Source organism: Microbacterium sp. B35-04 (assembly GCF_010634885.1).
Lineage (GTDB): Bacteria > Actinomycetota > Actinomycetes > Actinomycetales > Microbacteriaceae > Microbacterium.
Genome location: NZ_MWLP01000034.1, coordinates 56,856 through 160,598, shown reverse-complemented (window position 1 = coordinate 160,598; position 103,743 = coordinate 56,856). Strand labels below are relative to the sequence as shown.

At 70.6% G+C, this 103,743-nt stretch carries 97 protein-coding genes and 1 tRNA gene; 46 read left to right on the top strand and 52 right to left on the bottom strand.

Features of this window, described 5'->3' with window-relative positions:
* A partial coding sequence (locus B1729_RS09820) for an AAA family ATPase (protein WP_163632445.1) occupies positions 1-612 on the top strand: 612 nt, incomplete at its 5' end.
* Positions 609-1,382 (top strand): hypothetical protein, encoded by a 774-nt coding sequence (locus B1729_RS09815; RefSeq protein WP_163632443.1) that lies wholly within the window; start codon positions 609-611, stop codon positions 1,380-1,382. The genes B1729_RS09820 and B1729_RS09815, both read left to right, overlap by 4 nt.
* Positions 1,383-1,440: 58 nt before the next feature.
* On the opposite strand, the gene B1729_RS09810 is transcribed toward B1729_RS09815, so the two are convergent.
* Both B1729_RS09810 and B1729_RS09805 read right to left on the bottom strand, forming a co-directional pair.
* A complete protein-coding gene (locus tag B1729_RS09810) occupies positions 1,441-2,049 on the bottom strand; it encodes a response regulator transcription factor (protein ID WP_163632441.1) in 609 nt (202 codons plus the stop codon).
* Positions 2,046-3,236 (bottom strand): histidine kinase, encoded by a 1,191-nt coding sequence (locus tag B1729_RS09805; protein WP_163632440.1) that lies wholly within the window; start codon positions 3,234-3,236, stop codon positions 2,046-2,048. The genes B1729_RS09810 and B1729_RS09805 overlap by 4 nt, the downstream gene beginning before the upstream one ends.
* 108 nt (positions 3,237-3,344) lie before the next feature.
* Between B1729_RS09805 and B1729_RS09800 the strand changes: the two genes are divergently transcribed.
* Both B1729_RS09800 and B1729_RS09795 read left to right on the top strand, forming a co-directional pair.
* A complete protein-coding gene (locus B1729_RS09800; protein WP_163632437.1) occupies positions 3,345-4,229 on the top strand; it encodes a hypothetical protein in 885 nt (294 codons plus the stop codon).
* 2 nt (positions 4,230-4,231) lie between these two features.
* Positions 4,232-5,014 (top strand): alpha/beta hydrolase, encoded by a 783-nt coding sequence (locus tag B1729_RS09795; RefSeq protein WP_163632435.1) that lies wholly within the window; start codon positions 4,232-4,234, stop codon positions 5,012-5,014.
* Positions 5,015-5,061: 47 nt separating this feature from the next.
* Here the strand turns inward: B1729_RS09795 and B1729_RS09790 are convergent, their stop codons facing one another.
* The 8 genes from B1729_RS09790 to B1729_RS09755 form a co-directional block, all read right to left on the bottom strand.
* On the bottom strand, positions 5,062-5,691 hold the full coding sequence (locus B1729_RS09790; protein WP_163618942.1) for a response regulator transcription factor: 630 nt from the start codon (positions 5,689-5,691) through the stop codon (positions 5,062-5,064).
* Positions 5,684-6,922, bottom strand: coding sequence for a sensor histidine kinase (locus B1729_RS09785; protein ID WP_204318898.1), 1,239 nt, complete (start codon positions 6,920-6,922; stop codon positions 5,684-5,686). The genes B1729_RS09790 and B1729_RS09785 overlap by 8 nt, the downstream gene beginning before the upstream one ends.
* Positions 6,919-7,653 carry an ABC transporter permease gene (locus tag B1729_RS09780; RefSeq protein WP_204318897.1) on the bottom strand — a complete coding sequence of 245 codons (735 nt, stop codon included), beginning with the start codon at positions 7,651-7,653 and terminating at the stop codon, positions 6,919-6,921. Before B1729_RS09780 ends, B1729_RS09785 begins: the two co-directional genes overlap by 4 nt.
* Complete coding sequence (locus tag B1729_RS09775; RefSeq protein ID WP_163618940.1) at positions 7,653-8,582, bottom strand: ABC transporter ATP-binding protein; 930 nt, start codon at positions 8,580-8,582, stop codon at positions 7,653-7,655. The genes B1729_RS09780 and B1729_RS09775 overlap by 1 nt, the downstream gene beginning before the upstream one ends.
* 125 nt (positions 8,583-8,707) lie before the next feature.
* Positions 8,708-8,956, bottom strand: coding sequence for a hypothetical protein (locus tag B1729_RS09770; RefSeq protein ID WP_163632433.1), 249 nt, complete (start codon positions 8,954-8,956; stop codon positions 8,708-8,710).
* Between the two features lie 137 nt (positions 8,957-9,093).
* Positions 9,094-9,807 carry an alpha/beta hydrolase gene (locus tag B1729_RS09765; protein WP_163632431.1) on the bottom strand — a complete coding sequence of 238 codons (714 nt, stop codon included), beginning with the start codon at positions 9,805-9,807 and terminating at the stop codon, positions 9,094-9,096.
* A gap of 102 nt (positions 9,808-9,909) precedes the next feature.
* Positions 9,910-10,491, bottom strand: coding sequence for a GNAT family N-acetyltransferase (locus tag B1729_RS09760; RefSeq protein WP_163632429.1), 582 nt, complete (start codon positions 10,489-10,491; stop codon positions 9,910-9,912).
* Positions 10,488-11,006: a hypothetical protein gene (locus B1729_RS09755; RefSeq protein ID WP_163632427.1), complete on the bottom strand. Its 519-nt coding sequence runs from the start codon at positions 11,004-11,006 to the stop codon at positions 10,488-10,490. Before B1729_RS09755 ends, B1729_RS09760 begins: the two co-directional genes overlap by 4 nt.
* Before the next feature lie 231 nt (positions 11,007-11,237).
* Between B1729_RS09755 and B1729_RS09750 the strand changes: the two genes are divergently transcribed.
* Positions 11,238-11,849 carry a TetR/AcrR family transcriptional regulator gene (locus B1729_RS09750; RefSeq protein WP_163618142.1) on the top strand — a complete coding sequence of 204 codons (612 nt, stop codon included), beginning with the start codon at positions 11,238-11,240 and terminating at the stop codon, positions 11,847-11,849.
* Between the two features lie 180 nt (positions 11,850-12,029).
* A complete protein-coding gene (locus tag B1729_RS09745; protein WP_163632425.1) occupies positions 12,030-13,409 on the top strand; it encodes an MFS transporter in 1,380 nt (459 codons plus the stop codon).
* A gap of 31 nt (positions 13,410-13,440) precedes the next feature.
* Here the strand turns inward: B1729_RS09745 and B1729_RS09740 are convergent, their stop codons facing one another.
* Complete coding sequence (locus B1729_RS09740; RefSeq protein WP_163632423.1) at positions 13,441-14,436, bottom strand: NADP-dependent oxidoreductase; 996 nt, start codon at positions 14,434-14,436, stop codon at positions 13,441-13,443.
* A 142-nt stretch (positions 14,437-14,578) separates the two neighbouring features.
* Here B1729_RS09740 and B1729_RS09735 point away from each other — a divergent pair, with 142 nt between their 5' ends.
* The 7 genes from B1729_RS09735 to B1729_RS09705 all read left to right on the top strand — a co-directional run bounded on the left by B1729_RS09735 (position 14,579) and on the right by B1729_RS09705 (position 23,277).
* Positions 14,579-15,721: a 3-oxoacyl-[acyl-carrier-protein] synthase III C-terminal domain-containing protein gene (locus B1729_RS09735; protein ID WP_163632421.1), complete on the top strand. Its 1,143-nt coding sequence runs from the start codon at positions 14,579-14,581 to the stop codon at positions 15,719-15,721.
* Positions 15,718-16,416 (top strand): iron-containing redox enzyme family protein, encoded by a 699-nt coding sequence (locus B1729_RS09730; protein WP_163632419.1) that lies wholly within the window; start codon positions 15,718-15,720, stop codon positions 16,414-16,416. The genes B1729_RS09735 and B1729_RS09730 overlap by 4 nt, the downstream gene beginning before the upstream one ends.
* Position 16,417: 1 nt before the next feature.
* The gene (locus tag B1729_RS09725) at positions 16,418-17,269 is read left to right on the top strand and encodes a hypothetical protein (protein WP_163632417.1); all 852 of its coding nucleotides are present in this window, start codon (positions 16,418-16,420) and stop codon (positions 17,267-17,269) included.
* A gap of 103 nt (positions 17,270-17,372) precedes the next feature.
* Positions 17,373-17,720, top strand: a complete 348-nt coding sequence (locus B1729_RS09720; protein ID WP_163618148.1) for a UBP-type zinc finger domain-containing protein — start codon at positions 17,373-17,375, stop codon at positions 17,718-17,720.
* On the top strand, positions 17,717-19,378 hold the full coding sequence (locus B1729_RS09715; protein WP_163632415.1) for a cyclic nucleotide-binding domain-containing thioredoxin-disulfide reductase: 1,662 nt from the start codon (positions 17,717-17,719) through the stop codon (positions 19,376-19,378). Before B1729_RS09720 ends, B1729_RS09715 begins: the two co-directional genes overlap by 4 nt.
* 155 nt (positions 19,379-19,533) lie before the next feature.
* Positions 19,534-22,158, top strand: coding sequence for a S8 family serine peptidase (locus tag B1729_RS09710; protein ID WP_163632413.1), 2,625 nt, complete (start codon positions 19,534-19,536; stop codon positions 22,156-22,158).
* A gap of 255 nt (positions 22,159-22,413) precedes the next feature.
* Entirely contained in the window at positions 22,414-23,277 is an 864-nt protein-coding gene (locus tag B1729_RS09705; protein ID WP_163632411.1) for an EamA family transporter, read from the top strand.
* Between the two features lie 6 nt (positions 23,278-23,283).
* Here the strand turns inward: B1729_RS09705 and B1729_RS09700 are convergent, their stop codons facing one another.
* Entirely contained in the window at positions 23,284-24,036 is a 753-nt protein-coding gene (locus tag B1729_RS09700) for a GntR family transcriptional regulator (RefSeq protein WP_163618152.1), read from the bottom strand.
* A gap of 173 nt (positions 24,037-24,209) precedes the next feature.
* Between B1729_RS09700 and B1729_RS09695 the strand changes: the two genes are divergently transcribed.
* Genes B1729_RS09695 through B1729_RS09670 form a run of 6 tightly spaced genes read left to right on the top strand, consistent with a single transcriptional unit; the run spans position 24,210 to position 30,745 of the window.
* Positions 24,210-25,139, top strand: a complete 930-nt coding sequence (locus tag B1729_RS09695) for a phosphate/phosphite/phosphonate ABC transporter substrate-binding protein (RefSeq protein WP_163618153.1) — start codon at positions 24,210-24,212, stop codon at positions 25,137-25,139.
* A gap of 40 nt (positions 25,140-25,179) precedes the next feature.
* Positions 25,180-26,007, top strand: coding sequence for a phosphonate ABC transporter ATP-binding protein (gene phnC / locus B1729_RS09690; RefSeq protein ID WP_163632409.1), 828 nt, complete (start codon positions 25,180-25,182; stop codon positions 26,005-26,007).
* Complete coding sequence (locus tag B1729_RS09685; protein ID WP_163632406.1) at positions 26,007-27,752, top strand: ABC transporter permease subunit; 1,746 nt, start codon at positions 26,007-26,009, stop codon at positions 27,750-27,752. Before phnC ends, B1729_RS09685 begins: the two co-directional genes overlap by 1 nt.
* The gene (locus B1729_RS09680) at positions 27,749-28,885 is read left to right on the top strand and encodes a TIGR03364 family FAD-dependent oxidoreductase (RefSeq protein WP_163632404.1); all 1,137 of its coding nucleotides are present in this window, start codon (positions 27,749-27,751) and stop codon (positions 28,883-28,885) included. Before B1729_RS09685 ends, B1729_RS09680 begins: the two co-directional genes overlap by 4 nt.
* The gene (locus B1729_RS09675; RefSeq protein ID WP_163618157.1) at positions 28,882-29,604 is read left to right on the top strand and encodes a phosphonatase-like hydrolase; all 723 of its coding nucleotides are present in this window, start codon (positions 28,882-28,884) and stop codon (positions 29,602-29,604) included. Before B1729_RS09680 ends, B1729_RS09675 begins: the two co-directional genes overlap by 4 nt.
* Position 29,605: 1 nt before the next feature.
* Positions 29,606-30,745, top strand: a complete 1,140-nt coding sequence (locus tag B1729_RS09670; protein WP_239525936.1) for an alcohol dehydrogenase catalytic domain-containing protein — start codon at positions 29,606-29,608, stop codon at positions 30,743-30,745.
* A 19-nt stretch (positions 30,746-30,764) separates the two neighbouring features.
* Here B1729_RS09670 and B1729_RS09665 read toward each other — a convergent pair whose 3' ends face one another.
* Together B1729_RS09665 and B1729_RS09660 are read right to left on the bottom strand one after the other, a co-directional pair.
* On the bottom strand, positions 30,765-31,820 hold the full coding sequence (locus B1729_RS09665; RefSeq protein ID WP_163632455.1) for a DNA polymerase IV: 1,056 nt from the start codon (positions 31,818-31,820) through the stop codon (positions 30,765-30,767).
* A 435-nt stretch (positions 31,821-32,255) separates the two neighbouring features.
* Positions 32,256-32,828: a TetR/AcrR family transcriptional regulator gene (locus tag B1729_RS09660; protein ID WP_163632402.1), complete on the bottom strand. Its 573-nt coding sequence runs from the start codon at positions 32,826-32,828 to the stop codon at positions 32,256-32,258.
* Positions 32,829-32,947: 119 nt separating this feature from the next.
* On the opposite strand from B1729_RS09660, the gene B1729_RS09655 reads away from it, so the two are divergent.
* Positions 32,948-34,630, top strand: coding sequence for a CocE/NonD family hydrolase (locus B1729_RS09655; RefSeq protein ID WP_239539582.1), 1,683 nt, complete (start codon positions 32,948-32,950; stop codon positions 34,628-34,630).
* The gene (locus B1729_RS09650; protein ID WP_163632400.1) at positions 34,627-35,082 is read left to right on the top strand and encodes a DUF3237 domain-containing protein; all 456 of its coding nucleotides are present in this window, start codon (positions 34,627-34,629) and stop codon (positions 35,080-35,082) included. Before B1729_RS09655 ends, B1729_RS09650 begins: the two co-directional genes overlap by 4 nt.
* Here the strand turns inward: B1729_RS09650 and B1729_RS09645 are convergent.
* On the bottom strand, positions 35,067-35,711 hold the full coding sequence (locus tag B1729_RS09645; RefSeq protein ID WP_163632398.1) for a TetR family transcriptional regulator C-terminal domain-containing protein: 645 nt from the start codon (positions 35,709-35,711) through the stop codon (positions 35,067-35,069). The genes B1729_RS09650 and B1729_RS09645 overlap by 16 nt on opposite strands.
* A gap of 132 nt (positions 35,712-35,843) precedes the next feature.
* On the opposite strand from B1729_RS09645, the gene B1729_RS09640 reads away from it, so the two are divergent.
* The 9 genes from B1729_RS09640 (at position 35,844) to B1729_RS09600 (ending at position 44,971) form a co-directional block, all read left to right on the top strand.
* The gene (locus B1729_RS09640) at positions 35,844-37,499 is read left to right on the top strand and encodes an ABC transporter substrate-binding protein (protein ID WP_163632396.1); all 1,656 of its coding nucleotides are present in this window, start codon (positions 35,844-35,846) and stop codon (positions 37,497-37,499) included.
* 34 nt (positions 37,500-37,533) lie between these two features.
* A complete protein-coding gene (locus B1729_RS09635) occupies positions 37,534-38,493 on the top strand; it encodes an ABC transporter permease (protein WP_163632395.1) in 960 nt (319 codons plus the stop codon).
* The gene (locus B1729_RS09630; RefSeq protein WP_163632393.1) at positions 38,490-39,353 is read left to right on the top strand and encodes an ABC transporter permease; all 864 of its coding nucleotides are present in this window, start codon (positions 38,490-38,492) and stop codon (positions 39,351-39,353) included. The genes B1729_RS09635 and B1729_RS09630 overlap by 4 nt, the downstream gene beginning before the upstream one ends.
* A complete protein-coding gene (locus B1729_RS09625) occupies positions 39,350-41,062 on the top strand; it encodes an ABC transporter ATP-binding protein (protein WP_163632391.1) in 1,713 nt (570 codons plus the stop codon). The genes B1729_RS09630 and B1729_RS09625 overlap by 4 nt, the downstream gene beginning before the upstream one ends.
* Positions 41,059-42,492, top strand: coding sequence for an amidase (locus tag B1729_RS09620; RefSeq protein ID WP_163632389.1), 1,434 nt, complete (start codon positions 41,059-41,061; stop codon positions 42,490-42,492). Before B1729_RS09625 ends, B1729_RS09620 begins: the two co-directional genes overlap by 4 nt.
* The gene (locus B1729_RS09615) at positions 42,489-42,950 is read left to right on the top strand and encodes a DUF3237 domain-containing protein (RefSeq protein WP_163632387.1); all 462 of its coding nucleotides are present in this window, start codon (positions 42,489-42,491) and stop codon (positions 42,948-42,950) included. Before B1729_RS09620 ends, B1729_RS09615 begins: the two co-directional genes overlap by 4 nt.
* A 110-nt stretch (positions 42,951-43,060) precedes the next feature.
* The gene (locus B1729_RS09610) at positions 43,061-43,534 is read left to right on the top strand and encodes an SRPBCC family protein (RefSeq protein ID WP_163618167.1); all 474 of its coding nucleotides are present in this window, start codon (positions 43,061-43,063) and stop codon (positions 43,532-43,534) included.
* A 42-nt stretch (positions 43,535-43,576) separates the two neighbouring features.
* Entirely contained in the window at positions 43,577-43,924 is a 348-nt protein-coding gene (locus B1729_RS09605; RefSeq protein ID WP_163618168.1) for a sugar ABC transporter ATPase, read from the top strand.
* 9 nt (positions 43,925-43,933) lie between these two features.
* Positions 43,934-44,971, top strand: coding sequence for a glycosyltransferase (locus B1729_RS09600; RefSeq protein ID WP_163618169.1), 1,038 nt, complete (start codon positions 43,934-43,936; stop codon positions 44,969-44,971).
* On the opposite strand, the gene B1729_RS09595 is transcribed toward B1729_RS09600, so the two are convergent.
* Together B1729_RS09595 and B1729_RS09590 are read right to left on the bottom strand one after the other, a co-directional pair.
* Complete coding sequence (locus B1729_RS09595; protein ID WP_163618170.1) at positions 44,911-46,287, bottom strand: permease prefix domain 1-containing protein; 1,377 nt, start codon at positions 46,285-46,287, stop codon at positions 44,911-44,913. The two genes, B1729_RS09600 and B1729_RS09595, sit on opposite strands and share 61 nt — an antisense overlap.
* A gap of 1 nt (position 46,288) precedes the next feature.
* Positions 46,289-46,663 (bottom strand): helix-turn-helix transcriptional regulator, encoded by a 375-nt coding sequence (locus tag B1729_RS09590; RefSeq protein WP_163618380.1) that lies wholly within the window; start codon positions 46,661-46,663, stop codon positions 46,289-46,291.
* A 172-nt stretch (positions 46,664-46,835) separates the two neighbouring features.
* Here B1729_RS09590 and B1729_RS09585 point away from each other — a divergent pair, with 172 nt between their 5' ends.
* On the top strand, positions 46,836-47,588 hold the full coding sequence (locus B1729_RS09585) for a DUF1684 domain-containing protein (protein WP_163618171.1): 753 nt from the start codon (positions 46,836-46,838) through the stop codon (positions 47,586-47,588).
* A 129-nt stretch (positions 47,589-47,717) separates the two neighbouring features.
* Entirely contained in the window at positions 47,718-48,821 is a 1,104-nt protein-coding gene (locus B1729_RS20600) for a potassium channel family protein (RefSeq protein WP_204260078.1), read from the top strand.
* Here the strand turns inward: B1729_RS20600 and B1729_RS09575 are convergent.
* The 8 genes from B1729_RS09575 to B1729_RS09540 form a co-directional block, all read right to left on the bottom strand.
* On the bottom strand, positions 48,818-49,900 hold the full coding sequence (locus tag B1729_RS09575; RefSeq protein WP_163618172.1) for a LacI family DNA-binding transcriptional regulator: 1,083 nt from the start codon (positions 49,898-49,900) through the stop codon (positions 48,818-48,820). The two genes, B1729_RS20600 and B1729_RS09575, sit on opposite strands and share 4 nt — an antisense overlap.
* On the bottom strand, positions 49,897-51,426 hold the full coding sequence (locus B1729_RS09570; RefSeq protein ID WP_163632385.1) for a sugar ABC transporter ATP-binding protein: 1,530 nt from the start codon (positions 51,424-51,426) through the stop codon (positions 49,897-49,899). Before B1729_RS09570 ends, B1729_RS09575 begins: the two co-directional genes overlap by 4 nt.
* Before the next feature lie 49 nt (positions 51,427-51,475).
* Entirely contained in the window at positions 51,476-52,495 is a 1,020-nt protein-coding gene (locus B1729_RS09565) for a sugar ABC transporter permease YjfF (protein ID WP_163632383.1), read from the bottom strand.
* A complete protein-coding gene (locus B1729_RS09560; protein ID WP_163618175.1) occupies positions 52,492-53,574 on the bottom strand; it encodes an ABC transporter permease in 1,083 nt (360 codons plus the stop codon). The genes B1729_RS09565 and B1729_RS09560 overlap by 4 nt, the downstream gene beginning before the upstream one ends.
* Entirely contained in the window at positions 53,571-55,103 is a 1,533-nt protein-coding gene (locus tag B1729_RS09555; RefSeq protein WP_163618176.1) for a sugar ABC transporter ATP-binding protein, read from the bottom strand. The genes B1729_RS09560 and B1729_RS09555 overlap by 4 nt, the downstream gene beginning before the upstream one ends.
* An 80-nt stretch (positions 55,104-55,183) precedes the next feature.
* Complete coding sequence (locus tag B1729_RS09550) at positions 55,184-56,164, bottom strand: ABC transporter substrate-binding protein (protein WP_163618177.1); 981 nt, start codon at positions 56,162-56,164, stop codon at positions 55,184-55,186.
* Between the two features lie 314 nt (positions 56,165-56,478).
* A complete protein-coding gene (locus B1729_RS09545) occupies positions 56,479-57,726 on the bottom strand; it encodes an MFS transporter (protein ID WP_163632381.1) in 1,248 nt (415 codons plus the stop codon).
* A gap of 144 nt (positions 57,727-57,870) precedes the next feature.
* On the bottom strand, positions 57,871-58,860 hold the full coding sequence (locus tag B1729_RS09540; RefSeq protein WP_163618179.1) for a DUF5937 family protein: 990 nt from the start codon (positions 58,858-58,860) through the stop codon (positions 57,871-57,873).
* Positions 58,861-58,933: 73 nt separating this feature from the next.
* Here B1729_RS09540 and B1729_RS09535 point away from each other — a divergent pair, with 73 nt between their 5' ends.
* Together B1729_RS09535 and B1729_RS09530 are read left to right on the top strand one after the other, a co-directional pair.
* Complete coding sequence (locus B1729_RS09535; RefSeq protein WP_163632380.1) at positions 58,934-59,338, top strand: cupin domain-containing protein; 405 nt, start codon at positions 58,934-58,936, stop codon at positions 59,336-59,338.
* An 11-nt stretch (positions 59,339-59,349) separates the two neighbouring features.
* Positions 59,350-59,640, top strand: a complete 291-nt coding sequence (locus B1729_RS09530) for a DUF4287 domain-containing protein (RefSeq protein WP_163618181.1) — start codon at positions 59,350-59,352, stop codon at positions 59,638-59,640.
* 120 nt (positions 59,641-59,760) lie between these two features.
* Here the strand turns inward: B1729_RS09530 and B1729_RS09525 are convergent, their stop codons facing one another.
* The 17 genes from B1729_RS09525 to B1729_RS09445 all read right to left on the bottom strand — a co-directional run bounded on the left by B1729_RS09525 (position 59,761) and on the right by B1729_RS09445 (position 81,425).
* Complete coding sequence (locus B1729_RS09525) at positions 59,761-62,319, bottom strand: hypothetical protein (RefSeq protein WP_163632378.1); 2,559 nt, start codon at positions 62,317-62,319, stop codon at positions 59,761-59,763.
* Between the two features lie 215 nt (positions 62,320-62,534).
* A complete protein-coding gene (locus tag B1729_RS09520) occupies positions 62,535-63,995 on the bottom strand; it encodes an aldehyde dehydrogenase (NADP(+)) (protein WP_163618183.1) in 1,461 nt (486 codons plus the stop codon).
* Between the two features lie 3 nt (positions 63,996-63,998).
* Positions 63,999-65,462 carry an FAD-dependent oxidoreductase gene (locus B1729_RS09515; protein ID WP_163632376.1) on the bottom strand — a complete coding sequence of 488 codons (1,464 nt, stop codon included), beginning with the start codon at positions 65,460-65,462 and terminating at the stop codon, positions 63,999-64,001.
* A complete protein-coding gene (locus tag B1729_RS09510) occupies positions 65,455-65,760 on the bottom strand; it encodes a (2Fe-2S)-binding protein (protein WP_163618185.1) in 306 nt (101 codons plus the stop codon). The genes B1729_RS09515 and B1729_RS09510 overlap by 8 nt, the downstream gene beginning before the upstream one ends.
* Positions 65,757-66,926, bottom strand: coding sequence for an FAD-dependent oxidoreductase (locus B1729_RS09505; RefSeq protein WP_163632374.1), 1,170 nt, complete (start codon positions 66,924-66,926; stop codon positions 65,757-65,759). Before B1729_RS09505 ends, B1729_RS09510 begins: the two co-directional genes overlap by 4 nt.
* Positions 66,923-67,633 carry a GntR family transcriptional regulator gene (locus B1729_RS09500; protein ID WP_163618187.1) on the bottom strand — a complete coding sequence of 237 codons (711 nt, stop codon included), beginning with the start codon at positions 67,631-67,633 and terminating at the stop codon, positions 66,923-66,925. Before B1729_RS09500 ends, B1729_RS09505 begins: the two co-directional genes overlap by 4 nt.
* Positions 67,630-68,631: an ornithine cyclodeaminase family protein gene (locus B1729_RS09495; RefSeq protein WP_163618188.1), complete on the bottom strand. Its 1,002-nt coding sequence runs from the start codon at positions 68,629-68,631 to the stop codon at positions 67,630-67,632. The genes B1729_RS09500 and B1729_RS09495 overlap by 4 nt, the downstream gene beginning before the upstream one ends.
* A complete protein-coding gene (locus B1729_RS09490) occupies positions 68,628-69,629 on the bottom strand; it encodes a proline racemase family protein (RefSeq protein WP_163618189.1) in 1,002 nt (333 codons plus the stop codon). The genes B1729_RS09495 and B1729_RS09490 overlap by 4 nt, the downstream gene beginning before the upstream one ends.
* Positions 69,630-69,642: 13 nt before the next feature.
* Positions 69,643-70,551 carry a dihydrodipicolinate synthase family protein gene (locus B1729_RS09485; protein WP_163618190.1) on the bottom strand — a complete coding sequence of 303 codons (909 nt, stop codon included), beginning with the start codon at positions 70,549-70,551 and terminating at the stop codon, positions 69,643-69,645.
* Positions 70,552-70,608: 57 nt separating this feature from the next.
* Positions 70,609-73,308 carry a beta-L-arabinofuranosidase domain-containing protein gene (locus tag B1729_RS09480; protein WP_163618191.1) on the bottom strand — a complete coding sequence of 900 codons (2,700 nt, stop codon included), beginning with the start codon at positions 73,306-73,308 and terminating at the stop codon, positions 70,609-70,611.
* Entirely contained in the window at positions 73,305-74,750 is a 1,446-nt protein-coding gene (locus B1729_RS09475) for an aminopeptidase P family protein (protein WP_163632372.1), read from the bottom strand. The genes B1729_RS09480 and B1729_RS09475 overlap by 4 nt, the downstream gene beginning before the upstream one ends.
* On the bottom strand, positions 74,747-76,030 hold the full coding sequence (locus B1729_RS09470; RefSeq protein WP_204318896.1) for an alpha/beta fold hydrolase: 1,284 nt from the start codon (positions 76,028-76,030) through the stop codon (positions 74,747-74,749). The genes B1729_RS09475 and B1729_RS09470 overlap by 4 nt, the downstream gene beginning before the upstream one ends.
* Entirely contained in the window at positions 76,027-76,887 is an 861-nt protein-coding gene (locus B1729_RS09465; protein WP_163618194.1) for an ATP-binding cassette domain-containing protein, read from the bottom strand. The genes B1729_RS09470 and B1729_RS09465 overlap by 4 nt, the downstream gene beginning before the upstream one ends.
* Entirely contained in the window at positions 76,884-77,744 is an 861-nt protein-coding gene (locus B1729_RS09460; protein WP_239539581.1) for an ABC transporter ATP-binding protein, read from the bottom strand. The genes B1729_RS09465 and B1729_RS09460 overlap by 4 nt, the downstream gene beginning before the upstream one ends.
* A gap of 11 nt (positions 77,745-77,755) precedes the next feature.
* Positions 77,756-78,754, bottom strand: coding sequence for an ABC transporter permease (locus B1729_RS09455; RefSeq protein ID WP_163618196.1), 999 nt, complete (start codon positions 78,752-78,754; stop codon positions 77,756-77,758).
* Positions 78,751-79,725 carry an ABC transporter permease gene (locus B1729_RS09450; protein ID WP_163618197.1) on the bottom strand — a complete coding sequence of 325 codons (975 nt, stop codon included), beginning with the start codon at positions 79,723-79,725 and terminating at the stop codon, positions 78,751-78,753. The genes B1729_RS09455 and B1729_RS09450 overlap by 4 nt, the downstream gene beginning before the upstream one ends.
* 2 nt (positions 79,726-79,727) lie before the next feature.
* Complete coding sequence (locus B1729_RS09445; protein WP_163632367.1) at positions 79,728-81,425, bottom strand: ABC transporter substrate-binding protein; 1,698 nt, start codon at positions 81,423-81,425, stop codon at positions 79,728-79,730.
* A 199-nt stretch (positions 81,426-81,624) separates the two neighbouring features.
* Here B1729_RS09445 and B1729_RS09440 point away from each other — a divergent pair, with 199 nt between their 5' ends.
* Complete coding sequence (locus B1729_RS09440; protein ID WP_163632364.1) at positions 81,625-82,722, top strand: aminotransferase class V-fold PLP-dependent enzyme; 1,098 nt, start codon at positions 81,625-81,627, stop codon at positions 82,720-82,722.
* Positions 82,723-82,733: 11 nt separating this feature from the next.
* On the opposite strand, the gene B1729_RS09435 is transcribed toward B1729_RS09440, so the two are convergent.
* The 4 genes from B1729_RS09435 to B1729_RS09420 are packed head-to-tail and all read right to left on the bottom strand — an operon-like array spanning position 82,734 to position 87,874.
* Positions 82,734-84,677 (bottom strand): beta-L-arabinofuranosidase domain-containing protein, encoded by a 1,944-nt coding sequence (locus B1729_RS09435; RefSeq protein WP_204318895.1) that lies wholly within the window; start codon positions 84,675-84,677, stop codon positions 82,734-82,736.
* Positions 84,674-85,570: a carbohydrate ABC transporter permease gene (locus B1729_RS09430; RefSeq protein WP_163618200.1), complete on the bottom strand. Its 897-nt coding sequence runs from the start codon at positions 85,568-85,570 to the stop codon at positions 84,674-84,676. Before B1729_RS09430 ends, B1729_RS09435 begins: the two co-directional genes overlap by 4 nt.
* A 10-nt stretch (positions 85,571-85,580) precedes the next feature.
* A complete protein-coding gene (locus B1729_RS09425) occupies positions 85,581-86,516 on the bottom strand; it encodes a sugar ABC transporter permease (RefSeq protein WP_163632358.1) in 936 nt (311 codons plus the stop codon).
* Positions 86,517-86,575: 59 nt separating this feature from the next.
* Positions 86,576-87,874: a sugar ABC transporter substrate-binding protein gene (locus tag B1729_RS09420; RefSeq protein ID WP_163632356.1), complete on the bottom strand. Its 1,299-nt coding sequence runs from the start codon at positions 87,872-87,874 to the stop codon at positions 86,576-86,578.
* 162 nt (positions 87,875-88,036) lie between these two features.
* On the opposite strand from B1729_RS09420, the gene B1729_RS09415 reads away from it, so the two are divergent.
* Positions 88,037-89,062 (top strand): LacI family DNA-binding transcriptional regulator, encoded by a 1,026-nt coding sequence (locus B1729_RS09415; protein WP_163618203.1) that lies wholly within the window; start codon positions 88,037-88,039, stop codon positions 89,060-89,062.
* A 12-nt stretch (positions 89,063-89,074) separates the two neighbouring features.
* Here the strand turns inward: B1729_RS09415 and B1729_RS09410 are convergent, their stop codons facing one another.
* The 3 genes from B1729_RS09410 to B1729_RS09400 all read right to left on the bottom strand — a co-directional run bounded on the left by B1729_RS09410 (position 89,075) and on the right by B1729_RS09400 (position 91,610).
* The gene (locus tag B1729_RS09410) at positions 89,075-89,671 is read right to left on the bottom strand and encodes a DUF1992 domain-containing protein (protein ID WP_163632353.1); all 597 of its coding nucleotides are present in this window, start codon (positions 89,669-89,671) and stop codon (positions 89,075-89,077) included.
* The gene (locus tag B1729_RS09405; protein WP_163632351.1) at positions 89,668-90,519 is read right to left on the bottom strand and encodes an NAD(P)-dependent oxidoreductase; all 852 of its coding nucleotides are present in this window, start codon (positions 90,517-90,519) and stop codon (positions 89,668-89,670) included. The genes B1729_RS09410 and B1729_RS09405 overlap by 4 nt, the downstream gene beginning before the upstream one ends.
* Before the next feature lie 152 nt (positions 90,520-90,671).
* Positions 90,672-91,610 (bottom strand): oxygenase MpaB family protein, encoded by a 939-nt coding sequence (locus tag B1729_RS09400; RefSeq protein ID WP_163632347.1) that lies wholly within the window; start codon positions 91,608-91,610, stop codon positions 90,672-90,674.
* Positions 91,611-91,669: 59 nt separating this feature from the next.
* Here B1729_RS09400 and B1729_RS09395 point away from each other — a divergent pair, with 59 nt between their 5' ends.
* The 5 genes from B1729_RS09395 to B1729_RS09375 all read left to right on the top strand — a co-directional run bounded on the left by B1729_RS09395 (position 91,670) and on the right by B1729_RS09375 (position 98,018).
* A complete protein-coding gene (locus tag B1729_RS09395; protein WP_239539580.1) occupies positions 91,670-92,668 on the top strand; it encodes a LacI family DNA-binding transcriptional regulator in 999 nt (332 codons plus the stop codon).
* Between the two features lie 215 nt (positions 92,669-92,883).
* Positions 92,884-93,687 (top strand): L-ribulose-5-phosphate 4-epimerase, encoded by an 804-nt coding sequence (locus B1729_RS09390; protein WP_163632344.1) that lies wholly within the window; start codon positions 92,884-92,886, stop codon positions 93,685-93,687.
* Positions 93,684-95,288 (top strand): FGGY-family carbohydrate kinase, encoded by a 1,605-nt coding sequence (locus tag B1729_RS09385; RefSeq protein ID WP_163632341.1) that lies wholly within the window; start codon positions 93,684-93,686, stop codon positions 95,286-95,288. The genes B1729_RS09390 and B1729_RS09385 overlap by 4 nt, the downstream gene beginning before the upstream one ends.
* A gap of 120 nt (positions 95,289-95,408) precedes the next feature.
* The gene (gene araA, locus B1729_RS09380) at positions 95,409-96,920 is read left to right on the top strand and encodes an L-arabinose isomerase (RefSeq protein ID WP_163618210.1); all 1,512 of its coding nucleotides are present in this window, start codon (positions 95,409-95,411) and stop codon (positions 96,918-96,920) included.
* 153 nt (positions 96,921-97,073) lie between these two features.
* Positions 97,074-98,018 (top strand): aldose 1-epimerase family protein, encoded by a 945-nt coding sequence (locus tag B1729_RS09375; protein WP_163632338.1) that lies wholly within the window; start codon positions 97,074-97,076, stop codon positions 98,016-98,018.
* A gap of 126 nt (positions 98,019-98,144) precedes the next feature.
* On the opposite strand, the gene B1729_RS09370 is transcribed toward B1729_RS09375, so the two are convergent.
* Positions 98,145-98,345, bottom strand: coding sequence for a hypothetical protein (locus B1729_RS09370; protein ID WP_163632335.1), 201 nt, complete (start codon positions 98,343-98,345; stop codon positions 98,145-98,147).
* A gap of 316 nt (positions 98,346-98,661) precedes the next feature.
* The gene (locus B1729_RS09365) at positions 98,662-99,486 is read right to left on the bottom strand and encodes an SDR family NAD(P)-dependent oxidoreductase (protein WP_163618382.1); all 825 of its coding nucleotides are present in this window, start codon (positions 99,484-99,486) and stop codon (positions 98,662-98,664) included.
* 144 nt (positions 99,487-99,630) lie between these two features.
* Here B1729_RS09365 and B1729_RS09360 point away from each other — a divergent pair, with 144 nt between their 5' ends.
* From B1729_RS09360 to B1729_RS09350, 3 genes are all read left to right on the top strand, one after another.
* Positions 99,631-100,260, top strand: coding sequence for an asparagine synthase (locus tag B1729_RS09360; RefSeq protein WP_163618213.1), 630 nt, complete (start codon positions 99,631-99,633; stop codon positions 100,258-100,260).
* A 31-nt stretch (positions 100,261-100,291) separates the two neighbouring features.
* Positions 100,292-100,687: an MmcQ/YjbR family DNA-binding protein gene (locus B1729_RS09355; protein WP_204318894.1), complete on the top strand. Its 396-nt coding sequence runs from the start codon at positions 100,292-100,294 to the stop codon at positions 100,685-100,687.
* Between the two features lie 116 nt (positions 100,688-100,803).
* Positions 100,804-100,876 (top strand) — tRNA-Arg (locus B1729_RS09350).
* Between the two features lie 426 nt (positions 100,877-101,302).
* Here B1729_RS09350 and B1729_RS09345 read toward each other — a convergent pair.
* A complete protein-coding gene (locus B1729_RS09345) occupies positions 101,303-101,635 on the bottom strand; it encodes a hypothetical protein (RefSeq protein WP_163632332.1) in 333 nt (110 codons plus the stop codon).
* A 340-nt stretch (positions 101,636-101,975) separates the two neighbouring features.
* Between B1729_RS09345 and B1729_RS09340 the strand changes: the two genes are divergently transcribed.
* Together B1729_RS09340 and B1729_RS09335 are read left to right on the top strand one after the other, a co-directional pair.
* Positions 101,976-102,392 (top strand): hypothetical protein, encoded by a 417-nt coding sequence (locus B1729_RS09340; protein WP_163632330.1) that lies wholly within the window; start codon positions 101,976-101,978, stop codon positions 102,390-102,392.
* A gap of 256 nt (positions 102,393-102,648) precedes the next feature.
* Positions 102,649-103,626 (top strand): DUF2510 domain-containing protein, encoded by a 978-nt coding sequence (locus tag B1729_RS09335; protein WP_163632327.1) that lies wholly within the window; start codon positions 102,649-102,651, stop codon positions 103,624-103,626.
* Positions 103,627-103,743 lie beyond the last annotated feature (117 nt).

Below are 103,743 nucleotides of genomic sequence, written 5' to 3'. Positions count from 1 at the left end.
CGGGTCGACGCGGTGCTGGCGATGACCGGATTGACGGATGCCGCGGCGCGGCGCATCGGCACCTACTCGCTGGGGATGCGTCAACGGCTCGGCCTCGCGGCCGCGCTGCTCGGCGTTCCGGCGACGCTCGTGCTCGACGAGCCGGTGAACGGGCTGGATCCCGACGGAGTGCACTGGGTGCGAGAACTCGCGCGATCACTCGCGGCGGAGGGCAGGACGATCCTGATCTCCAGCCATCTGATGAGCGAGATGGCCTTGACCGCCGACCGGGTCATCGTGATGGGCAGAGGGCGTGTCATCACGGACGGGCCCATCGCGGACGTCATCGCGCACGCCACCCGCTCCTCGGTCCTCGTCCGCTCGCCGCGCAGCCCTGACCTGGCCGCCATCGTCACCGCGAACGGTGGGCGGGTGGAGAGCACGGCACCCGACGGCGCACTGGTGCTCACGGACATCACCGCTGAGGCGATCGGAGACCTCGCCGCAGCTCACGCGATCCCCCTGCACCAGCTCGTCTCACAGCAGGGCTCCCTGGAAGACGCGTTCCTCTCGCTGACCGAGGGCGAACAGCAGTTCGCCGCGGGCCAGCCGGCCGACAAGGAGTCGCGATGAGTGTCGCCCAGACCGCTCGCGACAATCCCGTGACGCTCGCGCGCGCCATCCGATCGGAGGGGATCAAGCTCGCCGGGCTGCGCGCCACGAAGTGGCTGATCGGCGCCGCCCTCGTCGCACCGTTCCTGATCACCCTCATCTGGGCGTCCGCGGCGTCGGGACCCGTCGATGCGGCCGCAGTCCTGGACACCGCGACGCCGTCCTCGTTCGCGACGTTCATCATCCTCATCCTCGTCGGGATCATGACGGCGACCTCCGACTATGAGAGCAACGCCGCGGTCCAGACATACAGCGTCGTTCCCGCGCGAACACCCGTGGTGCTCGCGAAGTACACGCTCGTCGCGGCGATCGCCCTTGCCGTGTCCCTGGTCACCTCCGTCGGCACGTTCGCCCTTGCCGACGTCCTGAGAGGCGGAGGACTGGACGCGTGGTCGCCGGAGGTGATCCGGGTCCTGCTCGATCTCGCCCTCGCGGAAACGTGCGGCGCGCTGATCGGCGTCGCCGCCGGCCTGATCGTCCGCTCCTCGATCGGTGCCCTGGGAGTCGTCCTCGGCTTCTTCTACCTGGTGCCCCTGATCCTCGGCCTCATCCCCGTCGGTGCCGTGAACCTGATCGGGAAGACCATCCCCGGATCATCCCTCACCACGCTCGCCTCCCTCACGAGCGAGGATGGCCAACTCGATCCGCTCACGCTCACCCTCACCACCGTGCTGTGGACGGCCGTCTGGCTGGTGGTCGCGGCCATCGCTGTCAAGCGGCGCAACGTCTGACGCCCACGGCTCGGGGCTCCGGGGGACGCGGGTGACCGACGTCGGTCGACCCGGTGGATCAGCGGATCCACCCGGCATCACGGCCGATGCGAGCGGCGTCGTGGGAGCTCGCCGCATCCAGCTTCAGGCGGACCGAGATGAGCAGGTTGCGGACGGTGCCCCGGGCAAGGTGCAGGCGTGCCGCGACACCGCCGACGTCAAGGCCCTCTCCGGTGAGCTGAAGGACCTCCGTCTCGCGCTCCGTCAGCGGAGACGCCGGGATCGTCAGCGCCTCCGCCGCCAGCACAGGATCGACGTAGCGCCCGCCCTCGTGGACGCGCCGGATCACATCCGCGAGCGTCGAGGCCTGAGCACCCTTCACGACGAAGGCGCGCGCCCCGGCGCGAAGCGCGGCCGCCATGTGCACGGGGCGGCCACGGCCCGTGAGGATCACGGTCGCGCATTCGGGTCGCACCCGCTCGAGTTCGGCAGCGGCCTGCATGCCATCGAGTACCGGCATCTCGAGGTCCATCACGGCGACATCCGGGCGGTGCCGCAGCGCCGACTCGATGGCGGACCGACCGTCACTGGCCTGCGCGACGACCTCGATATCGGGCTCCAGGTCGAGCAGCAGCGCCAGCGCGGTGCGGATCAGATCCTCGTCGTCCGCGAGCAGCACGCGGATCACGCCGCCCCTCCCAGCTCTGCACGCAGCTCGAACGTGTCGTCGTCCTGGACGATCGTCAGCACGCCGCCCGCCTCCCGAAGCCGCTCGCGGACTCCGGCGAGGCCTCCGCTGGCGGAATCGCGGTGCGTCGCGCCGTGCGCGGCGCCGTCGTTGCGCACCACCAGCACGGTTCGGTGGTCGACGGTCATCAGCGCGATCTCGCACCAGGAGGCGCGGCTGTGCCGCAGCACATTCGTCACGGCCTCCCGAGCGATCGGTGCGAGAGTCGCGAGGCGTCGTCCTGCCGGATCGCCCTCGACACGAACCGTGCACCGCACTCCCGAGCCCTCGAGCACGCGGCGCAGGGCGTCGATCTCGTCAGCCAGCTCCACGTATCGCGAGCCGGCGACCGCGGCCCGCATCTCTTCGAGGGCGGAGGCGGCCAGACGCCGGATCTCGGCCGCTTCACTCGAGTCCCGAACGCCGTCGGTGCCCCCTGCGGCGTCCGGCGGCGCCGGGCGCGCCGCCGACGTGCGGCGCTCGAGCAGCTCGGCCTTCAGGGCGATGACGGTGAGGGTGTGACCGAGGATGTCGTGCACCTCACGGGCGAACCGGAGCCGCTCCTCGCTGACGGCGAGCGCGGCGATCGCCTCGCGGCCCGCCTGCGCATCCGCGATCACGCGCCAGAGCCAGAGCACGCTGACGTTGACGACGGCCAAGCCGGCGCCGATCACTGCGACGATGACCAGCGCCTGTCGGGCCTGCCCGCCGGTGAGTGAGGCGACGGCCGCGCCGATGACGCACACGGCCGCGGCGGCGACCACGACCCATCGCGGTCGCAGCAGGACGGGAAGCGTCCCCACGACCGCCGCACCGATCCATGCCCACGACTGCCAGCTCCCCGCCGCCACCGGTCCCACCAGTGCGATCGACAGCCCGGTGGCGATGACGAACGCCGCGGTCCATCCCGGTCTGCCCCGCACTCCGCCGGGCGCCACAGCCCCGTAGAGCACTCCCGCCTGCGTGACGGCGAAGCACAGCGTGCCGATCGATCCCAGCACGATCCACGTCGGCCGCGGCTCTCGGATCACTCCCACGCCCGGCATGAGCACGCTGGTCACGACGGCGCCCGCCAGCCACGCGAGAGTGAGTGCACGAGCCCTGACCAACCGACGGTCGTCGAGTCCGCCGTGCGACGCGATGCCCATATCGACCGATTCTCCGTCGGCGGATGCACGTTCCGACCGTGCGATGCCCACGGAATCGCGTGCATCGCTCCCGTAGGACCGATCGCCGGTCCGACGGACCCTGGGGTCATGTCCACACCGCTCTTCTCCGCATCCGCACTCCCGAGGCGCCGCGACGGCGCCCGTACCACTCCGTTCCGCGGGGCGCTCCTCGGCGCCCTCGAGCTCCTCACCGCCGCGACGGTGTCGATGGTCCTCGTCGACCAGATCACCGCGCTCGTGCTGAGTCTCCTCGGGCGGTCGTCCGTGCTCGCCCAACCCGCCGGTGTCGCCGTCGTCATGACTTTCGATGTCTGCGCGGGCACCGCCGTCTGGATGCTCGCGCGCGGCCGCTCGAACCGCTCCATCCTCGGCATGGTGATCGTCACGGGCGCCGCCTTCGCCCTGCCGCTCCTGCCGTTCTGGCTTGGCGGGATCTCCGGTCCGACGGCCGTGCTCCTCGGCCATGTGCTCGTCGTCCCTGCGATCGCGCTGCTCGTCGCCATCCTGCCCGGCGATCTGGCGTCCGGACGCAGCCGGCCGATCGCGGAAGCGCCCGACTCCGGCATCCGTCTCCGTCGTCTCTCGCGTCGGTGGCCGACGCTCCTCGCGCTGCTGCTCACGTTCGGTGAGATCCTGCACCCCGACGTCGCGCCGCCCTGGGCGCTCGTCGTCCTCGGCGCCGAGTATCTCGTCATCGGTCTCGTTCGTCGCCAGTTCCGCGATCGACGACTGCTCACGCTCCACGCCGCCGGCGCGTTGGCCTATGCGGCTCTCGCGACACTCGCCGTGTTCGTCACCCCTGAGGCCGCCGGCATCCTCATCGGGATCGGCTGGCTGCTGCACGCGGGTTGGGATGTCGTGCTTCATCGCAGGAACGTGGTGGTGTGGCCATGGTTCGCCGAGGCGTGCATCGTCATCGACGTCGTGGTCGGCGTCACCGCCATCGTCGCAACGGTCGCGATGTGGAGCTGACGATGAGCAGGAGCAGCCGTCTTCCGCTCGGCGACGTCGACCTCTGGTTCGAGGAGCGCGGCGCCGGTCCCACCGTCCTGATGATGCACGGAGGATTCAGCGACTCCCGCGATTTCGAAGACAATCTGGCGGCGCTCCGATCGGAGTATCGGCTGCTCCTGCTCGATCGACGCGGGCACGGTCGCACGGCGGATGTCGACGGGCCGCTGACTCTGGAGGTGATGGCGGCGGACTCGATCCGCTTCATCGAGGCGGTCGCGGGAGGTCCGGTGGCCGTCGTCGGATACAGCGCCGGCGCTGCGGTGGCGCTGCGGGTCGCCGCGCGCCGACCGGAGCTGGTGGCCGCGCTCGTGCTCTTCAGCGGGTGGTTCGATGCGGACGGACTCCTCGTCCGGCCCGCTGCGACGGCTGACTGGCCGGCCGAGATCGTGCACGCCTACGGCGAGGTCTCGCCGGACGGACTCGACCACTTCCCCGTCGTCGCCGCCAAGATCGCGGCCGCCGCCCGCGACGAAGCGCCATTGACGGCGAGCGACCTCGGCCGCATCACCTGTCCGGCACTGGTGGCCGCAGCCGACGACGACCTCGTCGCCCTCGAGCACACGATCGAGCTGTACCGCGGGCTCCCGGACGGCCACCTCGCGGTGCTGCCGGGCGCCACGCACCTCCTCCTGCACGAGCACCCGGAGGAATGTGCCCACCTCGCCGCCGACTTCCTCGCCGGCCGCAGGGGTCCTCGGCGGATGCCGTTCTCCCGTTCCGCTGAGGCAGGGCGCGACAACTGAAGCGACGAACCTCGAGCTCCCGGTGAGACCGAGGCCGAGCCGCGCGGTCACGTCAGCAGCCCCCGCTGGAATCCCACCGCGACCGCGGCGGCGCGATCGTTGACGCCGAGCTTGTCGTACACGTGGAGGAGATGCGTCTTGACGGTCGCCTCGCTGATGAAGAGCTCTGCCGCCACCTCTCTGTTCGATCGGCCCTGGGCGATGAGCGAGAGCACCTCCAGTTCGCGATCGCTGATCGGCGATCCGGGCTCCCTCACCTGGTGCATGAGCCGGGTGGCGATGGTGGGCGAGAGCACCGACTCGCCTCGCGCCGACGCTTCGACGGCCCGCTTCAAGTCGTCGATCGGGGCGTCTTTGAGGAGGTAGCCCGTCGCGCCCGCCTCGACCGCGGGCAGCACTTCACTGTCGGTGTCGAAGGTCGTCAGCACCAGCACGCGAGCCGTGATCCCGAGCTCGCGCAGGCGCCGGATCGCACTGACACCGTCCAGACGCGGCATCCGCAGATCCATCAGCACGACGTCGGGGTCGAGCGCGCGCGCGAGCTCGACGGCATGAGCGCCGTCGCTCGCCTCACCCACCACGTCGAATCGCGGGTCGCCCGCGAACATGCCCCGGAGTCCGTCCCGGACGACCGGGTGGTCGTCGGCGATCAGCAGGCGGATGGCGACGTCAGGCATGCGAGCCCTCCTCCGAGGTGCGCGCGCCGATGGCGGGCAGGGTGGCCGAGATCGCCGTGCCGGAGCCGATCGAGGATTCGACCTCGAGGTCCCCGCCCAGCCGAGCCACGCGCTGCCGCATGGACGTGAGACCGAAACGCCCGTCGCCGGAGTTCTGCGCCGCATCGAATCCCACGCCATCGTCGCGGATGTCGAGGGCCACTTGATCGTCCATATACGAAAGGGTGACACCCACGCGGCTGGCGTCCGCGTGCTTGGCCGAGTTCGAGAGCGCCTCCTGCGCGATTCGCACCACGGTGGCCTCGACCTCCGGATGCAGGGGGCGCGTGTCGCCCGTCACCGACACCGTCGCGCGGACGCCGTTCCGATCGCTCCACTCCGCCGCGATCGCGGCCACGGCGTCGGGCAGCAGCGTCGCATCGAGCTGTGCGGGGCCGATCGCGCGGACCGAGCGCCGGGCCTCCTCCAGTCCGTCGCGCGTGAGCCGGATCGCGTGGTCGAGGTGGTGACGCCAGGCGAGGTCGTCGCCCGCGATTCCGGCGCGCTGCGCGGCCTGCAGCTGCGTCGCGATGCCGGCGAATCCCTGGGCGAGCGTGTCGTGGATCTCGCGCGCCATGCGCTGCCTCTCCTCGCGGATGCCGGCCTCGCGGGCCTGAGCGACCAGCCGCTCATGCAGCTCCGCGTTTTCGGCGATCACGTCCTGCAGCTGGGTCACCGTCTGCTGATACGCGGCGCTGCGCTCCGCCGTCACGTCGCCCAGCATGCTGAAGAGGACCACGAGCGGCACGGTCAGCACCACGAACGACACATACGCGGCGAACTGGAGCGGAGTGCCGAGAACATCGCCCATGAGAGCGGCGACGTTGATCATCGCCGTGAGGGTGACCCCCACATAGCGCCACGCGCCCCGGAGCACCGTCCAGGCGTAGAGGTAGCCCGTGAAGCCGAACAGGCCGGCGAACCAGGGGTTGCGCCACCCCAGGATCGCGATCAGCACGAGGAGCCCGACGAAGAAGATCACTCCGGGTTCGCGTCGTGTCGCCATGAGCCACAACCAGAGCGCCGCGACCGCCGCGACGCCCAGGGTGATGAGGCCGTCAGGCCACTCGGCGCCGAGCACCGTCGTCACGACGGTCGGCACGAGCAGCAGCACGTAGGGCGCCACGGCCAGCATCCGTTCGATGCGGTTGTGGCGCTCTTCGAGCTTGCTCGACTGCGGGATCGCGATCACTCCCAGCGGAACAGTATGACGGCGGCGAGGCTGACGCAGACAGCGTACGCGGCCATCACCCCGAGCGACAGCGCGCTGCCGCCGCCGTCCCAGGCTGCGGCCAGTGCGTCGCGAAGGGCCCCCAGGGGAGTGAACGCCCCGATCGCGAGAACGGCGGGAGGCATGAGTGGCGGAGGAAGGATGAGACCCCCGAGGTACGCCAGCGGGAAGTAGAGCAGCACGCCGATGCCGTTGGCCGCACGGCCGTTCGGGGCGACGGCGCCGATCAGGAGACCGCAGGAGAGAAGACACGCGAGCCCCAGGACGACGGCGGCTGCGAATGCCACCACGTCGACCGGGAGCGCCGCCCCCATCGCCGCTCCCACCGCGACGAGGAGGGTGCAGCTCGCCACTGCGAGCACCGTCTGCAACAAGAGCTGCACGCCGAGCAGACGCGCGGGCGACAGGGGAGTCACCGAGAGCCGACGCAGGATGCCCCGCTCCCGGTACGTCGCGAGGGTGGTCGGCACGAGGTACAGCCCGAACAGGCCGATCGCCGTCGCGAGGGTGGTCGGCAGCACCGCCGTCGCGCCCGCCCTGCTGGACGCGCCGAACACGACGAGGAGGAAGACCGGGATCGCGACGGTGAAGAGGGATGCCGGATCTCGGAGGAGCAGCCTCCCCTCGATCGCTGCGAGAGTGGCGGTCGCGGACACGGGGGAGGGGGCATCGCGCCGCGCCATCGTTGACATCAGGAAGCACCTCCGTCGCTCGACCGGTCGGCCAGTGACATGAAGGCATCCTCGAGCGTCGTGTCGGAGACGCGTACATCGGTGATCGGCACCTCGTGCTCGGCGAGCGCGGCCTCCACGCGCGCAGCGAGGTCCCGGCTTCCGGTGACGGTCACCGAGCGGCCGAGGCGCCGCACGTTCATCACACCGGGCAGCCCGTGGAGGAAGTCCATGTCGGGGGTGGTGGACGCGCCCCCGGCGAGCACGAAGCGCATCGTCCTCTCGCCGCCCAGCCGAGCGGTGAGCATGGCGGGTGAGCCGACCGCGACGATCACTCCGCCGTCGAGGATGGCGACCCGATCGCACAGATACTCGACCTCGTCCATGAGGTGCGACACGATCACGACAGTCACGCCGGTGTCGCGCAGCCGGCGCACGAGTTCCCAGGTCGCGTGACGCGCGTTCGGATCGAGCCCCGTGGTGAGCTCGTCGAGGAACACGACCTCGGGCTGCCCGACGAGAGCCAGCGCGATCATCAATCGCTGGCGCTCGCCCCCGGAGAGCTTCGCGTACCGCACCGAGCGGAGACGGACGAGATCCCACTCCTCGAGAAGCACGCGCCAGTCCGTCGGGCGCGCGTAGAACGAGGCGTACAACCGCAGCGCCTCAGCCACCGTGATGTTGTCGGGCAGCTGGGCGCTCTGAAGCTGCACCCCGATGGACTCGCTCAGCCGGCGCCGCTCCTTCCACGGGTTCATCCCGAGCACGCGCACCGACCCCGCATCAGGACGGCGAAGTCCCTCCAGGATCTCGACGATCGTCGTCTTTCCGGCACCGTTGGGCCCAAGGATGCCGAAGATCTCCCCGCGTTCCACGGTGAACGTCACATCGTCGAGCACGGTGCGGCCGGCGTACCCCTTGCGGAGTCCGGCGATCTGGGCGACGGGCATGATCTCAGGCTGGCGCGCCCTGCCCGCCCTCGCGTCACCAGGTCGGCTGAGAAGGCGGGCGGCGCCGGATGATTCCACGCTCCACCGTTCGGTTGATGCGCGCTCAGCCGGCGAGAGCCGGCGCATCATCGCAGGGCTCCGAACGTCGTCGCCAGAAGCCGCATCAGCGCTGCGTACTCGCGTTCGCGCCGGTCCTTCTCGGCGAGCCGCAGCCGATGGTGCTCTTCGTTGGTCAGCACCGGTGTGCGCCGTCGGCGGGAGAGCACCTTCGTGAATCTGTCGAGCGGTGCCGCGAGCCGACGGGTGAGAAGGGCCGCGCCGTCGAGCGGTGCACCCCGGCCTTCGCCGGTGGAGAAGTAGTCGTTCTGTGCCATGCTTCGACGCTCCCGCGAGGCGGGCGCGGGCACATCCAGCGATCGGCTCCGTCTCGAGGACGCAGCGGCTGCGCCGGTGATCGATCGATCGGCTGACGGCGGGATCCGCCGGGGCGGATCCCGCCGTCACGTGCGGCTCAGGACAGGTGGGCGAGCGCGTCCTGGATCAGGTCGGCGACGGCGTCGGGGTTCGAGACCATCACCGAGTGGGACGCTCCCTCGATCTCCACGGTCTTGAGCGAACCGGCGCGGTCGGCCATGAAGCGAAGTCCTTCGGCGGGGATGTTCTTGTCGCCGGTGCCGAAGACGAACCACGACGGGAGGGTCTTCCACGCCGGCGTCTCGGCGGGCTGCGGCTCGCCGAGGGCGAAGTCGCGGATGGCGCGCTGGGTCGCCGCGGCGATCTTGGCGTCCTCGAGCGGAACATCGCCCGCGAACTGGTTCGGGAACAGCTCGCGGTCGACGATCAGGTCGTTCGTGCCGTCGCCCAGCGGGTACGCGCGGACGGTCTCGCCCAGCGTGCTGCCCGGGAACTGGCCGGTCAGACCGAGGGCGGTCTCGCCGTGGTCCGGGGCGAACGCGGCGACGTAGACGAGACCCGCGACCGCGTCGCTGCCGACGGCGGCTTCCGTGATGACGGCGCCACCGTACGAGTGGCCGACGAGCAGCACAGGGCCGCCGATCGACTCGACGGCGCTGCGCACGTTCGAGGCGTCGGTCGTAACGCTGCGCAGCGGGTTCGCGGTCGCGATCGCGTTGACGCCGCGGCTCTGCAGGGCGGCGATGACGCCGCTCCAGCTGGCCGATTCGGCGAACGCTCCGTGGACGAGGACGACGGTGGGTGCACTCATGATTGCTCCTTCTTGTCAGCGACTACCGATCCTCCCACCGCTGATCGCACCCGCGGACCCGCTTCGCGATCCCGCTCGGCGTCCGTCCCGGTGACGCGGCCGTCAGAAGCGGTGGCGCAGCAGCTGCATGTCGGTGGTGCCGGGCTCCAGACCCTCGTCGATGAAGCCGGCGCGTTCGGCGACATGGCGTGCGACGGCGTTCGCCGGGCGGGTGCGCACCACGACGTCGGTGCCCGGCGCGAGGAGGGGCGCCAGCGCCAACGACTGCTCCACGACGATGCGCGCCAGTCCTCGCCCCTGTGCCGCCGGCGCGAAGCGATAGTAGACATTGAGCACCGGCAGGCCATCCAGGATGTGATGCCGGATGCCGCCGAGACCGGCGAATACCCGGGCGCCGTCGGCGACGTCGGCGCCGCGCACGCCATCCGGCCAGTCCGCAGCTGGGAGGAGTGCCGCCCAGTAGCCGAACCCGTGCTCCGCCCAGTGGTCGAGTATCGGCACCAGGAACCGCGCGGACTGCTCGACGTCGGCGTGGGTCTCCTGCGGGTCGTAGCGGTAGACGGCAGGGTCGCCGTGGGCGGCGAAAACGCCCGCGGCGTCGGCTTCGCGCGGCCGGCGCAGCAGCACTCCGGCGTGGGTGGTGATCCGCAGCACCCTCCGGCGCGCTGCCTCGGCGGTCGTCATGCGGTGAGGGTGACGATGCCGACGAGGACCGCGACCACGACGTCGAGCACCGCGCAGAAGCGCGCGAGCCCATGGTCGACGACGCGTCCGGTGCGATGGTGGTGAACGTCCCACGCTGCGTGGCCGAGCAGTGCGGCCGCGACCAGCAGGCCGCCGACGGTCGGCTCGAGCCGCAGGGCCAGCACGGCGGTCGCGCCGAGCACGAGCATCGCCGCCGTCTGCAACGGCAGTGCCCACCAGGGATGGGCGCGGCGGGAGGCGGGTCCTCCGACGACCAGCACTCCGGCCAGCACCAGCAGCCACGGCATGGCATCCAGATCTGCGAACTTATCCAGCGAGATGAGAGCGAACGCGATGCCGAAGGCCACCCACGCCGCCCACCGCCGCTGCGTGGCGGCTGCAGCGAGATAGACGAGACCGGATGCCGCGACCACCGGGGCGACATCGCGGCCATCAGTCAGCCCGTATGCGGTGGCGGCGGCCACCAGCACCGCGAGTGCGATGGGCCATGCCACCTGCCACCACCCACCTGCACGTCGGGGTGGCTGTGCACGGTCGGGCGATTCATGCGTGAGGACGGCATCCATCTCGAATCCTCTTTTTTTGAACACCAATATACGAGTTATTAAACTGTACGCCAGTGTTCGAGTTATTGGAAGCCTTTCCCAGCCCCCCCCGGTGAACGACCCTATGGCGACGCGCCAGCAGGCTAAAGTGCACGTGACTGTCTGATTTAGGAGGGCATCGTGGCCGCAGCGGGAGCGAAGGTCGCTGAACCTGCGGGTGCGTCCTCCCCGGATCGGACGAAGCGGGCGGACGCCGTGCGCAACATCGAGGCGATCATCGCCGCCGCCACGAGGCTCCTCGCCGTCGACCCCGACGCGAGCATCAACGACATCGCCAAGGCTGCGAACGTCGGACGGGTGACGCTCTACGGTCACTTCGACTCTCGGTCCACCCTCATCCGCGAGGTCGTGGACCGCGCGATCGCGCAGACCGAGGAGGCGCTGGCGGGTCTCGACCTCGACGGCGACCCTCGCGAAGCTCTCGGTCGCCTGCTCGAGGCCACCTGGCATCTGACCCATCGGTTCGGTGCCGTCGTCGTCGCGGCGTCTCAAGCACTGCCCCCCGAGCAGATCCGCCGCGCCCACGACGAGCCCGCGGTCCGCGTGCGGGCACTGCTCGAGCGCGGACGCGACGCCGGCGAGTTCCGCCCCGACATGCCCATCGACTGGCAGATCAGTGTCATTCAGGCGATCCTGCACGGGGCGTCGGCAGCCGTTCATCGCGGCGAGATCACCGCCGAGGAGGCGCCCGCTCTGGTGCGCGACACGAGCCTGGCCGCGCTCGCCGTCTGATCCGATCCATCGGCTCGCGCCCGGCGGCCCCGAATGGGGTCGCCGCGGTCTGCCATGCTCGGCGCGCCGAGCGCGAGGTGCCTGCCCTGCTTGAGGCAGCGCACAGCGCCTCTTGTCGAACACGTGTGTACGGTTTACCGTACTCATACAATGCTGTTCGATTTATGAAGGGTTGTCGTCGTGCACACCTCAGATTCCGCGGCCGCGAAGGCCCTCCCCGCCGCCGATCCGTCCCGCTGGCGCATCCTCGCCCTGCTGGGCGTGGCGCAGCTGATGCTGATCGTCGACGTCACGGTCGTCGCGATCGCGCTGCCCGACATGCGGGCCGATCTCGGGCTGGACCGGACTACCGTCGCATGGGTCGCGAGCATCTACGCCCTCGTCTTCGGTGGCTTGATGCTGCTCGGCGGCAAGGCCGCCGACATCCTCGGGCCGCGCCGCGTGGTGCTGGCGGGCCTGGCGGTGTTCGTCGCCGCCTCGCTGCTCGCCGGACTGGCGGGCAGTGGTGAGATGCTGCTGCTCGCCCGCGCGCTCCAGGGCGTGGGAGCGGCGGCGATGTCGCCCGCGGCACTGTCGGTGATCGTGCGGACGTTCGCAGGTGCGGAGCTGACCCGCGCCCTGGGCGTGTGGTCTGCCCTCGGCGGCGCGGGCGCCGCGATCGGCGTGCTGCTCGGTGGCCTGCTGACCGCCGGGCCGGGCTGGCCGTGGGTGTTCTTCGTCAATGTGCCCGTCGGCATCCTGCTGTTCATCGGTCTGGTGAGGTCGGTCCGACCGCTGCCGGGATCGGGCGGCCGCCTCGACGTGGTCGGCGCGGCGCTGGTGACGGCCGCGACGGGCGCCGCGGTGTACGGCCTCGCCACGGCCGGCGACGAGGGCTGGTTGAGCGCCTCCACCCTGATCGCGACCGGCGCCGCGCTGGTGGGATACGCGACCTTCGCATGGCGGATCCGCACCGTCGCAGCCCCGCTCATCGAACCGGCGATGCTCAGGCGAGCACCGGTGCTGCGCGGGCTGGGGCTGATCTTCGTCGCGGCCGCCCTGATGATCTCGGTCTTCTTCCTCGGCTCGTTCTCGCTCCAGCACCTCCATGGATTCAGCGCGCTGGAGACCGGGCTGTCGTTCCTGCCTGTCGCCGCAGGCACCATCCTCGGTGCCACGCTCGGCGGCCGCATCATCCCACGGTGGGGCGTGCGGACGGTCTCGGTGGCGGGGCTGCTCATCACCGCCGCAGGACTCGCGGCAGCGGCGGGGATCTTCTCCATGACGGTGCTGATCGTCGGCACCAGCGTGGCGGGCTTCGGTGTGGGCGCGGTGTTCGTCGCGGCGTCGGGCAGCATGTTCTCCGCTGTCGAGCCGGCCGAAGCCGGTGTCGCGTCGGGCGCGCTGAGCACCTTCCACGAGTTCGGTGCTGCCGCGGGGGTTTCCGCCGTGTCGAGCGTGGCGGCGGCGGCCCTCGTGGCTCCCGGGTTCGCCGCCTTCGCTTCGGGCTATTGGTTCATGGCGGCCGTGGCGCTCCTGGCCGGCCTGGTGTCGCTGCTGTGGCCACGACGGGCGGGCTGACGGATGCCGCAGCAAGCGCCGACCAGGGCAGCTACGGCATGCTCACCACCGTCTTCCCGCGTGAGCCGCCCGCCGCGACGAGGCGGAGCGCCTCGGCCGTCTGGTCGAAGGGAAGAACTCGCCCCACCACCGGCCGCAGCACGCCCTCGTCGACCAGTCGGGTGATGTCGCGCAGCTGCTCGCCGCTGGCGTGCATGAACAGGAACTCGTAGCCGACGCCGAGCTTTCGCGCTTGCCTGCGCACCTTCCGGCTGAGCCCGCGGATCGCCAGCCGCACGAGAGGGTTGAGTCCGGCATCCCGCGCGAACTGCGGGTCGGGAGGCCCCGCGATGCCGATGGCTCGTCCGCCGGGCTTCAGGATGCGCAGCGACCTCTCCAGGTTCTCGCCCCCGACCCCGTCTAGCACGAGGTCGAAGCCGCTGAGCTGCGGCACGAAGTCCTCGGACCGGTAGTCGATGACGATGTCGGCGCCGAGATCGCGCACGAATTGTGCATTCGCGGCGCCGACGGTGGTGGCGACGGTCGCGCCCAGGTGCTTGGCGAGCTGGATCGCGATGGACCCGACCCCGCCGGCGCCGCCGTGCACGAGCACCTTCTGCCCGGGTTGCAGCCGACCGCGCTCCACCAGAGCCTGCCACGCCGTCAGCGCCACGAGCGGCAGTGAGGCCGCCGCCTCGATGTCCACGGAGACCGGGGCGATCGCGAGGTCGGCTTCGTTCACCGCGATGCGCTCGGCGAACGTGCCGATGTGATCGTCGTCCGCGCGGCCGTAGACCGCGTCGCCGGGCTTGAGGCCCCGCACGTCGGCGCCGACCCTGATCACCGTTCCCGCGACATCGTGGCCAAGGATGAGCGGAAACGCGTGCGGCAGGATCTGCCGGAACTCCCCGAGCCGGATCTTCTCATCGAGGACGTTGACCCCGGCGGCGCGCACGCGGACGAGCACGTCGGAGCGCCCGACGTGCGGTTCCGGCGCCTCGATCTGCTCGAGCGGACCCTTGTATGCAGAAACGGCGAACGCCTTCATATCTCTGTCGTGCTCCTCTTCGTCAGCGAGGCGACGCGGTCCACCTCGATATCACCAACTATACTCAATAATGAGTGTACTCGGTAATTGCGGATGCGAAGGCGAACGAGGCAGAAGGGTCGCTGGCCCTAATGTCGTCACCATGGGCGCAACGGCGACTGCCTACCTCACCGGCTTCGGCCGGTATCTTCCGGGTCCGCCCGTCGACAACGACGGCATCGCGGCCCGGCTCGGCGGCGACGATCCCGTCACGGCGCGTATCCGCCGCCGCATCCTGGAATCGAACGGCATCCGTCAGCGGCACTACGCGCTCGACGAGCACGGTGAGCCGACCGAGCTCAACGAGGAGCTCGCCGTGAGGGCGCTCCGCGCCGCGCTCGACGATCGCGGGATCGATGCGAGCGACCTCCGCATGCTGGCGTGCGCGACGACTATGGGCGACGTCCTCGTGCCCGGGTTCGCCTCAATGGTGCACGGACGCCTCGGCGGTGGGCCGATGCAGCTGCTGTCGGCGTCGGGCGTGTGCGCGTCGAGCCTCGCCGCGCTCGATGCGGCCGTCAGCAAGATCCGGCTCGGTGACCATCCGCGGGCCGCCGTCGTCGGCTCGGAGCTGCCGAGCCGGAGCCTCCGGCAGCGGCGCTACGACGGCATCCGCGCCGGCATGGACTCCCACTTCCTCCGATGGATGCTGTCGGACGGCGCCGGCGCCGTCATCGTGGAGTTCCAGCCGCACCCCGACAAGCCCTCGCTGCGGGTCGACTGGGTGCGGCACGTCTCCCTGGCCCACGAGTACGACGTGTGCATGCGCGCCGGGATGGTCGGCCCCGAGCCGGTCGTGGGCGGCACCTGGCAGGACGTCGGCATCGCCGACGCCGAGGCCGCCGGGATGTTCCTGCTTCGTCAGGACGTGGGGATGCTCGATGACCTGGCGGATGCCGGCATCCGGCAGTTCGAGGGGCTCGTCGACATCGGGCTCGTCGACGTGCGGCACCTCGACCACGTCATCTGCCACTACAGCACCAACATGTTCCGCGACGTCGCGTTCGAGGCGCTGCGCCGCCGCATCCCCACGCTCGACACCGACCGCTGGTTCTCGAACCTCGAGACCCGCGGCAACACCGGATCGGCGAGCATCTTCATCGCCCTCGAAGAGGCGTGGCACTCCGGTCGGTTCGCGCCCGGCGAGACGGTGCTGCTCGCGGTGCCCGAGTCGGGACGATTCTCGTTCGCCTTCGCCCACCTCACGGTGGTCGCCCCACCGGAACAGCAAGGAGCAACGACATGAGCACCAGCACGACCGCGGCCAAGCCGGCAACGCCGGGGGGCGCAGAGACACTGTTCGAGCGGCTCGCCGACGTCTGGGTAGAGCTCGAGGAGCGTCTCGATGCCGTGCCGCTCCTCGCGCGGCTCGCCGAAGGGGCGGTGACGGTCGACGACTACCGGCGGCTGCTCTTCAATCTGCGCCAGCAGGTGGTCGACGGGTCGCCGTGGATCTCTCGCGCCGCCGCCAGCTTCGACATCGACCACTTCGAGCTGCGCTCCGCCGCGATCCGCCATGCCGAGGAGGAGCACCGCGACTACCTCATGATCGAGCGCGACTACGTCGCCATCGGCGGCTCACTCGACGAGTTGCGCGCCGGACGGAAGAACGTCGGCTCGGAGGCGCTCTCGGGGTACATGTTCCACTACGCCGCCCGGCCGAATCCCGTCGGGCTGCTGGGGGCGATGTTCATCATCGAAGGGCTCGGTGCGAAGCGCGCCGCCGGGTGGGCGGCCCGCTTCCAGGAGGTGCTCGGGCTCGCCGACAATCAGGTGCATTTCATGCGCTACCACCAGGATGCCGACGCCGAGCACACCGGGAATCTCGAGGCCATCCTGACCTCGGGTGCGATCGACGACCGGGCGGCCGACGAGATCGTCCGCTGCGCGCAGGTGGTCGCCCGGCTCTACGCGCTGCAGCTCGAGGAACTGGATCGCTGACGTGCCGGAGTTCGTGCGATCCGACCCCAGCATGTGGGAGGCGATCTACGCCGATCCGTCGGTGCCGCTCGACCGCGCGCTGGTGCGGCAGATCATCGACGACCAGCGGCGGCTGTCACGACGCTGGCTCTATCCGGTCGCGCGCGTGCTCTCCCGCGTGCTCGTCGCACTCGTCTCGATCGTCAAACGCGTGCTGCCCTTCCGCTGGATGCCGCTGCGGACCATGGACACCCTGTGCGTCTGGTTCCTCCGCAGGTTCGTGTCGCCGGATGCCGTGGAGCTGCTCATCCGGCACTTCGTGATCGAGACGAATCTGGTCAACTTCATCATCCGGAACACCTCGGCCGAGATGGAGCCGGTGACGCTGCGGCCCGAGACGCTCGCGGGACTGGGCGACTCGGCGGTGGTGGAGCACGACGTCAACGTCTACGACGTGCTCATCGCCTTGGACGGCATCCCGCTGACCCGGCCCGAGCACCTCGACTTCGCGCAGCTCGACGTCCCGCCCTTGGACGCCGAACGGCGGCGCCGCCGCCTGCTCAACCTCGACATCCAGACCGCGCTGTGCTTCATGAACATCCCGTTCTCGATGGCGCTGACCGTCGAGGAGTACCGCCGCGCGGTGCACTCCATCCGGTTCGACGACTCGTTCTTGGAGATCCTCGCGCTGGTGTGCGACGACGAGACGTTCCGGCATTGGAAGCTCGCCGGTATGAGCCTCTGGATGGACTCGAACGTCGACGTGCCGCGCATGGTCTACCGCCACGCGCTGGTCTGCGAGTACGCCCACGCGCGGCTCGTGAAGCTCGCCGGTGGCGCCTACCCGCGCGACACGGCGGCCGCGTTCGACTGACTCCGGAGCTTCGGGGCACCGGCGGCATCGCGGATCTCCGCCGCGCACCTCGCGGGGGCGTTAGCATCGCACCGTTGGAACGCGCCGGACGAGAGGCAGGCGGATGAGCCTGGATGAGATCGACCCCATCGTGCCGCCTTCGGGCGAGGGCTGCGCCGACTGCGACGCGGTCGGCGGCTGGTGGGTGCACCTGCGGCGGTGCGCCGTGTGCGGACAGGTCGGATGCTGCGACACATCGCCGGCGCAGCATGCGACGGCGCACTTCCACACCAGCGGCCACCGCTACGTGCGCAGCTTCGAGCCGGGCGAGAGCTGGTTCTGGGACTATGTCGACGCGGACTACGTGGACGGTCCGGAGCTCGCGCCGCCCGTGGCCCGACCGGACTCGCAGCCGTCGCCGGGTCCGGCGGGCAGGCTGCCGGCCGACTGGCGGGAGCTGATCCACCGATGAGCGCGCACGAGATCTCGCCGGCGAAGCAGCGAGAGATCGAACGGATGACGAAGCCGGTGCTGTCGGAGGCGCAGTGGCAGCGGCTGCTGACGTTCGGCGAGCCGCATGACGTCGCGGAGGGCGAGTACCTCTTCCGGGCCGGTGATCTCGACTACGACCTGATCCTGGTCGACACCGGCGAGGTCGAGATCGTGCGTGTCGCTTTCGGCTGGGTCGACGAGACGCCGGTCGGCACGATGGGTCCGCGCAGCTTCGTCGGCGAGCTGGGGCTCCTCAACGGGCAGGGGGCGTTCCTTTCGGCCCGCGCCTCTCGCGCCGGCCGGATGCTGCGCGTCAGCCGGGCGCGGCTGCGGCTGCTGATGGCCGAGGACGACGAGCTCTGCGACATCATCCTGCACGCGCTGTGGGCTCGGCGCGAGATGCTCCGTCGCGGACCGGCCGCGCTGACGCTCAAGCTCGTCGGCCCGCGGTCGTCGCGCGACTTCCTCGCCCTGCGCAGATTCGCGGAGCGGCTCGACCTCGTCCACACGGCGGTCGAGCTCGCCCCGGGCGACCTCGGCGTTCTCGGCGAGCACGGGATCACCCTCGACGACCTTCCCGTCGCGTTCATCCAGGGTGAGCCCATGCCCCGCGCGACGCCGGGCACGGTCGCCGAGCGCCTGGGGCTGAGCTATCAGGCGCGCGCCGACGAGGTCGTGGATCTCGTCGTGGTGGGTGGCGGGCCGGCCGGGCTGGCCGCGGCTATCTACGGCGCGTCCGAGGGTCTCGACACGGTGCTGCTGGATGCCGTCGCCCCGGGCGGGCAGGCCGCGGCGACGTCGAGGATCGAGAACTTCCTGGGGTTCCCGTTCGGGGTCAGCGGCGGCGACCTGATCGGCCAGGCCTCGCTGCAGGCGCTGAAGTTCGGGGTGCGCGTCTATGCGCCCTGCGAGGCGGTCGACCTGCGCCCCGTCGGGGACGACATCGACATCGCCCTCACCGATGGGCGCCTCATCCGCACGCGCACCGTGATCGTCACCTCCGGCGCCGCGTATCGCACCCTCGATCTGGAGCGGTGGAACGAGTTCGAGGGCGCCGGCATCTTCTACGCCGCGACGCCGCTGGAGCTCCGCCAGGTGCTGGAGTCGCCGGTCGTCGTCGTGGGCGGCGCCAATTCCGCCGGCCAGGCGTCGCTGTATCTGGCGGCGAACGGATGCCCCGTGCACCTGGTGGTGCGCGGCTCCGACCTCGGCAGTCGGATGTCGTCGTACCTCGTGGACCGCCTGCTCGAAGACCCGCGGATCGACGTCCACACCGGCTCGCGCGTTGTGGGTCTCGGCGGGGAATCCGCGCTCGAGCGCGTGAGCATCGACTCCGTCGGGGATGTCGCGGCGCGCGGGCTCTTCTGCTTCATCGGCGCCGAACCCGCCACGTCATGGCTCGCCGAGCTCGACCGCGACCCCGACGGGTTCCTGCGCACCGGCACAGACGTGTCGGTCCAGGCGCTCCAGCGCTGGCAGGGCCTCGGGAGGGAGCCGCTGCCGTTCGAGACGTCCGTGCCTCGGATCTTCGCGGCGGGCGACGTGCGCCGCGGCTCGATGAAGCGCGTCGCCGCGGCGGTCGGCGAGGGCTCCAGCGCCGTCGCGTCGGTGCACCGCGCGCTCGCCGACTTCCGCTGAGCCGAGCCAGGTCGGTCGCGCCGGCGTCGCCGACGCGTGCCCTCCTCCGGTCCGGCCGGGTATCACCGGGGTCGCCCTGCCCTCCTCTGCGGTGGTGGAGGTACCACCGGGCGTGCGCCCGGAACCGCGTGCGCCGACTGATGGGGGGAACCATCATGAGGTCCAGGATCGTCTCGATACTCGCTGCCTGTGCGGTGACGCTCGGTGTGCTGGCGCTCGCGCCACCCGCGAACGCCGCCCCGCCGGATCGGGTGCGCGTCATCGTCCAGCTCGACCACAAGGCGTCGGCGGACCAGGTCGTGCGAGGAGTCGCCGGGGGAGCGACCGATGTGAAGAAGACGGCGACGATGCCGTACGTGATCATGGAGGTGCCGGAGCCGGCGCTGAAAGGACTGCGGCACAACCCGCACGTCGTCGGCGTGGTGGAGGACTTCGCGGATCCGCCGGCACTGGCCAACACGCTGGCAGTCGTGAACGGCGATGACGTGCAGGCGCTCGGCTTCACGGGCGCCGGTGCCACCGTCGCGATCCTCGACACCGGCATCGACGCCGATCACCCGTTCTTCGGGTCGCGCATCGTCGCCCAACACTGCTTCTCGGACCCCGACGACGACGACGGAGACGGCGACGAGGCGAGCCTCTGCCCCGACGGCACGACCGAGGACACTTCCGCCGACATCGACAGCGACAACAACGCGACCTGTGTGAACGGCGGCGGCAACATCTGCGACCACGGCACGCACGTCGCGGGCATCGCGGCGGGCAGCTCGGCCGACGACGCCGGGGGCTCGCCTCCGGGCAACGGCGTCGCACCGGACGCGCAGATCATCGCCGTGCAGGTGTTCACGCGGGTCAACGTCGCGAGCGACTGCGCACCCAACCCGGCACCCTGCGTGCTGTCCTTCGTCTCGGACCAGATCCAGGGACTCGACTGGGTGCGCGGCCAGGCGGCCGCCAACCCGGCGTGGAACGTCGTGGCGAGCAACATGAGCCTCGGCGGCGGCAACAACTCGTCCGCCTGCGACGGCGACGCCCGCAAGGCAGCGATCGACAGCAACCTGGCTGCCGGCATCGCGACCGTCATCGCCTCCGGGAACAACTCGTTCCTCAACGCGGTGGGCGCGCCCGGCTGCATCTCGACGGCGTTCACCGTCGGCCGCACGAACGACGATGACACGACGACGAACTCGGGCAACCGCGGTCCGCTCCTCGATGTCATGGCTCCGGGCTCGTCGATCGACTCCTCGATCGACGACGACGTGTACGGCAGCAAGAGCGGCACATCCATGTCGACGCCGTTCGTCGCCGGTGCGCTGGCGGTGCTGCGGTCGGCTTACCCGTCGCGACCGATCGGGAACCTGCTGGCCGACATCACGTCGACCGGTGTGCCGATCACGTACACCACGAACGCTGCCGGGACGACGACGAACACGACGCCGCGCCTCGACCTGTTCGGTGCGCTGCAGTCGGCGAACGCGGCCCCCGTGGTCACCGCGGATGCCGCGGCGGTCATGGTCGACGAGGGGTCGCAGGCGACGAACTCCGGAACGGCGACGGATGCCGACGGCATCATCACCGAACTCACCGCGAGCATCGGCACCGTGACGCCCTCCGGTTCGACGTGGTCGTGGTCGTACACGCCCCCGGACGGACCCGTCGACGCGACGGTGACCATCACCGCGACGGACGACAAGGGTGAAACGGGAGAGACCTCGTTCTCGCTGCACGTCGACAACGTCGCTCCGGCGGTCGTGGTCGACACGGTCACCGCAGCGGACGAGAACGACGTCGTGACGCTCGCCGCGCACTTCGCCGACCCGGGTGTGAACGACACGCACACGGCCAGCGTCGATTGGGGCGACGGCACCGTGACGGCCGCCACCGTGACCGGCACATCGGTCGAGGCGACGCATGTCTACGGCGACGACGGCTCGTTCCCGGCCACGCTCACCGTGACCGACAACGACGGCGGCGCGGGCTCCGACGCGGGCACCGCGACGGTGTCCAACGTCGCCCCGACGGCCGAGATCACCGGACCGCCGACGACGTCGTGGAACGGGCAGGACATCGTGTTCGGCACCGCCGGCGACCCGGTGGCCTTCGAGGCGCGGGGCACCGACCCGGGCAGCGACGACCTCGTGTTCGCGTGGGACTACGGTGACGGCGCGACGGCCAGTCACACGAGCCTGGTGAACCCGCCGGCCGTCGACGCAGACCCGAGCCCGAGCATCCAGCCTCGGGACGTGTCGAATGCCGCACCGCACACGTACGCGATCGCGTGCGCTGCGACGACCGGCGTCGAGGTGTCGGACGACGACGGGGGCTCGGCATCCGACGATGTCCAGGTCGTGATCCTCGGCACCAGCACCGATGCCGGAACGCTGGGCGTGTGGCAGACCGACTATCGCGACAAGCGCAACGCGCTGCACACGGTGGACGAGAAGCTGTGCCTGCTCTCGGTCGTGCGGGTGCTGAGCGCCGTGTTCGACGAGAAGGTGCCGCTGACGACCATCCCGGAGGCGGTGTCGGCGCTGTGGCCGAAGCAGACGAAGAACGCGGAGAACCAATTCGACGCGCATCTGCTGTCGCTGTGGCTCAACGTCGCCGACGGGTCGATCGCGCTGAGCGATCCGGTCGACACCGACGGGAACGGCACGGCCGACTCCACGGTCGGCGCCGTGATCCAGGCCGGTGAGGCCGAGCGCACGGCGGCGAACCCGTCGCAGAGCGCGCTCACCTCGTTCAAGAACCTGTACGAGGCGATCAACGCGGCCGCCTGAGCCGCGACGCGGGGGCCCGGCCGGAAGGCCGGGCCCTCACGTGCCTCGAGGTGTCTCGCAGCCCGCCGCCGCCGCTGCGGACACCCGCCGGGAGCCTGCTACGGTGATCGTGATAGCGCCTAGGGTTCCGGAGTCTCGGCTCGCCTGGTCCGAGCGGCGCCACGATCCGCCGCCCGTGCGGCGGGTCGTCATCTGACAGGACAAAAGCCCGGAGGACCCTGTTCGTCGCGCCCGCGGCGATCGGAAGGGTCCCGCGTGTCCACTCTCGCCATCCTGCTCGTCCTCGCCGCCGCCGTCGCCCACGCGTCGTGGAACGTGATCGCGCACGGAGCCAGCCGCTCCGGCCTGCCGTTCCTGTGGGCCGGGTCGGTCGCGAGCACCCTGCTGTGGCTGCCGGTGGTGCCGCTGACCGGAGGGATCGGCGCCGGCGACCTGCAGGGGTTCGCGATCGGCGTGGCCGTGTCGGCCGCACTGCACGTGGCGTACATGCTGGTGCTGCAGCGGGGCTACGCCGTCGGCAACCTCTCCACCGTCTACGCGACCGCACGGGGGACCGGTCCGCTGATCACCGTGGTGATCGCGGTCGCGGTGCTGGGCGAACGCCCGTCGCCGATCGCGCTCGTCGGCGTCGCCGCGATCATCGTGGGCGTGATCGGCATCGGCTTCATCGATCGCGGCAGCTCGACGCACGCCGGACGGTTCGATCCCGCCCTCATGTTCGGGCTCCTCACCGGCGCGGCGATCGCCGCCTACACGCTGTGGGATGCCCAGGCGCTGCGCACCTGGAGCATCTCGCCGGTCGCCTTCATGGTCGGCTGCACCGCCCTCGAGGTCCCGCTGTTCACCGCGCTGCTCGGCCGACGTCTTCCCGAAGGCCTGCGGACGCTGCGACGGGACTGGCGGCGACTGCTGGTGTTCGGCATCCTGTCTCCGCTGTCGTACATTCTGGTGCTCGCGGCCGTCACGATCGCGCCGGTGTCCATCGTCGCCCCGATGCGCGAGGTGAGCGTGGTGCTGGTCAGCCTGTTCGGCGCGTTCGTGCTGCGCGAGGCGCGCCCGGGTGCGCGCTTGGTCGCGTCGGCCGTGGTCGTGGCCGGGATCGCGCTGGTCGCTGTGTGAGACCGATCAGGCGCTGCCGAGCGGGCGCACGTATGCGTCGCCCTGGCGCGAGCGCCCGGAGGCCGACACCGTGAACCGCACCACATCGCTCAAGTAGCGGTCGTCGGATGCCTCGAACGTGCGTCCGGCGGCATCCCGCGTGACGCGCCGAAGGCGCAGGACGGGGGAACCGAGCGGCACCTCGAGCAGGCGGCTGTCGGTCTCGTCCGCCGCGATCGCATCGATCTCGTGGTCCACATCGGCCGAGCCCGTGCCGTGCTCCTCGAGGTACTCGGTGATCGACACGGTGTCGAGGTCGACGCCGAACAGCACCCGCCCGACGGGCTCGATGTAGGTGAGGCGCTCGAGCATGGTCAGGCGGCCGTCGAGCAATCGCAGGCGCAGGACGTCGACGACGAGGTCACCCTCGGTGATCCCGAGGAGCGCCGCCTTCTCGGCATCCGCTCGCCGAAGGCTCACCTCCTGCGTGCGCGCACCGGGAACCGCCCCGATGTCGCGCGCCCACCGTGTGAAGGGGATGGAGACGTCGACGGCCTGGTGCGCCTTGCGTGCGGTGACGCGAGCCGGTCGCCCGCGGGTGGTCTCGATGAGCCCCTCATGGCGCAGGGTGGCGAGAGCGTTGCGGATCGGCCCGCGCGAGGTGTTCCAGCGCTGTGCCAGCTCAGCCTCGGTCGGCACATCGTCGCCGGGAGCGAGCCGCCCGCTGACGATGAGTCCGCGCAGGTCGTCTGCGATCAGCTTGTATACCGTGTCTGCCACATGGGAATACTACTCAGGGTCGCAGCTCCGAAGAGGGCGCGGCACCGAGTGTTCTTCTGGCGTCGAGTTAGGTGAACAACCTTTGAACATTGCCTACGTAGGTACATTTCTCGAATGCCGGGGTGCGAGAGTTCTGGAGGTTCTTCATCCCTCCCCTCACCCGAAAGGCTGTCATGAACCTCCGTGCAAAGAACGCGTCGATCGCACTCGCCGGCGCCGCACTCCTCGCTCTCGGTCTGTCCGCGTGCTCCGGCACCGCCGGTGCCACCACTGAAGAAGACAGCGCCACGACCGCCGGCTACGCGGTCGACGCCGAGACCCTCGTCTTCGGGGTCGTGCCCGACTCGGCCGACACCGAGACCAACTACCAGCCGCTCATGGACTACATCGCGCAGGAGACCGGCAAGACCGTGGAATACCACGAGTCCACCGATTACGCCGCGCTCATCGAAGCGGCCATCGCCGGCAAGATCGACGTCGCCTCGTTCTCGGGCTTCACCTACGTGACGGCGACCAACAACGGCGCCGAGCTCACCCCGATCTCGTCCATCGTCACCGAAGAGGGCCAGGAGCCCGGGTACTTCTCGCAGGCGATCGTGCCGACGGCCAGCGACATCCAGTCCCTCGCCGACTTCGCCGGCAAGAAGGTCTGCTTCGTCGACCCGTCGTCGACCTCGGGCTACCTGTTCCCGTCGTACAACCTCCTCGAGGAGGGCATCGACCCCGAGACCGACGTCACGCCGGTGTTCGCGGGCAAGCACGACGTGAGCGTGCAGAAGACCGGTGAGGGTGTCGAGTGCGAGGCCGGCTTCGCGGAGGACAGCGAGGTCGAGAAGTCCGACAAGGTGCGCGTCATCGAGGAGACCATGGTGCCCGGTGCGCCGCTGGTGTACTCCAACACGCTGCCGGACGACGTGAAGGACCAGCTGGTCGGCATCCTCGCCGAGGTCACGATCGACGACATCATCGCCAGCGGCGTCGACAGCGCCGACTCGGACGGGTTCCGGAGCGTCTTCTTCGAGACCAAGCCGGTCGACGACGCGTACTACGACCTGATCCGCGACATCTGCGAGAAGACCGACGCCACCCAGTGCCAGGGCTGACCTCCACCCGCTGATTCACGCTGACGAGGACCGAGCAGACATGAACACCACCGCATCCGAGACGGTCGTCCGACTGGACGGTGTCGTCAAGCGCTTCGGCGCCACCACCGCCCTCGACGGCGTCTCGCTCACCGTGGACCGCGGCGAGATCGTCGTGCTGCTCGGTCTCTCGGGCTCCGGCAAGTCCACCCTGCTGCGGCACCTCGACGGGCTCGAGGTTCCGACCTCCGGTTCCGTCGAGGTGCTCGGCGAGGACGTGCCGCGCCTCTCCGGCCGGCGCCTGCGCGCCCTGCGCTCGAGCGTCGGCTTCATCTTCCAGCAGTTCGAGCTCGTGCCGTCGCTGACGGTGCTCGAGAACGTGCTGACCGGGTCGCTGGCCGGCGTCCGCGGCCCGCGACTGGGGCTGTGGTCGTACTCGAAGGCCCGCCGGCTGGCCGCCCTCGGGCACCTCGACCGCGTCGGGCTGCTCGATCGGGCCTACCAGCGCGCCGACACCCTGTCGGGTGGCCAGCAGCAGCGCGTGGCGATCGCCCGCGCCCTCATGCAGAACCCGAGCGTCCTGCTGGCCGACGAGCCCGTCGCCTCGCTCGACCCCGAGTCGAGCGACCAGGTGATGGCGCTGATCCGCGAGATCGCCGCCGACGAGGGGCTCACGGTGGTGTGCAGCCTGCATCAGGTCGACCTCGCGATCTCGTGGGCCGACCGGATCGTCGGCCTCCGCCACGGCCAGGTCGTCCTCGACCTGCCGACCCGCGACCTGTCCAAGACACAGGTCATGGAGATCTACGGGCGGGTCGCGACCAGCACGGCGGAACTGCGCGCGGTGCAGGATGAGCTGCTCCTCGAAGCTGCCGCGGAGCCGGCGTGATGACCACCACCGTCGACCGGCCGCGCCTCGCGCAGCCTTCGCCCTCTCTCCTCGACCGGGCGCCGAAGCGCCGCGTCTCGCCGGAGCGCATCGCCGCCGGGCTGACGCTGCTCGCCCTCCTCGCGCTCTCCGTCGCGGCCCTGGGCGAGGTGCAGATCTCGCTCGCCGACATGATCGCCAGCTGGGGCAACGCCGAGCGCTTCTTCGCCCGCGTCGGCTCGCTGTCGTTCCCCGAGCCCGCCGAACTGGCCTGGCTCATCGCCCTCACCCTGGGGCTCGTGCTCACCGGTACCCTGCTGGCCGCAGCGCTGTCGGTGCCGATCGCCTACCTCGCCGCATCCAACACCACGCCCGGCAACGGCTGGCGCGCCGCGGCCCGCTTCGCCGGCGTGCTCGCGCGGGCGGTCCCCGACGTCGTGCTCGCCATGGTGTTCGTGCTGATGTTCTCGCTCGGCGCGCTTCCCGGCATCCTCGCGATCGGCATCCACTCGATCGGCATGATCTCCAAGATGTTCGCCGACGCGATCGAGCAGATCGACGAGGGCCCGCGCCTCGCCATCCGCGCCGCGGGCGGCACCCGCATGCAGGAGTTCTTCGGCGGCATCCTGCCGCAGGTGCTCCCGTCGTGGGTCGCCACGGTGCTGCACCGCAACGACATCAACCTGCGCGGGTCGGTGGTGCTCGGCTACGTGGGCGTGGCCGGCCTCGGCCTCGAGATGTCGTACGCGTTCAAGTCGCTGAACTACGGCCTCGGCCTCGGCATCGCGCTCGTCATCTTCGTGCTGTGCGTCGTGATGGAGATCGTCTCGAGCGCCGTACGCGCGGCCATGCTCGGGCGGGTCGGCGACCGCGGCTCGTGGGCGGACAGACTCGTAGGCAGGCGCCTCGTGCGGGATCAGGATGCCGCGGCCCGGCGTCCCGCCCCGCGACCGGCCGCTGGGTGGGCACGCTCGCCTCAGACGGCATTGCGCCGGCCGTGGACGTCGGAGCGTGTGCGCAACGTCGCCGCCGGCTGGCTCGCGGCGGCCGTCGTGGTCGCCGGCGTGTGGGTGTGCCAGATCAACTGGGGCGACTTCCTGACGTTCTGGGCGAAGATCCCCGCGGTGGCGGTCCAGTTCTGGCCGCCGACCTTCGGCGTGTACGGCGCCGAGGTGATGTTCGAGGCCCTGCGCGAGACGATCGCCATCGCGCTCGCCGCCACGCTGCTCGCCCTCGGTGCCTCGCTGCTGCTCGGCTCGTTCGCCGCACGCAACGTCGCGCCGAACGGCGGCATCCGCGGCGCCGCGCGCTTCGCCCTCGTCGGCATCCGCGGCATCCCCGAGATCATCCTCGCGATCGTGCTCATCGTGATCACCGGCCTGGGCATGCAGGCCGGCACGATCGCGCTCGCGGTCGGCGGCGTGGGCCTGCTGGGCAAGCTCATCGCCGACTCGTTCGAGGAGGTCGACCGCGGGCCCGAGCGCGCCCTCTTCGCCACCGGTGCGACGCGGCTCCAGGTGTACGGCGGCGCCACGGTGCCGCAGGGCGCCCAGGCGCTCGTCGGCCACACCTTCTACCTGCTCGACACCAACATCCGTGCGGCGACCATCCTCGGCATCGTCGGCGGCGGCGGGGTGGGCTACTACCTGCTCAACGCGAGCCAGGGCGCGAACTACGGCATGGTCACCGCGATCGTGCTGATGATCCTGGTGACAGTACTGGTGATCGAGGGGATCGCGATGTGGATGAGGAAGGTCTTCCGATGAATCGTGGATTCGACGTCGCCGTCGTCGGCGCGGGAATCGTCGGGCTGGGCGCCGCGTACGCCGCGGTGCGCCGCGGGCAAAGCGTGGTCGTCATCGAGCGCGCCCCCGAGGCGCTCGGTGCGACGGTGCGCAACTTCGGGCACCTCTGCATCGGCGCGCAGACCGGCCTCGCCCGCGAATACGCCGACGCGTCGCGCCCCCTGTGGCTGCGCCTCGCCCGCGACGCGGGGTTCTGGCTGCGCGAGTCGGGCACCCTCGTCGTCGCCCGCCACGCGGACGAGCTCGCGCTGCTCGAAGCGGCGTCCGGCGCCGGAGGGATCGAGCTCCTCGACGCCGGCGAACTCGAGACGCGGGCGTCGGTGCGCCCGGGCGTGGCGGTGGGTGGCGCATGGGTCATGCCCGATCTGCAGACCGACCCGCGCACGGCGGCGGCCGCCATCCGCGCGCATCTCGAGACGCTGGGCGTCGAGTTCCGCTCGCGCACCTCCGTCGGTGCCGTCGAGACGGGGCGCGTCCACACGACCCGCGGTCCCATCGACGCCGGACTCGTCGTCGTCGCCGTGAACCACGACATCGACCAGCTCCTTCCGGACCTCGCCGAGGCCGTGGGCGTCGTGCGGTGCGGCCTCGACATGCTGCGCGTGCGCGGGGGAGCGGCATCCGTCTCGGCTCCGCTGCTGACCGGCTGGTCGCTGGTGCGGTACGGCAGATTCGGGGCGCTGCCCGAAGCGACCGTCGTGCGGGAGCGCCTGCACGCGGAGCGTCCCGACCTCGCGGCGCTCGACCTCAACCAGATGTACACGCAGCTTCCCGACGGGTCGATGATCGTCGGTGACACCCACTACAAGGGCGTGGGCATCGCGCCCTTCCAGCCCGAAGCTGCCGCCGAACTGCTGCTCGAGGAGTTCGAGGCCCTGTTCGGGGCCCAGCCGTCGGTGCTCGAGCGGTGGCAGGGCGTGTACGCCAGCGGCCCCGACGACTTCCTCGTCGCCGAACCGGAGCCCGGCGTGCTCGCGCTCGCCGCGACCACCGGCATCGGCATGACCACCGGACTCGGCCTCGCCGAGACCGCACTCGCCCCCCGCCTCGGCGTCGACGCCGGCAGCCTCACCCCGGAAGGAATCCGCCCATGACCACCCCCGCCACCGAGACCATCACGCTCTCCCTGCCCACCGTTCCCGTCGAGCTCGTCGTGCTCGACATGGCGGGAACGACGGTGCGCGACGACGGTGTGGTCGAGCGCGCGTTCGAGCGCGCCGCGAACGAGACGGGCGTCGCCGAACGGATGCCGTGGGCCGAGGCCCTCGACTACGTGCGACGCACGATGGGCCAGTCCAAGATCGACGTCTTCACGCACCTCGCCGGCGGCGATACGGCTCGCGCCGTCGACGCGACGACGGCCTTCGAGCGCGCCTACGCCGACCTCATCGCCGAAGAGGGCGTCGAGCCGATCGCCGGAGCGCAGCGGACGCTCGAGCAGCTGCGGGCGACAGGCCTTTCGGTGGTGCTCACCACCGGCTTCGCCCCGACCACCCGTGACGCGATCCTGGACAGCCTGGGCTGGCGGGCGCTGGTGGACGCGGCCCTGTCGCCCGTCGACGCGGGCCGTGGCCGCCCCGCGCCCGACCTCGTGCTGACGGCGGTCATCCGGTCGCAGGCGTCGTCGGTGGCATCCGTCGTCGTCGTCGGCGACACGACCAGCGACGTCGCCTCCGGCCGTGCCGCCGGCGCGGGTCTCGTCGTCGGCGTGCTCACCGGCGCGCATGACCGGGCCGCTCTGACCGCCGCGGGCGCGGATGCCGTGATCGACGACGTGTCGGCGCTGCCGGCCCTGCTCGGAATCGACGCCTGACGTGGCGTCGGCGGCCGTGGCGCCGGTGGTCGCCTCGCGCGACGTGCGCCTCACGCCGCCCGCCACCGCCATGGTGTGGCTGGGGCCCGGTCGTCCTCACGAGGCGATCGCGGTCCCCGGTGTGCGGCTGGGTGACGGCGACGTGCTCGTCGAGCTCGAACTGGCGACCGTCTGCGGCTCGGACGTGCACACCGTGTCGGGGCATCGTAAGGCGCCGACACCCTTGGTGCTCGGCCACGAGTACGTCGGCCGCGTGGTCGCGGTGCTCGACGAGGTTCGCGGCGCCGACGGCGTGGCGATCGGCGTCGGTGACCGGGTGGTGTGGTCGATCATGGCGTCGTGCGGGCGCTGCGACCGCTGCCGACGGGACCTGCCGCAGAAGTGCCGCGAGCTGCGCAAGTACGGTCACGAGCGGCTCGTCGCGCGCTGGGAGCTCTCGGGCGGCTTCGCCACGCACGTGCACCTGCGCGCCGGCACGACGATCGTGCGCGTCGGCGAGTCGATCCCCGCGGCTGTGCTCGCCCCCGCCGCATGCGCGACCGCGACCGCGTGGGCCGCGGTCGACCGCGCCGGCGACATCGTGGACGTGGACGGCGCGACCATGCTGGTGACCGGGGCGGGGCTCATCGGGCTCACCGCGACGGCGATCGCGACGCGCGCCGGCGCCCGCGTGATCGTCGCCGACCCCGACCCGGCCCGGCGCACGCTCGCGCGGTCGTTCGGCGCCGCGGCGATGATCGACCCCGCAGAGCCAGGAGCCCTGGGCCGGGCGCTGCGACGCCTGCGTGCGCGCGAGCTCGACATCGCGATCGAGGCGTCGGGCGCGGCGGCGGCGGTCTCGTCGGCGCTCGACGAGATCGGCGTCGGAGGCGTCGTCGTCCTCGTCGGGAGCGTCTCGCCGGGCCCCGCGTACGCGCTGGACCCGGAGCGCACGGTCCGGAACCTGACGACCGTCCGCGGGGTCCACAACTACGATCCGGCGGATCTGGCGGGCGCCGTCGCGTTCCTCGAGGAGCACGCGCACCGCTACCCGTTCGCGCAGCTCGTCGGCCGGCCGCACCCGCTGGCGGAGCTCGACCATGCGCTCGACCGCGCGGCCGCGGGCGCGGATGTGCGCGTCGCGATCGACCCGCGCCTCTGAGACTCCGAGCCGCCCGGCCTCACCACCCGCCGCGCGTCGGCGTATGCCCTTCGCGCGCGTCGTCGGGCATCGCCATCTCGGCGCGCACGCCGAGCAGGCGGATGGGGCGGCCGGGCTCGATCTTGGCGACGAGCTCCATCGTCCGGGCGCGAACGACGGCACGGTCGGCGGTCGAGGGGATCTTCTTGGTGAAGGTCTTGGTGAGAAACGGCGCGTAGCGCACCTTGAGCCCGAGGCCGACGACGGGCCGGTCGTCGGCGGCCACCTCGTCCAGCACCTGGTCGAGCAGGTTGCCGGCGGCCGCCTCGATCTCGGCGGGGTCGACGATGTCGCTCTGGAACGTCGTCTCCTTGCTGTGCCCGCGGGCGACCCAGGGAGTGTCGTCGACGACAGCAGAGCCGTCGCCGCGCCCGAGCTGCCGGTACCAGAGGCCCATCCGCGGCCCGAACTCGCCGGTCAGCGCCGTCTCGTCCGCGACGGCGAGCTCGGCGACGGTGCGGATGCCGAGGAGCGCGAGCCGCTTCGACACCTTGGACCCGACGCCCCACAGCTCGATCGTCGGACGCTCACCCATCACCTCGAGCCAGTTCTCGGCGGTCAGCCGGAAGGTGCCGCGCGGCTTGCCGAAGCCCGTCGCGACCTTTGCCCGCACGAGCGTGTCGCCGATGCCCACGGAGCAGTGCAAGCGAGTCCGGTCGAGCACGTCCTGCTGCAGGCGCCGGGCGTAGGTCTCGGGGTCGTCGGACTCGACGCCCACGAACGCCTCGTCCCACCCGAGCACCTGCACGACGGCGCCGGGCTGGTCGCGCAGGGTCGCCATGACCTCTTCGGATGCCGCCAGGTACAGCGGCGCGTCGACCGGCAGGATGACGGCATCCGGCACCTTCCTCGCCGCGATCCGCAGCGGCATGCCCGAGCCCACCCCGAACTCGCGCGCCTCGTACGACGCGGTCGAGACGACCGCGCGCTCGGTCGGGTCGCCGCGGCCGCCGACGATGACGGGCTTGCCGGCGAGCTCCGGCCGACGCAGCACCTCGACCGCCGCGATGAACTGGTCGAGATCCACGTGCAGCACCCAGGGCCCGGCCGCAGCAGGCGACGGCACGGCGCCGTTCACGACCCCGCGCCGTTCACGACCCCGCGCCGTTCACGACCCCGCGCCGTTCACGACCCCGCTCCGCTCATGCCCCCGGCTCCGCTCATGCCCCCGGCTCCGGGGCATCCGCATTCATGACTCCGCCTCCCGCGACCGGCGCATAAGACGAGACTATGCCGCGCAGCCGACACGCCGCACGGGCGGGCGCGGGATCCGGAGGGTCCACAACCCCGTGGCCGCGACGGCTCCGACCCTGGGCTGCACGGCTGCCTGTTGCCTGTCGAACCGGTCGCTCAACAGGTCAACCGCGCTTCCACAGGAGGTTGAGTCGTTTCAACCACCTGTGGAAGCCTGGTTGACCTGTTGGCGGAGGGGTGGTGTGCCAGGAACGGCGCGAGGACTCTCGCGGGCGGGTCAGCCGAGCGTTGCGATGAGCCGCTCGGCCGCGGCGCGGGCGGTCGCCGTGCCGGTCGCCGCCGACGCGATGTCGCTCAGGAAGACGTTGTGCAGCGCGATGCCGACGACGCCGTACGCGACGGATGCGCACGCGCCGGCATCGGCGGCAGGATGCTCGGCGGCCAGCAGTTCGCCCAGCGCCTGGTGCGTGCCCTGATACGCCGACACGAGCAGACCGGCGAGCACCGGATCGGTGCGGGCGGCCTCGACGAACCCGAGCACGACGGCGTTCTCGTTGCCGGGCGCGGCGAACTCGTCGCCGAAGAGGAAGTCCAGGGCGCTGCTGACATCGCCGGTGCCGCGGGGGAGCATCGAGTCAACCTCGGCGTCTTCGTAGTAGAACCGGCGCGCGCTCTCGCGCAGCAGCTCCTCGCGATTGCCGACGAAGTGCCGCACATGCCCCCGCGACATTCCGGCTTCTTCGGCGATGCGCTCGAGGCTGGCTCCGGTGATGCCGTGCGCGGCGATTGTGCGGATCGTCGCGTCGACGATCTGCTGGATGCGTTCCTCGGCCACAGACGGGCGAGCCATCGATACCTCCCTCTCGCACCATAGTGCGCTCTGATTGACAGTTTATTGTCTAGTCAGACTTGACTAACAACAACAGAATCCCTACCGTTGCTCTCACCCCGCTCGAAGAGGAGTCATCCGTGCCGCAGATCGTTCACGTCGGACCCGCGCCCGTCAGCCCTGCCGCCCGCGAAGAGCGGGTGCGCATGCGCGACGGCGCGCGCCTCGCGACGGACGTGTACCTCCCGGGTGCCCCGGCCGATCCCGACGCGACGCCCGGCGACACGGTCCTGATCCGGCTGCCGTACGACAAGAGCGGCGAGTACACGTTCATCCCGCTGATCGCGGAGTACTTCACCGACCACGGCTACCGCGTGGTCGCGCAGGATGTCCGCGGCAAGTTCCGCTCCGAGGGTGACGCGCTCCTGTTCGTGAACGAGGTGGACGACGGGTTCGACACGATCGAATGGATCGTGTCGCAGAGCTGGTCGAATGGCCGCGTCGCGATGTGGGGCGACAGCTATTACGGCTACACGCAGTGGGCCGCGGTGGCATCGCAGCACCCGGCGCTGAAGGCGATCGCGCCGCGGGTGACGGGGACGATGCTCGGAGAACCCGTGCGCGCGGTGCCGGGGGAGCGCAGCCGGCCGGTCGAGTGGGCGATCACCTACCTCTACCCGCTGACCTATTTCCACTCGCAGGACGCCTACTTCTGGGAGCTCGACCCCGCACGGCGCCCCTTCAGCGCCCAGGCGGAGGAGGTGGTCGCCGAGCTCGGCTCGCGCTCGCTCTCGTACGACCAGTGGTACCCGCGCGCCGTCCACCTGCCCCGGTTCCCGTTCGCGAGTCCGTTCGACGCGCGTCCGGTTCCGACACTCCACACCATCGGCTGGTGGGACAACTGCGCGCCGCTGTCATGGGCCGACGTCGCCGAGATCGAAAAGCGGCCGGCCTGGGCGCTCAACCACTTCCTCCGCATCGAGTCCATGGACCACGAGTCGTACTACCTCGACGACCCGCTGACGGCGCGCGTCGAGGAGCGCAGCGAGGAGCAGATCCGTGCAGAGCTGCCACGGATGCTGCAGCCCGCCGTGGACTTCTTCGAGGTGTTCCTGCGGGGCCGGGGCCGCGCCGCCGACATCCCGCGGGTCAGCTGGAACCTGGCGGGCACCCCCGGCATGTGCGCGGCCGACGTGTGGCCTCCGCGGGAGGCCGCCGCCCGCACCCTGTACGCCCACTCGGGCGGCGGGCTGTCTCCCGATGCTCCGGATGCCTCGACCGAGCTCGAGTGGCTGCACGATCCTGACGACCTCGTGCCTTCCAGCGTGCCGAACGCGTTCGCCTTCCTGCTCTTCCAGCCCGACGAGGCTGCGCTGGGCGCTCGGGCCGATGTGCTGTCGTTCACCACCGACGCGTTCGCCCGCGACGTCGACCTGGCGGGGCCGGTGCGGGTGGCGGCATCCGTGTCGTCCGACGGTCCGGCGATGGACGTGTTCGCGCGCCTGCTCGACCTGGCACCCGACGGCACGGCGCTGCGCATCGCGCGCGGCCAGGTGCACGTGACCGATGCCGGGCGCCCGACGCCCGTCGACATCGACCTCGGGCAGCTGGGCTACCGCGTGCGTGCGGGGCATCGCCTCCGCCTGCACGTGCACTCGAGCGACTTCCCCGAGTTCCTGCCGCAACCGGGCACCGGCGAAGAGCCATGGGGCGCCGTGGTGACCGCCGTCAACCGGCAGCGCGTCACGCTCGGGGGCGACGACCCGCTGCGGGTCCACCTGACAGTTCTGCCCGACACCCGAGCCGAGGAGGCCCGTCCATGAACGAACCCGTGCTGGAATTCGCGTTCGAGATCCGCGTCGACATCGACCCCTACCTCCGCATCGGCCGCAGCGCCGACGAGGAGCTGAGCTTCACGCCGATCGCCGGCGGCACCGTCGCCGGCCCGCTGCTCAACGGCGAAGTGCTGCCGGGCGGCGGGGACTGGGCGGTCGAGCGCTCGGGCACGGCCCAGCTCGAGGCGCGGTATCTGCTCCGCGCCGACGACGGCGCGGTCATCGACATCCTCAACCGCGGCTACTACCGGGCGTCCGCGGAAGTGATGGCGCGCGTCGAGGCGGGGGAGAACGTCTCCGAGACGGAGTACTACTTCCGGACCGCGCCGGTGTTCCAGACGGATGCCGCGCCCCACCGCTGGCTCGCCGAGCACCAGTTCATCGGACTCGCGCGCGACGAGGACGGCCAGGTGTGCGTCCGGGTCTACGTGGTGCGTTGATGCGACCCCGACGCGTGCTCGGAAGCTGCCGACCGCGGCTGCGCCGCAGCGCTGTCGGCCGACCGCGGCTGCGCCGAGAGGGTCGCGTGGATGACCTGGCGCAGCTGCGGCTCGTCCCACCGCGCCGGGTCCTCCGAGCTCGCGACGTACGACCCGCGCACCAGAAGGTACGCGAGCCCGGCGACGTGCTCGGGGTCGGCGAAGCCGGCGGTGCGCGCCTCTTCGAGCAGCAGCCGCTGGAACTCGCCGGTCTCGCGGTGAAGCGCCGTGCGGAGATCGGGCTCGCGGTCGGCGTTGGCGACGATCTCGAGGATGAGGGCGCGGAGCACGGGCTCGTCCGGGCCGGTCGTCAGCGACCACTCGATGACGGCCGTGAAGCGGTCCTCGGGCGCGGCGGCGGCCAGCGTCTCGTCCAGCGCCGCCTGCCAGCGGTCGCGCCCGTGATCGAGCGCGTTGATGATCAGGCCGGCGCGCGAGGGCAGGTAGTTCGTGACGAGCGTTGTCGAGCCGCCGAGCTCCCGGGCGACCGACCGGATCGTGACGGCGTGCGAGCCGGCGGATCGCGCGACGCGGATCGTCGCGGCGGCGATGTCTGCGAGCCGCTGATCGGCGTCTACCTCCCGGGGCATGACACTCACCCTATTCAGGCCTGTAACACAAATGCAACATTGATGTACAACAGTGTTGTACTACCCTGAGGGCTATCGCGGCGATGGCGCCGCGATCAGTGATCTCCCTCGACCGACCCGAAAGGAAACGAGATGAGAATCCGAGGCAAGGCCGCCACGGTCGTCGCAGCCGCTGCAGCCCTGGTGCTGCTCGCAGGATGCACTCCCCGCGACGTCGAGACGTCGCCGACCGGCGATGAGACGTCCGCACCCATCGAACTCGTCGACGCGCTGCCCGCGGGCGAGACCGAGGTCGACGAGGTCACCTGGGCGCTCGTCGAAGGCGAGCCCCGCTCGCTGGTGCCGGGCGCCGACTACAACTTCGTCCAGCCCAACCTCTGCGACAGCCTGCTGCGCGTGCAGCCCGGCTTCACCGTCGAGGCGGGCATCGCCGAGTCGGCGGACTGGGTCGACCCTGTGACGTTCGTCATCGACATCCGCCCGGGCGTGACGTTCTGGGACGGCACGCCGGTCACGCCGGAGGACGTCGTGTACAGCCTCGAGCGTCATCACTCGGACGTCACCTCGGCCTTCTACGGCGCCTTCGTGCTCGTCGCGCCGGAAGCCGGCATCGAGATCACCGGCGACAACCAGGTGACCGTGCACTTCGTCGCGCCGGACTCGACGTTCCGCGAGGCCATCGCGGGCGGCGCGGGAGCGGTGCTGGGCAAGGCCGTGAGCGAGGCCCAGGGGCCGGCGCTCGGCACCTCCGGTGGCGAGCTGATGTGCGCGGGACCCTACGAGCTCGAGAGCTGGACCCCCGGAACCGAGATCGTCACGGTCGCCAACGAGGACTACTGGGACGGCGCACCGCTGGTGAAGAAGCTCACCTACCGGTTCATCCCCGACGGCACGACCCTCACCAACGCCCTCTTGGAGGGCGAGGTCGATGGAGCCTTCAACGTGGCGCCGGCCAGCCGCAGCGCCTTCGAGTCGTCCGACGCGGGCCGGCTCGTCATCGGCCCGTCGACGGCGTCGTTCTCGTTCGGCCCCACGCGTGACACCGGCGCCGGTGCGAATCCCATGATCCGTCAGGCGCTGAGCCTCGCCATCGACCGCGAGCAGTACATCTCGACGGTGCTGAAGGGCTTGGGTCAGCCCCAGAGCACGTTCGTCGCACCGTTCTCGTGGTCGGGCTCGGCAGCGGCCGACGTGTACCAGGCGGGCTACGACGCCCTCGCGGCACCGGAGGTCGACCTCGAGGCTGCGGAGAAGCTCGTCGAGGAATCGGGCGAGGACACCTCGGTGCCCCTGCGCATCGCGATCCCCGCCGGCAACAAGGAGCTGTCGCAGACGGCGGCGATCATCCAGAGCGCCGCCGGGCAGATCGGCCTGACGATCGAGATCGACGAGCGTCAGGCGGCGGACTTCGCCGCGATCTTCCTGCCCGATCCCGGACCCCGCGAGAACATCGACTTCGTCGCGACCACCGGGTACACCGAGACCCCGGGAGTGCTCGCCTACCCGCAGCTGTTCCTCCTGCCGGCCGAGCAGGGCGGCATCTTCAACTGGACCGGCTACGCGAACCCCGAGGTCACCGCGGGGCTCGAGGCCGCGCGCACCACGCCGGATGCCACCGGCGCGGCCCAGGCCTACGTCGGCGCGCAGGAGATCTTCGCGCCCGACCTGCTCCAGGTGACGCTCGCGGGCTCGTACCACACGACCTTCCTGACCGATGAGCTGAGCGGCGTCGTCACGTCGGTGGCGGCGTACTCCAGCCCGTGGGCGCTGCACCTCGGCGGCCAGTGATCGACGCGGCACCGCGCACCGGAAAGGGACGACGATGAACGCCAGCGTGGCCCGGCAGCTGCTGGGCAAGCTCGGAGGGCTGCTGCTCACCCTGTTCCTGTCGAGCATCGTCATCTTCTCCGCCGTCCTGCTCACCCCCGGCGACCCGGTCGTCGCGCTCGCCGGGGGTGTGCGGCCGACGCCGGAGATGATCGCGGCCATCAAGGCGGAGTACCACCTGGACCAGCCGGTGTGGGTGCAGTACTTCTACTGGATCACCGGCGTGCTCGGCGGCGACCTCGGCACATCCTTCGTGTACAAGACACCGGTGGCCGAGCTCATCGCGCCGCGCTTCGGGATCACCCTGCTGCTCGTGCTGTACACGCTCGTACTGATCGTCGTCTTCGGCATCGGCTCCGGCATCCTGGCGGCCACGCGCGGCCGGAGAACCGACCGCGCCGTGCTGGTCGCCACCTCGTTCGGCGTCGCACTGCCCACGTTCGTCGTCTCGATCCTGCTGATCTGGGTGTTCGGCCGCGTGCTGGGCTGGTTCCCGGTGTACGGCGCCGGCGAAGGATTCCTCGACAACCTCTACCACCTGACCCTGCCCGCGATCTCGCTCTCGGTGCTGTACATCGCGTACCTGAGCAGGATCACGCGCGGTGCCGTGGTGGGGCAGCTGCACTCCGAGCACGTCGACACGGCCCGCGTGCGCGGCATCCCACGCGCCAGGATCTTCCGCCATCACGTGTTCCTCAACGCCTCGCCGCAGATCCTCGCGATCTCCGGCGCCACCGTCGCAGGGCTCTTCGCCGCCTCCGCGATCGCCGAGCAGGCGTTCGGTCTCGGCGGGCTCGGCTCGCTGCTGACCGAGGCGGCCGCCCGCAAGGACCTGCCGGTCGTGCAGGTGATCTCGCTGCTGCTCGTGATCCTGTTCGTCGTCTTCAACGCGGCGGCCGATATCGCGATCGCCGTGATCGACCCCGATTCCGTCAAGCCGAGGAGGAACGCATGAGCGTCGCTCAGCTCGCCGGCGGCCGCGTCCCGACCTTCGCCCGTCGCCTGGCCGTGCGCGATCCGCTGCTGATCGCTGCCGGCGTCGTGATGATCGTCATCCTGGCGATGGCGCTGTTCGGTCCGCTGCTCGCCCCGTACGACCCGAACCAGCTCTACGCCGGACCGGTGGCGGGTCCGCCGTCCCCCGCGCACTGGATGGGCACGGACGACCTCGGCCGCGACATCCTGTCCCGCGTCCTCGTCGGCGCCCGCCCGAGCGTCTTCGGACCGATCCTCGTCGTGCTGGCCTCCTCGCTGCTGGGCACGCTGCTCGCCATCGTGTCGGCGTGGTTCGGCGGATGGGTGGACGGCGTGAGCTCTCGGCTCATCGAGGTCATCTTCGCCATCCCGGGCCTCGTGCTGGCCGTGCTCGCGGTGTCGATGTTCGGCAAGGGGCTCATCGCCCCCGTCGTGGCGCTGTCGATCGCGTACCTGCCGATCGTTTCGCGGCTGGTCCGCGCCTCGGCACGGCAGGAGCTCTCGAAGCCGTATATCGCGGCGCTGCGCATCCAGGGCGTCGGATCGTTCGCGATCTGCTTCCGCCACCTCGTCCCCGCGCTCCTGCCGGCCGTGCTCGCGCAGTCGACGGTGGGCTTCGGGTACGCGATGCTCGACCTGGCCGCGATCTCGTTCCTCGGGCTCGGCGCCCAGCCGCCGGCATCCGATTGGGGTGTGATGATCGCCGCGGGGCAGCCGTCGCTGCTCGTCGGCGCCCCCGAGCAGTCGATGTTCCCCGCCGCGCTCGTGGTCGTCACGGTGCTCGCGGTGAACATCCTCGGGGCGCGCGTCACCACCTGGGCCGAAGGAGCCGACCGATGACCGCTCTCGTCCTCGAACTGGATCAGGTGTCGATCGCCGCGCCGGCGCCCGACGTGCGTCGCCAGGCTCAGCAACCGCGCACGCTCGTGCACGACTGCACGCTGCAGGTGCGCGCCGGCGAGGCGCTGGGTCTCGTCGGCGAGTCGGGGTCGGGCAAGACGCTGTCGGTGCGTGCCGTGGCCGGGCTCCTTCCCGAGGGCTTCACCGTGGGCGGCACGATCCGCATCGACGGCGAGGACATCTCGACGCTCCCCGCCCGGCGCCTGCGCGACATCCGGGCGCGACGGCTGGGCATGGTGTTCCAGACCCCGCGGGCGCACCTCAACCCGCTGCGGACGATCGGCGACTTCATGACAGAGGCGCTCGTATCCGTCGCGGGGGAGAAGCCGGATGCCGCCGACCGGCGCGCGCAGGACCTGCTCGCCGAGGTCGGCATCCCGGACCCCGCCCGCCGGATGCGGCAGCGGCCCGGCGACCTGTCGGGCGGCCTGCTGCAGCGCGTGATGATCGCGGCGACCCTGGCCATGGACCCGCCGCTCCTCCTCGCCGACGAGATCACGACGGCACTCGACGTCACCACGCAGGAGGAGGTGATGGCGGTGATCGCCGACCTCCGCCGCCACCGCGACCTCGCCCTGCTGTTCATCACGCACGACCTGGCGCTGGCCGGTGCGGTCTGCGACCGCGTCGCGGTGATGCAGCACGGGCGCACCGTCGAGACCCTTCGTGCGGCGACGATGCGGAAGGATGCCGCGGATCCGTACACGCAGCGCCTGCTGTCGGCGACCCTGCCCGGCGACCTGATCGCGGACCGCGTCGAGGCCGACGAACCGGTGCTCTCGGTCGACGGGCTGCGCAAGACCTTCCAGGTGCGCTCGCCGCGCGGCGGCCGCGAGGAGTTCGTGGCGGTCGACGACATCGGCTTCACGCTCGCTCGCGGCGGTTCGCTCGGCATCGTCGGCGAGTCGGGGTCGGGCAAGTCGACGACCGCTCGGATCATCTGCGGTCTCGAGACGGCGGATGCCGGGTCGGTCACCGTCAAGGGCGCCGACTGGACCCGGCCGGCCCGGCATGCGGCCGATCGGCGGGCCCGGGCGCGGATCGCGCAGATGGTGTTCCAGGATCCCTACCAATCGCTCGACCCCCGCCAGACCGTAGGGCAGTGCCTGTCGGAGGCGGTCGCCGTGCATCGGCGCGGCATCGGACGCGCCGAGCTCGATGCCCGCGTCGACGAGCTCATGGCCGCCGTGATGCTCGCACCCGCGCTCGCGGCGCAGCGACCGCGTTCGCTGTCCGGCGGCCAGCGGCAGCGCGTCGCGATCGCACGGGCGCTCGCGGCCGAGCCCGAGATCCTGGTGCTCGACGAGGCGGTCTCGGCCCTGGACGTCACGACCCAGGTCGAGATCCTGACGCTGCTCGACGGCATCCGTCGCACCACCGGCGTGGCGCTGCTGATGATCTCGCACGATCTGACGACCGTCCGGCGCCTCTGCGACCACGTCGTGGTCATGAAGTCCGGCGCGGTCGTCGAGCAGGGGCCGATCGCCGACGTCCTCGACCGCCCGCACGCCGAGTACACGCGCACCCTGCTCGATTCGATACCGCGGGCGGGGTGGGTGCCTCGGCGCCGGCTTCCGGCACGCACGTCCGCCCTGCCGACGGTCGCGACCGCGACCACCCACATCCCTACGTCCCGAGGAGAGAGATGACCGACCGAGACCTGTGGCAGCTCAGCATGCGCGAGATCGCGGATGCCGTGCGCTCGCGTTCGACGACCGCGCGCGACGTGATCGACGCCCACCTGGACCGCATCGACGCGATGAACCCCGTCGTGAACGCGCTGACCGTCGTGTTCCACGAGCGGGCGCGCGCCCTCGCCGACGCGATCGACACGGCGCTCGACGCCGGCGAGACCGTCGGACCTCTCGCTGGCGTGCCGTTCACCGTGAAAGAGAACATCGACCTGACGTGGTCGGCGAGCACCAGTGGCTGGCCGTTCATGGCGGAGGCGGTCCCCGCCAAGGACGCCACGATGGTCCGCCGCCTGCTCGAGGCGGGCGCGATCCCCATCGGCCGCGGCAACATGCCCGACTGGGGCCTGCGCTGGGACACCGACAACGACCTGTTCGGCCGCACGCTCAACCCATGGGACCCCTTCCGGGTGCCCGGCGGCTCGAGCGGCGGCGACGCGGTCGCGGTGGCGACCGGCATGACGCCACTCGGCCTCGGCAATGACTACGGCGGCTCGCTCCGGCTGCCCGCGTACGCCGCGGGCGTCTGCGCGCTGCGCCCGTCGGCCGGCCGCATCCCCGCTCCGATGGCCGACATCACCGAGCCGGTGTCGCTGTCACTGCAGCTCTTCGCCGTGAACGGGCCGATCGCCCGGCGCGTCGACGACCTCGACGCGGCCTTCACGATCATGCACGGCGCCGACGGCAGCGATCCGGCGGCCCTCACGCTGCCGCATCCGGCTTCGTACGACGGCCGCCGGCGGGTCGCCGTCGTGCGGGACCCGCTCGGCTGGGGCGTGGACCCGCAGGTCGCCGCCGCGGTCGACCGCGCCGCCGCCGCGCTCGCCGAGGCCGGATGGACCGTCGACGACGTCGAACCGCCCCTGATCGAGGAGGCGGCGACGCTGTGGCGTCGGATCTCGACCACCGAGATGGTCGGCGCCTTCCTCCCCGGCGCGCTCCCTGTGCCGCTGTCGCACGGCTCCACGCGGTACTTCCTCGACAACGCCGAGGAGACGGAGGTGCTCGTGTCGGGCGAGGCCTATGGCGGCGCCTGGGCGCAGCGCGCGGTCATCGCGGCCGCGTGGGAGAGGTTCCAGGCCGACTACCCGATCGTGCTCGGCCCGGTCTCGGCGCGGCGCATGCCAGAGATCGGCTACGACCTGTCGGGCCCGGCGGCGACCACGGAGCTCTGGCGCGACCACCGGCTGCTGGTGACGGTCAACTTCCTCGGGCTGCCCTCGGTCGCCGTCCCTACCGGGCTGGATGAGGACGGCCTGCCGACGGGCGTGCAGCTCATCGGGCCACGGAACGCCGACCACATCTCCCTCGCGGCGGCACGGGATGTCGAGGCGGCACTGGGCGGGCTGACCCCCGTCGAGGCACGTGTCGCCGGAGCCGTCGCATGAGCGCCCTCGAGCCCGGGCTCGAGTTCGTGTTCGAGCTGAGGGTCGCGGTGTCCGAGCCGATCCGCGTCGGGCGCACGGCATCCGAGGATCTCAACGTGACGCCCATCGTCGGCGGCACCGTCGTAGGGCCGCGGCTGAACGGACGCGTGCTGGGGGTCGGCGCCGACTGGTGGGTGACGCGGGGCGCGACCACGCAGCTCGACGCGCGCTACCTGATCGAGGCAGACGACGGCGCGGCCGTCGACGTCGTCAACCGCGGCTACTGGCACGCCGGCGAAGACGTCGAGCGGCGCCTCTACGCCGGCGAGGACGTCGGTGAGGACGAGCTGTACTACCGCACCGCCTTCGTGTTCCAGACCGGTGCCGAGGCGCACCGCTGGCTCACCGAGGCGCAGTTCGTCGGCTACGCGCGGCCCGAGCCCGGGCACGTCTGCATCCGGGTGTTCCGCGTGAGCTGACGCTCACCGATGCTCGAGGCGGGCATTACCCGCGGCCTTTCGCGGAGTCAACCCCGTGCCCCGGCACCGCTCGGTTTCGTACGGTGGCTGTTCCAGTGAAAGGAGCCGTCATGGCGACCAGCATTGTGACAGCAGAGATCGACGTGGATGCCCCGATCCGGGCCGTCTACGACCAGTGGACCCAGTTCGAGGAGTTCCCGCGCTTCATGTCCGCGGTGGAGCGCATCGACCAGCTCGACGACCAGCGCACCCACTGGATCGTGAACATCGGGGGAGTGGAGCGCGAGTTCGACGCCACCATCACCGATCAGGTGCCCGACGACCACATCTCGTGGGCGAGCCACGGTGAGAAGCTCCACACCGGCCGTGTCAGCTTCGTGCCGGCGGGCGACGGCACTCGGGTCTCCCTCGAGATGACCTGGGTGCCCGAGTCCTTCACGGAGAAGGCCGGCGCCGCGCTCGGCATCGACGAGCGGGCCGCGAAGAAGGACCTCGAGCGCTTCAAGGAGTTCATCGAGGAGCGCGGCCGTGAGACAGGCGGCTGGCGCGGCGAGATCCACGGCGGGTCCACCCGCGAGGTCTGACCCGCCGCGCGTCTGAATCCCGCTCGAGGAGAGGAGAACCCGATGTCCGACAGCCTTCCCGCCGACATTCCGCCGGCACCCGACGGCCAGGTCGGGGAGCAGGTCGGCGTGCAGCCGCTCCGCGACCGCGACACGTCGATCGAACCCGACCCCACCCGCGACCCCGCGCAGGCCGAGTGGGATCGCACGACCGCGCTCGACGCCGGCGAGGACCCGGACGTCGAGACGGCGACCGGTGACGACCCGGCGCATCTGCCCTCCGACGGCGACGATGTGCCGCGTGAGGATCTGCCGTCGGCGGCGCTGCAGCCCGATACCCAGGGCTTCAGCCCGGAAATCGCGGAGCTCGGGGACGCAGGGCAGGGCGACCTCGCGCCCGAGGACTACTAGGCAGCCGACGTGCGCATCCTCCTGTGGCCGATCCACGGCGGCTACACCGACGCCTTCGTCCGCGGTGAGCACGAGTACCTCCTGCCGGTGCGCGACGTCCGTCCCGGCGAGGACGACGGCGTCAGCGGCTGGGGATGGCAACGAGCCCGCGCCGTCGCCTTCGACGCCCTGCGCGCCGAACACATCGACGCCGTGGTCCTGCAGCGCCCGGAAGAGATCGAGCTGGTCGAGACGCTGACGGGCCGGGTACCCGGCCGTGATCTGCCGGCGGTCTATCTCGAGCACAACACGCCCGGTCCGGCGGCGTTCACCACGCGGCATCCGCTCGCCGACCAGCGCGACATCCCGATCGTCCATGTCACGCACTTCAACCGGCTGTTCTGGGACAACGGCGTGGCGCCGACGACGGTGGTCGAGCACGGCGTGCCCGATCCGGGTCCGCTCTACTCCGGAGAGCTGGCCCGGATCGGCGTCGTCGTGAACGAGCCGGTGCGGCGGTGGCGTGCCACCGGAACCGACCTGCTGCCCGCGTTCACCCGCGAGGCGCCGCTCGACGTGTTCGGCATCGACGCCGGCCGGCTCGCGGACGCGTTCGACGACGATCCTGCGATCGTCGGGGTGGAGAGCCTGGCGCCGCAGCGACTGCACGCCGAGCTCGCCCGGCGCCGCGTGTATCTGCATCCGTTCCGGTGGACCTCGCTCGGGCTGTCGCTGATAGAGGCGATGCATCTCGGGATGCCGGTGGTCGCGCTCGCGACGACCGAGGCCGTGCGGGCCGTGGCAGCGGGCACAGGGGTCGTCTCGACGGACATCGACGACCTGCGCCGAGCTGCTCGCGCCTTCCTGGAGGAGCCGGAGTGGGCTGCGGAGGTGGGCGCGCGGGCGCGTGAGCACGCCCTGGCACACTACGGCCTGCCGGCGTTCCTCGCCCGCTGGGACGAGGTGCTGCTCGAGGCCATCGCGGCCCGGCCAGGCCCCGGCGTGGTCTACGCGAACGCGAACAGCGGCGGGAACGCCACGACGACGATCGACGCCCACGCCAGGTAGACGGGGAGGAAGCCGGTCTGCCACCGCTCCAGCCGCTCGAACGGAGCGCGGCGCATCGTGAAGCGCAGCTGCAGCCAGGCCGCGCCGGCGAGGTTCGCGAACAGGATCACATTGAGTCCGAGCGAGGCGAGCTTGTTGGGACTCGCCCCCCATTCCGCGATGCGGCCGATCATCGCCACGAGCACCATGATGTCGACGACGAGCGCCGCCACGACCATGACCAGCTGCAGCCGGTCGAACAACGACGGCGGGGCGAGCGGCTCGCGGGCCGACAACGCGTACAGCAGCAGTCCCACGACGACCACGAGCACGATGTCGAAGAGGATCAGCAGGTCGCGCTGACCGAACGCCTCGGTCTCGCCGCCGTCGACGAGGCTTCCCTGCAGGAACCCGGCGACGATGAAGGCGAGCAGCAGCAGGGTGAACAGCGGTGTGAACAGTTTCGTCAGCACCGGCGCGATGTTCTCGATCACGCTCTGCTTCGCCTCGACCAGCCATGCGGAGATCACGACCGCGCCCGCGACGCCGCACGGCACCATGAACTCCTCGACGAACCACTCCGCGTCGAGGCTGATCGCCGAGAACACGCCCATCGTGAGAGCGACGAGCACGCCGCCGCCGAGGGCGATGAGGGCGAGGTACACCAGCCATTCGCCAGTGAACCTGATGAAGTCCATGCGCGAACGACTCGATCGCACCCGGCCGTCGACGTAGGCGATGCCGGTCACGATCCAGAGCGCAACGGCGACGTGGGTGGCCGCCAGCACGAGCGTCGCGCCGTCCGGAGCGAAGGGATAGACCGCCATCACGACGGCCGCGATCGCGAACGGCACGCCGACCATCGCGATCGTGGGCACCGACGCCCTGCGACGCACCAGGAAGTACGTCGCGAGGAACGGCAGCACGAGCAGCGCGGCGAAGCGCGCGTAGAAGTCGCCGTCTTCACCGAAACGGATGCCGAACAGGGCCGGGATCTTGATCGCCAGGGCCGCGGCGACCGCCAGCCCGACGGCGAGTACGAGCCCGCCGGTGCGCGGCGCGCGGGACTCGCCGGGGATCATGAGCTGCTTCCACAGCCGGTCGGAGTGCTCGCGGGCGAACTCGCGCGACAGGTCGTCGAGGCCGCCGAGCCGCTTCACGGCGACGAGGAAGGACTCATCGGCGTCGAGACCGGATGCCGCGAGCCGGTCGATCTGCCCGCGCAGATGGTCTTCGAGCTCGTCGACGTCGCGCCCGTCGATCGCCTCGGGGCGCGAGACGTACGCCCGCCACGCCGAGATCTGGTCTTCGATGCGGGGTTCGAGGTGATCCGCCATCTCACGCACCTCCGAACGCCGGGGTGCCGGCGAAGTCCGTGCCGCCGTCGCGCTCCGACCACACGCGCTGCAGCGCACGGCTGACCACGGCCCATTGCTGCCGCTGCTCGGCGAACGCCGCGCGGCCGCTGCTGCTGAGGCGATAGTGCTTGCGCGGGCGACCGCTGGGGGATGCGCCCCACGAGGACTCCACGTGCCCGAGGCGCTCGAGCCGGTGCAGCAGCGGATAGAGCATGCCGTCGCTCCATTCCAGCTCGCCGCCCGAGAGCTCGCCGACGCGCTGCAGGATCGCGTAGCCGTACGACTCGCCGTCGGCGAGGATGCCGAGCACCATCGGCGTCGCCGCGGCGGCGACGAGGTCTTTGCCGATCTTCACATCGTCCTCCATGCGTAGAAGTCCTATGTACATAGAAGTACAAGTTACCTAGAACTGCAAGGTACGCAGATGACATCGGATGACGGCGCCCGATCGCCACGGGGAATGCGTGTGCCCGCGCCGTGTTCTGATGGAAGGGCGAACCCACCGCCTCCCCGGACGAAGGACCTGCATGACCCTCCCCGCGAGCACCCCCGAGACCGTCACCGACGCGCGCTGGCGCGCCGTATCGTCCGACCACGGCGTCGCCGCGCTCCGGCACACGCATTGGCTCGACGGCGAGGCGCGCGCGTACGACGTCGCCCCGGGACTCTGGCGCGCGGTGGACGGACGGGTGGTCGGCAGTGGGCTGCGCGCGGACGCACCGGATGCGGCAGCCGACGAGATCGTGCTCGCGCCGGGGGAGCACTTCGACGTCGGACGCCTGCGCCTGAAGGCCATCAGCCGCGAGGGTGCGCCCGCGCTGCGGGTCTTCGACCCTGAGACACCCGGACGCACGCGGCTGCGCGGCATCCTGTCGTTCCCTCACGACGACGCGTGGGCGATCACGGGTGTGTTCCGCCCGGCGGCCGAGGGCCAGATCAACGTCATCCGGAGTGTCGACGGGTACGAGCGGGAAGAGCCCGCGGTCGGCACGATCGCGCTCGAGGTGGACGGTGCGCCGGTCGAGCTCACGGTCACCGGCGATCCTGCCGAGGGGCTGAGCGCCGTGATCGCGGACGCGACGAGCAACGTCGACGCGTACCGCTTCCGCTTCCTCGAGATCGACGCGCCGGCCGCCGACGGGTCGGTCACGGTCGACTTCAACAACGCCTACCTGCCGCCGTGCGCCTTCAGCGACCACTACGTGTGCCCGCTGCCTCCGGCGAACAACCGTCTCCCCGTGCGCGTCGAGGCGGGGGAGCGCGCGACCGTCGTCGACTGAGCCCGCCCGCGTTCGGGCTGCCCGACAGCGTTCCGGGCGAAAGCGCCGGTCGCGCCGCGGGCATCGGGGCGAGGACAATGGGGGCCGCAGCCGGAGTGTGTCCGGCGTGGCCTGATCCGAGGAGCCGACATGGCCCGTTCCCTCTCCGAGATCCGCGAGCGATCCCGCGAGCGCGCACGTGCGCGAGCTGCGGCGCGCGCCGAGCTGAAGAACACCGCGTACGAGATCTTCATCGGCGCGCTGTCGATCCTGTCGATCGTGAACCTGGTGTTCGTCTACGTCATCGCGGGCGACTCGGCGCTCGAACTCGTGCTGTCGGTCATGAACGCGCTGTTCAGCGCCATCTTCCTCGGCGACTTCATCTATCGGATCTCGACCGCGCCCTCGCCGGGGCGCTACTTCTTCCGCGGGTTCGGCTGGGCCGACCTCCTCGCCAGCCTGCCGTTCCCGCAGTTCAAGATCCTGCGCCTGTTCCGGCTGCTGCGGGTGTTCCGGCTCCTGCGCGAGCTGGGCCCGCGGACGGTCTGGGCGACGCTCACCCATGACCGCGCCAACAGCGCGCTGATGACCTTGCTCCTGATGGGCGTCCTCGTGCTGCAGTTCGGCAGCATCACGATCCTCGCTGTCGAAGAGAACGCCGACGGCGCCAACATCACCTCCGCCTCCGACGCGCTCTGGTACACCCTCGTCACGATCTCGACGGTCGGCTACGGCGACCGATTCCCGGTGACCAATGCCGGTCGGCTCATCGGCACGCTCATCATCGTCGTCGGCGTCGGCATCTTCGGGACGTTCACCGGGTACCTGGCGAACCTGTTCCTCGGTCCGGGCAGGGGCGGAGCGGAGGCGGCGGAGACGGATGCCGATGCCGCCGCAGCGACCGACGAACCGGCCGCTCCGACCGATGCCGACGCCGACCAGCCCTCGCTCGCGCGGCACGCGGCGCACGGCGTCGCCGCCGGGGCCGCGGCGGGTGCCGTCGGCGCCGGTGTGGCGGCCGGGGCGGGGAGCGCGGCCGACGGCGACGCCGGCGGGTCGACGCTGCCTGTCTCTGAGACTCCGGCGATTCCCGAGCCGGCGGCGGTGCCAGAGCCGGCGGCGATCGTTGAGCCCGCGGCATCCGGGGCTGCCATCGACGGGGAGGTGACGGCCGAGCGGCTGCGGGCGCTGCTCGTGCAGTCCGAGCAGGCGATGGCCGAGATCAGGCGGCTGCTCGCGGACGCCAGGCCCTAGGGCGCTGCCGCGGTTCCCACCGAGGGCGGGGCGCTGTCGGCCGCTGCCGGTGCTCGCGGAGATGCCGCCGCCTGCGGGCGGGTCGAGCTGCGGACGATCAGATGCGTGGGCAGGGGCGTGTCCTCGGTCACGCTGTCAGGCTCTTCGACCGCGATGAGCACCTTCTGCATCATCAGCTCGCCGAGGCTCGCGAAGTCCTGGCGCACGGTGGTGAGTGCGGGGTAGAGGTAGCCGGCCTCGGGCACGTCGTCGAAGCCGACCACGCTGATGTCCTCCGGCACCCGCAGCCCGCGCTCGCGCAGCGCCGACAGCAGGCCGATCGACATGTGGTCGTTCGAGGCGAACACGGCGGTGCCGGACGAGATGTCGAGGTCGGCGCCGAGCCGGTAGCCGCTCGCGGCCGACCAGTCGCCGTGTCGCGGCTCGACGACTTCGAGGCGGTGGGAGGCCAGTTCATCGCGCCACCCGCGGATGCGTTCGAGGGCGTCGGGGGCGCGCTGCGGCCCGGCAAGGTGGAGGATCCGCGTGTGGCCGAGCTCGGCCAGGTGCCGCACCGCCGAGCGCGCACCGCGGTACTGGTCGATCGAGACGATCAGCGGACTGCGCCGGGCGGTGGCGGCAGCGGCCACCACCGGGATGCTGAGGTCCAGGCCTCGCACGACCTCGAGCACACCGACATCCACCACGATCAGCACGATCGCGTCGACCCGCTGCCGGAGCAGCGACTCGATCACCGATCGCACGGCGGCCGGGTCGGGGTCGAGAGCGCTCACCGTCTCGACGCTGTAGCGCTCGGCCCGTGCGGCGAAGTTGAAGGCGGTCGCGACCGAGGTCGGCCCGTAGTCCGACACACCTGGTGCGACCAGCCCGATGGTGCGGGTGCGGCGCGTGACGAGAGCCCGTGCGGCGGGGGAGGGGCTGTACCGCAGCTGCGCGATCGCCTGCTCCACGCGTGCGCGGGTGGCGGGGCGGACGTTGGGCAGGTCGTTGAGCACCCGCGAGACCGTCTGGTGGGAGACGCCCGCGAGCCGGGCCACGTCGAAGATGTTCGCGGACCGCGCCGGCTTGTCGTCGGTCATCGCGCCGCCTCGTCGTCGGCGTCGTCGGCCTGTGCCACGAGCGCCATGAGCGACTCGACGGTGAGCGTCTCGGAGGGGAGGGTGTCGACGACGCGGCCCCCGCGGAGGATCGCGACGCGGCTCGCCACGCGCAGCACCTCCTCGAGCTCCGCCGAGATGAAGACCACCGACAGCCCGTTGTCGGCGAGCTCTCCCACGAGGTTCTGGATCTCGACCTTGGCGCCGACGTCGATGCCCCGCGTCGGCTCGTCGAGGACGAGCACGCGCGGGGACAGTGCGAGCAGGCGTGCCAGCAGCACCTTCTGCTGATTGCCGCCCGACAGTGTGCCCGCGGGACGGTCAGGATCGGCCGGCCGGATGTCGAGCGCCTCGATCCAGCTCATCGCCAGCTCCCGGCGCCGCTGATCCCGGATACGCCGGAACACGCCTCGCTCGGCCTGCAGCGCGAGCGTGATGTTGTCCTGCACGCTCAGCTCGCTGATGATGCCCTCGGTGCGCCGGTTCTCCGATGAATAGACCACGCCGATCGCGATGGCCTCGCGAGGGCTGCGCGGGTCCACGCGTCGGCCGCTGATCGTGATGATCCCGGCGTCCAGCCGGTCGGCGCCGGTGATGGCGCGGGCCAGTTCCGTGCGTCCCGAGCCGAGGAGCCCCGCGAGCCCGAGCACCTCGCCCTCGTGCAGGTCGAGGTCTGCCTCGGCGATGCCGGGAGCGACCGTCACCCCTTCCGCGGTGAGGAGAGCGGATGCCTCCTCCGGCGCGGCGTCGACGCGGTCGCGTGTGCCGAGGTCGGAGAGGCTGCGCCCGAGCATCTTCTCGACGAGATCGATCCGCAGCAGCTCCGTGGGCACGTACTCGCCGACGAGCCTGCCGCCGCGGAGGACGGTGATGCGGTCGGCGATCTCGTAGACCTGGTCGAGGAAGTGGGAGATGAAGATGATGGCGACGCCGCGCTCCTTGAGGTCGCGGATCACACGGAAGAGCTCGGCCACCTCGTCGATGTCGAGGCTCGACGTGGGCTCGTCGAGCACCAGCACCCGCACGTCGATCGAGATCGCGCGGGCGATGGCGACGAGCTGCTGGACGGCGAGCGAGTGGCTTCCCAGCATCGACGCCGGATCGATCGTCAGCCCGAGCCCCGACAGCACCCCCGCGGCGCGCTCGCGCATCGCCGACCAGTGGATGGTGCCGAACCGGCGCGGTTCGCGACCGAGGCAGATGTTCTCGGCCACCGTGAGATTCGGCAGCAGGTCGATCTCCTGGTAGACCGTGCTGACCCCCGCCCGCAGCGCATCGGCCGGCGTGGCGAAGCGGACGGCATCCCCATCGAGTTCGATGCGCCCGGCATCCAGGTGCAGCGCCCCGGTGAGGGCTTTGATGAGCGTCGACTTGCCGGCGCCGTTCTCTCCCATGAGGGAGTGCACCTCGCCCGGGAACACGCGGAAGCGCACGTCGTCGAGCGCGGTCTCCGCGCCGAACCTTACCGTCGCCCCGGTGAGTTCCATGAGCGGACGCCGCTCGTCCATCCCGCCATTATGTCGCGAGACGCGAACGGGTCCGCTCATGGCACTCGGGTCATCTGCGACGGTCCGACCGGGTGACGATGAAGCGCTGCACGACGATGAAGACCAGCAGCAGCCCGCCGATGATGATGCGGGTCCACGACTGCTCCGCACCCATGAACGCGATGATGGTCTTGATCACGCCGTACACGAGCACGCCGATCATCGAGCCGATCACGTAGCCGGACCCGCCCGTCAGGAGCGTGCCGCCGATCACGACCGCCGCGATCGCGTCCAGCTCGGTGCCGACGCCGTTGAGGGGATACCCTGCGCCGGAATAGGCCGTGAGGACGAGGCCGGCGAGACCGCCGCAGACGCCGCTGATGACGTAGACGAGGATCTTCGTCCGAGCGACCGGCAGGCCCATCAGCCGCGCCGACTGCTCGTTGCCGCCGATGGCGTAGATCGTGCGTCCGAATCGCGTCCACTGCGTCACGAAGACGCCGATCGCCACGATGAGGAGGGCCAGGATGCCGGTGGGCGTCAGGTACCAGTCGCCCACCGTGAGCCGGGTGCGCTGCAGCCAGAGCACCGCGGGGTCTTCGACGCGGATGGACGAGAGGCTGACGACGAAGGCGAGGCCGCGTGCCAGGAACAGGCCCGCCAGCGATGCGATGAACGGCTGCACATCGAAGTAATGCACGAGCACGCCGATCAGCAGGCCGATGGCTGCGCCGCCGAGCAGCATGAGCGGTATGGCCACGATCGCCGGAAGGCCGTCCGCCAGCAGCTTCGCGCAGAGGATGCCGGTGAACGCCATGACCGAGCCGACCGAAAGATCGATGCCGCCCGTCAGGATGACGAACGTGAGACCGACGGCGAGGATGAGCAGGTAGGCGTTGTTCAGCAGCAGCGCCGACATGTTGCGCGGCGTGATGAAGTTGCCGAAGGCGAACTGCGCGCCCACCAGGAGCACGATCAGGATCACGATGGCCGCGAACGTCGGCATGAGCGACGAATGGCGGCTCATGAAGGTCGCGTAGCGCTCGGCGAGCGTCGGACGCCCCGCCTCGGTCTGAGTCGTCGTGGTCATCGGACCGCCTCCGCCTTCGTCGGCTCCGTCGTTGTCGGGGGTGTGGGTGCGGGCGTGCTCGGACCGCCGCCGTCCGGGCGGCGTGAGGCGAACAGCCCGCGGGCGAGTCGGTGCAGCCGCGGCGACTGGACGAGGACGACCACGACCACGACCGCCGCGAAGAACACGGGTGCCTGCGCAGAAGGCACGCCGAGGAACAGGATGGTGGATTCGAGCGTCTGGATCGTCAGGACGCCGACGACCGTTCCGGCGATCGTGAACTTGCCGCCCATCAGCGACGTGCCGCCGAGCACGACGGCGAGGATCGCATAGAGCTCGATGTACAGCCCCGCGGCATTGGCGTCGGCCGCCATGATGTTCGAGCTGTAGAGGACGCCCGCCATGCCGGCCAGCACGCCGCTCGCGGCGTAGGCGCCGAAGACGATGCCGCGAGCGCGGACGCCCGCCAGACGGCTCGCCTCGGGGTTGATGCCGACGGACTCCGTCAGCACGCCGAGCGCGGTGCGCCGCTCCAGCAGTGAGATCACGACGATCGCCGCCACCGAGATGAACAGCGCGAACGGGAGCCCGATGACGTACCCGGTCGCGATGAACTTGTAGGGCGCGCTGGTGACCGTGGTGATGAAACCGTCGGTGATGAGCAGCGCCACGCCGCGGCCGGCGAGCATGAGCACGAGGGTCGCGATGATCGGCTGGATGCCCAGCACGGCGATGAGGAAGCCGTTCCAGACGCCCAGGACGAGGGCCACGAGGATGCCGACCAGGAGCGCGACCGCCACGGTGGCGCCGCTGCCGGGATCGCCGGAGGTATCGATGATCGTCAGTGCGACTGCCCCCGAGACGGCCATGATGGCTCCGACCGAGAGGTCGATGCCCCGGGTGGCGATGACGATCGTCATCCCGAGGGCCACCAGCATGAGCGGAGCGCTGTTGCGGAGGATGTCGATCAGCGCGCCGTACAGCTGGCCGTCGCGCACGGTGATGCTGATGAACTGCGGTCGCGCGATCGTGTTGACCACGATCAGTGCGAGCAGGGCCATGACCGGCCAGAACAGCCGGTGTGTGACGAGCTTCTTCACGCTGCGCTCCCCTCGCCCTCATTGGCGATGTAGTCGATGAGCAGGTCGAGGTCGACGGTGCTGGAGTCGAGCTCGCCGATGCGGCGTCGATCGCGCATGACGACGACTCGCTGTGCCAATCGAAGCACTTCTTCGAGCTCCGATGAGATGAATACGACAGACAGGCCCTGCGCCGAGAGCTCGGCGACCTTGCGCTGGATGTCGGCCTTCGCCCCGACGTCGATGCCGCGGGTGGGCTCGTCGAGGATGATCAGCTGCGGCGCGGTCGCCAGCCAGCGGGCGAGAAGCACCTTCTGCTGGTTGCCGCCCGACAGATTGCGCACCAGCATGTCCGGGTCAGCCGGTCGCACCCCGAGTGCCGAGATGTACTCCGAGACCACCTGGTCGCGTTCCGCACGGCGCACGGGCCGCATCCATCCCCGCTTCGCCTGGATGCCGAGCACGATGTTCTCGGCGACCGTCAGGTCGGCGATGATCCCCTCGGCCCGGCGGTCCTCGGAGGAGAACGCGATGCGGTGGTCGATCGCGTGTCGGGGCGACGTGAGCCGTGCCGGCCGACCGCCGATCTCGACCGTTCCCGAGTCGGCCTTGTCGGCGCCGTACAGCAGTCGCACCAGTTCGGTGCGGCCAGAGCCGAGGAGTCCGGCGAGGCCGACGACCTCGCCCTCGTAGATGTCCAGGTCGGCGGGCTCCAGCATCCCTCGCCGTCCGACGCCGGTGGCGCGCAACACCGGCGCCGCGGTCCGGTCGATGACGCGATCGGCCGTGCGCGAGATGGCCGCGAGCTCGTCGAGCTCGCGCCCGATCATCTGGCTCACGAGGCTGTCGCGCGGCAGATCGACGGCGAGGTGCTCGCCGACGAGCCGGCCGTTGCGCAGCACGGTGATGCGGTCGGAGATCTCGTAGACCTGCTCGAGGAAATGGCTGACGAACAGGATCGCGACGCCCTGGTCGCGGAGCTCCCGGATCACCGCGAACAGGCGTTCGACCTCACCGCGGTCGAGGCTGGAGGTCGGCTCATCGAGGATGAGCACCTTCGCGTCCAGCACCATGGCACGGCTGATGGCCACGAGCTGCTGGATCGCGATCGAGTGGCTGGAGAGGATAGAGCGCGTGTCGATGGAGAGGCCGAGGCCTGCAAGGTGCTCGGCGGCGAGCCGGTGGACCGCCTTCCAGTCGATGCCCGCTCGGCCGCGCGGCTCGTGCCCGAGCATCACGTTCTCGCCGACCGAGAGATTGGAGCACAGGTTGACCTCCTGGTAGACGGTGGAGATCCCGGCCGCCTGCGCGTCGGCGGTGGCGGCGAAGATCCGCTCCTCACCGTCGACCTCGATGGTGCCGCGGTCGATCTTGTACACGCCGGTCAGCGCCTTGATGAGAGTCGACTTGCCGGCGCCGTTCTCCCCCATGAGGGAGTGGACCTCACCGCGGCGGAGCGTGAAGTCGACGTGGTCGAGGGCGAGGACGCCGGGGAAGCTGATGGTGATGCCCCGCATCGCGACGGCGGGGGTGTCTTCGTTGACGGTCATGCGATCCGTGCTTTCGTGTCGAGTCCGACGTCCGTCGGGGATCGGCTTCAGTCGATCCCCGACGAACGCGGGGACGGGGATCAGTACGCGCGGGAGTCGATGACCTCGGCGGCCTGCTCCTGCGTGAAGGACTGGTCCTCGAGGTAGTTCTCCTTCTCGACGTCGTTGCCGTCGAGCACGTCGGTCACGAGGCCGGCGGCGAGCTCGCCGAGCAGCGGGTTGCACTCCACGATGAAGTTGATCTTGCCGTCGACGAGGGCCTGCATGCCGTCATGCACCGCGTCGATCGAGACGATCTTGATGTCCTCTCCGGGAACGCCGCCGGCTGCCTCGATCGCCTCGATCGCGCCGAGCGCCATGTCGTCGTTGTGCGCATAGAGCAGGTCGATGCCGTCCACGCCGTACTTCTGGAGGAAGCCCTCCATGACCGTCTTGCCGCCGTCGCGCGTGAAGTCGCCGGTCTGCGAGTCGATCGTCTCGATCGCCGTGCCCTCGATCCCCTCGTCGAAGCCCTCGGCACGGTCGTTCGCGGGCGCGGAGCCCGTGGTGCCCTCGAGCACGACCATCTTCGTCGGGGTATCGCCGAAGTTCTCGGCCGCCCACTCGCCGGCGGTCACGCCCTCCTTCTTGAAGTCGAGCCCGACCCAGCTCGCGTACAGATCGTCGGATGAGGTGACCGTGCGGTCTTCCAGCACGACCGGGATGCCGGCATCCGACGCCTCCTGGAGCACGTCGTCCCACCCGTCCTCCACGATCGGGGCGATGACGATCGCGTCGACGCCCCGGCTGATGAAGTCGCGGACCGCCGCGATCTGCGCCGCCGGGTCGTTGTCGGCGGCGTTGAAGATGAGCTCGAAGCCGTTGTCCTCGGAGAACGCCTCCTTCATCGACTCGGTGTTGGCGCTCCGCCAGCCCGACTCGGAACCGGTCTGCGCGAAGCCGACCGTCACGAGTTCGTCGCCGCCGTCGCCCCCTGCGCCGTTGCCCGAGCTCGCGCAGCCTGTGGCCACCAGTGCCAACGCTCCCAGAAGCGCTGCACCGGCGAGAATCCTGTTCTTCATTCCCAAAACCTCCTCGTTCGGGTCCGGCATCGACGCCGGTATCACTGTGCCGCGGGCCGCACTCGTGCCGCCCGTCCGCCTGAATGTTAGCCTTCACATTCCGGGTTCGCGCAAGATGTGAGCGGTAACATTTGCGTAACGCGGGCAGAAACCAGGGTTGCCGAACCGCGAGAATCCGCGGATCGAGGCCGAAAGTGAGGGATCACATAGCAGTGGCCCGTCCGTCATCGAAGCCGTCATGGTCACCCGAGCGGATGAGCGCGTTCACAACACGGCGGACCGCGGACACCGCTGTCCGCCGGGATGCCTCGCGCTCAGTGACGCGAGGCGACCGCGTTCCACACACCCGCACCGAGTACGACGGTGGCGGCGAGCAGCGGTGCGCCGAGGGCGGTCCCCGCCCCCGCGACGTCGGCGACGAGGCCGGTGACGGCGGATGCCCCGGACTGGCCGACGACGACCGCCGAGCCGAGCATCGTCATGACGGTCGCTGAGCGACCACGGGGGCTGAAGGCGGCCGCCAGGCTGTACTGGGTCACGAGCGTCGGGCCGATGCCCACGCCGATGACGAGCAGGCAGATCGCCATCGCGCCGACCGTGCCGACGAAGGGCAGCGAGACCGCGCCCGCGACGAGGATGCCGGCGAACGTCAGCCATCGAGCCCGCAGCGTGAAGCCGGCCGGGAACAGCGCGACGCCGAGGGCGAGCGCGGCGGATCCGATGCCCATCGCGCCGTAGACGAGTCCCGCCTGCTCCGGCACGCCGCGCTCGGCCATGAACGCGGTGAGCGAGGTCAGCATCGCGCCGAAGAAGAGCCCCATGCCCAGCGCGCCGACGACGGGTGCGAGCACCCGCGCGCGGAAGAGCTCGCGCAGCGGCGCCTGCTGGGGACGGACGCCGTCGACGGATGCCGCGGCCTTCGCGGCGGTCGGGTGCAAGGCGAACGCGGTCACGAAGACCAGGCCGAGTACGGCGGCGCCGATCACGGGTGCCGCGGGGTTGAGCGTGGTCGCCAGCAGGCCGACGATGACCGGGCCGAAGACGAAGACGATCTCGTCCGCCGCGGATTCGTACGCCATCGCGCCGTTGACCGTCGACGTGCGGCGCTCCGCCGGGTACGCCCGCGCGATGAGGCCGACGAGGCGGCTCCGCGAGAGCGGCGCGACCTGGGGCATCGAGGCGCCGATGAAGAACGCGACCGCCAGGAGGGCGACATCTCCGACCGGTGCGAAAGCGAGCCACGCGAACGCGCCCAGCAGAACGCTGTTGACCACGCCGGCGATCAGCAGCACCCGGCGCTGGCCGAAGCGGTCGGCGGCAGCGCCCAGGAGCGGGCCGACGAGGGCCGTGCCGAGACCGGTCATCGCACTGGTCACGCCGCCCAGAGCGAGCGATCCACGCGCCGACACGACGAGCGTGAGGATGCCGACCACCATCATCGCGAACGGCAGGCGTGCGATCAGTGCGACGGGGAAGTACGCGTAGCCGGCTTCGCGGATGAGGCTGGGGCGTCGGGCGGTGTCAGCAGGGCGCGGTCGCGCGTGGGTGAGGGTCGTGTGCATCGTGGTTCGGGGCTTTCCGGCCGCAACGGCGGCATTGCGTGCCGCCTTGTCCGCAGCGAGAGAAGGCCGCAGGCAGGTAGATGCACATCGAGGATGGCCCCGTCAGTCTACCGGGGACCACCTGAACGGGGCCTGGCTGCGGTGTCAGAGCACGGCGCCGACCATCGCCTCGCCGAGCGGGGTGCGGCGGTGCAGCACGCGGGCGCCGTCCCGCGTGCTTGCGAGCAGGCCCGCGTCGCGCAGCACGGTGAGGTGGTGCGACGCGGTCGAGATCGCGAGCGCGGTGTCCCGCGCCACCTGGGAGGTGGTCCGCGGCTCGTGGGCGTCGAGCAGGATGCGGGCGCGCGCGGGTCCCAGCAGCGCGCCGAGCGCCGACGTCACATCGGCGGGGTCGCGCGCCCAGCTCGCGGTGACCCCCTGCGCCGGGTAGAACAGCGTCGGCTGCGCCGGCGGCTCGGTGAGCACGAAGCATCCGGTCGCGCCCATGACCGACGGCACGAGCACCAGCCCGCTTCCCCGGCAGTCGACGACCTCGCTCCAGATCCGCATCGCGACGCGCACCGCGCCGTCGTGCCATTCCACGCGGTCGTGCAGCGTCTGGATCATGGCGCCGATGCCGCTCTCGGCGATGCGGCGGGACCGCACGGCGATGTCCGCCCGCAGCAGCCGCTCGAGCTGGGTCCAGACCGGAGCGATGCCCGTGTTCCACACCGACAGCCATGCCTCGGCGATCATCGCGCGGGCGCGGTCGGGGTGATCCAGCATGCTCTGCACGGCGGCCTGGCGGGCGCCCTCGGTGCGTACCAGCACCTTCGTCATGTCGACGCGGAAACGCTCGTCGTCGATGTCGCGCAGCCGTTCGGCCTCGGCCTCCGGCGTGAGCTCCCACGTCGGAGTGGTCGTGAAGAAGTCGGGGAAGTACCCCTCGTCGCGGATCAGCAGCGCGAGCACCTCGAAGTCGTCGCGCGGGATCGTGCTGCGGGCCGTCCGCATCCATCCCCACTGCAGCGGGTACTCGTCGGGTCGGAGCAGCGTGCGCACGGCGTGGCACAGCTCGTGACCCGGCGAGACGCCGAACCGGATCGCGGTCAGGTCGCCCGGTGCGAGCTGGAAGTCGACGAACTTTCGATCCACATCGAAACTCTATGGTGCTCATCGCCGACGCGACAGGCTGAAACCATCGTCCACGAGGTCGCAGGAGGAAGTCATGGACATCGAATTCCCCACCGCTCCCGCGGTGGTTCCCCCCATCGTTCGGGCCGACGAGCTCCGCAGGGGAGCGAGTCGCACCCGCACGTTCGTGGGCGCCGAGCACGGCGCCGGCGTGTCGTACTTCTTCGTCGACAACGAGCCGGGGCAGGGCCCCGACATCCACCGTCATCCGTACCCCGAGACCTGGGTGCTGCTCGAGGGCGAGGCGCGCATCACGATCGACGAGACGTTGCTGCATGCCGTCGCGGGCGACACCGCCACCGCGCCCGCCGGCGCCTGGCACGGGTTCAAGAACAGCGGGACCGACCGGCTGCGGGTGCTCTGCATCCACGCGTCGGACCGCATCATCCAGGAGTGGCAGGATGCCCCTGGAGTGCTCGACATCCCCACCGGCAACTGAGGAGAAACGACATGACATTCCAGGCATATCTCGACAACATCGAGGCCAAGACCGGCCTCACGCCGCGGCAGTTCCTCGATATCGCGCACGAGAAGGGCTTCGGCGAAAGCACGAAGGCGACCCCGATCGTCGAATGGCTCGCCGCCGACTACGGCCTCGGCCGCGGGCACGCGATGGCACTCGTCCACGTCATCACCAAAGGCCCGCAGATCAGCGACAAGCACGTCGGCACCGGCACCGCCCACTCCGACCCGTCGAACACCCTCTGGCTCGACGGCAAGGCGACGAACCCGAACCCCTAGCTGCCCTCGCGCCCGCGGCGACGCCACCAGGGGTGACGGCGGCCGGACAGGACGCGATCGGCGTCCCGCCCGGCCGAGGGGCGCAGGGGATCGGAAGGAGCCGATCCCCCGGCACGTCCCTTACCCCTCGAGGGTGAATCTCACCTCGGTGGTGTTGCCGGCGACGTCGGCGACCACGAGCACGTTCTCGCCGAGCTGTGCGCCAGGCTGCCCGGGCTGGATGCGATCGATGTCACTCTTCGTTCCGGACGTCTCCTGCACCACTCCGTTGAGCGTCACCGATGCCACGCGGTCGTTATCGCGGATCTTGAAGCTCACCGCGGTGTACGTGCCGTCGCCGCCGCTCGTGAAGGCTGCGCCGCTCTTGACCTTGACGGTCGGCGCGGTGGCGTCGATCGACAGCGCGAACGAGGTCGTGGCCGAGACGTTGCCCGCTTCGTCCTTCGCGTAGTACCTCACGGTGTACGCGCCGTCGGCGAGGCCACCGACCGTCGCGGTGTGGGATGCCGCGGTGTCTCCGTCCAGCGCCGTGCGGGTGCTCTTGATGAGCTTGCCGCCCTTGTAGACATCGGCGACGATCTTCGCGAGTCCGACGTCGTCGGTCGCGTCGACCTGGATCGACAGCGCGGCGAGAGGTCCGGCGGCCGCCGGGGAGACCAGGACGGCTTCAGGAGCGGCGGTGTCGGGCGCCCACAGCGCGACGAGGTCGACGGATGTCGCGCCCGCGGGAATCGTCCATCCCGCAGGCAGCGGATCGCTCGAGCCTGCCAGTGCCCATCCGGCGAAGCGCTCGCCGCTGCGCGACCAGTCTTCGCCGGCGACGTCCGTGACGGAGGGCAGGCCGAAGCCCTGCGCGGGGGCGTCGATGGTCGCCAACTCATCACCCGAGACAAGCGTCACCCGCACCGGCAGGATGTAGGCCGACGTACCCTGCGCCGCCGTGCGGTCCGTGTCCTCGAGCATCCAGCGCGTTGCCGCCGCCGCATCCGTCAGCGTCATCGACACCCCCGAGCCGGGCCGCCCGTCCAGGACGAGCGAACGGCCGTTGGCCCGGTTCACGAGATGCCCGTCGTAGGCGTTCGCAGCGGTCGTGACGTCGGCCGCGAACGTCCACGTCTGGCGCGGGTCGGATGCGTCGCGCTCGATGCCGCGATACGCGACCTCCGTGTCGGAGACGGCGGCCAGCACGCCGCTGCCGTCCGACGCGCTGATGACGAAGCCGCCGCCCTCGTACGCGAGCTTCCAGACGCCGCCGCCCCACCGGAACCAGATCACCATGTCGCGCGACGGGTGGTCGGGATCGCCGGCGTAGCGATCGATCTGATACTCCGAACCCAGGCTGGCGGTGACGATCCGGAAGATGTCCTGGCCGTAGTCGACGTCCGTCGCCTCCACGCGGGCCGGCTGCGCGGGCTCTCGGCGGAAGTCGCCGTGGTAGATGTCGGGCCCCGCCACGTCCCATGGCGAGGGCATTGTGACGTCGTCCGGGTAGATCGACGCGAAGAAGGCGTACGACATCGGGTCGTATTCCTTCAGCTCCCCGCGCGTGTTGATGGGACTGCGCACGCCATCGTTCCAGTCGGGCTTCTCGGCCATGTTGTCGAACCAGATCGCCGAAAGCGTCGCGAAGAACTCGTCGCGGTTGGACATCGCGTAGGTGTTCGGCCAGCGACCGGTCGTGTAAGCGTTCTCGTACGCGGCGAAGAAGGCGTCGGAGAGGGTCGGGTCCGCCTGCTCCTCGATGCCGACCGAGAGCACCGCGTGACCGAATTCGTGCACGAGGATGTTCTCGTTCGGGTACGCCGTGTTCAGGAACGCGTTGGCGTCGCCACGCGTGCGTAGCACGTTACGCTCCGAGATCGACGACACGCAGTCGTTCCACATATTCCCGCCGTAGCCCTCAACGTCGTACATGGTCGGGTTGTACCCGCCCCGGTGCTCGGGAACGAGGTATGCGTTCTCGCGCGAGCCGTAGACCGCCAGGGAACACCCGTTCGCGGCCATGGTGGCCGCGATGCCCGTGCCGGTTTGCGCGAGCTGGGCGTCGACCTGAGCGGCGGCCTTGGTGAGGGTGGCGGCCGCGACGCGGCCCCCCGCCTTGACCTCGATGCCTGCACCTGTCATCAGCGATTGCGTGTAGTAGTCGAGCTTCGGCACACCCGTGTAGGTCGCCGTCTTGGCCGGCTTGCCGGCGGAATCGGCGATGGCGGCGCCGTCGATCTCGAGGGTGAGGGGCAGGTTCGGGTCGATCGGGCCGGTGTAGGCGATGCTCGACAGGTGGAGGTCCTCGGGCAGCCGCGCCATGCTGTTGGCGGCCGTCGCGGCGATCTGCTTGTTGTCCCTGTCGAAGAAGATGGTGTCGGTGCCGCCCTGCGCCGGCTTCGCCTTCAGGGCGATGGTGCGCTCGCCGTTGCGCAGCGTGATGTTGTCCGGGCTCACCGCCGCGTTCTCGTCGACGTAGCGGTCCCAGTAGATCTCGAGGTACTTCGCCTCGTTGACCACCCGCACCTCGGTGACCTGGGGCCCGTCGTAGCCCGTGTCGAGCTGCACTGTGCCATCGCCGGCCACGGGCACATCGCCGTCGGCGGCGACGGCGGCGGGGCCGGTCCATGACAGCGCCGAGGCGACGACGAGGCCGCCGACGGTCAGGCCGCCGACGAGTGTTCTCCTGCGTTTCATCTGCTACTCCGTTGATCTCAGCCGGGCGACGATGCTCCGGCACGGCCGGAACCGCGGGGTGGAGCGTCGTCGCATCTGGTACTGTCCGGACTGATTCCGCCCGGTAGTAGTGCAATGGTACTGGTGATATGTGAAATGACACCAGGGATTCATGCGACGGGAAACAATGCGGCCCCCGGGGTTCCCCCAGGGGCCGCATCGTCATGCGCGTGCTGTCATGCTGCGATCAGCACGCCGTCGATCCGCCGGGGGATCCCGAGGGGGTTGGATGCCTGCAGAGCCGGCGGCAGTAGGGCATCGGGCATATTCTGATAGGTCACCGGGCGCAGGAATCGCGTGATCGCCGCACTGCCTACTGACGTGGTGCCTACGGCCGTCGTCGCGGGGTAGGGTCCGCCGTGCTGCTGCGCCCAGGTCACCGAGACGCCGGTGGGCCATTGGTTCCACAGCACCCGTCCCGCTTTGGTCGACAGCACCGGCACGAGCTCGGCGGCGACCGCGTCGCCCTCGGACCCGAAGACCGTCGCGGTCAGCTGGCCATCGAGGACCTCCGCGACGGCGACTATCTCGGACTCGTCCTCGTAGGTGGCGACGAGAGCCGCCGGGCCGAACATCTCGGAGATGAGCGACTCGTGGTCGGCGCGCAGGGCTGCTGCGGTGGTTTTCAACAGAACCGGCGCCGGATCGCCGTCCGCATGCCGTGAGCCCGAAAGCACCTCGACGGCGTGGTGGCATGCCGTCGCCTCGACCGCACCGCGGAAGCCCTCGGCGATCCCGTCGTTGAGCAGCGGCGCCGGTGCGGGCAGCGACGCCAACGCGAGCATCGCATCCAGGCCCGAGTCGGCGGGGACGAGCAGGACGCCCGGCTTCGTGCACAGCTGGCCGGAGCTGCCGGTGACCGAGGCGACGAAGCCCTGCACGATCTCATCGCCCCGCTCGGCCGCGGCCGACCGCGTGACGAACGCCGGGTTCACGCTGCCGAGCTCGCCGTAGAAGGGGATGGGCTGGGGCCGGGACGAGGCGATGTCGAAGAGCGCGCGGCCGCCGGCGATCGATCCGGTGAACGCGGCCGCCTGCATCAGCGGGTCCTTGAGCGCCTGCACCCCGGCCTGCGTGCCGTACACGGTGTCGAACAGACCGCGTGGTGCCCCGACTGCGGCCAGCGCGTCGCGCACCACCTGCGTCGTCAGCGCGGAGAGCTGCGGGTGCCCGCGGTGGGCCTTCACGACGACCGCGTTGCCCGCGGCCAGCGCGCTCGCGGAGTCGCCGCCCGCCACCGAGAAGGCGAACGGAAAGTTGCTCGCGGAGAACACGAGCACGGGTCCGATCGGCTCGAGCTGGCGGCGCAGGTCGGGGCGGGGCGCGCCCATCGGCCACTCGCCGTCCGCCCGGTCGATGCGGGCGTCGAGCCAGGTGCCCTCCTCGAGCACGTCGCCGAACAGCCGCAGCTGGAAGCTGGTGCGGCGCACCTCGCCGCGCAGGCGCGCCTCGGCGAGATGCGTCTCGCGCCGGGCTTCGGCGATGAGCTCGTCGGCGTGGGCGTCGAGCGCGTCCGCGACGGCGCCGAGCGCACGGACGCGTTCGCCGATCGTGCTGCGCCGCCAGATCGCGGATGCCGCGGCCGCGCGTCGCACGATCGCGGAGACGTCCTCGGGCGTGGATGCGGGGATGGTCATCGGTCAGTCCTTTCCGTCGGCGAGCGCTGCGAGGTCGGCGACCTTCACCGGGGTCGCCAGTGGCCGTTTTGCGAGCGGCTCGAGGTCTGCGGGGCCGGCCGGCCGCCCGGTCTGGGCCGACACCAGGCACGAGAGCGCGAACCCGCAGACGCGGCCCTGGCACAGGCCCATGCCCGGGCGCGCCGTGACCCGGACGTCGCGCGGGTCGTCGGCGCCGAGCCCGTGCACGGTGACGGCCACCGCACCCGCGTCGACCTCTTCGCATCGGCAGACCGTCGTGTCCGCCGCGAGCCATGTCGTCCATTCGGCGGGCACGGGAGAGGCCTGGTGCATGCCGACCGCGAACCGGCGGCCCCGGGCGATGCGGCGACGCAGCCGCGCGCGCCGGCGCGGGTCGTCGGCGCGGCCGGCGTCGACCGCGGCGGTGAGCGCGGCGAGCTCGCCTTCGGCACACGACTGCACCGCGCCGCCGATGCCGGTCACTTCGCCGGCGAGGTAGACCCCGGGGACGCTCGCGCGCTGGTCGGCGTCGGCGACTGCGACGAGAGAGTCGTCGACGTCGACGCGCGTCTTCGCGCCCACGCCGATCGCGAGCTCGAGCTGCGGCGTGAAGCCCCAGCCGAGCGCGACCAGGTCGGCCTCGACGGTGCGCTCGGTGCCGGGCTGGATCCGGCCGCGGGCGTCGACGCCGGCCAGCGTCACGCGTGAGACGCGCCCCTCGCCCGAGACCGCCGCGACGATGGTGCGGGTGCGCAGCGCGATGCGGTGCTTCAAGAACGCGGCGGCATAGCCGATGCCCTCGAGCAGCTTGCCGGGCTCCTGGATCGCCCGCAGCGGCGTGGCGGCCCAGCGCGACAGCGCGTTCGCATCGCACACGGCGACCACCTCGACGCCGGCGTCGGCCAGCCCCGCGGCGACCGAGAGGAGGAACGGCCCGGTGCCGGCGACGACGGCGCGCCGTCCCGCCGCCACCTGGTTCGCCTTGAGGAGCGCCTGCACGCCGCCCGCGGCCATCACTCCTGGGGTCGTCCACCCGGGAAGGGGGAGCTGGCGGTCGTACGCGCCCGTGGCGAGCACCACCCGCTCGGCTCGGACGGCCGGCTCGCCGGCATCCGTCGCGTCCTCGTCGGATGTGAACGTCGTGCGCAGGACCAGCAGCGTCTCATCGCGGTCGATGCGCCACACGTGCCGCCCCGCGACGTGGACGAGCCGCCCGCCCTCGACCGCACGCCGCAGCCGGGCGCGAAGATCGCGGTACTGAGACCAGTGGTGGTGCCCGGTCGATTCGTGGCGTTCGAATGCGTCGAGGTGCTGTTCGTCGGGGTGCCGCCAGTACTGGCCGCCGCTCTGCTGCCCGGCGTCGACGAGCGCGACCGCCAGGCCGCGTTCGGCCGCCGCGACGGCGGCAGACAGGCCCGCAGGCCCCGCACCGATCACTGCGAGCTCGTAGACGGATGCCTCAGCCACCGTGCCCTCCCGCCATCGGCAGCGCCTCGTGCGGGTCGTCGCTGCGCACGACCTGCCCGTCGCGTGCGGGTGTGACACAGGCCCGCCGCGCCCGGGCGCCGTCGACGGTGAGGATGCAGTCATAGCAGACGCCGATGCCGCAGAACAGCCCGCGCGGCTCGCCGGTCACGCGGGTCGTGCGCCACGCGGAGACCCCCGCCGCCGCGAGCGCGGCGCCGATCGTCTGACCCTCGCGGAAGGCGATGCTCCGCCCGTCGAACGTGAGCTCGCCGGTGCGGTCCGGCTTCGGAGCGTTCATGCGGCAGGCCTTTCGTCGAACCGATGCGGCCGGAACGGCTCCAGGGAGAGGTCGGTGGGCTCGCCCCGCAGGGATTGCACGAGGAGCTTCGCGGTGCCGACCGACAAGCCGATGCCCGCGCCCTCGTGGCCGGCGGCGTGCCAGAGCCCCGGCATCCTTCCGTCCTCCCCGATGACGGGGAGATGGTCCGGGCAGTACGGGCGGAACCCGGAATAGGTGCGCATGATCTGGACGCCGGCGAGCACGGGGAACAGTTCGATCCCGGCGCGCGCGATGCGGCCGACCGCCTCGGACGAGAACGTGGTGTCGAACCCCACCCGCTCGCGGCTGGCGCCCATGAGGATCGTGCCGCTCGGCGTGCCCTCGACGACCGACGACACCTGGAGTCCGGCGTCCGAGCTCGCCACGTTCTCGACGTACTCCGCCGAGTAGACCTTGTGGCGGACGGTCGGGGGCAGCGGCTCCGAGACGAGGACGAATCCGCGGCGGGGGAGCACGGGGAGTGTGACGCCCGCGAGGGCGGCGACCTCGCCGCTCCACGGGCCGGCGCAGACGATCACGGCGCCCGCGTCGATGCGTCCGGCGGTGGTGTCGACTCCGGTGGCGCGGCCGCTCGTCACGTGGATCGCGTGGACAGCGGTGCGGGTCAGCAGCCGGGCCCCGCGGTCGCGGGCGAGGCGCAGCAGGTGGTGCGCCGCGAGCACGGGCTGCACCTGGGCGTCGTCGGGGTAGAACGCGCCGCCCGCCATCGCGGGGTTCAGGTACGGCTCGATCTCGCGCAGTGCCCCCGCATCGCCGACGTCGTCGACACGGATGCCGAGTCCGCGCTGGTGCGCCACGAGCGCGCCCAGGGCGCGCTTGCCGCGGTCCGTCGCCGACACGACCAGTCCGCCCTTCGCCTCGAACTCCCAGTCCGCGGCGTGCTCCGCCAGCTCGCCGCGCCAGAGCGTCTGCGAGTAGAGCGACAGATCGAGCTCGGGCCCGACCTCCTTGTCGGAGACGAGGAGGTTCCCCTCGCACCTGCTGGTGGTGCCGGACGCGATCGAGCCGCGCTCGACGACCGTTACCGACAGGCCCGCCGACGAGGCGAAGTACGCGACGGCCGCGCCGAGGATCCCCGCTCCGATGATCACGACGTCCGAGCGGGGTGCTGCGGCCGCGCTCATGCGGGGCGGGGGATGCCCGCGGGAGGGGACCCGGCGGCGGAGTAATCGGACCAGTCGGTCAGGACGTGCTCGATGTGGGCATGGACCAGCTCGCGCGCGAGTGCCGCGTCGCCGGCCTCGATCGCGTCGAGCATGAGATCGTGCTCGCGCGCGGACGAGGTCAGCCGGCCTTGCTCGGCGAGCGCCGAGAGGCCGAACAACCTGGTCTGCGAGCGCAGCGAGGCCACGAGCTCGGTCAGGCGCGAGTTGCCTGCGTACTGCAGCAGGGCCAGGTGGAAGTCGCTGTCCGCGGTGAGATACCCGATGAGGTCGCCGGTCTCGGCGCCCTCGATGATCGCCGCGGCCTGCCGCCGGAGACCGGGGAGCGCTTCGGCGGGGACATGCGGGGTCGCGCGCTCGATCGCGGGCGGCTCGAGCAGAAGACGCAGCTCGGTCACCTCGAGGAGGTCCTGCGGCGACACCTCGGTCACCTGGAATCCGCGGTTGGGCAGCGCGATGACCAGCCCTTCGCGGACGAGGTCGAGCATCGCCTCGCGGATCGGCGTCGCCGACACGCCGAACTGCTCACCGAGGCTCGGGGCCGAGTACACACGACCGGGCTGCATCTCACCGCTGATGATCGCCGAGCGCAGCGCCCGCGTGACGGTGTCGCGGATGCTCGGCTGCTTGCTCAGGCGCACGACGCTGCGCAGCTCGGGACCGGTCATCTGTGGGCCTCCTCGGACGCGGACGGCTCGTCCGTTCGCGTGGACTCCATGATCCTCTCCACGACGGCCAGGTCTTCCCACGCCATGCCGACCCCGGTGTACACTGCCGGCGCGCCGGGACGGCGGACGAACTCACCGCGGATCAGCTCGGCGAGGTTCGCGATCGGCTGGGTGCCGCCCGCCCATTCCTCGTCCGTGCGCGCGGCGGCGAGATTGCCGTTCTCACGCAACGCCGACGCGCGCGCCTCGACCACGAGGTCGGCCGCCCGCACCAGTCGCTCGCCGAGTTCGCGGTGATCGCGCCCGTGCGACCCGATCGCCGCGACCACGGCGTCCGGGCGTACGTCGTCGAGGTCGAGCAGGGGTCTCGGCGACGAGGTGGCGGTAACCACGACGTCCGCCGCAGCCACGTCGTCGCGCGAGCCGGCGTCCGCCGCGATGCCGGCGGCGCGCAGTGCGGCGACGGCGGAGTCGACGCGGCCGGGCGTCCGCCCGATCACGCTCACCCGCCCGGCCGGCAGTAGGTCGGCGAGGGTCAGGATGTGCTCGACCGCCTGAGGCCCAGACCCTACGACGGCGAGGTGGTCGATCGAGGTCCGGGGGCCGGCGGGATCGGCGGTCAGCAGCCCGCAGACCGCCACAGCCGTCACCGCGGGCGTGCGCAGCGTCGTCAGGCGCGCGCCGTCGAGGACCGCGCGGGGCTCGAGCGTCTCCCGGTCGAACAGGAGGTACCACGCGTGGATCTTCGGCAGGCCGAGCCGCGTGTTGCCCGGGGCGATCGTGGCCACCTTGATTCCCGCGGAAGACGCGGACTCCGCCGGCATCAGCAGGAACTCGCCGCCCGCGAGCGGGGCGAACAGGCGGTCGTGGGCGTTCTCGACATCCCACCCGGCCCGCAGCGTGGCCGTGATCGCCTCGACCGCGTCCCTGCGTGAGAGGGCAGCGTCGATGTCGGTCGCGCTCACGACCGGGATGCCGACAGTGGAGGAGAGGCTCACAGCACGAACCCCCGCGGGAACGGATCGGACGGATCGAGCATGTATTGCGCCGTACCCGTGACCCAGGCGCGGCCTGTGATCGTCGGGATCACGGCCGGGGTGCCGGCGACCCAGGTCTCTTCGACGAGTCGGCCGGTGAAGGCGGTGCCGATGTAGGACTCGTTCACGAAGTCGGTGCCGAGCGGCAGCAGGCCCCGTGCGTGCAGCTGGGCCATGCGCGCACTCGTCCCGGTCCCGCAGGGGGAGCGGTCGAACCACCCCGGGTGGATCGCCATGGCGTGGCGCGAGTGGCGGGCGGTGGAGCCCGGCGCCTCGAGGTACACGTGGTGGCAGCCGTGGATCGTGGGATCGACCGGGTGCCTCGGCTCATCCACCTCGTCGATCGCGGCCATGATGGCCAGTCCCGCCGCGAGGAGGTCGTCCTTGCGCGAACGCTCGAAGGGCAGGCCGAGGCTGTCGAGCGACACGATGGCGTAGAAGTTGCCGCCGAATGCGAGGTCGTACGACACCGCGCCGTAGCCGGGGACGTCGACCGACCGATCGAGCCCGACCACGAACGAGGGCACGTTGCGGATCGTGACGCTCTCGGCATGCCCCTCGGCGACGGCGACGTCGGCGATCACGAGGCCTGCCGGCGTGTCGAGGCGGATCGTCGTCACCGGCTCGACGACCGGCACCATCCCGGTCTCGACCAGCACGGTCGCGACGCCGATGGTGCCGTGCCCGCACATGGGGAGGCAGCCCGACACCTCGATGTACAGCACGCCGAAGTCCGCGTCAGGACGCGTAGGCGGCTGCAGGATCGCGCCGCTCATCGCGCTGTGCCCGCGAGGCTCGTTCATCAGGAGAGTACGCACGTCGTCGCTGTTCGCCATGAACCACTGGCGACGCTCCTCCATCGTCGCTCCCGGGAGCACACCCATCCCGCCCACGATGACGCGGGTGGGCATGCCCTCGGTGTGGGAGTCGACGGCGTGGAAAACGCGCTGCGATCGCATTCGGGTCCTCGGATCAGCGGTAGCCCTTGGCCAGGACGGCCTCGGTGTCGGAGATGATACGCGCGCGCACGTCGTCGGGGAGCGGCAGGCGCGGCGGGCGCGTGGTGATGCCTGCTGGGGCGACACCGGCGACCTCCTGCGAGAGCTTGATCGCCTGGACGAACCAGGTCTTCGAGTCCCAGCGCAGCAGCGCGTGGAGGTCGCGGTAGATGTCGCGAGCCTTGACCCAGTCGGTCGGGTCGTCGGAGGTCGACAGGTTGTACAGCTCCACAGTCGACGCGGGAATCGCGTTCGGGTAGCCGGCGACCCAGCCGACGGCTCCGTTGATACCGAGTTCGAGTACGACGTCGTCGGAGCCGATCGAGATGTCGAGGCCCGGAGCGAGCTCGCGGATCTCGAACGCGTGGCGCACGTCGCCCGAGAACTCCTTCACGGAGACGATCAGGCCTTCCTGGTACAGGCGCGCCAGCAGATCCGGTCGCAGGTCGACCTTGGTGTCGATGGGGTTGTTGTAGGCCAGCACCGGCAGGCCCACGGCGGCGACGCGGCGGAAGTGGTCGACGACCTCGTCGTCGCTCGCACGGTACGCGTTGGGTGGAAGCAGCATGACGGCGGGGGCGCCGTGCTCGGCCGCGTGCTCGGTCAGGCGCACGCTCTCGAGCGCGCCGTAGGCGCCGACGCCGGGGATGACGGCGGTTCCCGTAGGAGCAGCGTCCAGGGCGGTGAGGTAGACCTGTCGGCGCTCATCCTCGGTGAGCGTCTGGTACTCGCCGAGCGACCCGTTGGGGATGATCCCCGTGACGCCGTTCGATGTCGTGAAGCGCACGTGCTCGGCGTACGCGTCGTAGTTCACCGAGAAGTCGGGATTGATGGGGAGGGTCGTGGCGAGGTTCACACCGTGCCAGGGCTTGCGGTCGGTCATCGTGTCTCCAGTGTCGATAGGTGCAATTGCAATGGTAATGGGGCGGACGGGTTCCGTCTAGGTCCGCGGCCGCCCGGGCAGGACGAGCCTGCGACGCGGCTCCTCGTTGCCGGCGCGGTCGGTCGCTGCGTACTCGATGATCTGCTCGTCGTCGGTGAGTGCGCGCACGAACGCCTCCTGGAAGGTCGCCCAGAAGGTCCCCGGCCCCTGCCACTGGATGCGTTCGGCACCTGAGACGTCGTCGCGCGCGACGAAGGTGATCTCGACGCCGGCGCCCAAGGGCTTCACGCGTGCCTCGGTCACCGGAGGAGTCGTGTCGATGTGGAGCGTGCGTGCTGCGAATCCGGTGAGTCCCGAAGCGGTGGCCCGCGCCTCGATGCGCACCGAGCCCTCGATCCCGACCCGCAGCACGTCGGTGTACACCTGCCAGTCGTCCTCTCCGACGCGCACTTCGACGGACTCGACCTCGTGCTCCCCGCACGTCGCACGCACGCGGATCTGCGGCGGTGTCGTATGCCAGCCGGACGCGGCCGGCTCGGGTGCGAGGATCTCGACGAGGGGGACGGATGCCGCGTACTCGACGTCCGCGGTCTGCTCGAGCCACTCCTCGGCCGGCCCGACGTCGGGTGCGTCTTCCCACGCTCCCCGGAGGCTCGCCGCATCGAGCTCCAGTGCGCGACGGAGCACCGTGCGCGCCTCGCCGAGGCTCAGCAGGGAGTCGGCGTGCCCGAGCTGCACCGCACCCAGCACGCGGGCGACGAATGCGCTTCGCGTGCAGGGGAGGGGGTCGGTCCAGAGATCGTCAAGGATCGTGGCGCCGTCCTCACGTCGGCGCGCGGCGACGCCGGTGTCGACGCCCGCGAAGCCGATCGTGGCGTCCGCCGATCGCACGTACAGGTGGTACCGGTGGTCGGTCCCCGTCCACACGGGCGCGAAGGGCAGGCCGTCGACGCGCACGGCGCCTTCCGAGAGCAGCGTCGTCCGCGGATCCGCGTCGTCGCCGATGAGGGTGCCGTCGAGCAGCCGCCGACGATCGAGGGCGATCTCGAGCCACGTCGTGCTGTCGGACCGGGCCGCCAGGACGCTCGGGCCGAAGGCGACGTGACGCACCTGCGGATCGTCGGGCGTCGCGTGGGCTCGCAGGCTCATCGGCAGTTCGAGGACCAGCTCTTCGCCGGGCGTCCAGTCGCGGTGCACGTCCGCATACTGCCCTGGCCGCACGTCCAGCGCCACAGGCTCGGCGCCGATCCGGGCGGACGCCGGCGCGCCGACCCATCCGGGGACGCGCACGTGCAGAGTCAGCGGCACCGGGTCGGGGCATCCGTCGGTCCGCTCCACCCGTATGCGCACCTGCGAGCCGAGCGGAAGCTCGGATTCGAGGACGATGCGTAACCCTCGTTCGCGCCACGTGAGTTCGGCGGGCGTGTGCGGATTGATCCACAGCTCGGCGTCGGTGCCGACCCCGCGGAAGAACACGGAGTCCTGGTACTTGACGTGGTTCTCGAGGCCGGTCCCGCCGCAGCACGTTCCGACGTTGTCGAACTCGGGGAGGGCGCCCGGGTGCACCGGGAACATGTAGGTGACCTCGGGGCTCGTCTCGGAGCGGACGTCCCGCCGGGAACCGAGGATGTGGTTGAGCGCGCCGCGCTCGTAGTACTCCATGTACTTCGCGTCGAGCGTGTGCTGGAACAGCAGTCGCGAGAGCTTCAGCAGGTTGTAGGTCGCGCATGTCTCGGCGTTGCGGTGCCCGATGTCGCCGGCGACGCGGCCGGCCGGCCCCCACAGCTCGCTCTCCCCGGTGCCGCCGTGCGCGTACATGCGCCCCGGCACCACCTGGTCCCACAGCCCGGCGGCGGCGTCGAGATACGCGCGCTCGCCGGTGGCCTCGTACTCGTGAACGTAGCCGATGAGCTGTGGCAGGTGCTGATTGGCGTGCATGCCGTCGAGGATGTCGCGGCGTGACGCTCCTGCGGCGACGAGCTCGTGCTGATCGAACATCCTCGCGGTCTCGAGGAAGAGCGGCTCGTCGGCGACAGCCGCGAGCCGCGTCATCGTCTCGTTCATGCCGCCGAACTCACCGGCGATGTAGAGGGACCACATGTGTTGGCGCCGGGCGTCGTCCAGCCGCGAGAGACGGCCGTGGACCCAGCGCCCCATCGCCCTCGCCACGGCGAGCGCCTGCTCGCTGCCGACCAGCTCGTGCGCGTCGAGGAGGCCGGCCATGATCTTGTGGCAGGTGTAGTACGGTGCCCAGATCTCGCCGTAAGGGGCGCCGTCCTCGAGCCGGGAGAACTGCCACTCGCCGTAGGCGGCGAGGAACCCCGGGTGGGAGTAGCGGCCCGTCGCCGCGAGGACCGACTGCACCTCGGCGAGACCCGCGACGAACTCCTCGGTCTTGGCGTGGAGCACCGGGTCGCCTTCGCCTGCGGCGGCCATCGCGAGCATCGACAGGAAATGCCCGGCGTAGTGGCCGCGAAGCAGGTTGGCCGTCTGGGCGGCCTCGCGGCCGGGGTAGTCGTGCTCGCTCCACGCGTCTTCGGCGGGGTGCCCGAAGTCCTCCCACGAGCCCGGCGGCACTGCGCCGCGGGTGTCGAGCCCGGAATTGGCTCGGAATACGGCGAGGAGCCGGTCGATGGGATACACGTGGGCCAGGTGGAGCATCTCGTCGCGAGCGCGCTGGAACACGCTCGTCTCGCCCAGCCGGACGTCCGCGAGCGGGAAGTCCAGCGCCAGGCGAGTGGCCGTCGCGGCGCTCACGCTCCCGACCCGAGGTGCGTGCGCGTCCACTGCTCGACGCCGTCCGCGTCGATGGGGAGGGCGGACGAGAGGACCTCGGAGCCGGACTCCGTGACCAGGACGTCGTCCTCCAGGCGCACTCCGATGCCGCGCAGCTCGGGAGGCAGCGTGAGGTCGTGGGCGTGGAAGTAGAGCCCGGGCTCGACGGTCATGACGACGCCTGGTTCGAGGTCGGCGCCCATGTAGTCCTCGTAGTGCGCCTGGCTGCAGTCGTGCACATCCAGGCCCAGGTGGTGGCCGATGCCGCACGCCAGGTATCGCCGGTGCTGCTGCCCCTCGGGGGAGAGCGCCTCGTCCACCGAGACCGGAAGCAGACCCCAGTCGTGCAGCCCCTGGGCGATCACCTCCATGGCGGCGAAGTGGAAGTCGAGGTAGGGCGTGCCGGGGCGGATCTGCTCGAGGCCCGCGCGATGCGCCTTCTCGACGAGGTCGTGCACCGCCCGCTGGGAAGTGGTGAAGGTGCCCCTCGCCGGAACCGTGCGGGTGACGTCGGCGGTGTAGAGCGAATGCGCCTCGACGCCCATGTCGAGCAGGAGCGCGGCGTCGGGCAGGATCGGGCCGTCGCATCGGACCCAGTGGAGGATGGGTGCGTGCGCACCCGAGCCGACGATGGTGGAATAGCCGGGGCCGTTTCCGAACGTGCGCGCGTGCCGGTCGAACGTCCCCTGCAGCCACCGCTCCCCGAGCCCGTCCGCGATGGCGCGCGGCACCTCGGCGACGACGGCCTCGAACCCGCCGACCGTCGCGTCCACGGCGGCGCGCAGCTGCGTGATCTCCCACTCGTCCTTAACCATGCGCAGCCGGGACAGCGTGCGCTCGAGCTCCGGCGAGACGTTCGCACCCGCGGCCGCGGTCAGCGGGGCGGCCGAGCGTGCGGCGTGGGCACCGCGCAGGTCTGCGTGCCGGGCCTCGAGCGACTCGAGAGGCTCGACGGTCACCTGCAGGGCGTCGCTCCACTCCGGCAGCCCGGCCGACGGGCCGACCCACAGCTCCCCGTGCGCGGCATCCGAGAAGAAGCCGTCGTCGCCGGGCCGGAACGGGCGCGGGAGGTAGAGCACGGCGTCGTGACCGCCGGCGACCGGCCACATGACGAGCACCGCATCCTCGATCTGGCAGCCGGTCAGCCACACGAAGCTGCTGTCGGCGCGGAACCCGTAGGCGGCGTCGTCGTTGCGGACGGGGGCGCTGCCCGCCGCGGCGACGAGCGTCAGGCCCGGCAGCGCGGCGCTCAGTCGCGATCGGTGGGATGCCGCGGCCGCCGCCGTGCCGGAGGGAAGCGTCGGATGCACGGCCACGTCGTCCCAGCGGGACGCGATGAACTCCGTGAAGGCGGGGATCTCTGCCAGGCGCGGGTAACGCGTGCCCGCGTAGGGCGGCCTGACGGGGGTGTGGTGATGCGTCATCGTGTCTCTCCTCCTCGGTCGCGCACGAGTTCCCGCAGCGCGGTGAACGTCCGGCCCGACCCGATTCCGTCGTGCTCGAATTCGTTGGTGACCCAGTACTGCGAGTTCCCGATGCGCGAGAGCGTGTCGAGCTGCAGCCCGGCGTCGACGAACATGTCGTCGAAGTACACCGCCGCGGCGAGCGGCACCTCGGATGCCGCGAGCCGGCCGGCGTCGTACAGCGGCGTCCACGCGGTCCGCTCGGCGAGGGCGTGCACGGCATCGCGGAAGCCGCGCAGCAGCCGCACCTCGTCGAACATCCACGGGAACGCCATCTCGCCCGTGAACAGCAGCGGCCGCCGCTCCGGGTCGAACGCCGGCCGCCCGTCGCGGGCCGTCTGCGCAGCCCAGGCCGTCGGTCCGCTGCCGGGGTCGCCGTAGATCGACTCCTGGAGCGTCCAGAACAGCGGATTGCCGGCACTGGAGGTGAGGGTCATCGTGTCCTGGAGGAACGCGGTCGACAGCCGGCCCGCTCGTGTGAACGCCTTCTCGAAGAGCCAGTGCAGGCGCTCGTGCCCCGGCTTCATGCCGAGGTCGATGCCGAGCGACTGGAACCGGTGCACTGTCAGCCGATCGCCGTCCGGGAGCAGGACGTCCTCGTGCGCGAGCACGTCCGCGATGCGGGCGACCGCCACGGCGTCAGCGGGGAACCGCCGGTACAGCTCGGCCGTCTTCTGTGCGACGCGGTCGAACGTGCGCGCGTACACCTCGTCCGCCCGCGGGGGCGTTCCCGGGATCCCGCCGCAGATGTAGCAGGCGGCGAGGGCGTCGGGGGCGATCGAGAGGTAGGTCAGGGTGAGGAAGCCGCCGTAGCTCTGCGCGAGCGTGGCCCACCGTCGGCCTTCGTACCTCGTGTTCCGCACGTGCTCGAGGTCGCGGACGATCGAGTCGGCCCGGAACAGGGCCAGCAGGTCAGCGCCGGCCTCAGCGGCGAGCGGCTCGACGTCGGCGGCCTCGAGCGGGTGGCTGCGGCCCGTTCCGCGCTGGTCGACGAGCACGACGCGGTAGTCCGCCAGCGCTTCGTCGAGCCACCCATCGCGCCGCAGGGGGCGGGGGTTGGCGCCTCCCGGACCGCCCTGCAGATAGGTGAGGAGCGGCAGATCGTCGCCCACGCGCGCGGGATCGACGAGTTCGCGCACGAACACCTCGATCGACCGGCCCGCCGGGGCGTCCCAGTCCAGCGGGACGTCGATGTAGGCCTCCGTGACGTGGATGCCGGGCAGGTGGTACGTCGTCGTCATGAGGCCTCCGATGCCATGGCCGCACGGCGTCGCTCCGCCTCGCGCCGGCGCGCGTCCCACTCGGGATCGATGCGCGGGACCGCCGCGAGCAGCGTGCGGGTGTATTCGTCCTGGGGGTCTGCGAAGATGCGATCCCGTTCGCCCTGCTCGACGATCCGGCCACGGCTCATGACCGCCACGCGGGTCGCGATCTGGCGCACGACGGCGAGATCGTGCGCGATGAACAGGTAGCCGAACCCCTCGTCGCGCTGGAGCGAGCGGAGCAGATTGATCACCTGGGCCTGCACCGAGACGTCGAGCGCCGAGACGGCCTCGTCGCAGATCACGAGCTTCGGGCCGACCGCGAGCGCCCGGGCGATGCCGATGCGCTGCGCCTGCCCGCCCGAGAACTGCGCCGGATACCGGCCCGAGTGGTCGGGATTGAGGCCGACTCGCTCCATCAGGCTGCGCGTGAACGCGCGGGCCCCCCCGGGGATCTTGCGTTTCTGATAACGCAGCGGGGCGGTCACGAGACCTTCGACGGTGTGCCGGGGGTTCAGCGACGAGTACGGGTCCTGGAAGATGACCTGGACGTCGCTGCGGAAGGAATGCAGCGCGCGGCCCTTCAGGCTCGTGACATCCTGGCCTTCGAACTCCACCGTTCCGGCGGTGGGCTCCATCAAGCGCGCCACGAGGCGGGCCGTGGTCGACTTGCCGGAACCGGACTCGCCGACGAGTGCCAGGGTCTCGCCGCGGAACACCTCGAACGAGACGTCGTCGACGGCGCGGAAGGTCGTGGGGCGGCTCAGCATCGGTCCGTGGCTGGTGAACTCCTTCACCAGACCCGTCGCCCGGCACAGCGCAGTGGCATCCGTCATCGCTTCTCCTCCTCTGCAACGACGGGGATCGCCGTCGTGCGGAGCTCGCCGATCTCGTCGTCGATGCGGGGCACGGCGTCGAGCAGTCGCCGCGTGTACTCGTGCTGCGGGTCGCTGAAGACGTCCTCGACGGATCCCTTCTCGACGAGGTGCCCGCCGCGCATGACCACGATGCGGTCGGCGACCTCGCTCACCACCGCGAGGTCGTGGGTGATGAGGATCAGTCCCGCACCGGTGTCGCGTCGGATCTCGGCGAGCAGCGCCAGGATCTGGGCCTGCACTGTGACGTCCAGCGCCGTCGTCGGCTCGTCGGCGATGATGAGGTCGGGCTCCATGCTGAGTGCCATGGCGATCATGATGCGCTGGCGCATGCCACCCGAGAACTGGTGCGGGTAGTGGTCCGCCCGACGGGCCGCGTCGTGGATGTGGACGCGATCCATGGCCTCGACAGCGACCTTCTTCGCCGCACGGGCCGACACTCCGGAGCGGTGCGAGCGGTAGGCCTCGGCTATCTGGACCCCGACGGTGTAGTAGGGGTTCAGCGACGAAAGCGGGTCCTGGAAGATCATCGCGATCCGATCGCCCCGGATGCGGCGCATCGCGCTCTCGCGCTCCGACAGCAGGTCCTTCCCGTCGAATCGGATCGAGCCGGTCGCTGTGCCGCCCTTGGGGAGAAGCCCCATGATCGCCAGGCTCGTCATCGACTTGCCCGAGCCGGACTCGCCCACGATGCCGAGGGCGCCGCCGCGCGGCACGGCGAAGTCGATGGAGTCGACGACGCGCGTGACGCCGTTCGCGGTGCGGAACTCGACGCTGAGGTCTTCGACGCGGAGCATGTCGCCGGTCGTGTCGTTCACGTTCTCTCCGGTCATGCGCGCGCCGCCGTCCGCACGCGGGGGTCGATCGCCGTGTAGAGGAGGTCGACGACGAGGTTGCCGACGATGACGAAGAACGCCGACAGGAGCGTCACGGCCATGATCACCGGCTGATCGTTGGACGAGATGGAGTCGGCGGTGAGCTTGCCCACGCCGTTCAGGCCGAAGACGGTCTCGGTGATCACGGCCCCGCCGAGGAGTCCCGCGAGGTCCATGCCGAAGATCGTGACGATCGGCGTGAGAGCCGGGCGCAGCGCATGGCGCCGCCAGACCAGGGACGAGCTCAGTCCCTTCGCGTTCGCGGTGCGGACGAAGTTCTCCTGCAGCGTCTCGATGACATTGGCGCGCGTGAGCCGCGTGTACACCGCGGCGTAGCCGACCGCCAGCACGATCCACGGCATGAGGAAGTTCAGGAACCACTGGCCCGGGTCCTCCGAGAACGGCACCGCCTGCGGGAAGGGGAGCCAGCCCAGCGCGACCACGAGGACGAACTGGAGGACGAGGGCGAGCACGTAGTTCGGGATCGACATCGCGCCGAGGGTGAGCCCAGCGAAGAACTTGTCGGTGAACCTGCCCTCGTGCACCGCGCTCAGCACGCCGCCGACGAGTCCGCCGACGAGCCACAGGATGGCGGCGCCGATCGCGATCGTCGCCGAGATCGGCAGCCGCTGGACGATCATCTCGCTCACGAGCTGGCCGGTCTGGAACGAGTAGCCGAGGCACGGGGCCGGGCACGTCACGACGGCGCCCGCCACGACGTACTCGCGTCCCGTGAACAGGCCGGAGAGGTACTCCCAGAACTGCTGCCAGAAAGGCTGGTCGAGGCCGAGGTTCATGCGGATCTGCTCGATGCGCTCGGGCGTGCAGTTCTTGCCGCAGATCTGCACCGCCGGGTCCGGAGAGAGCACGAAGAAGATCACGTAGGTGAACAGCGTCACCAGGAACAGCACCGCGATCATGCCCAGGATGCGGGAGCCGACGACGCGGATCATGCGCGCACCTCCGCGCTGCCGATGAGGGCCCGGATGCGGTCGCCCAGGGTGGTGAACGACAGCACGAGCAGGAAGAGGAACATGCCGGGGATGAGGAAGTACATGGGATCCACCGCGTACCACGGGGCGGCCGCGGCGATCATCTGGCCCCAGCTGGGGGTCGGCGGCACGACGCCGACACCGAGGAATGACAGGCCGGCCTCGGTGCCGATGTAGCCGGGCACCGCGAGCGTAGCCATCACGACGATCGTCGACAGCAGGTTCGGGAGGATCTCGCGGAAGATGATGTGGGCTCCGGACGCGCCGGAGGCCCGCGCCGACTCGACGAACTCGCGCTCCTTCAGGGAGAGCGTCTGCGAGCGCACGATGCGGGCGAGGTACGGCCACCCGAACAGGGAGATCACGAGCACGAGCAGGACGATGCGGTTGTCGGACGGCAGCGCCGAGAGGATGGCGATCATGAAGATGAGGGCGGGGAACGCCATGAGGAACTCCATGACGCGGGAGATGGCGGTGTCGATCCAGCCGCCGAAGTAGCCGGCGAGCAGTCCGAAGACCACCCCGAGAATGGTGGTGAGGAACGTGGCCGACAGCGCGACCGTCATCGACACGCGTGCGCCGTATGCGATGCGCGCGAAGATGTCGCGGCCGCTGCCGGGCTCCACGCCGAACCAGTGCTCGGCGCTGATGCCGCCGAACGGTCCGAGGGGGATGGCGCCCATGTTCGGGTCGATCGCGGTCTGGTCGAACTCGTAGGGTCCCCAGCCGCTCACCAGGACGATGAGCGGCGCGAAGATCGCCATGAGCAGGATCAGGACGATGTAGCCGAGCGAGAGCATCGCCGGCACATCGGTGAGGAATCCGCGCAGAAGCTTCCGGCCAGAGGCCGGGCGGGACTCCAATGACTCTTCGAGTACTGGGTCGCCGCCCGGCGTGGCCTCGACCTCGATGACGGTCGAGGGGATGGTCATGCTCAGCCCTTCGAGGGGTCCTTCAGACCGACGATGGTGAGATCGGTCATGTTGGTGCTCGGGTAGTAGCCGGCGATGTTCGTTCCCGGCAGGAAGATCCCGTTCTCGAACACCAACGGTGCGATCGGAGCGAGCTCCATGATCTGCTCGTCGAGGTCGCCCCACGCGGCGTTGGCCGCCTCGACGTCGGTCATGGCACGCACCTCCGCGATCCGCTCGTTGACGGCGGGGTCGTCGAGCTGGGCGAGGTTCTGGTTGCCCTTCTCGGTGATCATCGCGCCGTCGAACAGCGGCGGGATGAACGTACTCGCGCTCGACGCCCAGTCAGGGCACCATCCCGTGATGGCGGCGTCGTTCTGCTTGGCGGGGGTGGCGATCGTCTCGTAGTAGATCGCGGTGTCGATCACGTTCAGGTTGACCGTGATCCCCACCTTCTCGAGCGACTCCTGCACCGCTTCTGCCTGGGCCTGCATGGCGGGCTGCGAACGGATGTCGAGCGTGAACTCGAAGCCGTCGGCAAGGCCGGCCTCGGCCAGGAGCGCCTGGGCCTCTTCGGCGTTGCCGCCGTCCTCGTTCGCCGGGTAGAGGTCGAAGTCACGGTGGCCGTTCACCGCCGGCGGGATGATCGTGGTCGCGACGTCGGCCAGCTGGTTGCCGCCCGAGGCGTTCTGCACCGTGGTGCGGTCGAGCGCCCAGTTGACCGCCTGACGAACACGGACGTCGTCGAACGGCTCCTTGGTCGTGTTCATCGACATGTACGTCGTGCAGAACGCCGGTGCCTTGATGGCACGCTCCTGCAGCTCCGGAGTCTGGATGCGCGGGAGTGCGGCGCCGCTGATCTTGCCGGCGATCGCGTTGACATCGTCGCCCTGGCCGGCGATCATGCGCTCCTCGATCGTCGCCGCATCGATCCCCATGTCGAACTGCCACGCGTCCGGGTAGGCCTTGCGGACCTCGTCCGTCTCGGCGTTCCAGTGCTCGTTGCGCACCAGCTTGATGGTGCTGCCGGGCGTGTAGCTGTCGACCGTGTACGGTCCGGACGCGATGACGTCGTTGATGAACTCGTCGCCGCCGCCGCTGCCGACGGGGAAGGGCACCGCGTTCGACTGCGCCAGCACGTTGTCGAACTCGGGGAAGGGCGCCTTGAGGTGGAAGACGATCGTCTTCTCGTCGGGCGTCTCGATGGTGGGGATCTCGCCCGACACGTACGGGCCCTGGTAGTCGGCCGGAGCGTCGATGACGTTCTTCAGGTAGGGCGAGCCGATGCCGATCTGCGGGTCCCACGCTCGCGAGATGCCGAACTTGACCTCGGCCGACGTGATCGGGTCGCCGTCGTCGAATGCCAGGTCGTCCTTGAGCGTGTAGGTCCACTTCAGTCCGTCGTCGGACGCCGTGCCGAGGGACTCGGCGAGGTCGGGGACGATCGCATTCGGGTCGTCGGCGTCACCGGCCGCCTGCATGGTGAGGCCGCGATACAGCAGGCGGTAGAACGCGTTCACCCCGCCGTCCCAGCCGCGGGCAGGGTCGAGATACGAGAAGTCGGCGTTCTGCAGCATGTGCACGGTTCCGCCCTTCTGCGGGCCGTCGGTCGCGCCCTCGGTCGGCGCGGAGGATGTCGTTCCTCCCGAGCATCCGGCCAGCAGCAGGGCTGTGCTCAGGCCGGCGACGAGTAGTCCGGCGGCTCTCTTCTTGGCGGTCATCTGTCGACCATTCCTTCCTCTTGCTCCGTTGCGTCGAGTGACTCAACAATGAAACAACATGAAGGTGCAATGTACAACTGCACCTTCTACTCAGATCGTTTTATCTCGCCGGACACTCGTCCTGCGATGGCTGTGACCGAATCGTCATCCTGGAGTTCGGATGTTTACACCCGTGAAACACGCGGCAGGCGTTGCCCCGATGGATCACTACCTCGCGGCGTTCGCCGCAGTCCCCGGCCACCTGGACTTCGCACGGTTCGGTCCGCCCTCACGTCTCGTGTGCGAGGCCGCCGCGGACGTCTGGGGAGCCGCTGCGGCCGGCGACGTGGACGAGGCGGGCGAAGACGACCGCGCACGTGAACAGGTCGAACGGCTGCTTGGCATGCCGGGGGCCGACGTCGCGCTGGTTCCGAGCACGTCCCTCGGCCTCTTCCATGTCGCCTTCGCGCTGCGCGGCGCCGAGGTGCTCGTGTCGCGGGGCGAGTTCCCCGCGAACCTGTACCCATGGTGGCGGGCCGAGGAGCTCGGGATCCTGCGCGTGTGCGACATGCCCGCCGACCATCTCGAAGCCCCGGTCACCCCCGAGAGGGTCGCCCAGGCGCTGGGGCCGGCGACGACGGCGGTGGCCGTGAGCGCGGTGGACTTCCGCACGGGGTGGCGCGCCGACCTCGCCGGCATCCGGGAGGTCATCGGCGACCGCCTGCTGATCGTGGATGCGATCCAGGCGGCGGGCGCCGTAGATCTTCCGTTCGCGCACGCCGACGTCGTGATCGCGGGCGGCCAGAAGTGGCTGCGTGCGGGCTGGGGCACCGGATTCGTCGCAGCGTCGCCTCGCGCCCTGGCCGCGATGGTGCCGCGGCTGAGCGGATGGACGGGCGTCGAGCGTCCGGGCGGATACGACGGGCTGCGGCATCTGTCTCTCCCCGGTGCGAAGCACCTGGGCCTCACGAACGGATCGCCCGCCTCCGCTCGCATGCTCGCGCGCGCTCTGGAGCTGATCGACACGGTCGGGGTCCGCGCGGTCGAGGAGCGGATCTCGGCCCGTGTCGACGCGCTGATCGCGGCGCTCGATGCGGCGGGAGTCGTGATCGTCTCGCCTCGCCGACCCGCCGACCGCGCCGGGATCGTCGTGGGGCGGTGGGCCGACGGGGCCGCCGCCGCGCGCCGCGCCCGGCTCGCCGAGCACGGCGTCGCGGTCACGGCGCACGGCCCGGACCGGCTCCGGTTCTCGGTCCACGCCACGACCGCGCTCGACGTGCTGCCGCGCGTGGCCGAGCTCGTGAGCATGCCCGTGTGACGAGCGGCACGTCAGCCGGCGGGGATCCACACGCGCATCGTGGAGGGTCCCCGCTCGGCCCAATCGTGGTACGCCACGAGCGGGACCTCCACGGATGCGTGCGCGGGCGGTCCGCCACCGGGTTCGCCGTACGGCCAGCCGCCGTCGTCCGCTCCGCGCGCGACCACCTTCACCCACACGCGTCCGTCGCGCTCGACCGGCTCGGCGCTGGCAGCCAACGCGACCTGCGCGACGTCGTCGACGTCGCCGGGGCCGAGGTCCACCGACTCGAGCGCGAACACCTCGGGACCGCGCTCGATCACGAGGCACCCGCGCACGGCGTCGATGCGCTCGTCGGGGGCCGTCACGCGCGGCGCCATGGGCAGGTCGAGCTCCACGACGTCCCCCTCGCGGAACGCCCGGCGCACCTCGGCGGCCCCAGGAGGGAGATCGCGCTCCTCGGTGGCACCGCCGTCGGTCGGCAGGAGCCGCAGGCGCGCCCCCGCGGCCCACGCCGGAACGCGGAGGGTGAGCGTCCACGGGGCGTCGGGTGCGGCATCCGCTCGCGAGATCACACGGATCCGTCCCGACACCGGGTAGTCCGTCTCGACGTCGAGCGCGACGACGCGGCCGTCGGCGAGCGTCGTGCGCACCGTCGACGGCGCGTACTGATGCAGCTGGACGCCGTCGTCGTCCGCGGTCGCGACGTAGGCGTCGAGGCTCGCGAGGGTGCGCGCCACGTTCGGCGGGCAGCACGACACCTCGAACCACGGCGCACGCAGCGACGACGACGCGCGGGGAGAGGTGGCGTCGGGCTCGGCCGGGATGCCGGGCACGCGCTGGTGCAGCGTGTTCGCGTAGAAGAACGAACGGCCGTCGGGCGCGGGCGACGTCGCCACGACGTTGAACAGGGTCCGCTCGATGAGATCGGCGTGGCGCGCATCGCCGTCCGCCAGCAGCAGGCGCCACGAGAACATGATCGAGCCGACGCCCGCGCACGTCTCCGAGTAGGCGCGGTCGGCCGGCAGCTCCCAGTCCTCTCCGAACGCCTCGTCCTGATGGTGCGAACCCTGGCCGCCTGTGATGTAGGTCCGCCGGGCGACCGTACGGTCCCACTGCCCGCGGAGCGCTCCGAGCAGCTCATCGTCGCCGGTGTCGACGGCGACGTCCGCGGCGCCCGCCGCCAGGTAGTTCGCGCGAACCGCGTGACCGCGCAGGGCCGTCGCGTCGCGCACCGGCACGTCGTCCTGGAAGTACTTGCGGCCCCATTCGATGTCATGAAGCGTGCCGCGTCCGTGGCGCTCGACGAACAGGCGCGCCTGCTCGAGGTAGCGCGGCTCGCCGGTCGCCCGGGAGAGTTCGGCGAGCCCGACCTCGACCTCGGCGTGGCCGCAGATCCCGTCGCGTCCGCCGGGCCCGAATTCCGCGCACACCAGGTCGGCGGCACGCACCGCGATGCGGAGCAACCCGTCGTCCGCACCCGGGCGGGTGCGTTCCCGGGCCACCGCCGCCTGGAAGAGGTGGCCGAGGCAGTACAGCTCGTGTCCCCACTCCAGATCGGACCACCGCGCGCCCTGCCCCGCGCGCCCGAACTGCGTGTTGAGGTATCCGTCCGCCTCCTGGGCCGCCGCGACACGACCGACGACGGCGCGCAGCCGCGCTTCGAGGTCGGCGTCGTCGGTGCGGCCGATCTCCCAGGCGAGCGCCTCGAGGTACTTGTACCCCTCGGAATCCGAGAACTCGCGTCCGCGGCGCCCTTCCGGCAGCGTGCCGGCCGCGGCGCGGTCGAAGTTGGCCAGCCAGCCCTCGGATTCCAGGCGGCTCTCGATGTGCGCGAGCGTGTTGCGGCCGTTGACCGTCTGCCGGTCGCCCCAGAAGCCGCCGGTGATGCGGACCTCCTGCTGGCCGAGGGGGCGGAGGCGGCCGCGCGTCGGGGCGACGGGCGCCTGGGGTGCGGTGGTGGTCTGCATGGTCATCCCTTGAAAGCTCCCGACATGAATCCTCGGACGTAGTGGCGCTGGAGCACGAGGAACAGAACGATGCAGGGGAGGGCCAGCACGACCACCCCCGCCTCCGTCGCCCCGTAGTCGATGACGCCCTGCACCTGCACGCGGAGGTTCGAGACCGCCAGCGGCAGCGTCATCCGGTTCGTGTCGGTGATGAGGATCAGCGGCGCCATGAAGTCGTTCCAGGCCGCCAGGAAGGCGAACATGCCGACGGTGATCAGCCCGGGTTTGACCGCCGGCAGCAGCACGAGCCGGAGCGCTCCGAAGGTCGTCGCGCCGTCCACCAGGGCCGCCTCGTCGAGCTCGCGTGGGACGGACTCGAACGAGATCCGCATCATGAACATCGAGAACGGCAGCTGGAACATCGTGAGCACGATCGCGACGCCGACCAGGGAGTTGCTGAGCCCTACGGCGTTGAGGATCACGTAGAGCGGGATCAGCAGTGTCGTGTACGGCACCATCAGAATTGCGAGCACGGTGAGGAACAGCAGGTTCTTCCCCGGGAAGGAGAACCGCGCGAAGGCGTACCCGCCGAGGGTGGAGACGACCAGGGTCAGCAGCACCGTCAGCAGCGCGACGAACGTCGAGTTGCCGAGGTACACCCAGATGCCCGCCTGGTAGTTGGCGAGTGCCGTGTAGTTGCCGAATCCCCAGCCTTCCGGCTGGCTGGTGCCGGCTCGCGGGGCCACCGACGACACGGCGGTCCAGATGAGCGGGTAGAGGAACATGATCGCGAGTGCCGTGGTCAGCACGGCGTACGGGATGCCGAACACGATGCGCGCCGCGGGGGAGCGGCGCGCGCGGCCGCGCGCGGGCTGCACCTGGATGAGATGGGTGGAGGAGGGAAGGGTCTGTGCAGACATGGCGGGATCCTCAGTCCTCGTCCGTGCGGCGGAACGCCCGCAGCTGGAACACGTTGATGACGATGAGCGCCAGCAGCACGATCACTGACAGCGCCGCGGCGATGCCGAGGTCGTTCTGGCCCTGGAAGGCGACGTTGTAGATCAGCTGCACGATCGTCATGGTGCTGTTGTCCGGTCCGCCCTTGGTGAGGATGTAGAACTGCTCGAATGCCAGGAGTGAGCCGGTGACGCATAGCACGATGGTGAGTGCGAACGTCGGCCGCAGCAGCGGAAGCGTGATGTCGCGGAACGTCTGCCACGCCGAGGCGCCGTCGATGCGCGCGGCCTCGTAGACGTCGTCGGGGATGGCCTGCAGGCCCACCAGCATGAGCAGCATGTAGAAGCCGGCGTACCGCCACACGATGAGGAACACCGTCGACCACAGCGCGCCCTCGGGGGTGCCGAGGAACGTGAAGCCCCACGACTGCATGAGGTCGGCGAACGGACCGGCGTACGGCGAGTAGAGCACGTAGAAGAGGAGGGATGCCGAGGCGAGACCGAGTGCGCTCGGCACGAGGAAGGACGTTCGCAGCAGCGACTTCCACCGGGTCGACTCCTGCACCAGCATCGCGAGCCCGAGGCCCAGGCCGATGAGGAGGATCGTCGTGATCGCCGTGTACTTCAGGGTGAACCAGATGGCGTCCCAGAACAGGCGGTGGTCGACGGCGTCGACGTAGTTCTCGGGGAGGTTCCAGCCCTGGTTGCCCGAGAGCAGCGGCCAGTCGGATGCCGACATCTGCAGCACGAGCAGCAGTGGCAGCAGGAAGACGAACACCACGAACAGGGTGGTCGGCGATGCGTAGAGCCACCCGCGCAGCGCCTCGCGCCGGGCGCGCGAAGAGCGGTGGGGCGAGGGGGCGGGGGCGGTCGGCGGACTCGTCGGCGGACTCAGCGTCTCGGCGGACATTGGCGTTCGTTCTCCGGGGATGGGGGCGGTGGCCCGGTCGCCCGGGCCACCGCCGCGGCTCACTGCGCGAGGATCTCGGTGATGGCGTCGTTGTCGGTGTCGACCGTGTCGGTGCCTTCGAGCACGGCGTTGCGCACGAGCGTCAGCCACGGGCTGCCGGGTGCGTTGAACGCCTGCTGGAAGTTCAGCGCCACAGGGGTGTCACCCTGGGAGGCCACTTCGTTGATGGTCACGAGCCGCGGATCCTTCGCGGCGTACTCGTTGTCGGCGAAGTCCGCGCGTGAGACGACGTCGTTGTTCTTCGCGAGGACGTCCACCTGGGCCTCCTCAGACATCAGCCAGGTGAGGAAGTTCCAGGCCTGCACGGCCTTCTTGGAGTCCTTCGAGATGCCGATGCCGTCGCCGCCGACGAAGGTCGAGGCGCCGCCGTCGACGCCGGGGATGCCTGCGACGCCGGTGTCGAACGGGGTCGAGGACAGCAGCGTCGCGGGGTAGAACATCAGGCCGACGTTGCCCTCGGTGAAGCCGGCGGTCCAGGTCGGGCCCGCCTCATCCTGCGAGCTGGGCAGCACGGCGCCCGACTCCCACAGATCGCGCCACGTGTCGTAGACCTCCTTGGCGGCGTCGTTCGCGAGCAGCGACTCGTGGCCGTCATCGCTCAGCACTTCTTCACCGGACGCCCAGATGCTCGGGAACCACGTGAAGACGAGGCATCCGCCGCAGTTCAGGCCGGTCGCCGTGCCGTACACGCCGTCCTTGCCGAGCGCCTGGATCTTCTTGGCCGCGTCGGCGTACTCCGCCATGGTGGCGGGTGCCTTCTCCGGGTCGAGTCCGGCCTCTTCGAAGAGCTCCTTGTTCCAGAACAGCATCGACAGGTCGAGCACGAAGGGCAGGACGTGCTCCTTGCCGTCGGCATCCGTCCCGGCCGAGAGGTGGCCCTGGTTGATCTGGTCCTTGTAGTCGAGGCCGTCGACCTGGGCGCTGAGGTCCTGGAACAGGCCTTGCTCGACCCAGTTGGGCACGTAGACGATGTCGGCGGCGAACAGGTCGGGCAGTCCGCCCGAGCCGGCAGCGGCGCCGACCTTGGCGACGTAGTCGTCGTTGGGCACGACGGTGAGCTCGACCTGGTTCTCGTGCGAGGCGTTGTAGGCGTCGACCAGCAGGTTCGCCTGCTTCTCGAGGGGTGCGCGGGTCCAGAGCGTGAGGGTCGTTCCGTCGTCCGTCCCCTCGGCCGGGATGTCCTCCGCAGGCGTCGCCGCGCCACCGCCGGCGCAGCCGGCGAGGGCCACGAGGGCGCCTGAGAGGAGGAGTGCGGTCGCCGCGCGCCAGCCGGCGGCGCGACGTCGGGTGTTGGTCATTGCAGTCTCCTTGGCTCGTCTTCGAGCGTGCGCGTGCAGGATCGCCGCGCCGCTGCCGTGATGGATCTCGAAAACATCGAAATCGCTTTCGGCACGGTATCGTGAGACATCACGAGCGGTCAAGACGTTGCTTCGATAACGTTTCCGCAACGAGGAGGGGTGATGGCCGCCAACGAGTCCGGGGGACGCAGTGCGACGCTGAGTGATGTCGCGAAGCGGGCGGGAGTGTCGATCGCGACAGCGTCGAAGGCCCTCAACGGCCGGGAGGACGTCGCGCCGGCGACCCGGCGGCGGGTGATGGATGCCGCCGAAGACCTGTCGTTCACCCCCAACGCCATGGCGCGTGGCCTCCTCGCGGGACGCACCGGCACCGTGGGCCTGCTCACGAGTGACCTCGAGGGCCGCTTCATGATCCCGATCCTGATGGGTGCCGAGGACGCCTTCGGCGCCGGGCAGATCAACGTGTTCCTCTGCGACGCACGCGGCGACGCGATCCGCGAGCAGCACCACCTCAAGGCACTGCTGAGCCGGCGTGTCGACGGCATCATCGTCGTCGGCCGGCAGACCGACCCACGCCCGTCGCTCGGTCAGGAGATCCCCGTCCCGGTCGTGTACGCCTATGCGCCCTCCGACGACCCGCGCGACCTCTCGCTCACGCCCGACAACTACGCCGGCGGACGGCTGGCCGTCGAGCACCTCATCGCCTGTGGCCGCACCCGCATCGCCCACATCACCGGCGACCCCGCCTACGCCGCCGCCCAGGATCGCATCGCGGGAGCGCGGGCGGCGCTCGACGCGGCCGGCCTCGAGCTCGTGGGCGACCCGATGTTCTCGGAATGGACCGAGCACTGGGGTCGGGATGCCGCCGCGATGCTGCTGCAGCGGCATCCTGACGTCGACGCGATCTTCTGCGGATCCGACCAGCTCGCCCGCGGCGCCCTGGACACCGCGCGCGATCTCGGGCGCCGCGTGCCGGAGGATCTCGCCGTCATCGGGTACGACAACTGGGAGGTGCTCTCGACCAACTCGCGGCCCGAGCTGACGAGCATCGACGCCAATCTCCAGCAGCTGGGGCGTCAGGCGGCCCAGCGGGTGTTCGACGCGATCGATGGCGTCGACATCGGTGAGGGCACCCACCACCTGCCGGTGCGCCTCATCATCCGCGGTTCGACGATCCCGCGGCGCTGACGCGGCAGCCCGCTAGGTCACCTCGCGCCCGCGGCGACGCCACCAGGGGTGACGGCGGCGGGCTGCAGCATCCGTCTCCGCCTGCGCCTGCGTTGCGATGCGCGCGGCGCGACGTTCGCGCCATGCCGCGACCTCGGCGTCGACGTCACGCGTCGGGGTCACGACGGGCGGGCCGCCGAGCAGCTGCCGACGTGCCTCGACGACGCGGCGGTTGAAGTCCTCGAGGGCGTCCCGCACGTCGGCCTCGCCGGCGAGGGCATCGAGGCGCTCGTCGAGCTCGGCGCTCTCGACCCGGAGCCGGAGCGCCGGCGGGCCCAGGCCGGTGAGCTGCTCGCTCTCGATCTTGCGGCGGATCCACCAGTCGGGATCGTGGCTCTCGCCGAGGCCGGGGATGGGCTTGCCTGCGCCGGGCAGATCATCGAACTCACCCCGGCGGATCGCCTGCTGGATCGCATTCTCGACGACCGCCGCCCGCTCGGCTGCCGAGAAGCCCCGTGCCGGCGGCGCGGCCGCGTGTGCGGCATCCACTTCGTCCGATGACAAGCCCTGCTCGCGCTGCCACTTCTCGAAGCGGTAGCGTTCGGCGGCTTCGCGCGGCCCCTCGGTCATGACCCCGTGACGTGATCCCGCCACGAATGCTGCGGGGCGTACCCGAGCACGCGCCGGGCCTTGTCGATGGAGAGCAGGGTGTCGTGCTCGCCGAGCTCGCGGGTCTCGACGCCGGGGAAGACCTCGGCGACGAGTTCGGCGTTGGGGCGCGACATCACGGTGTCGGCAGCGGCGATGATGTAGGTCTCGAACCCGGGCGGGGCGACCTCGAGCGCGCGCTGCACGGCCTGCGCGCCGTCGCGGGCGTCGATGTAGCCCCACAGGTTCCACTTGCGCGTCATCGCGTCGGCGTCGTACGACGGGAACGCGGCGTAGTCCTCGGGAACCATCACGTTCGAGAACCGCAGGCCGGTGATCGACAGCTCGGGGTGCCACCGCACCAGCTCGACCGCCATCCGCTCCTCGAGCGTCTTCACGAGCGAGTACACCGACTCCGGGCGCGGCGGGTACTCCTCGTCGACCGGGATGTACGGCGGCGCCACGTCGAACGGCAGACCCAGCACGGTCTCGCTCGAGGCGTAGACGAGGCGACGGATGCCGAGTCTCACGGCCGCCCAGAACACGTTGAACGTCGCGGTCATGTTGTTGTGGAAGGTCGCGACATCGGAGCGGATGCCGGGGGCGGGGATGGCCCCGAGGTGCACGACCCCGTCGAACCCGTCGTGGCGATCGTTCACCGCGGTGAGGGCGTCGATGACCTGGCCGTAGTCGGTGAGGTCGACCTGGACGAAGTCGGGGCCGCGGGTTCCCACCACGTCGAGGCCGATGACGTCGTGGCCGGCCGCACGCAGTTCGCGGGCGACGACGGTGCCGAGCTTTCCGGACGAGCCGGTGAGGGCGATGCGCATGATTCCAGCCTGCCACTGCGCCGGGGGCAGGGACGTGTTCTCCTGCGAAAAGTCGGGTCGGTGACCACGACGCGCCGGCGATGGATGCCGCGGCACGGCGTGTCGTGTGACGGGCCCGACTTTTCGCAAGACGGCGCTGGATTTCGGGGAGATCAGTGCGCGGGCGCAGCGCCGGGGGCCGCCGGGGTTGTACGGCTGAGTCGCCGGAGCCGCTGCCGGGCGAAATCCTGCGCGCGCGGACCCTCCTCGAGCGCTTTCGCCGACACCGCCAGCACGATGCGGGTGAGGGTCACGACGGGCAGCGGAGACCGGCGCAGGCCGAGCAGCTGCCGATACCGGCGCGGCAGACTCGCGACGGCAGCGGCGAAGAGCACGCGGTAGGCGATGCGCATGATGCCGGTGAACGGCGCCGCGCGGAGGAACCGCACCACGTCGTCCACGCGCGCGTCGCGGCGGAGCTCGCCGCGTGCGAGGAACCCGTCGATGCGGGCGTGCAGCTCCCTCTCGCTCAGCGGCGGATCGGTGAGGCGCATGAGGCGGCCGGCCTGCGCCCACTCACGCACGTACGCGTCGCTGCCGCCGGGGATGGGTCCGCCCCACCGCTGGTGCGCCCCGAGGAAGGCCTCGGTGAAGGCGAGGTGCACCCACTCGACGAGGTCCGCGTCGCCCGCCGAGTAGTCCCGCGGGCCCGCGACGGACTCGTAAGAACCCTGGACCCGCTCGTGCAGCCGCGCGATGCGCTGCGTCTCCTGCGCCGCCTGCGCGGTCGACCCGTAGGTGACGCAGATGATCCAGCGCACGGTGCCGGTGAGGCGCCCGATCGGGTCGTCGCGGTAGCGCGAGAAGTCATGCACGCCCGCCATCGCACCCGGATGCAGGGCCTGGATGAGCAGGGCACGGATGCCGGCGACGAAGGTTCCCGTGCCCGCATGCACCGTCCACACGGCGCCGCCGTCCGCGAAGTACCCGGCGTCGTCGCCGTCGGCGAGTGCCCTGACCCACGGCGGCGTGCCGTCGGGATCGCCGGCGAGAGCGGTCAGCAGCCGGGCGCGGAGCGTCGGTCGTCGCGTCTTCGGAGCGTCTGCACCCATGCCTCCAGCGTGCCACCTCTGGCGATGCGGGGCGCCGAGTGGCGGATAGGGTGTGCGCCATGGACGACACGCGGCCGCTTCCCGCCGATCCCATGCGCGTGGGCGTGCGGGAGGTGGCGCGCGCCGCAGGCGTGTCGACGCAGACGGTGTCGCGCGTGCTCAATGAGCACCCGAACATCCGGCCCGAGACACGCGACCGGGTGCTGCAGACGATCGCCGACCTCGGCTACCGCGTGAACAACGCCGCCCGCACGCTCGGCACCCGCACCACCCGCACGCTCGGGGTCATCGCCTCCGACGCGACGCTGTACGGGCCGGCCGTCGGGATCGCCGCGCTCGAGGCGGCGGCGCGCGATGCCGGCCGGTGGATCGCGACGGCCTACGCGGACGCCTCGGACGAGGCATCCGTCCGCGATGCGGCCGATCGACTCCTCGGACAGGGCGTGGACGGGCTCATCGTCCTCGCACCGCACGCGGCCACGCTGACGGCGCTGACGGGCGCGCACCCGGGGGTCGCGATCGCCGCGCTGCACACCGGACCGGGCGCCGCGGAGCAGGAGGCGGGCGCAGCCCTCGCCATCTCGCATCTCGTCGAGCTCGGTCATCGCCGCATCGGCCGGGTCGCCGGACCCGAGGAGTGGCTCGAGGCGCGCTCGCGGGAAGCGGGCATGCGACGCGCGCTCGAGGGCGCGGGGCTGGGGATTGAGCCGCACTGGAGCGGCGACTGGACCGCTGCGGCCGGCGCCGCGCTCGCCGGGCGGATCGCCGCGGCCGTGCGCGCCGGCGGGCCGACGGCGGTGGCTGTCGCCAACGACCAGATGGCGCTGGGGCTCATCGCGGGACTCCGCGAGGCGGGCGTCGACGTGCCGGGCGACGTGAGCATCGTCGGTTTCGACGACAACCCGGATGCCGCGTACTACCGTCCGGCGCTCACCACGGTGGGGCTCGACCTGGCGGGCGAGGCACGCCGGGCTGTCGCCGCCGTGCTCGGTGCCACGGCACCCGCCGTCGCCGCGCCGCGTCTCGTCGTCCGCGCGTCAGCGGCGGCGCTGCGCTGACCACTCTCGACCCCTCCGCGGTGGCCGCGTCGAGAAATCAGGAAAGCTGAATGCCCCCAGGCTCAGAGTCGCGACATTCCGGGGCGCGTCATCGAACACCCGCCGATGTTCCTGAATCGTTGACGCGGCTGCGCTACGGAGGGTTGGCTCCGGGGGTTGTTACCGGTAACATCGGCCTTCACTGTCGGCGATGAGCCGCCCCAGCACGAGACCCGATGGAGGACCCCGTGACCAGCCCCGATCCGGCGACGCCGGCGCCCGCGTTCACACCCGAGGTCGAGGCATCCATCGCCGCCGTCCGGGCCGATGTCGCGAAGCTCCACGGCGAGCTCGTGCGCTACGGCCTCGTGGTCTGGACGGGCGGCAACGTCTCGGGGCGCGTCCCCGGCGCCGACCTCTTCGTCATCAAGCCGTCCGGGGTCTCGTACGACGACCTCGCCCCCGAGAACATGATCCTGTGCGACCTCGACGGCAACGTCGTGCCCGGCACACCCGGCAGTGAGCGGAGCCCCTCGAGCGACACGGCGGCGCACGCCTACGTGTACCGGAACATGCCCGAGGTCGGCGGCGTCGTGCACACGCACTCGACCTTCGCGGTGGCGTGGGCGGCACGCGGCGAGGAGATCCCCTGCGTCATCACAGCCATGGCCGATGAGTTCGGCGGACCGATCCCCGTCGGCCCGTTCGCCATCATCGGCGACGACTCGATCGGCCGCGGCATCGTCGAGACTCTCACCGGGCACCGCAGCCGCGCGGTGCTGATGCAGAACCATGGTCCGTTCACGATCGGCACGTCGGCGAAGGACGCGGTCAAGGCCGCGGTGATGGTCGAGGACGTCGCCCGCACCGTGCACCACGCGCGGGAGGCCGGCCCGCTGATCCCGATCCCGCAGGACGCGATCGACCGCCTCTTCGACCGCTACCAGAACGTCTACGGCCAGTCGTCCGACGAGCGCCGTGACGCGTCCGACGAGCGCCGTGACGCGTCCGACGAGCGCACGGAAGAGGGCGGCCGATGAGCGCCGAGGCGATCCGCACCGGGCGCACGACGCTCGGCATCGAGCTGGGCTCGACCCGCATCAAGGCGTGCCTCGTGGATGCCGACGACCCGGCGAACGTGCTCGCAGTGGGCTCGCACGCCTGGGAGAACCGGTACGAGTCCGGCCTCTGGACCTACTCGCTCGAGGACGTGTGGTCGGGCCTGCAGGCCGCGTACGCGGACCTCGTCTCCGACGCGCAGCAGCGCCATGGCGCCGCGCCCGAGACCTTCGCCGCGATCGGCGTCTCGGCGATGATGCACGGGTACCTCGCCTTCGACGAGGCGGGCACGCTGCTCGTGCCGTTCCGCACCTGGCGCAACACGAACACCGGCCCGGCGGCGGCGGAGCTCACCGACGCGTTCGGCGTGAACATCCCGCTGCGCTGGTCGATCGCGCACCTGCATCAGGCGGTGGTGGATGCCGAGCCTCACGTTCCCGACATCCGCTTCGTCACGACGCTCGCCGGCTACGTCCACCAGCGCCTGACGGGGGAGCGGGTGCTCGGCGTCGGCGACGCGTCGGGCATGTTCCCGATCGACTCCGCCACGAGCGACTACGACGCCGCGATGCTCGCGCGCTACGACGCCCTTCGACAGGCTCAGGGACCGGCTGCCGGAAGGCTGCCCGTCGCGAGCGTCTCCGAGCTGCTGCCCCGCGTGCTCGTCGCCGGGACTCCCGCCGGCGCGCTGACGGCCGAGGGTGCCGCACTGCTCGACCCGTCGGGAACCCTGCGCCCCGGCATCCCGTTCTGCGCTCCCGAAGGCGACGCCGGCACCGGCATGGTCGCGACCAACGCCGTCGCGCCGCGCACCGGCAACGTCAGTGCGGGCACCAGCATCTTCGCGATGGTCGTGCTCGAGCGGCCGCTCGAATGCGTGCACCACGAGCTCGACCTCGTCGCGACCCCGTCCGGCGACGCGGTGGCCATGGTCCACTGCAACAACGGCGCCAGCGAGCTGGCAGCCTGGGCGGGCATGTTCGCGCGCTTCGCCGAGGCATCCGGTACACCGCTCGCCGACGATGCCGTCTACGACATCCTGTTCCGCGAGGCGCTCGGGGGCGAGGCGGATGCCGGCGGGCTGCTGGCCTACAACCATCTCGCCGGCGAGCCGATCGCCGGTCTCACCGAGGGCCGCCCGCTGTTCGTGCGCACGCCCGACAGCCGCTTCACGCTCGCCAACGCGATGCGCGCCCAGCTCTACGGCGTCTTCGGCACGCTCGCCCTCGGCATGCGCGTGCTCGACGACGAGGGCGTGGGCCTCGACCGGATGTTCGCCCACGGCGGCATGTTCCGCACCGCCGGGGTGGCGCAGCGCTTCCTCGCCGGCGCGCTCGGCGCTCCGGTGTCGGTCGGCGACACCGCATCGGAGGGCGGCGCGTGGGGCATCGCCGTGCTCGCCGCGTACCTTCCGCACGCCGGCGACCTGAGCCTCGCCGCCTACCTCAAGCACCGGGTCTTCGCGAACGCGGCGATCGCGACCGCCGACCCCGACGCCGCCGATGTCGCCGGCTTCGCCGCCTACCTCGACCGCTACCGCGTCGGCCTCGCCGTCGAGGCCGCCGCCGTCACCGCTCTCTGACCTGACCCACCGTGTCCCGATTTCCCGCCTTCGTGTCCCACTTCTCGCCGGTAGAGGCCGCTCTATCGACCGAAAGTGGGACACGGATGCCTCGGACCTGAACGAACCGAAGGAACCACGATGACCCGCACCCCCCTCTCCACCTCGCTCGACGGCTACGAGGTCTGGTTCGTCACCGGCAGCCAGAACCTCTACGGCGAAGAGACCCTCCGCCAGGTCGCCGAGCAGTCCCAGGCTGTCGCCGAGGGCCTCGCCGGCCTCCCCGTCAAGATCGTGTGGAAGCCTGTCCTCAAAGACTCCGACTCCATCCGCCGGCTTGCCCTCGACGTCAACGCGCGCGACGACGTCATCGGCGTCATGGCGTGGATGCACACGTTCAGCCCCGCGAAGATGTGGATCGCCGGACTCGACGCGCTGCAGAAGCCGCTGCTGCACCTGCACACGCAGGCGAACGTCGAGCTGCCGTGGGCCGACATCGACTTCGACTTCATGAACCTCAACCAGGCCGCGCACGGCGACCGCGAGTTCGGATACATCCAGACGCGCCTCGGCGTCGCGCGCAAGACGGTCGTCGGACACGTGTCGAACCCCGCCGTGCGGCAGCAGGTCGAGGACTGGCAGCGCGCGGCCGCCGGGTGGGCGGCATCCCGTTCGCTCAAGCTCGCCCGCTTCGGCGACAACATGCGCTACGTCGCGGTCACCGAGGGCGACAAGACCGAAGCCGAGCTGCGGTTCGGCGTGCAGGTGAACACGTGGGGCGTCAACGAGCTGGTGGAGAGGGTGGATGCCGCCACCGACGCCGACGTCGACGCCCTGGTCGCCGAGTACCTCGAGTCCTACGACGTCGCGCCTGAGCTGCGACCGGACGGCGACCGCCACCAGTCGCTGCGCGACGGCGCGGCGATCGAGGTCGGGCTGCGCTCGTTCCTCGAGGAGGGCGGCTTCGGCGCCTTCACCACCTCGTTCGAGGACCTCGGCGGCCTGAAGCAGCTGCCCGGTCTCGCCGTGCAGCGCCTCATGGCCGAGGGCTATGGCTTCGGCGCCGAGGGCGACTGGAAGACCGCCATCCTGGTGCGCGTCGCGAACGTGATGGGCGCGGGCCTCCCCGGCGGCGCGAGCCTCATGGAGGACTACACGTACGACCTCGTCGCCGGCGACGAGAAGATCCTCGGCGCGCACATGCTCGAGGTCTCGCCGTCGCTGACCACCGCGAAGCCGCGCCTGGAGGTTCACCCGCTCGGCATCGGCGGCAAGGACGACCCGGTGCGGCTCGTGTTCACCGCCGACCCGGGCCCCGCCCTGGTCGTGGCCATGAGCGACATGCGCGACCGGTTCCGCCTGGTCGCGAACGTCGTGGAGAACGTCGACGCCCCCGACCTGCCGAAGCTGCCGGTGGGCCGCGCCGTCTGGAAGCCCGCGCCCGACTTCGCGACCAGCGCGGGCTGCTGGCTCGCGGCGGGTGCCGCCCATCACACCGTCATGACCACGGCCGTGGACATCGAGGTGTTCCGCGACTTCGCCGACATCGCCGGCACCGAGCTGGTCGTGATCGATGAGGACACCACCGTGCGCGGCTTCCAGCGGGAGCTCCGCTGGAACCAGGCGTACTACCGTCTCGCGCAGGGGCTGTGAGCCCGTCGCGGAGTGCCTGGGCTCGCTGAGACCGGGGATTCCGCGCGAGGCAGGGGGCGTCGCCCTCTGTCTCGGCGCACATCCCCGGGTTCGAGGCGCGCGAACCTCGCCGCTACTCTGGTTGGCGGCATCCCCGATCTCCTAGGAGCCCTCATGGCACGTCCCCCCAAATCCGGAACCCAGCACGCGCTCCGCGCCGGCGATTACGAAGCCGTCGTCGCCAGCGTCGGTGCGACCCTCCGTTCCCTTACGTATCGCGGCCGCGACCTCGTCGTGCCGTTCGAGGCCGATGAAGTGCGGCCTGCGCACCGCGGCGCGACACTCGCCCCGTGGCCGAACCGCGTGGTCGACGGCAAGTACTCGTTCGGCGGCCGCGACTTCCAGCTGCCCCTCACCGAGCCGGCGCGCTCGCACGCCCTGCACGGCCTGGCGACGTGGCTCGACTTCGAGGTGATCGACAAGGGACCCGACCACGTGACCCTGGCCGCCGTCATCCAGCCGCAGACGTTCTACCCGTGGCGCGTCGTCGCCACGACGACCTTCTCGCTGGGCCCCGCGGGGCTCACGCAGTCCGTCACGGCGCACAACGAGAGCGACGAGCCGGCGCCGTGGGGCACCGGACCGCACCCGTACCTCGTCGCCGGCGACGGCCGCGTCGACGGCTGGACGCTCGAGCTCCCCGCCACGCAGGTGCTCGCGGTCACGCCCGACCGCCTCATTCCGACGGACCTCGTCGCGGTCGACGCCGAGGACCCGGAACGTTTCGACTTCCGTTCGTCGCGTCGGATCGGCACCGTCGAGATCGACCACGCCTACACCGGCCTGGTGCTCGATGCGGACGGCAACGCCACGGTGCGCGTGACCGCCCCGTCGGGCTCCGGCGTCGAGATGTCATGGGATGCCGCCTGCCCGTGGGTGCAGGTCCACACCGCCGACAAGCCCGACGCCGCGCAGAGCCGGCTGGGCCTCGCCGTCGAGCCGATGACCTGCGCACCCGACGCTTTCAACGCCGGGTCGTACGACTATGACGCGGGGCTCATCGTGATCGAGCCCGCGGCATCCGTCACCGCCGCCTGGCGGATCGGCGCGATCGATTGATCCACGCGATCGGCCGGGCAGCCTCGTCGCCGTGCCCGGCCGTCGCGCGTCTGGGGTGATTCCCCCAGCACTCACGACAAAGGCGGAGCCGGCCCCCCGGTCGGCTCCGCCTTCATCGTGAGCGGGTCAGGTGCTGTCCCGCAGGTCTTCCTTGATGTCGTTGCGCGTCTTCACCGAGTCGCGCTCCGCTTCCGCTTTCTTGACGTCGGCGTCGGCCTTCATCTCGTCGACCTTGTCGCCGACTCGATCGGTGGTGTCTTCCCACGAATCCTTGATCTTCTCGCCGACGGCCTGGGCCGTCTCCTTGGCGTCGTCCATGAATCCCATCGATCGCTCCTCTCATGAGCGGGTGACATCGACGCTACGCCGGGGCATCGGCCGGGAGTTGGGGGTTGCATAACGGCGAACCGCTTGCTACGCGGAGCGGTGGATGCCGACACCACGACGCAGCCGGCCCGACGGCGCTGGTTCGACGCTGCCGGTCGGACGACACGGGTCCGACGGCGCTGGTGCGCCGACACCGGCCTGGCGGCGCTGGTGCGCCGACACCGGCCTGGCGGCGCTGGTGCGCCGACACCGGCCTGGCGGCGCTGGTGCGCCGACACCCGCTTGGCGCCGCCCGTCCGACGGCGCCCGCGGCGCCTCAGCGGATCGGCGTCGTGGTGTCGATGGCGTCGCGCAGCGGTCGACGCATCGGCGCCCAGTAGTGAGTGGGCGTCACGCGCGTGAGCACGTCGACCAGCCGCGCCTCGCGCCCGACCATGGTGCGCGGACGACGGCGAATGGTCGCCTCGACGATGCGTGCCGCGGCATCCGCGGGTTCGGTGTGGTACATCGCGGCCTGCGCCGAGGCGGCGCGATCGGCGACCGCGGGATCGATCGCGGCCGCGTACCGGCCGCGCAGGATGATGCCGGTCTTCACCCCGGCCGGATAGACCGCCCCGACGGTGACGGTCGAGCGCTCCAGCTCGTGCCGCAGCGCCTCGGTGAACCCACGCACGGCGAACTTGCTCATCGCGTACGGGATGCGCCCCGCCGGCGCGGCGAGACCGTAGATCGAGACGAGGTGCGTGATGTGGGCGGCAGGCTCGCGACGCAGTGCCGGCAGCAGCGCCTTCGTAACGTTGACCGTGCCCCAGAGGTTGACGTCCATGAGCCAGCGCATCTCGGCCATCGTCAGCTGGTCGATGGCACCCAGCATCGACGATCCGGCGCACGTCACCAGGGACTGCACATGGGAATGGGATGCCTCCACCTCGGCGACTGCGGCCGCCACAGCCTCGTCGTCGGTGAGATCGACGACGTGCGAGGTGTGCCCGGTGCCGTCCAGGCTCGCGGACGCCGTGGCGAGCCCGTCTGCATTCCGGTCGAGCAGCGCGATGTGCGCGCCGCGAGCGGCGAGCTGCCGAGCGACCTCCGCGCCCATGCCGGCGGCGGCGCCGGTGATGACGGTGGTGCGTCCCCGCACGTCCAGTCGTCGCGTCGGCGCTCGGTGAGTTGTTCGGGCCACGGCCTGCCTCTCGCTCGGGCCGTCGCCGTCGACGAGCCGTGTCTACGATTCTCGCTGACTCAGGAGGCCTCTTCGGACGCTAGCCTTTCCAGGGGAGGTTCGATGGGCAAGACCGCAGAGGCGATCGCCGAAGGGGTGTCCATCGCGTCCGCCGCAGCGCGCCTGGCGATACGCAACCGCATCCTCGTCGAGACGATCGCGCACGACGAGCAGTTCGATGTCGTCGCCTTCACACCGTTCGCCCGAGAGACGCTCACCGCCCTCGCCGACGAGCAGGACGAGGCCGCCGCGCTGGTCAGGCGCCAGCGCAAGAAGGCGTGGGGCAAGTTCACCGACTCCGACGGCACGCACGACTATCGCGATCGCGATACACGCAACCTCCGCAGGCGCGGCCGGCAGTACTCCGGGGTCGCGCAGGCGCTCCGGCGGATGGCCGACGATCCGCACGTCGTGCGCTCTCTCATCGAGCAGTCCCGCGATGCCGCGTGGGGCGATGTCGAGGCCAACCTGCAGCGCCGCCTGCGCGTCGAGGGCATGCGTCCCGACCTCGACCCCGATTACGAGCGGATGCGTGCGGCCCGCATGCAGTCGATCCGCCTCGTCGACATCCCGCGCCTGGCCGCGCACAAGCGTCACCGCGAGGAGGCGGACACGGATGCCGAGCCCGCCGCCGAGCCGGCCGCAGCGTCGCCGCGCATCTCCGGCGTCGACGTCACCGAGCTCGACTCCTGACACCGGATCGCCCCGACGCTACGCTCGGGCTGTGAACGGCGACGCGGCTTCGACCCACCCGATGTGGTTCCCGCCCGATCACCCCCTAGTGGTGCGCGTCCGCGGGCTGTGCATGCCCTACCCCGAAGCGGTGGAGGCCATCTCGCACGGACGCTGCACATTTCGCGCCGGCAAGCGCCAGTTCGCGATCGTCGGTTCCGCCGCCGAACCGGCGGTGCTGTTCGTGCCCGACGACCTCGAGCGGCCGGTCCTCCTCGAACGCGACGACGTCTTCGTGCCGCCCTACGAGGGCGCGTACGGCTGGCTCGCCCTCCGCATCGAGCCGGATGCCGGTGACTGGGAGCTCCTCGGCGAGCTCCTCGACACGTCGTACCGGATCGTCGCCCTGCAGCGTCAGCTGCGTGCGCTCGATGAGCGGGACGCCTGAGCGATCCGGCTCGCACCCGGCGAACACGCCCGGGAACCCGGCATCCTGCCGCCGATTCGCGCCGCGGGGGAGCGTGGGGTATTCTTGACGACGTTGTGCGCTGCTGCGAACAACATGCGCCCGTAGCTCAATGGATAGAGCATCTGACTACGGATCAGAAGGTTGGGAGTTCGAGTCTCTTCGGGCGCACACTGTGTTGAGACAGTAAGCATTGAGAACCCGCGGATCTCCGCGGGTTTTCGTGTTTCTGCCGAGGCGAGATCCCGTTTGATTACGCGCGGGAACCATCTGGTCGCGAATCAGCGGGTTTCGACCGCCATCGGATGTGTGCACGTGTGTGCGCACCAGTTCCGACCTTGGCGCGGAGCCCACGCGGAGGTCGGACCGCTCGCGGCCACACGCCGAGCCCCGGATGACACGATGTTGTCGACCGTATGGGGCGCCGCTCGCGGGCATTTCATCGCGCGGGGTAAACGGAGATCGAGTCGATCGAGCGTCCGCGGTCCCCCACGCCAGCTGGCGTCAGTCCGCAGGACGACCCACTTGCGGGCCGTCTGCTGGATAGGAGGCCGCCAGCGCTTGTGGCGTGATCCGGAACGGTGCAGGCACGAGCGATCAGTCTGACGCGGTTGCTGCTCGCCTGTCCGTCGGGAGGAACCGGGACTCAAATGTCCCGTCGTCGAGATGGCGCCGCATCTCCAATGGGGGTGACGGAGGTCGTACGGTTTCGAAGAAGTCGAGCACGAGCGTTCGCAGTTCGTCATCGATGAATGGGTGCTCGAAGACTTCCTCCGCGAAGGATTCGCCTAGGTACTTCCAGGCACAGAGCATCGCGTCCTGCGCAAGCATCATGCGCAACTCCTGGTCGTGGGCGTCGTCTGACAGACAAGCGATGAGCAGATCGATCCACAGGTACCCGGCCACGTTGATGATTACCGCGGCAGTCATCGTCGCCTGCAGGGGGTCCTTCTCCTCTTCCTACCTTCCCGTCCAGGCGGCCGCCAAGCCGGAGAATGCCCACCCATTCAGCGCATCCTCGCGAATGGCCAGCAGTGCTGCTTGCTCTAGGGCCTCGGGGCTGTCGTCTGCGGGTGCGGGATAGAAGTCCGGCACGGCGCGAGTGAGGCGTACCTGTTCATCGATCCCCACGTCATCAACGATTAGGTTGAGAGCATTGAGGGTCAGCCGCCACTGCGCGTCGGCGGGCGACTCCCATATCGGCGCGTCTGCAAGCGTGTCTCTCGCCTCTCGTGTGCCGCCAGAGGATATCCGAGCGGGCAGAGACGCCATGGCAGAGAAGGCGCGTCGCGAGGGCTATCGGGAGGGTTACGACAAAGGCTTCCAAGAAGGCGTCGACTCAGCCAGGCCGCGCACGACTGGTGAGCAACTGCACGCCAAGAACATCGCTGCGGACCCGTCCCAGGCTTCCCCACCGAAGGCGCGAGAGCCGTCCCCGAATACGCCGCCCGTGTCCAAGGAGCGTCGCCTGGAAATCATCGCGCACAAGGCAAAGCAGATCGAGACCGAGCGCCAGGTTCTCCAGCAGATGATGGGTCGTGCGACGGACGACGCGACGATCAACAAGTATCTCGACGGCATGGCCGACCTGGACGATCGGGAGAGGTTGCTCAACGGAGACCGAAAGGCGGTCGAGTTGTTAGCCGAGATGGGCGATAAGGTCCTCCGCCCGAGGCGAAAGGAGTAGGTCGCGCCGCCCTACGCAACGGCAAGCGTGTCCTGAACCTCAGCGCGTTGCGACGGACCTCGCAGAGGCAGTCACAACATCGAGCAGCAGCCGCGATGAACGACTGACGGTGACGACGGCCGCCCGGACCGCGGGACGCTGTGTGTCCATATCAGGCCCCTGTGCATGCCACCCGGTTCGGGATCGCCGGCGCGCGGGACGCGGACTTAGCATCACGCCCTGTCCCCTACAGATCGGGGTGGTTACACTCGGCACAGTGACGACGCCCGCCGATTGGTTTCCAGACCCGACTAGGCGCTTCGAGCGTCGCTATTGGGACGGCTCAGCCTGGACCGAACACGTCTGGGGAGCAGGGGTGCAGGGCATCGATGCCTTAGTCGCCGCGGCCCCGGTAGCAGGCAAGGCGACCGTCGAGGCGACTGTCGGCTCGGAGGTCACCGAATTGCAGACTGCACCCGCGTCGGAGGAACGACCAAAGCGGATGTCACGACGAGAGGCCAAACGGCAGGGTCGGGACGCGTTCGAGTCGACAGCCCTCGCGGCGGCGCATGGTGACGATACAGCGCTGGCCGCACTGCCAAGCATTGTCAGCGAGGCGGCGAGCCACTACAAGGCGAAGGAGTGGGAGCAGCGCCGCTGGGACACCCTCACCCTCGGCATCCGTGACGTGCTCGATGACGATTTGCTAACAGCGGAAGAGGAACGGCAACTTTTCCGTCTGGCGGACGCGCTCGGCGTCGATATTCAGGGCCTTCCAACTCGGAATATGGCGGTGTTTGAGGAGCTCGTGATCGCGGGACTGAACGACGGCCGACTTCCTGTCGTTGACGTTCCCATCATGCTGAAGCCGGGCGAGGTTGGGCGCGCCACTTTCAGTGTTGCGCTGATGAAGGAAGTCGCTGTGCGAGAGATGCGCGGCGGATCTCACGGCGTCAGCATCCGGGTCGCGAAGGGGGTCAGCTACAGGGTCGGGCAAGCCCGGGCACGCAGCGTCGTCGTTGGAACGCAGATGCAGGTACAAGACACCGGTGTGCTCACCATCACAAACCAACGGGCTGTGTTCACTGGCCAGAAGCGGACCCTTGAGTTCCGCTACGACAAGCTCGTCGGCATGGAACAGTTCACAGACGGACTGCGCCTCAACGTGTCCAATCGACAGCTCGCGTCACTGTTCAAGTTCGCTGCGACATCTTCCCCAGCGATCGCCGCTGCGCTCATCAGCCGCCAGGAGTAGGCCGCCATTGGCGTGTAACCGAAGCGTGCCTAGGTTGTGGAGTGCATTGCCGGTCCGAGATGCGCGGGGAGCTTGACGGACGGACGCGCCGCAACTGAGGACCGGCGTCAGCATGGA

What these genes read in the sequence shown, in the direction of transcription:
- B1729_RS09435 (WP_204318895.1), bottom strand. Translation starts at nt 84,677, where the DNA reads ATGACCATGCAGACCACCACCGCACCCCAGGCGCCCGTCGCCCCGACG.
- araA (WP_163618210.1), top strand. Translation starts at nt 95,409, where the DNA reads ATGACCCGCACCCCCCTCTCCACCTCGCTCGACGGCTACGAGGTCTGG.
- B1729_RS09490 (WP_163618189.1), bottom strand. Translation starts at nt 69,629, where the DNA reads ATGCGATCGCAGCGCGTTTTCCACGCCGTCGACTCCCACACCGAGGGC.
- B1729_RS09440 (WP_163632364.1), top strand. Translation starts at nt 81,625, where the DNA reads ATGGATCACTACCTCGCGGCGTTCGCCGCAGTCCCCGGCCACCTGGAC.
- B1729_RS09715 (WP_163632415.1), top strand. Translation starts at nt 17,717, where the DNA reads ATGAGCGCGCACGAGATCTCGCCGGCGAAGCAGCGAGAGATCGAACGG.
- B1729_RS09370 (WP_163632335.1), bottom strand. Translation starts at nt 98,345, where the DNA reads ATGGGATTCATGGACGACGCCAAGGAGACGGCCCAGGCCGTCGGCGAG.
- B1729_RS09465 (WP_163618194.1), bottom strand. Translation starts at nt 76,887, where the DNA reads ATGACGGATGCCACTGCGCTGTGCCGGGCGACGGGTCTGGTGAAGGAG.
- B1729_RS09790 (WP_163618942.1), bottom strand. Translation starts at nt 5,691, where the DNA reads ATGCCTGACGTCGCCATCCGCCTGCTGATCGCCGACGACCACCCGGTC.
- B1729_RS09570 (WP_163632385.1), bottom strand. Translation starts at nt 51,426, where the DNA reads ATGGACGAGCGGCGTCCGCTCATGGAACTCACCGGGGCGACGGTAAGG.
- B1729_RS09795 (WP_163632435.1), top strand. Translation starts at nt 4,232, where the DNA reads ATGAGCAGGAGCAGCCGTCTTCCGCTCGGCGACGTCGACCTCTGGTTC.
- B1729_RS09735 (WP_163632421.1), top strand. Translation starts at nt 14,579, where the DNA reads ATGGGCGCAACGGCGACTGCCTACCTCACCGGCTTCGGCCGGTATCTT.
- B1729_RS09445 (WP_163632367.1), bottom strand. Translation starts at nt 81,425, where the DNA reads ATGACCGCCAAGAAGAGAGCCGCCGGACTACTCGTCGCCGGCCTGAGC.
- B1729_RS09425 (WP_163632358.1), bottom strand. Translation starts at nt 86,516, where the DNA reads ATGTCCGCCGAGACGCTGAGTCCGCCGACGAGTCCGCCGACCGCCCCC.
- B1729_RS09450 (WP_163618197.1), bottom strand. Translation starts at nt 79,725, where the DNA reads ATGACCATCCCCTCGACCGTCATCGAGGTCGAGGCCACGCCGGGCGGC.
- B1729_RS09770 (WP_163632433.1), bottom strand. Translation starts at nt 8,956, where the DNA reads ATGGCACAGAACGACTACTTCTCCACCGGCGAAGGCCGGGGTGCACCG.
- B1729_RS09815 (WP_163632443.1), top strand. Translation starts at nt 609, where the DNA reads ATGAGTGTCGCCCAGACCGCTCGCGACAATCCCGTGACGCTCGCGCGC.
- B1729_RS20600 (WP_204260078.1), top strand. Translation starts at nt 47,718, where the DNA reads ATGGCCCGTTCCCTCTCCGAGATCCGCGAGCGATCCCGCGAGCGCGCA.
- B1729_RS09385 (WP_163632341.1), top strand. Translation starts at nt 93,684, where the DNA reads ATGAGCGCCGAGGCGATCCGCACCGGGCGCACGACGCTCGGCATCGAG.
- B1729_RS09395 (WP_239539580.1), top strand. Translation starts at nt 91,670, where the DNA reads ATGGACGACACGCGGCCGCTTCCCGCCGATCCCATGCGCGTGGGCGTG.
- B1729_RS09550 (WP_163618177.1), bottom strand. Translation starts at nt 56,164, where the DNA reads ATGAAGAACAGGATTCTCGCCGGTGCAGCGCTTCTGGGAGCGTTGGCA.
- B1729_RS09455 (WP_163618196.1), bottom strand. Translation starts at nt 78,754, where the DNA reads ATGATCCGCGTCGTCGGCTCCCGCATCCTGGGCATGATCGCGGTGCTG.
- B1729_RS09400 (WP_163632347.1), bottom strand. Translation starts at nt 91,610, where the DNA reads ATGGGTGCAGACGCTCCGAAGACGCGACGACCGACGCTCCGCGCCCGG.
- B1729_RS09420 (WP_163632356.1), bottom strand. Translation starts at nt 87,874, where the DNA reads ATGACCAACACCCGACGTCGCGCCGCCGGCTGGCGCGCGGCGACCGCA.
- B1729_RS09635 (WP_163632395.1), top strand. Translation starts at nt 37,534, where the DNA reads ATGAACGCCAGCGTGGCCCGGCAGCTGCTGGGCAAGCTCGGAGGGCTG.
- B1729_RS09545 (WP_163632381.1), bottom strand. Translation starts at nt 57,726, where the DNA reads ATGCACACGACCCTCACCCACGCGCGACCGCGCCCTGCTGACACCGCC.
- B1729_RS09630 (WP_163632393.1), top strand. Translation starts at nt 38,490, where the DNA reads ATGAGCGTCGCTCAGCTCGCCGGCGGCCGCGTCCCGACCTTCGCCCGT.
- B1729_RS09565 (WP_163632383.1), bottom strand. Translation starts at nt 52,495, where the DNA reads ATGACCACGACGACTCAGACCGAGGCGGGGCGTCCGACGCTCGCCGAG.
- B1729_RS09390 (WP_163632344.1), top strand. Translation starts at nt 92,884, where the DNA reads ATGGAGGACCCCGTGACCAGCCCCGATCCGGCGACGCCGGCGCCCGCG.
- B1729_RS09615 (WP_163632387.1), top strand. Translation starts at nt 42,489, where the DNA reads ATGAGCGCCCTCGAGCCCGGGCTCGAGTTCGTGTTCGAGCTGAGGGTC.
- B1729_RS09710 (WP_163632413.1), top strand. Translation starts at nt 19,534, where the DNA reads ATGAGGTCCAGGATCGTCTCGATACTCGCTGCCTGTGCGGTGACGCTC.
- B1729_RS09765 (WP_163632431.1), bottom strand. Translation starts at nt 9,807, where the DNA reads ATGAGTGCACCCACCGTCGTCCTCGTCCACGGAGCGTTCGCCGAATCG.
- B1729_RS09500 (WP_163618187.1), bottom strand. Translation starts at nt 67,633, where the DNA reads ATGACCGGTCCCGAGCTGCGCAGCGTCGTGCGCCTGAGCAAGCAGCCG.
- B1729_RS09415 (WP_163618203.1), top strand. Translation starts at nt 88,037, where the DNA reads ATGGCCGCCAACGAGTCCGGGGGACGCAGTGCGACGCTGAGTGATGTC.
- B1729_RS09555 (WP_163618176.1), bottom strand. Translation starts at nt 55,103, where the DNA reads ATGACCGTCAACGAAGACACCCCCGCCGTCGCGATGCGGGGCATCACC.
- B1729_RS09510 (WP_163618185.1), bottom strand. Translation starts at nt 65,760, where the DNA reads ATGAACGCTCCGAAGCCGGACCGCACCGGCGAGCTCACGTTCGACGGG.
- B1729_RS09530 (WP_163618181.1), top strand. Translation starts at nt 59,350, where the DNA reads ATGACATTCCAGGCATATCTCGACAACATCGAGGCCAAGACCGGCCTC.
- B1729_RS09470 (WP_204318896.1), bottom strand. Translation starts at nt 76,030, where the DNA reads ATGACGACGACGTACCACCTGCCCGGCATCCACGTCACGGAGGCCTAC.
- B1729_RS09360 (WP_163618213.1), top strand. Translation starts at nt 99,631, where the DNA reads ATGGGCAAGACCGCAGAGGCGATCGCCGAAGGGGTGTCCATCGCGTCC.
- B1729_RS09525 (WP_163632378.1), bottom strand. Translation starts at nt 62,319, where the DNA reads ATGAAACGCAGGAGAACACTCGTCGGCGGCCTGACCGTCGGCGGCCTC.
- B1729_RS09610 (WP_163618167.1), top strand. Translation starts at nt 43,061, where the DNA reads ATGGCGACCAGCATTGTGACAGCAGAGATCGACGTGGATGCCCCGATC.
- B1729_RS09775 (WP_163618940.1), bottom strand. Translation starts at nt 8,582, where the DNA reads ATGCCCGTCGCCCAGATCGCCGGACTCCGCAAGGGGTACGCCGGCCGC.
- B1729_RS09625 (WP_163632391.1), top strand. Translation starts at nt 39,350, where the DNA reads ATGACCGCTCTCGTCCTCGAACTGGATCAGGTGTCGATCGCCGCGCCG.
- B1729_RS09345 (WP_163632332.1), bottom strand. Translation starts at nt 101,635, where the DNA reads ATGACTGCCGCGGTAATCATCAACGTGGCCGGGTACCTGTGGATCGAT.
- B1729_RS09585 (WP_163618171.1), top strand. Translation starts at nt 46,836, where the DNA reads ATGACCCTCCCCGCGAGCACCCCCGAGACCGTCACCGACGCGCGCTGG.
- B1729_RS09430 (WP_163618200.1), bottom strand. Translation starts at nt 85,570, where the DNA reads ATGTCTGCACAGACCCTTCCCTCCTCCACCCATCTCATCCAGGTGCAG.
- B1729_RS09800 (WP_163632437.1), top strand. Translation starts at nt 3,345, where the DNA reads ATGTCCACACCGCTCTTCTCCGCATCCGCACTCCCGAGGCGCCGCGAC.
- B1729_RS09680 (WP_163632404.1), top strand. Translation starts at nt 27,749, where the DNA reads ATGAATCGTGGATTCGACGTCGCCGTCGTCGGCGCGGGAATCGTCGGG.
- B1729_RS09575 (WP_163618172.1), bottom strand. Translation starts at nt 49,900, where the DNA reads ATGACCGACGACAAGCCGGCGCGGTCCGCGAACATCTTCGACGTGGCC.
- B1729_RS09375 (WP_163632338.1), top strand. Translation starts at nt 97,074, where the DNA reads ATGGCACGTCCCCCCAAATCCGGAACCCAGCACGCGCTCCGCGCCGGC.
- B1729_RS09340 (WP_163632330.1), top strand. Translation starts at nt 101,976, where the DNA reads ATGGCAGAGAAGGCGCGTCGCGAGGGCTATCGGGAGGGTTACGACAAA.
- B1729_RS09650 (WP_163632400.1), top strand. Translation starts at nt 34,627, where the DNA reads ATGAACGAACCCGTGCTGGAATTCGCGTTCGAGATCCGCGTCGACATC.
- B1729_RS09410 (WP_163632353.1), bottom strand. Translation starts at nt 89,671, where the DNA reads ATGACCGAGGGGCCGCGCGAAGCCGCCGAACGCTACCGCTTCGAGAAG.
- B1729_RS09760 (WP_163632429.1), bottom strand. Translation starts at nt 10,491, where the DNA reads ATGACGACCGCCGAGGCAGCGCGCCGGAGGGTGCTGCGGATCACCACC.
- B1729_RS09740 (WP_163632423.1), bottom strand. Translation starts at nt 14,436, where the DNA reads ATGAAGGCGTTCGCCGTTTCTGCATACAAGGGTCCGCTCGAGCAGATC.
- B1729_RS09485 (WP_163618190.1), bottom strand. Translation starts at nt 70,551, where the DNA reads ATGACCGACCGCAAGCCCTGGCACGGTGTGAACCTCGCCACGACCCTC.
- B1729_RS09730 (WP_163632419.1), top strand. Translation starts at nt 15,718, where the DNA reads ATGAGCACCAGCACGACCGCGGCCAAGCCGGCAACGCCGGGGGGCGCA.
- B1729_RS09685 (WP_163632406.1), top strand. Translation starts at nt 26,007, where the DNA reads ATGACCACCACCGTCGACCGGCCGCGCCTCGCGCAGCCTTCGCCCTCT.
- B1729_RS09605 (WP_163618168.1), top strand. Translation starts at nt 43,577, where the DNA reads ATGTCCGACAGCCTTCCCGCCGACATTCCGCCGGCACCCGACGGCCAG.
- B1729_RS09645 (WP_163632398.1), bottom strand. Translation starts at nt 35,711, where the DNA reads ATGCCCCGGGAGGTAGACGCCGATCAGCGGCTCGCAGACATCGCCGCC.
- B1729_RS09595 (WP_163618170.1), bottom strand. Translation starts at nt 46,287, where the DNA reads ATGGCGGATCACCTCGAACCCCGCATCGAAGACCAGATCTCGGCGTGG.
- B1729_RS09660 (WP_163632402.1), bottom strand. Translation starts at nt 32,828, where the DNA reads ATGGCTCGCCCGTCTGTGGCCGAGGAACGCATCCAGCAGATCGTCGAC.
- B1729_RS09475 (WP_163632372.1), bottom strand. Translation starts at nt 74,750, where the DNA reads ATGACGCATCACCACACCCCCGTCAGGCCGCCCTACGCGGGCACGCGT.
- B1729_RS09405 (WP_163632351.1), bottom strand. Translation starts at nt 90,519, where the DNA reads ATGCGCATCGCCCTCACCGGCTCGTCCGGAAAGCTCGGCACCGTCGTC.
- B1729_RS09620 (WP_163632389.1), top strand. Translation starts at nt 41,059, where the DNA reads ATGACCGACCGAGACCTGTGGCAGCTCAGCATGCGCGAGATCGCGGAT.
- B1729_RS09675 (WP_163618157.1), top strand. Translation starts at nt 28,882, where the DNA reads ATGACCACCCCCGCCACCGAGACCATCACGCTCTCCCTGCCCACCGTT.
- phnC (WP_163632409.1), top strand. Translation starts at nt 25,180, where the DNA reads ATGAACACCACCGCATCCGAGACGGTCGTCCGACTGGACGGTGTCGTC.
- B1729_RS09805 (WP_163632440.1), bottom strand. Translation starts at nt 3,236, where the DNA reads ATGGGCATCGCGTCGCACGGCGGACTCGACGACCGTCGGTTGGTCAGG.
- B1729_RS09535 (WP_163632380.1), top strand. Translation starts at nt 58,934, where the DNA reads ATGGACATCGAATTCCCCACCGCTCCCGCGGTGGTTCCCCCCATCGTT.
- B1729_RS09780 (WP_204318897.1), bottom strand. Translation starts at nt 7,653, where the DNA reads ATGTCAACGATGGCGCGGCGCGATGCCCCCTCCCCCGTGTCCGCGACC.
- B1729_RS09505 (WP_163632374.1), bottom strand. Translation starts at nt 66,926, where the DNA reads ATGAGCGCGGCCGCAGCACCCCGCTCGGACGTCGTGATCATCGGAGCG.
- B1729_RS09695 (WP_163618153.1), top strand. Translation starts at nt 24,210, where the DNA reads ATGAACCTCCGTGCAAAGAACGCGTCGATCGCACTCGCCGGCGCCGCA.
- B1729_RS09520 (WP_163618183.1), bottom strand. Translation starts at nt 63,995, where the DNA reads ATGACCATCCCCGCATCCACGCCCGAGGACGTCTCCGCGATCGTGCGA.
- B1729_RS09720 (WP_163618148.1), top strand. Translation starts at nt 17,373, where the DNA reads ATGAGCCTGGATGAGATCGACCCCATCGTGCCGCCTTCGGGCGAGGGC.
- B1729_RS09640 (WP_163632396.1), top strand. Translation starts at nt 35,844, where the DNA reads ATGAGAATCCGAGGCAAGGCCGCCACGGTCGTCGCAGCCGCTGCAGCC.